Origin of the sequence: Promicromonospora sukumoe, from assembly GCF_014137995.1 — a bacterium.
Taxonomy (GTDB): Bacteria; Actinomycetota; Actinomycetes; order Actinomycetales; family Cellulomonadaceae; genus Promicromonospora; species Promicromonospora sukumoe.
The window spans coordinates 1-114,721 of record NZ_JACGWV010000003.1 but is presented as its reverse complement, the minus strand read 5'-3'; the positions used below and the strand labels follow the sequence as shown (position 1 = coordinate 114,721).

Sequence of the window (114,721 nt, the reverse complement as noted above, 5' to 3'; positions counted from 1 at the left end):
CTGCCGCTGGAGTCGGCGCACGTCGTGCTCTCGGCCGACGTCGCGGACCAGGACCTGGTCGGCGCCGTCGAGTCCGCCGGGTACGAGGCGCGCGTCACGCGGCGCCGCGCCGTGCGCGGGCCGGGCGGCGGGGACGACGCCGGGGCGGACACCGGGGCCGGCCTGCCGGACGCCGGTTCGGCACGGCCGGGTGCCGGGTCCGACGTCGGGGACGGCGAGGAATCGCCCGCACCGGCCTCCGGCGACGGCTACCGGGGCGCGGACCTGCTCCGCCGCCTGCGCGTCTCGGCGGTGCTGACCGTCCCGGTGCTCCTGCTCTCGATGGTCCCCGCGTGGTCGTTCCCGGGCAGCGGGTGGGTGGTCGCGGCCCTGGCCCTGCCCGTCGTCGTGTGGGGCGCGTGGCCGTTCCACGCCGCCGCCGTCCGCGCGGCGCGGCACGGGAGCTCCACGATGGACACGCTGGTGTCGATCGGCGTGGTCGCGGCGACCCTCTGGTCCCTGTGGGTCCTGGTCGCCGGGTCGGCCCCGCACACCGGCCACGGCACGGGCCCGGCCGTGTACTTCGAGGTCGGCGCCGTGGTCACCACGTTCCTGCTGGCGGGCAGGTACGCCGAGCACCGGTCGCGCCGGCGGGCGGGCGACGCCCTGCGCGCGCTGCTCAGCCTGGGCGCCAAGGACGCCGAGCGCATCGCGCTGGGCCCCGACGGCACCCCGCTGCGCCTGCCGGAGGGCGGCTGGCGCACCACCCCGGTCCCGGTCGCCGCGCTGCAGGTCGGCGACGTCTTCGCCGTGCGACCGGGCGGCACCGTCGCCACGGACGGCACGGTGGTGGAGGGCGCCTCGGCGCTCGACACGTCCCTGGTCACGGGTGAGCCGGTGCCCGTGGACGTGATCGCGGGCGACGACGTCGTGGGCGGCACGGTGAGCACCTCGGGGCACCTGCTGGTGCGCGCGACCCGGGTGGGCGAGGACACGATGCTCGCCCGCATCGGGCGGCTGGTCGCCCGGGCCCAGACGGGCAAGGCCCCCGTGGCGCTGCTCGCCGACCGCATCTCCGCGGTGTTCGTCCCGGTGGTACTGGTGCTGGCCGTGCTCACCCTGGCGGGCTGGCTCGCGCTGACGGGCGACGTCGAGGCGGCCTTCACCGCGGCCGTCGCCGTGCTGATCATCGCGTGCCCGTGCGCCCTCGGGCTGGCCACGCCGACGGCGATCCTGGTCGGCACCGGCCGGGGCGCCCAGCTCGGCGTGCTGATCCGCGGCCCGGAGATCCTGGAGAGCACCCGCCGCGTCGACACCGTGGTGCTCGACAAGACGGGCACCGTCACCGAGGGCCGCATGCGCGTGGTCGACGTGTGGAGCCCCGACCGGAGCCCGGCCCTGGCCGGCGTCGGGCATTCGAGTACCGGGCACGCGGGTGCCGGGCACGACGCCGGGCAGGACGGCGTCGGGCACGCCGCCGTCGGGCACACGGGGCAGGAGCCGTCCGCCGAGGCCGACGACGCCAACCACCTGTCCAACGCTCCGGAGGTGCTGCGGTACGCGGCCGCCGTCGAGGCGCTGAGCGAGCACCCGATCGCGCGGGCGATCGCCGCGGCCGGCCGTGCGGGTGCCGAGCCCGAGACGCCGCTGGAGGTCACGGGCTTCGTCGCGCACGCGGGCGGCGGCGTCGAGGGCCTGGTCCGGCACGCGCACGCGGGGCTGGCCCCGGGCGGCGGGCTGAACACCAGGCGCGTGCTGGTGGGCCGCCCCGACTGGCTCGCCGAGCAGGGGGTGACCGTCTCCGCGGAGGTGCGCTCCGCCGTCGGGCAGCAGGAGGAGGACGGGGCCACCGCCGTCGTCGTGGCCTGGAACGGAGCCGCGGGCGGCGTGATCGCGCTGCGCGACCCGGCGAAGGCGACGTCGGCCGAGGCGGTCGAGGAGCTGCGCGAGCTGGGGCTGCGGCCCTACCTGCTGACCGGCGACTCGGCGGGCGCGGCCCGCGTGGCCGCGCGCGCCGTCGGCATCCCGGAGGAGGACGTGGTCGCGCGGGTGATGCCCGCCGGGAAGGCCGAGGTGGTGGCCCGGCTGCAGGCCGAGGGCCGCACGGTGGCGATGGTGGGCGACGGCGTGAACGACGCCGCCGCGCTCGCCACGGCCGACCTGGGCCTCGCGATGGGCACCGGCACCGACGTGGCGATCGAGGCCGGCGACATCACGCTGGTCCGCGGTGACCTGCGGGCCGCCGCGAGCGCCGTCCGCCTGTCCCGGAAGACCCTGCGGATCATCAAGCAGAACCTGTTCTGGGCGTTCGCGTACAACGTCGCGGCGATCCCGCTGGCGGCGGCCGGGCTGCTCAGCCCGATGATCGCGGGCGGGGCGATGGCGGCGAGCTCGGTGCTCGTCGTCGCGAACTCCCTCCGCCTCCGCCGCGCCGCCTGAACCCGTCGTTGAGTGGGGCCTTACGGCCGGAGCCGGGTCAGCGGAAGCGGCGGCCCTCGTCGCTCCGGTAGGACAGGACGGCCAGCACCGCGAACAGGATGGTCCACCCGGCGAGGATCGGAAGGGCCAGCGCGTAGGCGTCGACGCCCGTGGTCGCCTGGACGAGCAGGTCCCGGCCGGCCCGGGTGGGGGTGGCCTTCGAGATCGCGTCCAGCCAGCCGGGGAACATCTCAGGCGGCAGGAACAGCCCGCCCGCGAAGGCCAGCGGGAACAGGATGACCTGCACCACGGGCAGCGCCGCCTTGGCCGACAGCTTGTAGCCGATGGCCATGCCGAGCAGCACGAACGGGACGGAGACCGCCAGGATGGTCCCGATGCCGGCGAGCAGCTGCCCGAACGTCAGGGCGGCCGCTGTGAACAGCCAGCCGATGAGGATCAGCGGCAGCAGGCCGAACAGCGAGAAGATGCCGCCGTTGAGCACGCGCGCCACCATCTGGGGTCCGGGGCCGGCGGGCAGCGAGCGCAGGTACGGGTAGAACGGCAGCTGCCGGTCCTCCGCGACGCCCAGGCCGTAGGTGAAGAGGCTGGCGGAGCAGATCGCGAACAGCCCGAGGCCGGCGATGGCGATCGTCGCGTACACGGGGTTGCCCGCCACGGCCTCCTGCGGCACCACGAAGAAGACCATCGCCAGCGACGGGAACAGCACGTTCCCGAGCACCGCGATGGGGACCCGGACGGTCTCCAGGAACTGGTACTTGAGGTGCAGCCAGGACAGCACCCAGAACGGCTGGGTCTGCGCGGCGGGTGCGGCGGGCTCGGCGAGGCCGGCCGGGCCGCTGGTGCTCGTGGTGGCGCTCATCGCACGGCTCCTTCGTTCGTGGCGTCGACGCCGCTCGTGGCGCCGGCCTGGTTCGTGGCATCGACGAGCTGGCCGAACGCCTCCTCCAGGGACGCGCCCCGGATCTCCAGGTCCCGGAACTCGGTACCGGCACGGACGAGGTCGCGGACGAACGCGTCGGAGTCCGCGACGAGGTGCTCCTGCCGCGTCCCCTCGGCGTCCGTGAACTGCACGCGGCGCGCGCCGACCTGGCCCAGGATGGTCTCGAGGGAGTCGTCGGCGAGCACGGTCCCGTGGTCGATGACGACCACGCGCTCCGCGAGCGCCTGCACCTCCTCCAGGTAGTGGGAGGTGAGCAGCACGGTGCCGCCGCTCGCGTGGTACTGCCGGATGGCGTCCCAGAGCGCGCCGCGGCCGGACACGTCGAGCCCGGTGGTGGGCTCGTCGAGCAGCACGACGCGCGGCCTGCCGACCAGCGAGAGCGCCACGGCGAGACGCCGCTTCTGCCCGCCGGACAGCGATCCGGTCTGCCGCTTGCCCAGGTCGGACAGCCCGAACTGCTCCAGCAGCTCGCCCGTCGGCACCGGGTCGGGGTAGTGGCCGCCCACGAAGTCGACCACCTCGCGCACCCGCAGCGTCGCGGGCAGGCCGGTCTCCTGCGGGGTCAGGCCGAGCACCGTCCGCGCCCCGGCGTCCCGCGGGTCGCGACCGTTCAGGCGCACCACCCCGGTGTCGGGCCGCCGCTGGCCGCTGACCAGCGACAGCAGCGTGGACTTGCCGGCCCCGTTGGGCCCGAGCAGGCCGACCAGCTCGCCGTGCCCCACGTCCAGCGAGACGTCGTCGAGGGCGACGACGGAGCCGAAGCGCCTGGTCACCCCGCTGACCTCTACCGCACTCATCCCTGTGCTCCCTTCAGAAGGTCCATCAGTGCCGCCTGGTAGTCCGCGAACGCGGTGCGGCCGTTGTCGGTGAGGGCCAGGTACGTCACAGGCGTCCTGCCCTCGTGCGTCTTGGTGACCCGGACGTAGCCGGCGTCCTCCAGCTTGCGGAGGTGGGTCGACAGGTTTCCGGCGGTCATGTCGAGCAGCTTGCGCAGCTTGGGGAAGGCGACCTCGTCGCCGCGGCCCAGGGCCGCGAGGGAGGCCACGACCCGCAGGCGGGCGGGGGCGTGGATGACGGCATCGAGCTCCTCAGGCACGCCACCCACCGCCCTCCGTCCTGACGGCGGACGCGGGTGATCGGCGCCGGCTGCGGAACACCTGCTCCACCACGGCCATGGCCAGGAAGCCGCCGCCGCCCGCGACGGCCATCACGAGGTAGGTGTTCGGCATGCCCGCAAAGGCGGCGAGCACCGCGGCGACCAGCATCCAGCCGCCGACGGCGGCCATGCGGATCTCCTCGAAGACCAGCCCGCCGGCGATGTACATGAGACCGACGATCACGCAGGCGAAGCCGTTCGCCGCGATGGCCATGACCTCGGGCGACGCCCCGGCCTCGCCCATCGCGCCCAGCACGACGCCCAGGGCGGTGAACGCGAGGAACCAGGTCCAGCCGTACAGCGCGCCGATCCGGGCGCTGGCGCCCCGGGTCCCCGAGGTCCGGGTCACGCTGTGCACGATCGTGAAGGCCGTCGCGCCCGCGATGCAGCACGCGAACACCCAGCCCGCCCAGGGCTCCGGCGAACCCGTCTCGCGCGCCGTCGTCCACATGGCGAGGTACCCGATCACCCAGGCCAGGCCCCACGCGCCGAACAGCAGGCGGCCGTCGGGCCCGGTGGCGTCGCGCGCGGCCTCCTGGTGCTGCCGGATCAGGCGCAGCGTCTCGGCGGGGTCGAGACCCCGCGCGCCGTCGTCCTCCGGGTGCGCCTGGTCCGCCGGGAGTACCCGGTCCTCCGGCTGTGCCGGGGTGCCCGACGTCGGATCGCTCGCCATGGTGATCGCCTCGCCTCTCAAACTGGTTTGTACTGCAAACCAGTTTGCCGCATCGGCCCGTCGGGCCGCAAGGAGTTTTGCGACCCTGATTTCGAACTCCCCTTCGAGACCCAGGATCTCTCCGCTCAGCGCCGGGTCAAGACGAAGAAAACCTGGGTCTCGAAAGGGAGGTGCCGGGATAGGTTCGTCGGGTGACCGACGAGAAGCGCACCAGCAGCGACCAGCCCGAGGCGACCAGCACCGGTCAGGGAAAGACGGCAGACGGCGGCACCCCGCCGAAGCCGCCGGAGCCCGCCGACGACCTGGTCACCACGCACCACACCCTGCACACCCCCGACGGCGACCTCACCTACTCCGCGACGACCGGCCGGATCGTGCTGCGGCAGGAGGTCACCAAGGAGGAGAAGTACGACGGCCGCAAGGCCAAGGCCGAGGTCTCGATCACGTACTACACGCTCGACGACGCCGACGTGACGCGGCGCCCGGTGACGTTCGCGTTCAACGGCGGCCCGGGGTCGTCGTCGGTGTGGCTGCACCTGGGCGTGCTCGGCCCGCGCCGGGTCGACTCGGGCGACGTCGGCGACCTGACCGCGCCGCCGTACGGGCTGATCGACAACCCGGAGACGCTGCTGCGCGTCTCCGACCTGGTGTTCATCGACCCCGTCTCGACCGGCTTCTCGCGGGCGACCGAGGGCGAGCAGGCCAAGCCGTTCCACGGCTTCACGGGCGACATCGAGTCCGTCGGCGAGATCATCCGCCTGTGGACCAGCCGGAACGACCGTTGGATGAGCCCCAAGTTCCTGATCGGCGAGTCCTACGGCGGCACCCGCGGGGCGGGGCTGGCCGAGTACCTGCAGACGCGGTTCGGCATGTTCCTGAACGGCGTCATGCTGGTGGCCCCGGCCCTGAACATGGAGGCCCTGTTCGACGGCGAGCACTCCAACCTGCCGCACCCGCTGTTCCTGCCGCTCTACGCCGCGACCGCGCACTACCACGGCCTCCTCGGCGACCGGGCGCTGGACGACGTCGTCGCCGAGGCCCGGGACTGGGCCGACACGTACGCCTCGGTCCTGGCGCGCGGGGCGCGCGTGCCCGACGACGAGCGGGCGGCCGCCGTCGCGAAGATCGCCTCCCTGACCGGGTTGAGCGAGGACTACGTGGACCGCGCCAACCTGCGCCTGGAGCACACCCGGGTCTACGCGGAGCTGCTGCGCGCGCGGCGCCTGGTCACCGGGCGCCTCGACACGCGGTTCACCGGCCCGGCGGACCACTACATCCACGAGCAGATGCCGTACGACCCGTTCCTGACCGCGACGTCGGGCCCGTACACCGCGGCGCTGCACCACTACCTGCGCGGCGAGCTCGGCTACGAGCACGACGCGATCTACGAGGTGCTGTCCCGCCACGTGCACCCCTGGTCGTACAAGGAGTTCGAGGGCAAGGCCGTCGACGTCGCCGACAAGCTCGCCACCGCGATGATCCTCAACCCGCACCTCCAGGTGCACATCGCCATGGGGCGGTACGACGGCGGCGTGCCGGTCGAGGCCATCGAGTACAGCCTGGACCAGATGGCGATCCCGGCGTCGTACCGCGAGCGCATCGAGACCCGCGTCTACCCCGCGGGCCACATGATGTACATCCACCAGGAGTCGCGGGTCGCGCAGTCGGCCGACCTCGCGGACTTCGTCCGGCGGGCCTCGAACCGCTGACCCCTCGCGTGGCCGGCTGCCGGACTGCCGGCCACGCGAGGTAGGTTCCGGACGTGACCACGACCGCGCTGCCCGAGTCCCGCCGCCGTATCGCCGCCGAGGTGTGGATCGTGCTCGGGCTCAGCCTGGGCCAGTCCGGGGTGTACGCGCTCGTCAACATCGCGGCGCGGCTCACCGCGGAGACGCCGCTGGCCGAGCAGACCGCCACGCTCAACGCGAGCCAGTCGGAGCGCCCATACCTGGACCTCGTGTACCAGCTCCTGAGCATCGGGTTCGCCCTGGTCCCGGTCGCCCTGGCCCTGTACCTGCTGAGCGCGAACGGCCGCAGCGCGGTGCGCAGCCTCGGACTGGACGGGAGCCGCCCGGGCCGGGACACCGCGTGGGGCTTCGCGCTTGCCGCCGCCATCGGCATCCCCGGCCTGGCGTTCTACGCCCTCGGGCGGGCCGTCGGCATCACGGTGGAGGTGCAGGCCAGCGCCCTGGACACGTACTGGTGGACCGTCCCCGTGCTGCTGCTCAGCGCGTTCCAGAACGGCCTGCTGGAGGAGGTCATCGCCGTCGGCTACCTGTACGAGCGCACGCGGGACCTCGGGTGGAACCGCGTGAAGTTCATCGTGGCGAGCTCGCTGCTGCGCGGCTCGTACCACCTGTACCAGGGCATCGGGCCGTTCATCGGGAACGTGGTCATGGGCGTCGTGTTCTCGTGGTTCTACACCTCGCCCCGGTTCCAGCCCGGCGGCAGGCCCCGCGTCCTCCCGCTCGTGATCGCGCACACGCTGCTCGACATCGTCGCGTTCGTGGGCTACGCCCTCGTGCCGGCCGAGTGGCGCGAGGCCCTCGGCATCCGCTGAGCATGCCTGGACGGAGCCTGGGGAGAGCGTCGACCTGACCCGGATATTCCGGGCGTGACCGCGACTTCCCGGTCAAGCGAGCCTCAACGGCTCTAGAATCGCGAGCATGTCCAACTCGCGCACCGGCGGCGCCGACGCCGGTGCCGAGGTGTCCGACGTGCCGCAGACGGTGCCGCTCGAGAGCGGCCTGGTCCGCGTCGTCGACACCCCGGAGGAGCGCGTGCGCCACCCGCGCGCGCTGGTCTGGATGATCGGGTGCGCCCTCGGGACCGCGGGCGTCATGTTCCTGTCGGTCGTCGCGCACGGCACCACGGCGGGCGTCACGGAGGACGTCCGGAGCTTCAACGACCTCGTGGCCACCATCCTGTTCGTGCCCGTCGCGGTGCTGCAGGGCCTGATCATCCTGTTCGCCCCGGTCGCCGTGATGATCGAGCTGGGGGTCCGGCGCCTGGGCCGGCAGATCGTCGAGTCCATCGTCGCGGGCGTGCTGGGCCTGCTGATCGGCGTGCTCACCACGTTCCTGGTGCGGCACCTGGGCTCGGACGAGCTGGTGCGCGGCATGTCGGTCTGGGAGCGCGGCACCGGCTACGTGCTGACCATCCCGGAGTTCGCCGTCTCGCTGACGGCGATGCTCACGGTCGCCGGGCCCGCCACGCGACGGCGGACCGTCCGCCTCTCGTGGAACCTGATGTTCCTCGCCCTGCTGATCGTGCTGATCACGGGCCAGGTCTCGCTGCCCGGCACGCTCGTCGCGCTGCTGCTGGGTCGTCTCGCGGGCTCGGCCGTGCAGTACGTGTCGGGCATCCGCAGCGAGCGTGCCTACGGCGCAGACCTGGTCGCCGCCGTGCGTCGTGCCGGCTTCGCGCCGACGACGCTGCGCCGCGTGCACGCCCTGTCCGAGCACGCGGCCGTCGCGTCCGCCCTCGCCGTCGAGCACGGCCCCGCCGACGACCCGGCCGCGCTCGCCCTGGGCCGCGCCGGCGACAACCGGGTGTACGCGCTCTACTCCGACGACGGGGTGCGCCGCGACGTCATGGTGCTCGACGGCGACAGACAGGTCGTCGGTCTCATCACGCGGCTGTGGCGCGCCCTGCGCCTGCGCGGCATCGAGGGCCGCGCGGCGATCTCGCTCAAGGCCGTGGCCGAGCGCACCGCCCTGCTCTCGTACACCGCGACCGCGGCCGGCGTCCGCACGCCGCGGCTCCTGGGGATCGGCGAGTTCGGCGACTCGATGGCGCTCGTCCTGGAGCACGCCTCGCACGCCGTCCCGTTCCGCGACCTGCCCGACGACGACCTGCACGAGGACGTGCTCGCCGAGGCCTGGGACCAGCTCGGCCGGGCGCACGCCGTGGGCCTCACGCACCGCGCGCTGACCCAGGACGTGCTGCTCACGCAGCGCGACGACGACGGCAGGGCGCACGTCTGGATCACCGGCTGGGAACAGGGCGACATCGTGTCGTCGCCGCTGTCGCGGCGCCTCGACCTGGTGCAGATGCTCGCGCTCATCGGGCTGCGGGTGGGCCCGCGGCGCGCCGTCGCCTCCGCGGTCCGCGCCCTGCCCGACGCCGACATCGCCGCCATCGGGCCGCTGATCCAGACGATCGCGCTGCCCCGGACCACCCGCGACGAGGTACGCCGGGCGAAGGGGCTGATGGGCGAGCTGCGCAACGCCCTGGTCGAGCGACTGCCCGAGGCCAGCGTGCAGCCGCAGCGCATCTCGCGGTTCAGCGCGCGCACGGTGCTGACCACGACGGTCGCGATCGTCGCCGTGGCCGTGATCGTCACGACCATCAACTTCGACGAGATCGCCACGGCCGTGCGCGAGGCGAACCCGTGGTGGGTGGCGGTCGCGTTCGCGCTCGCCCTGATCACCTGGTTCGGGGCCGGCCTGACCCTCGTCGCGTTCTCCCCGGCCCGCGTGCCGATCGGGCGCGCCACGCTCACGGCGGCCGCGGGCTCCTTCGTGGCGCTGGCGGCCCCGGCGGGCATCGGCCCGGCCGCCCTGAACCTGCGCCTGCTGACGCAGCGCGGGGTGTCGATGTCGATGGCCGTGGCCACCGTGGCGCTGGTGCAGGTGTCCCAGTTCGTGGTGACGGTGCTGCTGCTCGTGGCGCTGTCGATCTTCACGGGCTCGGGGGCGCTCGTGGAGCTGCCGTCGCCGGCCGTGCTGATCACGCTGGCGGCCATCGCGACCGCCGTCGTCGCGACGCTGCTGGTGCCGCCGGTGCGCCGCTGGGGCCTGGGGTTCATCGGGCCACGCCTGCGGCAGGTGTGGCCGCGGCTGGCGCAGATGCTCAGCCACCCGGGCCGCCTGGCCCTGGGCGTGGGCGGCAACCTGATCATGACGCTCGGCTACATCGTGGGCCTGTGGTGCTGCCTCGCCGCCTTCGGGGAGACGCTCTCGCTCGTCGACATCGCCCTGGTCAACCTGGTCGGCAACGCCCTGGGTGCGCTCATCCCGACGCCGGGCGGCCTGGGCGGCGTCGAGGGCGCCCTGACGGCCGGCCTGACGGCCGCGGGGGTACCGGCCACCATCGCGTTCTCCGCGACCATCCTGTACCGCCTGTGCACCTACTGGGGCCGGGTCCCGCTGGGCTGGGTGGCGATGCGGTACCTGGAGCGCAAGGGCGACCTCTGAGCGTCGCGGACGCCGTCGGCCCGGACGGGACGCGCGCCGGGGACGCTCGCGTCCCGGACATGCGAAGGCCCGGCCCCTCGTCGAGGAGCCGGGCCTTCGCGTCGCTGAGGAGCTCAGCGGCGAAGCGTCACTTGGCGACGGCCTTCTTCAGCAGCGAGCCGGCGCTGATCTTGACACCGAAGTTCGCCGGGATCGAGATCTCCTCGCCGGTGCGCGGGTTACGACCCGTGCGGGCGGCACGCTCGACGCGCTCGGCCGAGAGGAAGCCGGTCACCTTGACGGCCTCGCCCTTGGCGAGCGACTCGATCAGCACCTCCTGGAAGGCGTTGAGCGCGGCCTCGGCCTCGGTCTTGTTGATCTCGGCCTTGCTGGCGATGGCCGAGACGAGCTCGGACTTGTTGAGCGACATGCGTTTCCCTTCTTCGGTCACGTCGTGCGGCGGTACCCGCCCGACGACGAGGCCCCATACTGCCAGCAGATCGGCAGGAATTCGCGGAGAACAGGCCTTTCTGCGGCGAGTCGTGGGTAACTTTCTGCTCACAGAGGACACGAACCTGTGTACGAACCTGTGGACGACGACGGCGTGACGGCCTCCAGGGGCGTGTCACCCCGCACTATCCGATGACTTCCGCAACCCAGAGCGGTCTACCGTTCCGGTACCGACCGGCTGATGAGAGGAAATCGTGGAGAATCCGCCACACACCCGCCGAAACCTCGTCGTGCTCGTGTTCAGCAACCTGCTGGCGGGTGTCGGCGTGGCGTCCGGGGCCGCCGTCGGGGCGCTGCTCGCCGAGAGCCTGGGCGGCACGTCGATGGCAGGGCTCGCGCAGGCCGTCGGGGTGCTCGCCGCGGCGGTCGCCTCGGTCCCGCTGGCGACGCTCGCCCAGCTCCGCGGTCGCCGGTGGGCCCTCTCGCTCGGCTACGCCCTGTCCACGGTCGGCGCGCTGCTCGTCGTGACGGCGGCCGTGCTGGGCCAGCTCGTCGTGCTGCTGGTCGGCCTGATGCTCTACGGCGTCGCGAACGCGACCAACCTGCAGTCCCGCTACGCCGCCGCCGACAACGTCGGGTCCGGCACACGCGCCCGGACCATGTCGGTCGTCCTGTGGTCCACGACCGTCGGCTCCGTCGTCGGGCCCAACCTCGCGGCGCCCGGCGCGGTCGTGGGCGGCGGGCTCGGCGTGCCCGACCTCGGCGGCCCCTACCTGTTCTCCGTCGTCGCCTACCTGCTGGCCGGCCTGCTGCTCGTGAGCCTGTACCGGGACCCGGCCGGCGGCGTCGCGGGACGGGTGGTGCCCGCGGGCGCCGTCGGGCAGGGGCACGGGGACAGGCGCGCGGAGCCGCGGCGCACCGGGGCCCTCGCCGCGCTGCGCTGGGCCTGGGGGCACCCGCGCGCCCGGTTCGCCGTGGTCACCACCGCCGTGGCGCACGGCGTGATGATCATGGTGATGGTGATGACCCCGGTGCACATGCAGCACGGCGGGATGTCGCTGCAGCTCGTCGGCGTCGTGATCAGCCTGCACGTGCTGGGGATGTTCGCGTTCAGCCCCGTGTTCGGGTGGCTCGCCGACCGGTTCGGCGCGCTCCGCGTCGCCGTCGGCGGGATGGCGCTGCAAGGGGCGGCCGTGGCCCTCGGGTTCCTGGCCGCGTCCCTGGCCTCGGTGCCCGACGGGGGGCACGGTGCCGGCCACGGTGGTGCCGGCCCCGCCCTCGACGCCGAGGTGCTCACGGCCGTGGCGCTCGTGCTGCTCGGGCTGGGCTGGTCGGCCTGCCTGATCGCCTCGTCGGCCGTGCTGGCGTCCGTTGCGGAGCCGCAGGTCAAGCTGCCCCTTCAGGGCGCCACCGACGCGCTGATGAACTACTTCGGCGCCGCGTCGGCCGCGCTCGCGGGGCCGCTCCTCGCCTGGGGCGGGTTCGAGGCCGTGAACACGGCGGGCGCCGTCCTGCTGGCGCCCGCCGTGGTGGCACTGGTGCTGGCGGTCCGCGCGGCGCGCCCCGGATCTGGCCCCGGCCCCGGCAACGGCCCCGTGTCAGACGTACAGGTCACCCGGGGGACCTGAGGGTCTGACAGGTCTGGTCAGCCCTTGGTGTCGGGGTTGTCGTTGGGCTTCTCGGCGTCCGGCTCCTCGGACCCGGACTCCTGGTTCTGGCGCAGCTTGTCGTTCTCGAGGATCTTGCGGCGCATCATCACGACGACGCCCAGGACGACCAGCACCGCCGCGAGGATCCCGCCGGCAACGGCCAGCCCGCTGGGGCCCGAGCCGTCCCCGGAGCCCGCGAGCTCCGTGGGGGTGCTCGCGTCGTCCGTCGCACCGGTCGGCTCGTCCACGGGTGCTGCCTCCTGGGTGGACATCTCGGGCTCGTCCGTCGGCTCGTCGGTCGGCGTCGCACTCGGCTCCGGCTCGCCCTCGACCACGTAGCTGAACTCGCCGTCGATGGGGTGGCCGTCGGAGGACACCACGTGCCACGCGACGTCGTACGCGCCCGGGGGCAGGTCCTCGGGGAGCTGCGCGGTCACGACGTCGTCGTCGACCGTGATGTCGGAACCCTGGGCGGTGGTGCCGTCAGGACCGGTCAGCGCCACCTCGATGCCCGTGTCGAGCGGCGCGGAGCTGAACGTGAGCCCGATGCTCGCGGGCTGCTCGTCGAGCGTGGCGCCGTCCTTCGGGTCGGACGACAGGAGCTGGTCGTGGGCGCTCGCCGGGCCCGCCACCAGCAGCAGCGCCGCAAAGGTCAGGACCGCCGCGAACACGGTGATCACGCGGACGAGGCGACGGTTCCCGGGCCGAGCCAGGGCAACGGAGACAGCAGGCATGACGGCACCCTACCCGCCAGGATCGCCGCTGAGCCGGGCTTCGTCGTCGGCGTAATCCGTGCGCCCGGGCGCGCGGCGCGGCCGGGACCACCGGCCGCGCCGCGAGCGCCGTCAGGCCTCCGGGACGTTCTTCTCGAGCTCGGCGAGCCACGCCGCCGCGGACGCGTCCGACGGCATGCGCCAGTCGCCGCGCGGCGACATGGTGCCGCCCGGCGAGACCTTCGGGCCGTTGGGCAGCGCGGACCGCTTGAACTGGGAGGCGAAGAACCGGCGCACGAACACCTCGAGCCAGCGCCGCACGGTCGCCAGGTCGTAGGCGGTGCGCTGCTGGTCGGGGAAACCGGGCGGCCACTCGCCGTCGTCGGCCGCGTGCCACGCGTGCCAGGCCAGGAACGCGATCTTGGACGGGCGGTAGCCACGCCGCAGCACGTGGAACAGCGTGAAGTCCTGCAGGGCGTACGGGCCGATCGTCGCCTCGGTGGACTGCGGCGTCTCGCCCTCCTCGGTCGGGATCAGCTCGGGCGTGATCTCCTGCCGGACGATCTCCGACAGGACCACGTTGACCGGGCTGGAGGGCTCGGTCGCGAACTGCCCGCTGTCGATGGTCCAGCGGATGAGGTGCTGGATCAGGGTCTTGGGCACGCCCGCGTTGACCGAGTAGTGCGACATCTGGTCGCCCACGCCGTAGGTGCACCAGCCGAGGGCCAGCTCCGAGAGGTCGCCGGTGCCGACGACGATCCCGCCGCGGTGGTTCGCGAGCCGGAAGAGGTAGTCGTAGCGCAGCCCGGCCTGGACGTTCTCGAAGGTGACGTCGTACTGCTTGGTGCCGTCGGAGTACGGGTGGTCGAGGTCGCGCAGCATCTGCTCGGCGGCCGGCCGGATGTCGAGCTCCTGGAACGTCACGCCCAGGGCCTCGGCGAGCCGGATCGCGCGGTCCTTGGTCTCCGACGTCGTCGCGAAGCCCGGCATCGTGAACGCGTGGATGTCGGTGCGCGGCCGGCCCAGGCGGTCCATCGCCTTGGCGGCGACGATCAGGGCGTGCGTCGAGTCGAGGCCGCCGCTGATGCCGAGCACCACCTTGGGCTGCCCGATGGCGCGCAGGCGCTGCTCCAGCCCGGTGACCTGGATGTTGTACGCCTCGTAGCAGTCCAGGGCGAGGCGCTCGGCGTCGTCGGGCACGAAGGGGAAGCGGTCCACCTTGCGGCGCAGCCCGAGGTCGCCCTGCGGCGGGTGCACGCTGAAGGTGATCTCGCGGAAGTCGCCGGCGTCGCCCGTCCCGGGGGTCGCCAGCCCCAGCCCGCGCCGGTTGTCGTCGAAGGTGCCCTGCCGCAGGCGCTCCTGCCGCAGCCGGTCCAGGTCGACGTCGACCACGGTGGCGCGCGGGCCGTCCGGGAAACGTTCGGTCTCGCCGAGCAGGTCGCCCGCCTCGTAGACCATGGTCTGGCCGTCCCAGGACAGGTCGGTGCTCGACTCCCCCTGGCCGGCGGCCGTGTAGACGTAGGCGGCGTTGCAGCGGTAGCTCGCGCTGCGCACGATGAGGCGGCGGTCCTCGGCGCGGGCCACGGTGATCGGGCTGGCGGAGAGGTTGAGCAGCACCGTCGCGCCCGCGAGCGCCGCCAGCGCGCTCGGCGGCACGGGCACCCACATGTCCTCGCAGACCTCGACGTGCACGTCGAGCCCGGGCACGTCGTCGGCCCGGAAGATGAGGTCCGAGCCGAGCGGGACCTCCTCGCCGAGCAGGGTGAGGGTGCCGCGGTGCTCGTCGCCCGGCGCGAACTGCCGCTTCTCGTAGAACTCCCGGTAGTTGGGCAGGTAGGACTTGGGCGCGACGCCCAGGACACGCCCGCGGTGCACGACGACGGCGGCGTTCAGCAGCCGGCTGCCGACCAGGAGCGGCGCCCCGACGACGAGCACGGTCATGAGCTCGACGCTCGCCTCCTTGATGGCGGCGAGCCCGTCCAGGACGCCTTCGAGGAGGGTGTCCTGCATGAGCAGGTCGTCGATCGCGTACCCGCTCAGGCACAGCTCGGGGAAGACGGCGACGGCCACGCCGTCGTCGTGGAGCTGCCGCGCCTGGTCGAGCACGACGGCGGCGTTCGCCGCGGGGTCGGCGACGGCGACGGGGATGGTGCAGGCCGCGACCCGGGCGAACCCGTGGGCGTAGGCGTTGTAGAAGTCCACGACGTCGAGTCTATGGAGACGTGCCCGCGGGGGTCGGTCGACGGCTGCCCCGCCGTCCTGGCGGGGCTCGCTAGAGTCCCTTCGTGACCCGAGAACCCGACTGCCTCTTCTGCCGCATCGTGGCCGGCGAGCTGCCCTCGACCCGGATCGACGAGGACGAGCGCACGCTCACGTTCATGGACATCAACCCCGCGGCCGACGGGCACGCGCTCGTGATCCCCCGGTCGCACGCCGTCGACCTGCACGACATCACGCCCGAGGACCTCGCCGCGTGCACCCTGACCGCGCAGCGGGTCGCGGACCGGGCGGTGAAACAGCTCGGGGCGGACGGCGTGAACCTGCTGAACTGCGCCGGCGAGGCCGCCTGGCAGACCGTCTTCCACTTCCACATCCACGTGGTGCCCCGGTTCCGCGACGACCCGGTCCGCGACTCGCTGCGCCTGCCGTGGGCGCCGACGCCGGGCGACCCCGCGCGGATCGCGGCTGCGGCGGACCTCCTGCGCTCGGCTCCCTGAGCCGGGCCCGCCACGCGTGGCCAGGTACCGATGAGTTCCGGTGCACCGTTCGTCTGTACGGGTAGAACGCGGTGCCGATCGGCACGGCGCCCGACGTGAAGGGACCATCCATGTCGTTTCAGGCCTATCTCGACGCCGTCGAGGACAAGACCGGGCACACCCCGCGCGAGCTGGTCGCGCTGGCACAGGAGCGCGGGTTCGACGCGTCCACCAAGGCCGGCCCGATCCTGGAGTGGCTCAAGGAGGACTACGGCCTGGGCCGGGGCCACGGGATGGCGATGGTCCACGTGATCACCAAGGGGCCGCAGATCAGCGCGAAGCACGTCGGCGCGTCGGGCACGCACAGCGACGCGTCGGACACCTTGTGGCTCGACGGGAAGGCGACCAACCCGGCGACGTCGGGCTGACGACGTGAGCGCGGCCGGCCTCAGGTGCCGGCCGCGCTCAGATGCCAGTCCTCATGCGATACCGGCGATCTCGCCGTCGTCGAAGAGGATCGCCTGCTGGAGCTGACCGCCCAGGGCGTGCGCATATCGGGCGAGCACCTCCTGGCCGGAGATCTTGCCCTTCTCGATCTGGGAGACGCGTCCCTTGGTCACGCCCATCCGGTCGGCTACCTGCTGCTGGGTCAGCCGCCGCTTCTTGCGGAGCTCGGCAAGCCGGTAGCCCGTGACCTCGGCCAGGAGCTCCTGCTTCCCGCGTTCGACGGCCTCCTCGCCGCCCGCCCGCGCCACGTGCTCAGCACGAATGTCCTGCCACTTCACATAGCCCGTCATGACACGTCCTCCTCGTCGGAACGCTTGGCCACATACTTCTGGTACCGCTCCTCGGCCAACGGAATCGCCTCGACGTACCACTCCTGCCAGCGGTTCCTCTTGTCACCAGCAACCAGCAGGATCGCGGAGCGCCACGGATCGAACACGAACAAGATCCGGATCGAACCAGGCCGCAGCTCCTTCAGGTTCGCCAACGTGGAACCGCGAAGCGTGTCCACCAGTGGCCGACCCAGCTTCGGCCCACGCTCAGCCAGAGCGTCCAGCCCCTCGACGACGCGCTTGTGAGATGCGTCGTCCAGTTCGTCGATCCAGTCACGCACCTCGTCGACGACGTAGATGCTCCATTCCTCGTCCGCCATGCCGTGAGTTTAGTTATTGCTATACATATTGGCATGTCGAACGAGGATCTGTCACGCCCGCCTGCGCACCCCAGGTCAGCGCGCGCAGCCGAGGAGCCGACCGCCTCGTTACCTTGGGTAATGATGTACCCATGACAACCCGCTCCAGCATCGCCATCACCAACGCCTACGTGGTCCCCGTGGCCGCCGAGCCCTTCGAGAACGGGACGGTCCTGATCGAGGACGGCGTCATCACCGCCGTCGGGCAGGACGTCGCCGTGCCCGAGGGCACCACGACGATCGACGCGCAGGGCAGGTGGCTCGTGCCCGGTTTCGTCGAGGCGCACGGCCACATCGGCATCCACGAGGAGGGCGAGGGCTGGGCCGGCAACGACACCAACGAGATGACCGACCCGAACGGGTCGGCGCTGCGCGCGATCGACGCCGTGCAGATCGACGAGGAGGGCTTCCGCGACGCCCTCGCCGGCGGCGTGACGACGGCGGTCATCAAGCCGGGCTCGGGCAACCCGATCGGCGGCCAGACCGTCGCGATCAAGACCTGGGGCGGCCGGACGATCGACGAGCAGCTCATCAGCGACTCGGTGTCGGTCAAGAGCGCGCTCGGCGAGAACCCGAAGCGCGTGTACGGCGACAAGAAGCAGCTCCCGTCCACCCGCCTGGGCGTCGCCAACGTGATCCGCAAGGCGTTCGTCGACGCGCAGAACTACGCCGCGAAGCGCGACGCCGCCGCGGAGGAGGGCAAGCCTTTCGAGCGGGACCTCGGCAAGGAGACGCTGGCCCGGGTCCTGGCCGGCGAGCTCGCCTGGGACCAGCACACGCACCGCGCCGACGACATCGCCACGGCCATCCGCCTGTCCGAGGAGTTCGGCTACCGGCTCGTCATCAACCACGGCACCGAGGGCCACCTCATCGCCGACGTCCTCGCCGAGAAGGACATCCCGGTCATCTACGGCCCGATGTTCGTGTCGCGGTCCAAGGTCGAGGTGCGGCACCGCGCGAACCGCAACATCGCGGCCATGGCGGCGGCGGGTGTCCGCGTGGCGATCACGACCGACCACCCCGTGATCCCGATCAACTTCCTGGTGCACCAGGCGTCGTTCGCGGCGCGCGACGGCCTGCCCCGCGAGACGGCGCTGGCCGCCATCACCACCAACCCCGCGTCGTTCCTGCGGCTCGACGCCCGCGTGGGGGCCATCGCCGAGGGGCTCGACGGCGACGTCGTGCTCTGGTCGGGCGACCCCCTCGACACCGACCAGCGCGCCGAGCGCGTCTTCATCACCGGCACCGAGGTCTACACCTGGGACCCGTCCGCCGACGCCGGCCGCGGCGCCGGCCGCGTCGTGGAGCGCACCGCCCGCTTCGCCTGACACCCGGGCGCTGGGGCTGGGGCTGGGGCTGGCTGCGCCAGGGGATCAGAGTGGTCGGCAGAATGTCAGGTGGTCGGTAGTTCGAGCTGCCGACCACCTGACATTCTGCCGACCACCCCGTCTTACCGACAGCCCGCGCCGCCGACCGACCACTCCGGTACCGCAGGGGGACACGCGGTGGCACCACGGTCCGACGCGGCTGTGCCCGGCCCGGCGTAGGTTGCGAGCATGCTGGGCACCATCCGTCCGAACGCCACCGCCGCGGACCCGTCCGCCCCGGGGCCCTTCGACCGCCTGCGTCCGCGCGTGTTCGTCGCCGTGGCCGTCACGGTCGTGTCCCTGCTGGGCTCGCTGGGCGCCGCGCGCGGCCAGTCGTGGGCGACGGACGTCGACCTCGCCGGGGCGCTCCTGCTGCTGGTGTCGCCCGCCGCGCTGCTGCTCCTGCTGCCCCGACGCCCCGTGCTGGCGACGGTGCTCTCCGTGGCCGCCGCGCTCACGTTCCTGCTGGCCGGCTACCCGTGGGGCCCGGCGTTCCTGGGGCCGGTCGCAGTGCTCGTCGGCGTCATGCTCAGCGGCGAGGTGCGCCGCGCCCGGCTGATCGCCTGGTCCGGCGCCGCCCTGCTCTCCGGCGGCGTGGGCGTCGCCGCCACGCTGCTCGCCCCGCGCCTCCAACGGTTCCTGAGCGAGAACCCGGTCAAGCCCGACCGTACCTGGGGCCCGCCGGGTTACCACGGCCCCGGCTGGGACAGCGCCGACGGCTCGTGGTTCATCACCACCGGGGCCCTCGTCGCGGGCGCGGCCTGGCTCGCCGTCGTGCTGCTGATCGCCAGCGGGGCGCGCGACCGGATCGCGCGCCGGGCGGCCGCGCGGGCCGCCGCCCTGGAGACGGCCGCCGAGCGCGAGCGCACCGCCGTCGCCTCCGAGCGCCTGCGGATCGCGCGCGAGCTGCACGACGTGCTCGCCCACTCCCTCTCCGCGATCAACGTCCAGGCCGGTGTGGGCCTGCACCTGATCGACCGGAACCCCGGCCAGGCCCGCGAGGCGCTGACCAACATCCGCGACACCAGCAAGGACGCGCTCGCCGAGGTGCGCACGGTGCTGGGCATCGTCCGCGAAGGGACGGCCCCGTCCACTTCGGGAGCGCAGCCCGTCGGGGCCGACGGCGCCGGCACACCAGCCGCCGGGTCCCCCGCCGTCGGCCCGCCGGCCGGCAGCCCGCAGGCTGCGGGCCCACAGCCCACCGCCGCGGAACCGCAGTGGGACGACGCCGCCCCCCTCACCCCGACCTGGGACCTGACCGGTCTGCGCCGCCTCGCCGACCAGGCCCGCGCCGAGGGCCTCGATGTCACGGTCGAGCTCACCGGCGTGGACGACCTGCCCGACCACGTCGCCGGCGTCGTGCACCGGGTGGTCCAGGAGTCGCTGACCAACGTGCGCCGGCACGCGCCGTCGGCCCGCCGGGTCACGCTGCGCGTGACCGGGGGCGACGTCGTCGAGGTCTTGGTGTCCGACGACGGCGCTCCGGCCGGCCGGTCCGACGAGCCCGTCGTCGCGGGCTACGGGCTGCTCGGGATGCGCGAGCGCGTCGAGGGCGCGGGCGGCACGCTGACGGCGGGCCGGCGGACGGACGGGCCGGGCTGGGAGGTCCGGGCCCGGCTCCCCGGCGCCCGCCGGACCGGGGCGCCGCCGCCGACCGGGACCGAGCCCCCGGCCGGCCCCACGCGACCGGACCAGACCGAGCCGCCCCGCACACCGGAGACCGGAGAACCCGCATGATCGACGTCCTGCTCGCCGACGACCAGGCCCTGGTGCGCGGCGGGTTCCGCGCCCTGATCGACTCCGAGGACGACATGCGCGTCGTCGCCCAGGCGGCGAACGGGGACGACGCCGTCGCGCTCACCCTGGAGCACCTGCCCCAGGTGGTGCTCATGGACATCCGCATGCCGGGTCTGGACGGGCTGGAGGCCACGCGGCGGATCATCGCCGAGCCCCGCGCGGCGGGCGTGCACGTGGTGGTGGTGACGACGTTCGAGCTGGACGAGTACGTCACGGACGCCATCCGCGCCGGGGCGTCGGGGTTCCTGGTCAAGGACACCGAGCCCGCGGAGCTGGTGCGCGCGGTGCGGGTCGCGGCGTCGGGCAACGCGCTGCTGTCGCCGACGGTGACGCGGCGGCTGCTGGCCAAGGTCGCCGACGCGACCCGGGCCGTGCGGCCGGTGCCCGCGCTCGCCGAGCTCACACCCCGGGAGCGCGAGGTGCTCGTCGAGGTGGCGGGCGGGCTCGCGAACGACGAGATCGCCGGCCGGCTGTACCTGTCGGAGTCGACGGTCAAGACACACGTCTCCCGCGTGCTCATGAAGACCGGCTCGCGCGACCGCGCGCAGCTCGTGGTGCTGGCGTACGAGGCGGGCCTGGTCCGGCCCGGGTGGACCGGAGGAGCGGCACCAGAGGGGTAGCCCGGCAGGTACGCCGGGCTGACGCCCCCGGCGTCGGACAGCGGCAGCCTGGTGGTGTGGCCGGAACGACCGGCCGAACCGACTGCTGGAGGTCGACATGCTCACCGCGACGACAGAGGTCCTCGCCAACGGGCCGCACTACGGCTGGGGCGGACCCGGCCCGTTCTTCTTCATCTTCCCGCTGCTGTGGTTCCTGCTGTTCGCGACCGTGGTCTTCCTGATCGCGCGGCGCGCCCGGCGGGGTCCCCGCGGCGGCTGGGGCGGCCCGTGGGCCGCGCACACGGCGGGTGCCGACCCGGTGACGCTGCTGGGCAACCGCTTCGCCCGCGGCGAGATCGACGAGGCGGAGTACCGCTCCCGGCTCGCCGTGCTGCGCTCGGCGGGACCCATCCCGGGTACCGGCCCGACGCCGCCCGCGGGACCCACCCCGCCCGCGGCACCCACGCCGCAGGACCAGCCCCCGGCCGACGGCGACCGCTGACGGCGACCGCGACCACGCCGGACGCCCGGACCGTTCCCTCGGTCCGGGCGTCCGGGCGTCCGGGCATTTGGGTATTCGGGCATCCAGAACTAACCCGGCGATTGGCCCGCTGGTGCGGGCCGTGCCGCTAGACTCGCGGGCGAGTGCGGCCGAACCGCACTTTTCTGACCCGATGACGTGAGGGAAGTAGATCGTGAGCACCAGCAAGAACTGGGCGACCGCCGCAGTGGTCGCCTGTGCACTTCTGCTGTCCGGATGCGCGGCCCTCGAGGACATGGCCAGCGACTTCACGCCCTCCGGCGAAGAGGTGCCGCAGGCCGCGCCGTCGCCCGTGGCCGAGGCCCCGATCAGCACCGGCGAGTACGACCTCGTCGAGTCGTGCAACGCGTTCTTCACCGGCCAGCTCGTCTCGAACATCGAGGCCTCGTACAAGGTCGTCGCCTCGCCGCTGGACGAGCAGCGCACCGGCACGGTCACCACGATCAGCAAGAGCCTCGGCCTGATCATCGGCAAGGCCGACGAGGTCAGCATCGCCCACCTCGAGGCCGTGCGTGCGCCGTTCGACCAGGCGCTGGACGGCTCCATCGCCCGCCCGAAGGCCATCGTCGGCGCGATCGACTCCTACCGGGCCACGTGCGAAGAGGCCGGCTTCAAGGGCTGACCCGCCCGCCGACGCCGCACGACGTCCGGCACCGCGCAGCCTTCCAGGCACCGCGAGCTCACCGCCGCGCAGCATAAGAGCGCCCGCCCGGCCCCTCGACGAGGAGCCCGGCGGGCGCTCTGCTCGGCGGCCCCGGCCGCCGAGGGAGATCAGCTCCCCTTGAGGAACTCGTGCATCACTGGGCCGGCCGTCGTCGAGCCCAGCTCGCCCTCCTCGATGAACACGACCGCCGCCAGGTCGTCCGCGATCGCGAGCATCCAGACGTGCGCCTTGGAGCCGTCGCCGAACTGGGCGGTGCCCGTCTTGGCGCCGACGATCCCGGACACGTCCTGCAGGATCGTCGCCGAACCCTCCTCCACGACCCCGCCCATGAGGTCGCGCAGCGTCGCCGCCTCGTCCTCGGTGAGGTCGCCCGCGGGCGCGGCCTCCGCGTCCTTGCCGGTCGGCTCGACCAGCCACGGTGACACCGTGTGGCCCGCGGAGACGCTCGCGGCGACGGTCGCCATCGCGAGCGGCGTGGCCAGCACCTGGCCCTGCCCGATCATCGACGCCGCGTGCTCGGTGCCGGACGCCTCGGTCGGCACGTCGCCGAACCCGGCCGCCGCACCGAACGGCACCTCGTGCTCGATGCCCAGGCCGAGCGCGGCCGCGGCGTCGTGCAGCTGCTGCTGCGAGATGTCCTGGTGCTGGGAGATGAAGGCGGTGTTGCACGAGTTGGCGAACACGGTGCGGAACGGCACGGCGTCGCCCATCGCGGACTGCGGGTACCCCGGCACGTTCTGGAACTGGCGGCCCTCCACGTTGATCGTCTCGGTGCAGGGCAGCGTCGAGTCCGGCGTCGTACCGGCGCGGAGCATCGCCAGCGACGTCGCGATCTTGAACGTGGAACCGGGCGGGTACTGCCCGACGGTCGCCGTGCTGTACCCCTCGGAGCCTGGGCCCGACGCCGCCGCGAGCACCTCGCCCGTGGACGGCTTGATCGCGACGATCGCGCTCGCCAGGTCACCGAAGCCGGCCAGCGCCTCCTGGGCGCGGAGCTGCGTGGCCGGGTCCAGCGAGACGGCCACGGGCTCGCCGTCCTGCTTCTCGATCGTGAAGGCCTCGCGGCTCTGTCCGCCCTCGCCGCCCTCGGCGGGCTCGATCGTCACCGCCAGGCCGGGCACGCCACGGAGCTGCTCGTCGTAGGCGGCCTGGACGCCGGAGAGGCCCACCATGTCGCCGGCCTTGATAGTGCCCTCGGACTCCTTGACGATCTCCTCGGTCGCCTCGCCGACCGTGCCCAGCAGGCCGCGCGCGAAGTCTCGGTCCCGCGCCAGCGGGATCTCGTCGGGGATGCCGACGACGCCGTCGATCGCCATCGCGGCCTCGAAGTCGTACTCCGGGTCGTTGTCGCGGATCGTGATGACGTTGATGAACGCCTTCTCGCCCGCGGACTCCACCTGCGCGGCGATGTCGTCGGTCGTCGCCTGGTCGAAGCCCAGCACGTCGCCCAGCCGCGCGGCGGCGCTGTCCCAGCCGGGGCGCGTCTTGTCGATGCCCACGCGGTGCACGGGGGTGAGGCCCACGAGCGTCTCGCCGCTCGTGGTCACGATGTCGCCGCGGACCGGCTCGGTGCGCTCGACGACGAGCCGCTCGCCCGCCTCCAGGCCCGGCGCCAGCACGCCGAGGTTCCACGCGGCCTCCCAGGCCCCGGCCTCGCCGTCCTCCGGACCCGGGTACGTGAGCTCGGCGACCGTCTCGTACTCCCAGGCCTCGTCAGCCGCCACGGGCCAGGTCCAGGCGAGCGTCGCGGTGGCGGTCGCGGTGCCGCCGTCGCCCTCCTCGAACGGGGTGACGCTCTTGACGGCGACCGTCCCGGCGTCCTCGCCGACGGCGCGCACCATCTGCTCGAACACCGCGGCGTACTGCTCGTCGGGTGACGCGGACGTCTCCATGGTCAGCGGGAAGTCGGCGGGCGTGCCCGCCTGGAGCGCGGCCGCGAGGTCCTCGGCGGCCGACTCCGGGTCGGGGACCGGCGGCGGGCGGAGCAGGTACCAGGCCCCCGCGCCGGCGGCGAGGAGCAGGACGACCACCAGGGTGATGATCAGCGCCCGCCTGCCGTTCTTCCGGGGCGGGACGGGCGGTTCGCCGCCGGACACCGGGACGCCGAGCGGCGGGGTGCCGGGCGCGCCACCGCCGGGAGCCGGTGCGGGTGGGGGCGGCGGAGGCCCGACGGCCGGAGGCACCGAGCCATACCCACCTGGCGGGGGCGGAACGGGCGCATGACCGTCCGCGGGCAGATGGGGTGAAGGGTGTCCGCTCATGCCAAGGAGCCTAAGGGCCTGGTCATGATCACTCAGTGTAAATTCCTGGGTGAAATGAGGCGGGGCCGCCGAACCCCCTGGATCTGCGGCCCCGCCCTCCGACGTCACGCGTCCGCGTACCGCCAGCGGTCCCGCGGGCGCGTGGCGAGCGTGAGGTAGGACAGCGTCGGCGCCGTACGGGCGGCCGCGCGAATCCTGTGCTCGCGTCGGTTGAGCAGCTCCATGCGCCGCAGATCACGCTCGACCGCCGCGACATCCTTGCCGGTGATCACCGCTGTGCTGGTCGTCATGGTCGGTCCCCGTTCTCAGGCCCCCTCGAGTGGGCGCCCCTCATGAGAGAAGGACGGACCAGGAGCTCGTTTCGTTGGTAGGGAGGCACGGACCCGGGTTTCGGGACCAGGGGCGCCGAGTTCACCCGGCGGCTTCAGCCGACGACGGCGGCCCGTCGCGCCAGGAACTCCCGCAGGGCCGGGTCGGTCGTGAGGGAGAGCGCCTTGTCGTAGGCGTCCCGGGCGGCCTCCGGGGCGCCGGCCTCGGTCAGGAGGTGCGCCCGCGTCGCCCACAGCGGCTGGAACCTGCCCGACGACGGCTCCGCCGCGATCTCGTCCAGCGCCGCCAGGCCCGCCGGGGCGCCGTCGACCCGCGCGACGACGGCCGCGAGCGCCACCCGCCCGCCGAGCGTGGGCGCGACGCGGAGCAGCGCCCGGTGCAGCGTGACGAGCGCGGGCCAGTCGGTGCGCCCGGTGCGTGCGCGGGCGCAGTGCACGGACTGGATCGCGGCCTCCAGCCGGAACCGGCCGGGCAGCGCGACGGGCGGGGCCTGCGCACCGGTGATGGCAGGCCCGGTGGACGACGTCGGCCCGGCGAGCGCGCGGCGCAGCAGCGCCTCGCCGCGCTCGATCAGCGCGGTGTCCCAGCGAGCGACGTCCTGCTCGTCGAGCGGCACAAACGCGCCGTCGGTCTCGCGGGCGTCGGCGCGCGCCACCGAGAAGCAGAGCAGGGCGGCCAGGCCGAGCACCTCGGGCTCGGGCAGCAGGTCGGCCAGCAGCAGGGCCAGGGTGAGCGCGTCGCCGGTGAGCGACCCGCGTACCTCCGGCGCGGCGCCGCGCCAGTCGATGGCGTAGGCGCCGTAGACCGCCTCGAGCACGGGCGGCAGCCGGCCGGGCGCCTCGTCCCGGCCGGGGACGCGGAACGGGATGCGTGCGTCTCGGATGCGGCGCTTGGCCCGCACCAGGCGCTGCGCCATCGTGGGCGCGGGCACGGCAAAGGCGGCCGCGATGTCCCGGGCCTCGACGCCGAGCACGGTCTGCAGCATGAGCGGGGTGCGCACGCCGGCCTCGACCGCGGGGTGCGCGCACACGAACATGAGCTCCAGCCGCCGGTCCCCGATCGCGTCGGGGTCGACCATCTCGGGCGGGGCCGCGGGCTCGGGTCCGGCGTCGGGCGGCACCGTGGTGCGGTGGGCGGCGGACCGGTACAGGTCGCGCAGCCGGTTGCGGGCCACGGTGAGCAGCCAGCCGTCGGGGTTGTCCGGCACGCCGTCGTCGGGCCAGTGCCGCAGGGCACGCTCGAAGGCCTCGGCGAGGGCGTCCTCGGCGCGCTGGATGTCGCCGTCGCGCGCCGCGAGCAGCGCCAGCAGGCGGCCGTACGACGTGCGGGCCGCCGCCTCCGCGGCGGCCCGCACGTCCACGGGCTCGGTCAGCGCGTCCACGCGCCGTTCTCGTAGTGGGTGGCGCTGGGGCGCACCTCCACGGTGCCCCACTGGACCGACGGCGCCTTCTGCGCCCAGGCGAGCGCGGCGTCGAGGTCCGGCACGTCGACGACGAACGTGCCGCCGAGCTGCTCCTTCGTGTCGGCGAAGGGGCCGTCCTGGACGCGCAGCTCGCCGTCGCGCACGGCGACCGTGGTCGTGGACGACGACGGCTGGAGCACCTCGGCGGAGAGCAGCACCCCCGCCTGGTCGAGCGCCGTGGCGTAGGCCTGGAACTCGCGCTCGCCCTCTTCCCATCCGCCGGTCCCGAGCTCCTCGGGCGTCATCTCCGGGTAGTGCAGCAGGATCGTGTATCGCATGGTTCCGTCCTCCGGTCGGATCTGTCTGACACGGTGGTGACGATCTCGCCGTGGTCCGATCGACAGGTCCCGGAAATCGCTCCGGACATGACTCGGGTCGGGGCGCCCCCTGGTGCGCCCCGACCCGGTTCCCCCTGTCCGGCCAGGTGTGTCAGGCAGTTGTCGGAGCCGCCTTGACCACCGGGCCCCACGCCAGCGGGTCGAGCGTGCGGGCGTCGTCGTCCGCTTCCCCGGCCCATCGGCGCGCATCGGCCACTGTCGCTGCGAGCAGGTCACGGAGCCGCGCGTCCACGTCGGGCACGAACGCCTCCGAGATGCCCTGCACCGCGGTGGAGACCACGCTCGGCGCGGCGTCGCGGACGAACCGCTTGGGCCGCACGCTGGTGCCGGCGCAGAACCGCTCGGCCCAGGCCGCCGTCTTCGGCACGGCCGCCAGCGCGTCCTTGCTCTCCGGCGCGAGGGTGCCCGACGGACGGTCCTCCAGCACGTCGAGCATGCGCTCCGAGCCCAGCACCGCGACGGCGAGCGTCTGCTGCCGGTCCGCCGGCGAGACCGGCAGCGCCGTCTGCGCGGCACGCAGCGCGATGCGCACGTCCCAGCGCGGGTCGGTGCTGGTCAGCCCGATGACCGACGGGATGAGTGGTGCGAGCTGCGGACGCGCGTGGTCCGCCGTCAGATCGTTCACCGCGCGTGCCAGCATCGCGATGAGCGGGTGCGTGCAGGCTGGGTGGTCGCTCCACTTCTCGCCTGCGAGGAAGGAGGCGAGCTCCATGAAGCACGCGCCCTTCTTGGGGTTGCGGTGCTTCCCACGGCCGAGCATGGGCAAGATGTCGTACGTTCCAGCTTCGGTTCCGGTCACGATCCACCCCCGAATTGGGTCCGCTGCTAAGTCCAGTGTGCGTCTGCTGTGACGTAGATCGCAATAGTGGGGCTGTGAACACCCTGATTCTCGCCCGCCCAGTGTCTCCCTGGTCGGCTCATCGGGCATCTCGGGCGCACGCCGAGGCGCGGAAGAGCTGCTCTGAGGTGCACTAAGGCACCTCAGACCCACCTCAGGCCCGCGCCGGGGTACCTCAGACGCCGGCCTGAGGTACCCCGCCCGCCAGGACTGGCCGATCGCCCGATCCGGGACCCCGCGCCTCAGGACGAGTGTCTTCCTCATCAGCCGGACGGGCACACGGCCCGCCGGGGACTTCGGAGGAATCATGTCGTTGTGGGGACCCGCGATGGACGCGGAGATCGAGTACCGGCAGGCCCGGGCCAAGGACGCCTGGCGCACCAAGCGGCCGAGCGCGGCGGACCGCGCCGCCCGGCAGGAGAAGCGCGCCGCCCGGGCGAACCGCGCGGAGCAGATCAGGGAGGGCATCGCCGGCATGCGCCCCGCGCCCGCCGCCAAGCGGCGCGGCCTGTTCGCGTGACCGCGGTGGGACCGGAGAAAGGGGAGGTCAGGGGAATTGTCAGTGACCGGTGGGACGATGTGCAGGTGCGACGGTCGACGACGATTCCCCTGATCTCCCGGCAGGAGCAGGTTGCCTCCCTCCTGCTGGCAGTGGGGCGTGCCTCGGCGGGCCGACCCGGCCTCGTGCTCGTGGGCGGCGACGCCGGCGTGGGCAAGACCCGCCTGATCGGTCACGTCGCGCAGGCGGCGGAGCAGGCGGGGGCCAGCGCCGTCGTCGTGCACTGCGTCGACCTGGGCCAGGTGGGCATCCCCTACCTCCCCTTCACCGAGGCGCTGACCCAGCTGCAGGCCGGGGCCGCCGGGCCCGACGCCGCCGCGCGGGTCACCGAGCTCGTCGCCGAGCGCCCGGCGCTGTGGCGGCTCCTGGAGCCCGGCGGGGGCGGCGATGCCGACCACGACGAACGGCTCCAGCTCTTCGAGGGCATCGGCCGCAGCCTCGCGGTCGCTGGCGCGCCCGAGCGCCCGCTCGTGCTCGTCGTCGAGGACGCGCACTGGGCCGACGCGTCGACGCGTGACGTGCTGCGGTTCCTCGCCGCCCGCGCCCGCTCCGAGAACGTCCTGCTCGTGGTCACCTACCGGGCGGACGACGTCGACCGCCGGCACCCGCTGCGCCCGCTGCTCGCCGAGCTGTCCCGGCTGGAGCACGTCGAGCGGATCGACCTGCAGCCCTTCACCGAGGACGAGCTGCGCGAGTTCACCACCGCCCTGGCCGGCCGGCCCCTGCCCGCCGCCGGGTTCGCCGACGTGCTGGACCGGTCCGAGGGCAACGCCTTCTTCGCGGAGGAGCTCCTGGACGCCGGGCCGGACTCCGCCAGCCTGCCCTGGACGCTCACCGAGGTGCTCCGCACCCGGCTCGAACGGCTGGACCCCGAGGTGCAGCAGGTGCTGCGCATCGCGTCGGTCGCCGGACGCCGGGTCAGCGAGGAGCTGCTGCGGGCGGCCGCCGCCCGGTGGGGCGCGCCCGACGTCGACGCCGCGCTGCGCGAGGCCGTCACCCAGCAGGTGCTCGTCGTGTCCGGCGCCCACCTGGAGTTCCGGCACGCCCTGCTGGCCGAGGCCCTGTACGCCGACCTGCTGCCGGGCGAGCGGTCCTCGGTGCACCGCGCCTACCTCGCGGTGATCGAGCAGGACGGCCCCGACGGCATGAAGATCGGCAGCGCGGCCGAGCGCGCCCACCACGCCTACGAGGGCCACGACCTGCCCGCGGCGCTGAGCGCGTCGTGCGACGCCGCGCTGCGGGCCCGCCGGCTGCTCGCCCCCGAGGAGGAGCTCCGGCACTGGGAGCAGGTGCTCGCCCTGTGGGAGTCCGTGCCGGGTGCCGAAGAGCGGATCGGTCGCGACCGGGTCGACGTCGCGGTGGCGGCGGGCGAGGCAGCCGCACGCGCCGGCGACCCGATGCGCGCCGTGAAGCTGACGCAGCGCGCGGTCGACGGGGCGGACGACCCGGTGCGCCGGGCCGGGCTGCGGCACCTGCTCGTGCACCGGTACCTCGACCTGCCCACCTGGGACGAGGTGCCCGGCCAGGTCGAGGCGGCCATCGACGACCTCCGCGGGGCCCTGGAGATGCTGCCCGAGCGCAGCCCGGAGCGGATCTGGACCAACGCGCTCCTGGCCCGCGTCACGATGATCATCGACCTGGACGACGACGCCCGTGGGCACGCCGAGTGCGCCATCGAGGAGGCGCGGTCCGTCGGCCAGCCCGGCGCCCTCGCCGCGGCCCTCTCCACGCTCGCCGTGCTCGACGTGGCCGACCCGGACCGGGCGGCGGCGCTCCTGGACGAGGCCCGGACGGCGGCGACCGAGGCCGGGGACGTGCTCACGGAGATGCGCACCCTCTACAACGCCACGGCCAACCGGTTCTACGCGGGCGAGCTCGAGGCCGCCCAGCAGCGGGTGGAGCACGCGCTCGCCCGCGCCGAGGAGCTCGGGCTGGCCTGGAGCACGCCGACGGTCAACCTGCGGATCCTCCAGGAGGTCATGCTCTACTTCCGCGGCGACCTGTCACCGCGGAAGGCCGGCGGGGTGCCGGCCACGCACAAGCACGTGCTGGAGGCCACCCAGATGTACGCGGCGGTGGCGCGCGGCGACGCTGACGTCATCCCGCGTGGCGAGGCCCTCTTCGACCACTGGCAGAGCGACGGCCAGATCGCGCTCATCGGCGGCGGCAGCCTGGTCGACGCCCTGACCTGGGCCGGCCGGTACGACGACGCCGCGGCCCTGGCCGTGCGGATCACCGACCACCTCGGCGAGGTGTGGACGGAGGTGTTCCTCGGCCGGATCTGGCTGTCCGCGCTGGCGATCGCCGCCCTGGCCGACGCCGCCGAGGCCGACCGGTCCGCGGGACGCGTCGGCGCCCCGGGCTCGGCCGCCGCCACCGCCGTGGAGACCCGTGCGGCCGCCCGGCTGGACAGCGGCGACTCCCTGCTGGCGATCGCCCGGGAGACGGCGCAGCGCGGGCGTCCGCGCGGCGGCGTGCTGGGGCCGGAGGGGCGGGCCTGGCTGCAGCGCGCGGCCGCCGAGAACGCCCGGCTCCACGCGGTCGTGGGCAGCACCGCGGGCACCGCCGGGAGCGGCGCAGGGGGCACCGCCGGGGGCGGCGACAGCCGCGCTCAGGCGGCCGGCGACCTGTGGGGCGCGGCGGCGGCGAGCTGGCAGGACACGGTCAACGCGTTCGGTTTCGGGTACCGCTACGAGGTCGCGCGGTCGCGCTACCGCTGGGCCGAGGCCCTGCTCGGCGCCGGCGAGCGCCAGGCCGCCGAGGTCGAGGCCGCGGAGGCGCTCTCGGAGGCGGAGGACATGGGCGCGCAGCCCCTGGCCGACGCCGTCCGGGCCCTCGCCCGGCGGGCACGGCTCGACCTGCCGGGAGTCCGGCGGGCGACGGCGTCGACCCTCACGGACCGCGAGGAGGAGGTGCTCGGCCTGGTCGCGCAGGGGCTGTCCAACCGGCAGATCGGCGAGCGGCTGTTCATCTCGACCAAGACGGTGAGCGTCCACGTGTCCAACCTGCTGGCCAAGCTCGGCGCCTCGGGCCGGGCGGAGGCCGTGAGCCTCGCTCACCAGCGCGGACTGCTCGAGGTCTGACCGTGAGCGAGCAGGCTACCTGCCCGGCGCAAAAGGGACACATCCGGTACATCTGTCGCGCACGCGTCCTTCTCTCGCAATACTGATGGGATGCCGACGGACCTCCAGGCGTTGCGAGACCTCGAGCACGTCGGTCTCGGTGCACCCACAGCGGATGAGGCCTTTGACCGGTTTGCACGTCTGGTTCGGCGGCACCTGCGGGTGCCGGCCGCCGTCGTCTACTTCGTGGTCCGGGAGGGCCAGGTCCTGGCGGGAGCGTCCGGGGTGCCGGAGCCGATGCAGTCCGACCGGCTGCTCCAGCACCCGGGCACCCTGACCAACGTCATCACGGCCCGCGGCGAGCCGGTCGTGACGCCGGACGCCCGCCACGACCCGCTGCTGCGCGACAACTACCTGGTCCGGGAGATGGGCCTCGTCGCGATGGCCGGCTACCCCGTCTTCGACCTGCGCGGCCGCGCCGTCGGTGCGCTGTGCGCCGTGGACGACGAGCCCCGCGAGTGGTCGCAGGACGACCTGGACTCCCTCGCCGACCTCGCCGCGGCCTGCACCGCCGAGCTACGCCTGCGCGCCGAGCGGGAGCGGGCGCGCCGCATCCAGGAGACGGCCGTGCGGGCGAACCGCCGCAGCCGGTTCCTACTCTCCCTGAGCGAGGCCTTCGCCAACGCCAACACGATGGACCAGGTCGAAGAGGTCATCGTCGAGGTCGGCACCGCGGGCATCGGGGCCCGCTACTGCGCGTTCGCCCTGGCCGACGCCGACGGCCGCGGCATCACCTACCGGTCCCTCGTGCACGCCGAGCCGCAGTTCCCGCAGCGGCTGCGGCAGACCAAGCTCGACGAGCAGCGGCCCCTGGCCGAGGCGGCCCGCACCGGCCGCCCCCTGTTCTTCCGGTCGGCCGACGAGATGTTCTCGGCCTTCCCGGGGTCCGAAGAGCTCTGCGACCCCGACGTCGGCGCCCGCGCGTACCTGCCGGTCGTGACGGCCGGCGCCGTCGTCGCCGTCATCATGCTGGCCTGGGAACGGGACCGCGGCCCCGACCAGGACTCGTACGCCCTCCAGACCGGCCTGGCCCACTACACGGGCCACGCGCTGGAGCGCGCCCGGCTGCTGGAGGAGCGGCGGGAGTCCGCGAAGACCCTGCAGCGCGCGATGCTCAGCCGGCTGCCCGAGGTGCCGCACCTCGACATGGCGGCGACCTACTCGCCCGCCACGCGCTCCGACCAGATCGGCGGCGACTGGTACGACGCCGTGGCGGTGGACGACGACGCGACGATGTTCATGATCGGCGACGTGACCGGCCACGACATGCGCGCCGCGGCGAAGATGGGCCAGCTCCGGTCGCTGCTGCGCGCGTTCGCGTGGAGCCACGACGAGTCGCCGTCCGCCCTGCTGTCGCTGCTCGACAAGGCCAACTCGGGCCTGGGGCTGCTCGCCAGCGGGACCGCCGTGGTGGCCCGGCTGGAGCGGGTCGCCGGGGCGTACCAGCTCACCTGGTCCACGGCCGGCCACCCGCCGCCGCTGGTGCTGCGCGAGGACGGCACGGTCGAGCGCCTCGCGGTGCTCCCGGACATGATGCTCGGCGTGCGGCCCACGTCGAAGCGCACGGACCACGTCACGACACTCAACCCCGGCGACACGCTCCTGCTCTACACGGACGGGCTCGCCGAGCAGCGCGGCACCACGCCCGACCAGTGGCTGAGCCGGCTGCAGAAGACGCTCGGCGCGCTCGGTGACACTGCCACCGCGGCGCTGCCGGTCACGCTGGTCCGCCGGCTCGCCTCCGACGACCAGCGGGACGACGTCGCCGTGCTCGCCGTGCGGGTGCGGGCCGCGGCGCCGTCAGGCCCGCCGTCCCTGGGCCGTCCGGCCACGGCGGAGCGGAAGCTCGCCCCGTCGCTGTGCGACGTCGGCCCGGCCCGCATCTGGGTCGACGACGTGCTGGAGAGCTGCGGCGTGCCGATGCCGCTGCGCCGCACGGTGATGCTGCTGACGTCCGAGGTGCTGACCAACGCCGTCGACCACGGGCAGGCGCCGTTCACGGCCACCGTCGAGGTGGACCTGGACCGGCTGCGGGTGGGGGTGCGCGACTCGTCGACCGTGCAGCCCGAGCTGCGCGACCCGGCGGTCACCGAGTTCGGCGGGCGCGGGGTGCAGTTCCTCGAGCGGCTCGCGTCCCGCTGGGGCGTGGACCGGCACGGCGGGGCACCCCGGCCGGTCCCCCGGCACGGTCCGCCCCGCGAGGGCCGGCGGACCGGAAAGACGGTCTGGTTCGAGCTCGACCTCGGGTGAACTTTTTCGCTGTGCTTCGGTCAGGGTCGAATCCACGAGAGCGTGTCAGTGGCTCCGCGTACGGTGTGATCTATGGCACAGACTGCGTCACAACCGAAGCAGAGCGCCGGCGAGGACCTGGCCGGAGCCGAGCTCTCCGCGCAGCTCGAGGTGTACCGCCGCGAGCTGACCGGATACTGCTACCGCCTGCTGGGCGGCACGTTCGACGCCGACGACGCGGTGCAGGAGACCCTCCTGCGCGCGTGGCGCTCGTACGACCGGTTCGAGGGACGTTCCTCGCTCCGCACCTGGCTGTACCGCATCGCCACCAACGTGTGCTTCGACCAGCTCGGCTCGAGCCGCGCCAAGCGTGAGCGCCCCATGGGGCTCGGCGCCGCGGCCGACCCGGTCGAGGAGAGCCTCGCGATGGTGCTCCCCGAGTACGCGTGGGTCGAGCCGGTCCCGACCGAGCACGTGCTGCCCGGCGCGAGCGACCCCGCGGACACCACCGTTGCCCGGGAGTCGGTGCGGCTCGCGTTCGTCGCGGCCCTCCAGCACCTGCCGGCCAAGCAGCGCGCGGTGCTGATCCTGCGCGAGGTGCTGCGCTGGCCCGCCGCGGAGGTCGCCACGCTGCTCGACACCTCCGTGGCGTCGGTGAACAGCGCGCTGCAGCGGGCGCGCGCCACACTGGCGGAGAAGGCGCCCGAACGGTCCGGCACGCCGGAGACGCCGGAGCACGCGTCGGCCGACGAGACCGAGCTGCTGGAGCGGTACGTCGCGGCGTTCGAGCGGTACGACATGACCGCGCTCGCCAACCTGCTCCGCGAGGACGCGGTGATGAACATGCCGCCGTACGCGATGTGGCTGGAGGGCATCGAGAACATCCAGGCGTGGATGACCGGGCCGGGCAACGGGTGCGAGGGTTCCCGGTGCATGCCGATCCACGTCAACGGCACGCCGGGGTTCGCGCAGTACCGGGCCGACCCGAAGGGCGGCCACTTCCCGTGGGGGATCGTGGTGCTGGAGAACGACGGCAAGCACATCACCGGCATCACGACCTTCATCGACACGGAGAAGTGGTTCCCGCGATTCGGCCTGCCGGACCACCTCGACTGACGTTTAGGCCATACCCTCGTCAGGGTGACTGTGCGATCCGTGGTGGTCGGCGTGGACCACAAGAATCCGGAACTGGCCCGGCGGGCAGCGTCGCTCGTCCAGTCCCTGGGTGGAAGCTTGATCGAGCTCGTGTGCGTGTGGGTGGATGAGGCAGCGGTCTCGGACTCCCGGGGATTCACCGTGTCGGTGGACCCGGACATCGCCGTGTCCTCGGACGCCTACGGGGCCGACGTCCTGGCCGGGCTGAACCGGGCGATGGCCGACGTCGGCCTGCCGTGGTGCGCCCGGCGCGGGGCCGGTGATCCGGCGGCCGAGCTGGGGCGTGTGGCCGACGAGGTGGGTGCGGCGATGATCGTCGTCGGCGCCCACCGCTCGGGGCTGCGCGGCTGGACGACGAACCTGGTGAGCGGGACCGTCGCGGGGCGGCTCATCCACAACCAGTCGCGGCCCGTGGTGGTCCTTCCCGAGACGACGTCGGCCCCGTGAGCGATAGGTTCTTCACAGACCTGTCGACCGGCCGCGAGGAGACGCACCGCGTGAAGCGAGCACCGCACCGCGACTGGCGGTACGTCGGTCTCGTCGCGCTGGGTGGCGCGGGCGGCTCGGTCGCCCGGTATTTCGTGAGCGTGTGGTCCGGGATCCTGCTGACGCCGCTGACCTACCTGTTCCCGTCCGCCGGCCACACGATCCTCTGGTTCCCGATCGGGACCCTCCTGGTGAACGTCGTCGGCGCGTTCGCCCTGGGCTACCTCCTGGAGGCCCTCGCCCGCCGCGGCCGCGAGACCGTCCGGCGCCGCAAGATCCGCCTGGGTATCGGCACGGGCGTGCTCGGCGGCTTCACCACCTACTCCGCGCTCGCCCTGGAGGCCCAGAGGCTGATCAGCCAGGGCATGCCGTGGTTGGCGCTGCTGTACGTGACGCTCACCCTCGCGGGCGGCACGGCGGCCTGCCTGGGCGGCATCGCCCTGGCGGCACGCGCCGACCGGCGCCGGAAGGGCAGGTGACCCCGGTGCTCGAACTTCTCCTCGTGGCCGTCGGCGGCGGGCTGGGCGCCGCCGCCCGGTTCGTCGTCGACGGCGAGATCCGGGCCCGGCACAACGGCGGGTTCCCGTGGGGCACGTTCGTGGTGAACGTGACCGGCTCGTTCCTGATCGGCCTGTTCTCGACGCTGTTCTCGACGCTCACCTGGTACGGGGTGCCCGCCGACGTCGCGCGGCTGGTGCAGTTCGCCCTGACCGTCGGCCTGTGCGGCGGTTACACCACGTTCTCGACGGCCACCGTGGAATCCGTCCGGCTGGCCCAGTCCGGTCGCCTGCGCCTCGCGCTCGCGAACACACTGGGCACGCTGCTCGTGACGGTGCTCGCGGCGACCGCGGGCGTCGGGGTGGGCGGCCTGTTCGTCTGACCTGGTTCGGGGCCGGCTCGGGGCCGGCTCGGGGCCGGCTCGGAGCGCCGCCTCGGTCGCCGTCGGCGGGCGCTCCGTGTCTTTCAGACCTTGACGTCTTTCACACCTTGACGTCGCTCACCGGCACGTCGCCGGGGTTGACCGCGCTGAGGAAGAGCTCCGCCAGGAGCGTCCACTCCTCGAGCGGCCGGCTGCCGACGAAGCGCGCCGCCTCCTCGGGCGTGCGGTTCACCAGCGCGATGTCGACGACGTAGGAGTCGCCGCCCTCCCGCCAGACGACCGCGGCGTTCGTCCGCCGGCTCGATCCGCTGATCCCGGCCCGGAGCTCGTTCTCCGGCTTCTGCACCCGCTCGATCAACGGGTAGTCGGCGCTGTGCCCCCAGCTCGACCACGCGTAGCCCAGGGCGCGCTCGAGATCCGCCTTGTCGGTGGTGACCCGCGTCGCGCCCACCGCCGCCATACCCAGGCCGAGGCCCTCGATGACCTCGGTCACCTGCTGTCCTTTGCTTGTCATGTTGGGACACTACGGGCACAACGGGTCGGAACAGGCCTTCGACGGCCCATTAATTTGCATACGTCCCGCAGACGTCCCGTATTTGAGCCCCGGGCGCTGATCTCGCGCGCCCGACAGCCCGCGTGTCGGTGGTGCGTGGCAGGCTTCGCTGCATGAGCCTCATGCTCCTCGACTCCGCCTCGCTCTACTTCCGCGCGTTCTTCGGCGTGCCCGACTCGCTGCGTGCGCCCGGCGGCACTCCCGTGAACGCCGTCCGCGGCCTGCTGGACACCATCGCGTGGCTCGCCACGACGCACGGTCCCGACCGCATGGTCGCGTGCTGGGACGACGACTGGCGGCCCGCGTTCCGCGTCGAGGCGATCCCGAGCTACAAGGCGCACCGCGTCGCGCAGGAGGTGCCCGGCACCACGGGCATCGAGGAGGTGCCGGAGACGCTGCTCGCGCAGGTGCCCGTCATCGTCGAGGTGCTGGCGGCGCTCGGCATCGCGCGCGTCGGCGTGCCCGGCTACGAGGCCGACGACGTCATCGGCACCCTGACCGCGCGCGCCGTCGAGCAGGGCGCCGGGCCGGTGGACATCGTCACCGGCGACCGGGACCTGTTTCAGCTCGTCGACGACGCCGCCGGCGTCCGCGTGCTGTACCCCGCGCGCGGCATCCGTGACCCCGACGTGGTGAACGAGAAGCGGCTGGCCGAGAAGTACGGCGTCGCCTCGGGACAGGCCTACGCGGACATGGCGACGCTGCGGGGCGACCCCAGCGACGGATTGCCGGGCGTACCGGGGGTCGGCGAGAAGACCGCCGCGAAGCTGCTCGCCCAGTACGGCACGCTCGCCGCGATCCTCGCGGCCCGGGACGCCGGCGACAAGGGCCTGACCTCGACGCAGCGCCGGCGGCTGCAGGAGGCCGACGAGTACCTGCAGGTGGCGCCCGTCGTCGTGCAAGTGGCTCGCGACGCGCCGCTGCCCGCGTTCGACCCGGCGGTGCCGAAGGCGCCCGCCGACCCCGAGGCGCTGGAGGCGCTCACCGCGCAGTGGGGCCTGCGATCCAGCGTGGAGCGGGTCCGGACGGCGTTCGGCTGGGCGTGAGCTCTTTCGAGACCTAAGTTTCTTCGCTTTGAGGCGGCTCAAAGCGAAGAAACTTAGGTCTCGAAAGAGTGAGTCACCGGCCGCCGGGTGGGTCAGGCGTTGACGGCCGCGTCGTAGCGGTCCAGCACGACCTGGACCAGTCTCGGATCGGCCTTCTCCGCCCCGGCGGGACCGGCGACGGGGTCGGTGACGAGGTCGGCCCCCGCCTCCAGCACGCGGTCCAGGAAGTAGCCGGGCGCGAGCAGGTAGGACACGACGATCACGCGTCCGGTGGTCGCCGCGCGGGCGGCGGCCACCGCGTCGGGGACCCGCGGCTCGGCACCCGCGCCGTAGGACGGGGTGATCGGGCGGCCCAGGCGCTGGGCCAGCGCGCTCGTGACCTCCTCGACGGCGGTCGCGGCGGCGGCGACCGAGGACCCGGCGGCGGCGAGCACCACGGCGTCGTCGGACCGGAAGGGGCCGTGCGCCGCCTCGGCGGCGGCGTACCGGTCGGCCAGGATGTCGACGAGCAGCGGGTGCGGGCCGAGCGGCTCGGCGGCCACGGCGGCGCCGTCCGAACCGGCGTTGACGGCAGCGACGGCCTGCGCGATGTCGTGCCGCACGTGATACCCCGTGGACAGCAGCACCGGCACGACGACGGCGGCCGCACCGGCCGCCGAGGTCCCGGAACCAGCAGTGCCGTCGGTCGCCGAGCCCTCGCGGACGCCGTCCGCGGCACCGGTCCCGCCGGCAACCGAAGCGGCGGCCGCACCGCGCACGGCTTGAGCGAGCACGTCGCCGACCTCCGGCTGCTGCACGTCCACGAACGCCTCCCGGACGTCGAGCCCGGGCCGGGCGACGCGGACGCCGTCGAGCAGCGCGCGCACGGCCGCCTGGCCCGCGGGGTCGTCGGTGCCGTGGGACGTGCCGATCAAGGTGGCGCTCATGCTCTCTCCCTGTGGTCCTCACACAACGCGGGCAGCCGACTTCGGTCTGTTGCCCCGAGACCGGTCGATCGACCGACCGGTCTCGGGGCAACAGACCGAAGTCACGCAGCCAGCCGGCCCAGCTCAGCCCGTGTTCTGCAGGCCCGCCGAGACGCCGTTGACCGTCAGAAGCAGCAGGTGCTGCAGCCGGCCCTTGTAGTCGCCGTCGACCGCCGAGCCGCCGTCCGACCCGGTGCGCAGGCCGCGCAGCGCGCGGACCTGCAGCAGCGAGAGGGCGTCGACGTACGGCGACCGGAGCTGCACGGCGCGGCCGAGCACGCGCTTGGAGGCGAGCGGCCACTCGTTGCCGCTGATCCTCAGCACCCACTCGCGGGTCAGGCGCAGCTCGTCGAGCACCATCTGGGCCAGGTCGTCGCGGTCGCCGAGCGCGAGGTACTGCGCGGCGATCCGCTCGTCGGTCTTGGCGAGCGACATCTCGACGTTGTCGAGCATCGTGGCGAACAGCGGCCACTCGGCACGCGCGGCGCGCAGCAGCTCGACGTCGCCGGCCGTGGCCAGCGCCGTGCCCAGGCCGAACCAGCCGGCGAGGTTGATGCGGGCCTGCGACCAGGAGAAGACCCAGGGGATCGCGCGCAGGTCGTCGAGCGAGTTGACCGACAGGCCGCGCTTGGCGGGGCGCGACCCGATGGGCAGCAGCCCGACCTCCTCCAGGGGCGTGACCTGCGCGAACCACTGCGGGAACCCGTCGGCCTTCACGAGCTCGTGGAACCGGGCGCGGGACGTCGCGTCGAGGGAGCTCGCGAGCTCCGCGAACTTGGCCGTCGCGCTCTCGTTGACCGACTCGACCGACGGCGCGGACGCCAGCAGCGTCGCCGCGGCGACCTGCTCGATGTGCCGCGACGCGATGACCGGGTCGCCGTAGCGGGCCAGGATGACCTCGCCCTGCTCGGTGAGCTTGAACCGGCCGTCCACCGAGTGCGGCGGCTGCGCGAGCACGGCGCGGTTGGCGGGGCCGCCGCCACGGCCGAGCGCACCGCCGCGACCGTGGAACAGGGTGAGCTTGAGGTCGTTGGACCGGGCCCACTCCGCGATGCGCGACTGCGCGTCGTGCAGCGCGAGGGTCGCCGCCACGGGGCCGACGTCCTTGGACGAGTCCGAGTAGCCGAGCATGACCTCGACGCGGCGCCCGTTCTCGGCCAGCCGCTTCTGCACGGCGGGCAGCGTGAGCATGGAGTCGAGGATCGGCACGGAGTTCTGCAGGTCCGCGAAGGTCTCGAACAGGGGGATCGCGTCGATCACCGGCGCGCCGGCGGGGTCGTCCGCGAACGCGAACGCGGCCAGCTCGTACACGGCGGCCAGGTGCTCCGGCGCCTGCGTGAACGACACGATGTACCGGCGGGCGGCGCGCAGGCCGAACCGGGCCTGGATGGCGCCGAGCGCCCGGTAGGTGTCGAGCACCTCGCGCGTCTTGTCGCTGAGCGCGCCGTCGACCCCGAGCTCGCGGAGCTCGGCGAGCGCCGCGGCGTGCACCTGCGAGTGCTGCCGCACCTCGAGCTCGGCCAGGTGGAACCCGAAGGTCTGCACCTGCCACACCAGGCGCTGCAGGTCGCCGTACGCGGCACGCGCCGCGCCGGTCGCCACCAGCGAGTCCTGCACCACGAGCAGGTCGGCCTCGAGCTGCTCCGCCGTCGCGTACGCGAGGTCGGCGTCGCGGGTGCGGGTCGCCGCGACGCGCTCGGCGATCGCGAGCATGACCGCGCGGTGCGGCTCGTTCGGCGACGCCTCCTCGGCGCGGCGGGCCACGTCCTCGGAGATCAGCCGGATGCGCCGCCAGAGCGCGTTGAGCTCGGCCGACGGCGTGGTGCCCTCGGCGTCGAGCGTGAGCTTGCGCCCGGTCTCGACGGCGAGCCGCTCCAGCGCGGCGAGGGCGTGCTCCGCGGCCAGGGTGGCGGCCTGCCGGGTCACCTCGGCGGTGACGTTCGGGTTGCCGTCGCGGTCGCCGCCGATCCAGGTGCCGAGCTTCACGAACGGCTTGGCCACGGGGGCCACGCGGCCGGCGTCCTCGGCCAGGAGCCAGTCGTCGAGGCGGCGGTACACGTCGCCGAACACGTCCACGAGGACGGCGTCGAACACGCCCATGACCGTCTTGACCTCGTCGATCACGGACGGCTTGCTGGTCCGCACGGGGGCCGTGCGCCACATGGTGTCGATCTCGGCGAGGATGCGTCGCTCGTTCTCCGCGAGGGTGACGCCACCGAGCCGGCGGGTGTCCCGCTCGGCCAGGAGGTCCGAGACGCGGCGGATGGTGCCGCTGATGGCGCGGCGACGGGCCTCGGTCGGGTGCGCGGTGACCACCGGCCGGAACTCCAGCTCGCCGAGCCGCCGCAGCGCCTCGTCCCGGCCCACCTCCTCGGTGAGCCGTGCGAACGCCGCGGGGATCGTGTCCTCCAGGACGGCCGGGCCGGTCGTCGTCTCGGCCTCGCGGGCGCGCAGCACGCGCACCCGGTGGTACTCCTCGGCGAGGTTCGCGAGGTGGAAGTAGCAGGTGAACGCGCGGGCGACCTGCTCGGCACGCTCCACGGAGAAGGACGCGACGACGTCGGCGGCCTCGTCCAGCGCGTGGGGCGACGGGTCGCCGTACGCGCGGATCGTCAGCTCGCGCAGACGTTCGACGTCGTCCAGCAGATCCTGCCCCCCGTCCTCGCGGAGGATCCTGCCGAGAAGGCCGCCGAGCAGGCGCACGTCCTCGCGTAGCGGGTCAGGTACCTCGTGCCGGGCGTTGCCTCGGACGGTCTGAGTTGATTCACTCACGGGCTAGAGCCTAGGACGATATTGCCATCCGGCGTCCACCTCGTCCGATTGTTGGTCTGGTCATGACCTGGCCGACTCTGGTTGGCTGTGTGCCTGTGACCGGATATGACGCCCATTTCCTCGGTTTCAGCGTCCCGCTCCCCGTCTCACCGGCCGACCTCCGGGTGCTCGACTACACCCACTTCTCCGTGCTGCTCGACCCGCTGCGGCGGCTCGCCGCGGCCACCGCGTGCACCGTCGACGGCGCCACGCTCCAGGCGCTGCGCCGTTCCGGACGCTGGCGGCTGGACGCCCGCGTGCCGAACGGCGAGCAGTCCGGCGGCGAGCTGTACGCGGGCAACCCCCTCGACCGCGGCCACCTCGTCCGGCGCCTGGACCCCGTCTGGGGCGACGCCGAGACCGCGGCGCGGGCCAACCACGACACGTTCACCTACACGAACGCGGCGCCGCAGGTGAACAGGTTCAACCAGTCCAAGGAGCTCTGGAACGGGCTCGAGGACCACGTGCTCCGGTACGCCGCCGCCCACGACCACCGGCTGGCGGTCCAGACAGGGCCCGTCTTCGCCGCGGACGACCCGCTCTACCGCGGCGTCCGCATCCCGCGCCTGTTCTGGAAGGTCGTCGCCTGGGTGGGCCCGGGCCGGTTGCCCGACGGCGGCACCCCGGGCGGGCCGCCAGGCAGGTCGCCGGAGCCGGCGGCCCGCGTGCTGCAGGCGACCGGGTTCGTGCTGGACCAGACGCCCCAGCTCGAGGACGCCAAGCTGTACGAGATCACCGCCCAGGCCCTGGCCCGGGACGACATCCCGCCGCTCGGCCCGTTCCGCACCTACCAGGTGCCGGTGGGCGACGTCGCCGCGCTGACCCGCCTGGACCTCGGGCCGCTGCCCGGGGCCGACGTGCTCGCGCCGCCGCCGCTGCGCCCCGCCGCGCCGGCGGGCACCCGGCCCACGGACATCACCATCCACCGGCTCCCCCGCGCCCGGGCGTGGTCGGAGATCCGCACCCCCGACCAGATCGCCCTGCCCGGGCGCTGAGCCGTGCCGTCTACGCCGTCCGCCCGTAGGTCTCCAGCAGCCGGAGCCACACCTCGTTGATGGTGGGGTAGGCCGGGACGGCGTGCCACAGCCGGTCGAGCGGCACCTCTCCGGCGATGGCGATGGTGGCGGCGTGGAGCAGCTCCGCGACGTCGGGCCCCACCACGGTGAAGCCGACCACCACGTGCCGGTCCTCGTCGACGACCATCGCCGCGCGGCCCGTGTACCCGTCTGCGTGCAGCGAGGCGCCGGCCACGGCACCCAGGTCGTACTCGACGGAGCGGATGCGCAGCCCGGCGGCTTCGGCGCCGGCCGCGGTGTAGCCCACGCTCGCGATCTCGGGGTCGGTGAAGATCACCTGCGGCACGGCGCGCTCGTCGGCCGTGGCCGCGTGCCGCCCCCAGGGCGCGTCGTCGACGGGCGACACGGTCGCGCGGGCCACGATCGTATCGCCCACCGCGCGGGCCTGGTACTTGCCCTGGTGCGTCAGCAGGACGCGATGGTTCACGTCGCCGGCGGCGTAGAGCCAGCCGTCGCCGACCGGCACGCCGTCGCCGCCGAGCACCCGCAGGGTGCCGTCGACCGCGAGCCAGTCGCCCGGCAGGAGGCCGACGTTCTCCAGGCCGAGGTCGCCGGTGTTCGGCTTGCGGCCGGTCGCGACCAGCACCTCGTCGGCGGTCAGGTCCGTGCCGTCCGCGAGCGCGACGTGCACCGTGCCCTCGTCGTCACGCCGGACGTCGACGGGCTGGGTGTTCAGGTGCAGCACCACGCCCTGCGCCTTGAGCGACTCGGCCACCAGCTCGCTCGCGAACGGCTCCGCGGCGGGCAGCAGCCCGTCGCGGGCGACCATCGTGACCTGCGCGCCCAGCGCCGAGTAGGCGGTGGCCATCTCGGCCCCGACCACGCCGCCGCCGATGACCGCGAGCCGACCCGGGACCGCCTGGGCGGACGCTGCCTCGCGGCTGGTCCACGGCGCGACGTCGGCCAGACCGGGGACGGGCGGCACGACGGCGCTGGTGCCGGTCGCGACGACGACGGCGTGCCGGGCGGTCAGCACGATCGTGCCGCCGTCGGCGTCGGTCACCTCGACGGTGCGGGAGGCGCCGAGCCGGCCCGCGCCGCGGAACAGGGCGATCCCGGCACCCCGCAGCCAGTCCACCTGGCCGTCGTCGTGCCAGTGGGAGGCGAACTCGTCGCGCCGGCCGAGGACCGCGGCGGGGTCGAGCTCACCGGTCACCGCGGCGCCCGCGCCCGGCAGGCTCCGGACCGCGCGGAGCGCGGCGGCGTCGCGCAGCAGGGCCTTGGTGGGCATGCACGCCCAGTAGGAGCACTCCCCGCCCACGAGCTCGCGCTCCACGATCGCGGCGGTCAGGCCGCCCTGGACGACCCGGTCGGCGACGTTCTCGCCCACGGGTCCTGCACCGATGACGACGACGTCGAAGGTGGTCTCGGTCATGTCAGCTCTCCTTCTTGATGACGCGGCCCAGGCGGAACGCGGAGACCAGGAAGAAGATTCCGCCGAGCGTGGCGTACCCGGCCAGCGAGGTCAGCGCCGCCTCGGGGCCGCCGGCCATCAGGAAGAACCCGGTACCGGCGAACACCGAGATGCCGCCGCTGAGGATCATGGCCCACTGGCCGCCGAGCCGGTAGCGGCTGACCGCGACGGCGAGCTGCACGATGCCGGCGGTGACCGCCCAGACGCCCCAGACCCGCAGGACGGCGGGGATGCCGGAGGTGACGGCGACGCCCAGGCCGATCGCGGTCGCCAGGCTCAGCGCCATGTTGAGGTACAGGCCCACCGTGGGGCGCGCGGCCGTCGAGGAGCGGAAGTCGATCACGGCGGCAACGACGTCGAACAGCGGGTAGAGCACGAGCAGCCCGATCGTCAGCGGGCTCAGGCTCCCGCCGACGGCGAACAGCAGGGCCGCCCAGACGACGGCGAAGCCGAACCGGGAGAAGTACAGGTTCCGCAGCGAGACGGCGGTGGTGACGGCGGAGGCTTCCGCGGTGGTGGACATGGGTTCCCCTTCGGATGGCGGCCGCGGGAATCAACCGGTGCGGCCATTTGTCTAGGTAGACTGACTAGTAACTCTACCTGTCGAGACAGTACACAGCCCCGGGCTTCGAACGCAAGGGGACGACAAAAAGGGAGGCACGTATGATCGCGACCGTGCGCGGATCAATGTCGGACCGCCTGCTCGAGGCGGCGAACGAGCTGTTCTACGCGCACGGCCTGCGGGCGGTGAGCGTGGACAAGGTCATCGAGCGCGCCGGCACCACGAAGGTGACGTTCTACCGCCACTTCCAGAGCAAGGACGACCTCGTCGTCGCCTACCTGGAGCTCCGTGCGGCGCAGGAGCGCGACGGCGTCGACGCCGCCATCGCCCACGGGGCCGGCGACGTGGACGCCACGCTGCGCCTGATGGCCGACCACACCGGGGCCATGGCCTGCGCCCCCGACTTCCGCGGGTGCCCGTTCATCAACGCGGCGGCCGAGTACCCCGACCCGGACAGCCCCGTCCGCAAGGTCGTCGACGAGCACCGCGCCTGGTGGGTGAGCGCGCTCGAGCGGCTCGTCGCCCCGCTCGGGCTGGCGCAGCCGGGCGCGGTCGCGGAGGACCTGATGCTGCTGCGCGACGGCGTCATGGTCGCCGGCTACCTCGGCGACCCGTCCCGGGTCGGCGCCTCGTTCCTGCGGAGCTGCCGGGCCGTGGTCGGCGGCGCGGCCCGGGCCTCCCGGGCTACTAGGGCCGCCCGGGCCTAGTCGCCGACGGCGGCGCCGTCAGACCTCGTCCTGCCAGTGGTGCTCCGGCGCGTAGCCGAGCACCCGGCGGGCCTTGTCGATGCTCAGGAGCGTCTCGCGGCCCTGCAGGGGACGGCGGACCGGCACGTCCGGGAACTGCTCGGCCACCAGGTCGGCAGAGTCCCGCACCATCACGGTGTCCTCGTTCGCGATGACGAACGCCTCGAAACCCGTGAAGTCAGCCTCCAGCGCGCGGCGCACCGCCTGCGCCCCGTCGCGGCCGTCGATGTAGCCCCACAGGTTCCAGCGCCGGGCCGCGGTGTCGTCCTGCCAGGAGGGGAAGTTCGCGTAGTCCTCCGGGCGCATGACGTTGGAAAATCTCAGCGCCGCCACCTTGAGCGCCGGGTCCCAGCGCGTGAAGTGCCGGGCCGTCTCCTCCTCGAGCGCCTTGCCGAGGGAGTAGGTGGACTGCGGCAGCACGTCGTACTCCTCGTCCACCGGGACGTACGGCGGCGGCACGTCGAACGGCAGGCCGAGCACCGTCTCGGACGACGCCGTGACCACGTTCCGGATGCCCACCACCTGGGCGGCCCGCAGCACGTTGTAGGTGCTGGGCACGTTGTTGCGGAACGTCGCGGCGTTGGTCGCCAGGCCGGGGGCGGGGATCGCGGACAGGTGCACGACGGCGTCGGCCGCCCGTCCCTCGTCCACCCCGGACAGCAGCTCGACGACCTGGCCCAGGTCGGACAGGTCCGCGACCGTGAAACGGCCCGGGCTGCCCGGCGCGGGTGCCACCCGGTCGGTCGAGACCACGTCGTACCCGGAGTCCACCAGGTGCTCCACCACGAACCGGCCGAGCTTGCCGCTCGCGCCCGTGACCACTACCCGCTGCTTCGTCGCCATGTGCCCGATCCTGCCAGGTGGTCTCGACAGGCTCGACCAGCGGGCGGGCTCGACCAGCGGGGGCGGTCTCAGCCCAGGCGCTCCCGCAGCCAGGCGATGTCCGGCGCCATCTCGCCCTTGGTCTCGCAGATGACGGGGGCGCCCGCGGCGGCGATCACGCCGACGAGCTGGTCCTCCGGGATCAGCCCCTGGCCGAAGTTGGTGTGCCGGTCGGCGCCCGACCCGGCCTCGTCGCGCGAGTCGTTGGCGTGCACCAGGTCGATGCGGCCCGTGATCGCGCGGATCTGGTCGGCCACCGTCGCGAGGTCGAGGCCGCCGGCCCAGGCGTGGCAGGTGTCGAGCGTGAAGCCGACGGCGTCGGCGCCGTCCGCCTTGCTCACGGCCGCCCAGAGCTGCTCGATGCGCTCCAGGCGCCGGGCCATCGAGTAGTCGCCGCCCGCGGTGTTCTCGATGAGCACCGGGACGTCGGTCTGCAGGGCGTCGATCGCCTTGCGCCAGTTGTCGAAGCCCTTGGCAGGCTCGTCGTTCGCGGTGACGTGGCCGCCGTGCACCACGACACCCTTGGCCCCGATCGCGCCGGCGCCGTCCATGATCTGCTGCAGCAGCTTGCGGCTCGGGATGCGGATGCGGTTGTTGGTGGACGCCACGTTGATCACGTACGGCGCGTGCACGTACAGGTCGACGTCGGCCGCCGCGGCGGCGGCCTTGAGCGCCTCCGCGCCGCCCTCGTAGGGCAGGTCCGGGACCTTCCACGCCTGGGGGTCGCTGAGGAACACCTGCACCGCGTCCGCGTCGAGCGTCTTCGCCGCGCCGATCGCGTCGGCCAGGTCCACGTGCGCGCCGATTCTCACCATGGGCCCACCCTAGGCCGGGTCACCGACATCCGACCGCGGTGGGCGCGATCAGCCCAGCCGGCGCACGCCGGTCGGCGAGACCTCCAGCAGGTTCCCGTCCACCGTGAGCAGCATGGTCTCCGGCCGCTGGGTGAGCAGGTGCGACGAGGTCCCGTCCCAGACCAGCTCGCCCGTGGCCGCGTCGAGCGACACGAGCCCCTGGTCGCCGCTCCCGCTCCGCAGGAGCAGCAGCAGGGACTGCCCGTCGGTGAAGGCCTGGGACACGTAGCTGCTCTCGTACGACCAGTCGGTGAGACCGCTCTGCGCACGCCACGACCAGCGGGGGGCACCCGTGACGAGGTCCATCCCCCGGACGTCCCCGGCCCACGTCGTCGTCACCACCGTCTCGCCCACCTGGGCGAGGAACTGCGCCGTGGCGTCCGGTACCGGGACGTCCCAGCGCTGCGTCCCGTCCGCCGTGTACGACCGGAGCCGCCCCTCGAACGGGTCGGCCGCCAGGAGCGTCGCCGCGCGGGGCTCGTCCGTGGTGCGCGGGCGGTCCAGGGTCCCCGCGATCCGGGTGACGACGTCGCCCTCCGGCGAGTAGAGGGTGCTGTCCATGGTGCCGTCGGAGCGCTGCGCGATCGTCTGCGCGACGTACCCGCCCGTGTCGAGGCCGAACACCCAGGCGAACCCCGGCACGCCGTCCATCCCGAGCACCGCGCCGCTCGCCGCGACGCCGGCCCGGAAGCCGCACCCCCAGAGCTGGACGAGCCCGGCCTCGATCCGTGCGCCGAAACCCTCGGGGTCGAGCCGCTCGCCGGACCGCACGATGTCGTCCGACCGGTCCCAGGGCAGGGCGGGCGCGGCCCGGCAGCCCTCGGCCGCCATCGCCCGGAACGGGACCACTGCGGTCCAGCGCACCTCGCCCGTGACGGCGTCCTCGGCGCGGACCAGCAGGTCACGGCCCGCCTCGACCGTCCCGCTGCACTCCCCCTCGTCGGGGCACTGGGCCCCGTCCTGGTCCGGGGGCTCAGGACCGGTCCGGCGGGCGCGCAGCACCGTGCCGTCGGGGCCGGGCCGGGCGTACCCGTACCGCCGCCCGTCCTCGGGGTCGAGGGTCCGTGGTGCGGTGGGCGTCCCACCGGGCCCCACGGTGAAGACCTCGCGGTCGGCACCGGAGCCCTGGAGGCAGACCAGGACCTTCGTCTCCAGCTCCGACCACCCCAGGTAGCCCGTCGGCCCGCAGTCCGGGCCAGGGCCGAGCGGGACGGTCCACTCCTCCTCGCCGGTGCTCGCGCGCAGGGCCAGCAGACCGCCGTCGGACTCGAACGCGAGCAGCGGGCCCAGGGCGGCGACCTGGTTGCCCTGCCCCTCGGCGAACGCCCGGCGGGAGCCGACCTCGCCGGCCCACGCCCAGACCTCGTCGAGGGGCGCGGACACGTCGACGACGCCGCCGCGCACGTCGCGCATCTCCCGGACCCGGGCGGCGTCGTGCAGCCCGTCGACGGCGAGCCCCGTTCCCAGCACCGTCGCCAGCACCCCGGCGACGAGGAGCGCCCACCGCCCGCGGCCCGGGGCGGCTACCGGGTCTTCCGGAGGCCGGTCCTCGCCCGCCTCGGCCGGCGCCTCGTCGCCCTCGGCGGAGGGACCGGGCAGCGCGTCCGGGTCCCCCTCGTCGTCCACGAGGTCGAAGACGAGTGCGTCGTCGTCCGGATGACGCGCCATACCTCCGAGCGTATGCCGGACCGGCCCGCGGCTCATCCAGAGGCCGCACCCCCGGGCGACGAGGGTCAGCCCAGCCCGCGGACGCCGTCCGGCGTGACCTCCAGGAGGCGGCCGTCGACGGCGATCAGCGACCTGTCGAACCCCCGGGTGATACCGCCGGTGACCGCGTCGTCGCCGTGCTGCTCCCAGACCACCTCGCCCGACACCGCGTCGAGCGCCACCAGCGCCGCGCCGCCGGAGCCGCTCTCGGTGAGCAGCAGCACCGACTCCCCGTCGGTGAAGGTCTGGTACACGAAGAGGTCCTCGAGGTACCCGTCCCCGGTGCCGCCCTCCGCGCTGTCCCAGACCCACCGGGCCTCGCCGGTCGCGGCGTCCAGGCCCCGGACGTCCCCGGCGCCGGTCATCACGAGCATGGTCCCGGCCACGTGGGCGAGGAAGCGCTGGCCGCCGGCCCGTGCCGTGACGTCCCAGCGGGGTGTGCCGTCCAGCTCGTAGGCCCGCAGGTGCGGGCCGCCGGAGTCCATGCCGAGCAGCACGCCCGGGCCCTCGCCGTCCGTCACCCCCGCGTCGGTCACGCTCCCCGGGATCTCGCCCACGAGGGTGCCGTCGTCGGAGTACAGGACGGTCCGCAGGGTGTCGTCGTAGCTGTACTCGGCGTATCCGCCCGAGAGGAGGCTGCCCACGCCGCCCGAGCCCGGCTCGAACTCGGTGCCGAGCAGCACGCCGTCCCGCGTGAGGGCGGACTCGATGCCGCAGCCGTAGAGCTGGACCAGGTCCGCGCCGATCCGCGCGCCGAAGACCTCGGGATCGATCATCTGCGCGAGGTCCACCATGTTGGCCGAGCCGTCCCAGGTGACGCCGAGCCAGTTGTTGCACTGGTCGGCCCGGGTGGGGCGGAACGGGACGGTCGCACGCCAGCGCTCCTCGCCCGTGACGGCGTCCTCGGCGCGGACCTCGAGGCCCTGGCCGTCCCGCACCGTCCCCGCGCACTCGCCCGTGTCGGTGCACCTGGCGTCGCTCAGGTCCAGTGCCGGCCCGGCACCCGCACGCCGCGCGCGCAGCACCGACCCGTCCGGGCCGGGCCGGGGCTCCCCGAACCGCTCCGTGTCGCCGGCGGGGAGCCGCCGAGAGGCCGAGACCTGTCCCTCGGGTCCGACCACCCGGGTGGTCCGGTCCCCGGCGGGACCCTCGAGACAGACCAGGGCGGACGTCACCGAGCGACCCCAGCCGTCGGAGTCCAGCGGACCGCAGTCGGGGTCCTCGCCGAGGGCGACGGTCCACGCCTCCTCGCCCGTCGCCGGGCGCAGCGCCACCAGCTCGCCCTCGGACTCGAGAGCGAGGACGTCGCCGAGCATCGCCACCTCGATCGTGCGCCACTCGTCCTCGGCCTCCGGGGAACCGACCACCCCGTCCCATCGCCATGTCTCCGCCAGCGGCCGGGACACGTCCGCTACCCCGCCGCGGACGTCGCGCATGCGCTCGACCCGCGCGCCGTCCCGGGCGCCCTCCACCGCGAGGCCCGTGCCGAGGACCACCGCGAGCACCGCGGCGACCGGCACGAGGAAGCGCATCCTCCGGTCCGAGAGGACCGACCCGCCCGAGGGCCTTCCCGGCGCGCCGGGGTCGTCGTCGCCCGGACCGGGCGCGCCGTCGCCGTGGGCCGGGACGGACTGCTCCGACCCCGCCGCGTCGTCGTCGACCAGGTCGAAGACGAGCCGACCGCCCTCGCCCGGTTCACGCGCCATGCTGTCGAGGGTAAGCCGGGACGGCCCGCGACTCACCCGAGACCACGCACACCGAGCGTCCCGATCTCCATGAGGTGCCCGTCCACGGAGATGAGGTCGCCGGAGATGCCCTCCCGGACCACGTCGCCGTCGTGCGGGTCGAGGGTGGTGCCGGGGCCGCCCCCGGCCTGCTCCCAGAGCACCTCGCCCGTACCCGCGTCGAGGGCCACCATGCCCCGGGCCACGCTGCCGTTCCCCTCGGCCAGCAGGAGCACGACCTGGCCGTCGGTGAACGCCTGGACCACGTACGCGGTGCCGAAGTAGCCGCCGTCGGCGTCCGTGCCGGGCTCGGAACCGTCCCAGAGCCACCGCTCCTGGCCGGTGGTCAGGTCGAGCCCGCGCACGCTGCCGGCCCCAGTCGTGATCACGGCGACGTCGCCCACCTGGGCGAGGAACTCCTGCCCGCCGGACTGGAGCGCGATGTCCCAGCGCGCCGCGCCGTCGGCGTCGTGGGCGGACAGCCGGCGCCGGAGCTCGTCGATGGAGAGCAGGGTGACGGGGCCGGCCCCGTCCGTGGTCTTGGGCGAGATCACGTACCCGGCGACGTCGCCGACGGCCGCGCCGTCGGCGTCGTACAGGGTGGTGCGCACCCTGGCGTCCCAGGTCATGCCCAGGTAGCCGCCGGAGTCGAGCCGCCCCACGACGCTCGACCCCTGTTCCGGCCGGCCGCCGAGCGGGACGCCGGAGGCCGTCAGGGCGGCCTCGACGCCGCAGCCCTCCACGGTGACGAGGTCGGCCCGGACCCGGGCGCCGTACGCGTCGGGGGCGAGCTGGCCGCTGAGGTGGATGCGGTTCTCCGAGCTGCCCCAGGCCGCGCCGAACGTGCTGGTGCACAGCGCGGCGTCGGTGGGGCGGAACGGCACGGTGGCCGTCCAGCGCTCCTCGCCCGTGACGGCGTCCTCGGCGCGGAGCACGAGGTCGCGGCCCTGGCTGATCTGCCCGACGCACTCGCCCGACGCGTCACACTGGACGTCCGGGTCCAGCGGGGTCTCGGCGCCCACGCGCTGCGCGCGCAGCACGGTCCCGTCGGGTCCGGTGTGGGGATGCCCGTACCGGGCCGTGTCGGCGGCGGGGAGCAGCCGCGGTTCCGACGTCGCACCATCCGGCCCGACGACGACGACCTCCGTCTCCCGGCCGCGCTCCTGCAGGCAGACCAGCGACGGCGTCCTCGGGTCGTCCCACACCGGCGACACCGTCGGGCCGCACTCCGGGCCGTCGCCGAGCTCGACGGTCCAGGCCTCCTCGCCCGACGCCGGGTCCAGCGCGACCAGCTCGCCCTCCGACTCGAACACCAGGTCGTCGCCGAGCACCGCGACGTCGGTCATGCCCTCGCCGAGGTCCACCTTGCCGCTCCAGGACCAGGTCTCGTCGAGCGGCGTCGACAGGTCCGAGACACCGCCCGTGGCGTCGCGCATCCGTTCCATGCGGGCCGCGTCACGGGTGCCGTCCACCGCCAGCCCCGTGCCGAGGGCCACCGCGAGCAGCGCGACGAACGGCGCGGCCCGGCGCCACGTCAGGGGCGGGCTGCCCGGCGGCAGGGGCGGCCCGGCGCCGTCCGGTCCGTCCGCGCCGTCCGGTCCGTCCGCGGGCCCGGAAGGTTCCTGGCCGTCGGGCCCGACGGCGTCCGCGGAGGCCGGCGACGCGCCCGGACCGGCCGCGTCGTCGTCGACGAGCTCGAAGACGAACGCGGCACCCTCGTCCGGATCGCGCGCCATGCGGCGAGCGTAACGCCGCGGGATGCCCGGGATCAGCCCCCTGGCGGGCCGTTCTCGCGGGCCGTCAGCCCAGGCCGGTCAGGCCGTCCCTGGTGATCGCCACGAGGCTCCCGTCGACGGCCACGGCGGAGCCGGGGACGGGCGCGTCCCACCGCTCCTCACCCGTCCCGAGGTCGAGTGCCACGACCTTGCCTCCCATGCGGCCGTTCTGGGACAGGTGCACCATGGCCACGGTGTCGCCGTCGGTCACCGTCCGGTAGCGCGCCATCCCCTCCGTGTCATCGCCCTCCCAGGTCCAGACCTCCTCGCCCGTGTCCCGGGCCAGCCCGGCCACCGTGGCCCCGCGGTCCACGACCACCACATCGCGGCCGACGAGCAGGATGCCCTGGCTGTTCCGGTCCTTCCAGGCCACCGAACCGTCCTCGCGCACGGCGTCGAACCCGCGACCGTCCGACGGGTCCACGACGAACCACAGGTCACGGGGAGCGTCGGGCGACCACATGTCGGCGCGTACCCAGCCGTCCAGGGTGCGCACCGGCCTTCCCTCGCCGTCCACGACGAAGGTGCGCACGGCCCCGGTCGCCAGGGCGAACATGTCACCGCCGAGCTCGCTCACCCACGCCACCGACAACCAGACGTCGGCGTCGGCACCGCCGGGGCCCGCGAGGTCAAGCCGGACCCCCTGGACCGACAGCGTCGCCGAGATACCGCACCCGTCCACGGTGACCGACTCGGCCCCGGAGTACACGTTGACATGGTCCGCGTCGACGACCGTCTCCCCGTCCTCGCCGGCGACGAGCGGGCAGTTGACCGACTCCACCGGCATGAACTCGACGGTGCTGGTCCAGCGCTCCGCCCCGGTGGCGGCGTCCTCGGCGACGACCCGCACGTCCCGCCCCTGCTTCAGGACCGACGGCGTGCAGGCGCCCAGGCTGCACACCGCCTCCGTAGCCGCGTCCCCGGCGCGCGTCACACGGTCTACCCGGACCAGCATCCCGTCCGGCCCGGGGAAGACCTGCTCGCCGTCAGCCAGGTCCGCCGCCCGGGAGCGGGTGCTGCCGTCCGGCGCGATCGTCAGCACCTCGCGCGCGTCCGCGGGACCCTGCACGCACACCAGCGCCTCGGCCGACACGGAGGCGTCGTAGCCCGACGGCCCGCACTCGGGGTTCTCGTCCACGGGCACGCGCCAGGCGACCTCGCCCGTACCCGGGTCGACGGCGACGATGTCCTCGAACCCGATCCGGACGGGGTCGGTGGGCGCCGTGAACACGTCCTGCGCGAAGCTCTGCGTGGTGGCGGGCGGCATCACGAGCAGCCCGTCCATGGTCACGAGCTCCTGGTCCACGAACCCCTCCTCGGCCCGTGGGGCGGCGACGTCGAACCGCATCGTCCAGAGCCGCTCGGGCGGGTCGGCGAGCGACGCCACCCCGACGGACGAGGTGCGCATCAGCTCGGCACGCCGGTGGTCGCGCACCAGGTCGACGGTGGCCGCGCCCAGCACGACGACGGCGGCGGCCGCGGCGGCGACCAGCCGGGTGCGCCGCGACAGCCGGGGCAGCCGGGGCGCGCGCGGGCCGGGGGCGCCGTCGGGGTCCGCGTCCCCGGGGCCGTCTCCGCCGTGGCCGCCCGCGCCGTCCGTCCCGACCGTGTCCGGCCCGTCGCCCTCGACCAGCTCGAAGACAACAGGTCCCTGCTGGTCGGGCCGCGGCATGGCCGGATCCTACCCGCGGGGCCTGCGGGGTCAGCCGAGCCCGACGACGCCCTGCTGGGTGATCTGCGCGAGGTACCCGTCGACGGCGATGAGCTGCGTGTACGGGGTCTCCTGCTCGATCTCCCAGCGCAGCGAGCCGTCGCGGAGGTCGATCGCGAGCAGCCGCAGCCCGGACGACTCCCCGGTGGGGTCGGCGGACACCGGGAGCAGCAGGGTGTCGCCGTCCGTCCAGGCCCCGAAGACCATCGACTCCACGCCCCACGCCAGGTCCTCGACGCCGAGCACCTCGGGGTCGAGCGTCCAGCGCTCCGCCCCCGTCCCGAGGTCCACGGCACGTACGGGACCGAGCTCGTCCACGACGACGGCGGTCCCGGCGACCCGCGCGAGCAGGTCCGTCGCGCGGAGCCGGGGCGCGCTCCACAGCACCTCCCCGGCGTCGCGCTCGTCGGTCGACCGGGCCTCGGTGTGCACGCCGACGCGCACCAGCAGCAGGCCCGGGTCGCGGCCGTCCGTGGCCCACGGCACGAGGGCCCGGCCACCCAGGGGGACGGTGCGGCCGTCGGGCAGGTGCGCGGCCTCGCCGGGGACGGCGCCCTCGGCCGCCCGGTCGGGTCCCACCCAGCCGCCGTCGGGCAGGGAGGCGTAGGACCCCTCCCCGGTGTCCTCCTCCGGCAGGTCCGTGGCGTCCTCTGGGTCGTCGAGACGGGTGCCGTCCAGGAGGAACGCCGCCGCGAGGCCGCAGCCGTCCACCCGCAGCACCTCGTGCTGCACGTTCCCGTACACCGAGCCGACGACGTCGAGCACCGGGACCGGGACGTCCGGGTCGTCCTCGCTGGAGTTGTAGGTCAGGCACGTCGTGACGTCCGGGTCCGCGGCCGCCACGACCGTGCTCCAGCGTTCCGCGCCGGTCGCCGCGTCCTCGACCCGGACCGCCAGGTCGGGCGCGACGAAACCCTTGGGGAGGTGCGGGCTGCCGACCTTGTCGACCACGACGGGCTCCTGCTCGTGCTCGCCGCCCGAGAGCTCGAGGTGGACCAGGCCGCCGCCGGGCGCGGGCAGCACCAGGGCGTCCTCGTCGAGCTCGCGGGTCGTCGCGGCGCCGTCCCGGTCGATGGTCGTGACGATCTGCGCCCCGTCGTCGGACGCCGTGACGCAGACCAGCGGGTCGGCGGGCGCGGCGGCCGCCGCCGGGCCACCGATGCCCAGCACCGGCTGGGGACCGCACGTCGTGGCCTCGCCGGTGTCCACGGTCCACCGCACCTCGCCCGTCGCGGGGTCCACGCCCCGGACCTTCGAGTCGCCGACGACCGCGAGCACGCCCGGCATCCCGACCAGCGTCGAGGCGATCGGGTTGTCGAGCTCGATCGACCACTGCTCCGAGGGCTTCTCCGCGAGGCTCCGCACGCCGCCCGGCGCGGCGAGCAGCGCCCGGTGCCGCAGCTCGGCGTCGACCAGCACGCCGCCGACGACCGCGAGCACGACGACGGCGGCCGTCCCGCCGGCCAGCAGCACCCGGCCGCGGCGCGTGGTGGGCAGCCGCCGCCGGACGGCGGCCCCGCCACGTCGCGCCGTCCGCCCGGCCGCCGACCGTGCGCCCGCGAGCGCCACGGCGACCCGGCCGGGCTCGCGCGGTGCGGGCTCCGCCTCCGGGGCCTCCGCCGGCTCCGCCCCGCCGTCGTCGGCGGGGTCGGGGCCGTCCGGACCGTCACCGTCCGGCTCGGCCCCGTCCCGGGACGCGCCGGGCACCTCGTCGATCAGCTCGAAGGTGTGCACCTTCTCGGGATCGGAGCTCCCGGGCGCGGCAGGGTCGGGCTGGGTGCGTTCGGTCACGCCCCGAGGGTAGTGCCCCGGTCCGCGGCCAGGGCGGACTTCCACGTGACCCGGCCGCCGGTCTGCATCAGCGCGCCGCGGTACGCGCGCTCGCTGAGCAGCACGGCGCCGAGGGTGGTGACCACGAGGACGAGGAGCGACACGACCGGCTCCCACCAGAGCGCGTCGCCGTTGAGGACCCGGACGGGCATCGACACGATGGACGCCGGCGGGATGTACGACAGGACCCGTTCGAGCACGCCGTCGGCCGAGAACGTCACGAGGTAGACGCCCATGAGCAGCATCATCAGGGGGGTCGTCGTGTACTGGAGGTCCTCGGTGCGGGACGCGAGCGAGCCGGCCACCGCGTACAGGGCCGCGACGGCGACGAACCCGACGGTGAAGAACACGACGAACCAGACCATCGTGGCCGTCATCGCGGGCAGGACGGCCGAGAGGTCGGTGAAGGAGAGCCCGATGAGCCCGACGCCGGCCAGCAGCAGGTTCTGCGCCAGCGCGATCACGGAGCTGCCGATGATCTTGCCCGCCAGGAGCTGCCGCAGCGGTACGGCGGTCGCGATGATCTCGACCAGCCGGGACTGCTTCTCCTCGATCACGCTGCCCGCGATCATCGCGCCCGAGCCGACCGCGCCCGTGAAGAAGAGGAACGCGAGCACGAACCCCGCGAGGAACACGACCTGCGGGTCCACCGGGTTGCCGTCGAGGCGCTGGGTCTCGATCTCGCTGCCCGCCGTGAGCGCGTCCATGGTGGTGCCGGCGCCGGTCGCGCGGTCGGCCATGACCTGGTCGCGCACCGTGTCGCCGAGCAGGGTGGCGAGGCCGCCGTCGGGCTCGCGCCAGCCGGACAGGGACCAGCCGGACCCGTCGTCGGAGCTGAGCCACGCGTCGGCGGCCTCGTCCTCGAGGGCGGCCTCGGCGGCGGCGGCGTCGTCGACCCGGACGACGCCGAGCTCGATCTGCTGGTCCGACGTCGCCGCCTCCTCGCGGGCCGACTCGACGGCCGTCAGGGCGGCGTCGTCGGTGGCGACGACGGCGACGTCGAACGAGTCGGTGCGGCTGTCCATGTAGGCGGTGAAGCCGATCAGGCCGCCGATCATCGCCATGGTGATCGCGAGGCCGATCAGGAACCCCTTGTTCAGCGCGCGCACCACGATCTCGCGGGTCGCCACCAGCATCCATGGACTCGTCATGCGGTCACCTCGCGGTAGATCTGGGCCAGCGTCGGCCGGACGGGGGAGAACTCGTGGACCGCGCCCCGGTCCAGGGCGGCGGCCAGGAGGCGGTTGGCGGCGTCGTCGTCGTGCACCTCGACCAGGGCGGACGCGCCGTCCACGTCGACGGCGAGCACGCCCGGCACGCCGCGCACGAACCCGGCGTCGCCCGACAGCACGAGCCGGTGGCGGGTGACGCCCTTGGCGCGCAGGTCGTCGGGGGTGCCGTCGGCGAGCACGCGGCCCCCGCCTAGGATGACGAGCCGTTCGCACAGGCGCTCCACGAGGTCGAGCTGGTGCGAGCTGAACAGGACGGGGACGCCGCGCCGGGTGTGCTCGCGCAGCAGGTCGGCCATCGCGTCGACGGCGGCGGGGTCGAGCCCGCTGAACGGCTCGTCCAGGACGAGCGCCTTGGGCTGCCCCATGACCGCCGCGATGATCTGCACGCGCTGCTGGTTGCCGAGCGACAGCTTCTCCACGTGGTCCTTGGCCCGGCCACCGAGCCCCAGCCGGTCGAGGTGCTCCAGCACCTCGCGGCGGGCGGCCGGCGCGTCGATGCCGCGCAGCCGCGCCAGGTAGACGAGCTGCTCCAGCACGGGCTGCTTGGGGTAGAGGCCGCGCTCCTCGGGCATGTAGCCGAACTCGCGGCGGTCGTTCCGGGTGACGGGGGCGCCGTCGAACAGCACCTCGCCGCTCGTGATCGCCAGGACGCCCATGATCATCCGCATGGTGGTCGTCTTGCCGGCACCGTTCCCGCCGACGAACCCCGTGAGCAGGCCCGACGTCGCGGTGAAGCTCACGCCGTCCACCGCCCGCCGGGGTGTGTCGCCCGAGGCGAACACGCGGGTCAGGTCCCGCACCTCCAGATCGCTCATGGCCCCCACGCTAGGGGCCGACGACGACGGCGAGATCCGCCGCAAGACGGACCCGCCCTCCGCCCGAGGGTGGGTGCGGGTTCGGGTGGTCGGCAGAATGTCAGGAGATCGGCATTTCGAGTTGCCGATCTCCTGACATTCTGCCGATCACCCTGCATGCCCGTGACCCCACCCGCGTGTATTGACCTGGTATTACACGTCCCGGTTGCCGTTGACGTTCTGGCACGTATTGTCCCGTCCGGAACGCCGTTCGGAACAAGGGCGGCGCTGAGCTGTTCGAAATGCCCGTCCCCGGCGGAATGCGCAACACATTCCGGCAGAGGACGCGCACCCGGTCCCCACGGACCGGAGCGTCCGGCCGAGGGGCACCGGGCAACAACTGAACTCGCAGGGGGAGCGAAGCGTGCGCAAGCGATTGTTCGTCACAGGAGCGGCCGCGGCCTTGGTGCTGACGGCCGGGATCATGGGTGCCGTAGCGGTGCAGCCGCCGAGCAAGGACCAGAGCCGGCTGACGTCGGCCGGGGCCGACCTGCCCGAGAGCCTCCAGGGCCTGCCGCCCATGATGCTCAAGCGCGAGCCGGTGGCCGGACCCGGCGAGAACGGGACGGTCGACGTGCACGGCAAGCCCGCGCCGCAGGCCAACCCCTTCAAGTACACGCCGCCGCCGGAGACCGAGCAGGCGCCACGGGCGGACCAGCCCTACACGCCGCCGACCAGGGGCGGCCACACTGTCACGCCCGACCGCGGCGCCAACCCGGGCGGCGGCCACGCCACGCCGGTCCGGCCGACGGCGAAGCCCACGCCTCCTCCGTCGATCCCGCCGACGCAGAAGCCGACGCCGCGGCCGACGCCCACCCCGACCCCCAAGCCGACCCCGACGCCGACGCCGACTCCCACACCGGAGCCCACGCCGGAGCCGACGCCCGAGCCCTCCGACCCGCCGTCGCAGGAGCCCACGGACCCGCCGCCCGTCGAGCCGACGTCGCGCCCGACCCCGGAGCCGACGCCCTCGCCGACCCCGGAGCCGTCGACGAGCCCGTCCCCGGAGCCGTCGGCCGAGCCGTCGACGAGCTCTTCGCCGGAGCCCTCGGCGAGCGCTTCCGCGCAATAGACTGAATAGTCCATTTTCCGGTATATCGCCGGAATGAAGAAAGCGGGGCCGGTCGCGGGCCCCGCTTTCCTTCATCGGTATTGATGTGCCAGGAAGGCACGATTTATCCCGCCATGCCCTCGGCGACGCATGTCACCGATCGTTGACACGCACCCGTCATGTCAACGATCGGTGACATCTGCTCAGACCAGGCCCACCCGGTGGGCCAGGACCACCGCCTGGACGCGGTCCCGCAGGTGCAGCTTGGACAGCACGTTCGAGACGTGCGTCTTCACCGTCGCCTCGCCGAGGAACAGGGTCGAGGCGATCTCCGCGTTCGACAGGCCGGTGCCCACCAGCTCCAGCACCTCGCGCTCGCGCGGGGTCAGGAGCGCCAGCCCGGCGGGAGCCGGCTCCGTCGTCGGGCGCAGGCCGGGCACCTGGCCCGACGGCGGCCGCTCGCCCGCCACCATCTGCTCGATCACGCGGCGCGTGATCTGCGGGGCGAGCAGCGCGTGGCCGGCCGCCACCGTCCGCACGGCCTCGACGAGGTGCTCCGCGTCCGAGTTCTTCAGCAGGAACCCGGAGGCGCCGGCCGCCAGCCCGTCGAACACGTACTCGTCGTGGTCGAACGTGGTCAGGACCAGCACCTTCGCGAGGTTCTCCGCGACGATCCGGCGGGTGGCCTCGATGCCGTCCATGACCGGCATCTGCACGTCCATGAGCACGATGTCGGGCCGCAGCGCGCGCGTCAGCTCGATCGCCGCCGCGCCGTCGCCCGCCTCGCCGACCACCTCGAAGTCGTCCTCCACCGAGAGGATGAGCGAGAAGCCGGACCGCACCAGCGCCTGGTCGTCGACCAGCAGCACGCGCGTCATCCGGTCACCTCCGGCCGGGCCGCAGGTTCGAGGGACGCCGCCGCGTCCCCGAGCCGGGCGGACGTCGCAGCCTCGTCCGGCGCGGGCAGCGGCAGCCGCACGCGCACCCGGTACCCGCCGATCGCGCGGGGCCCGATCTCGACCACGCCCCGGTGCGTCGAGACCCGCTCCCTGATCCCGAGCTGACCCAGCCCGGAGCCCGACGTCCCGTGGCGGGGCCGGCCGTCGTCGAGCACCTCCACCTCGGCGAACCCGTGCGCGAACCGCTCGTCCACCAGAGCCTCCGGGCCGCGCACCACGCGCAGCGTGACCGTCGCGGACCGCGCCGTCGAGTGCTTCCGCACGTTCGCCATCGCCTCCTGGGCGGTGCGGTACAGGCTGAGCCCCATGGGGTCGGGCACGTCCCGCGCGGCACCCGGCGGCTCCTCGACCTGGCGGTACGTGGTGTCGAGGCCGTCGTGGTCGGCGGCGGCCAGCGCGGGCAGGTCGGCCAGCCCCGGCTCGGGCGCGCGGGAGGCGCCGCCGTCCGGCCCGGCGGGGGCCGCGCCGTCGGGAACCGAGCGCAGGGTGCCCACCAGGTTGCGCATCTGCGTGACTCCCTCGCGCGACTCGCGCTCGATGGTCGCGAGCGCCTCCGCGGCGAGGGCGGGGTCCCGGTCCAGGACGCGCCGCGCGGCGGCCGCCTGGATGCCGATGACGGAGACGTGGTGCGCGACGACGTCGTGCAGCTCGCGCGCGATCCGGACCCGTTCGGTGACCACGGCCTGGTCGGTGAGGGCGGCCGCCTGCCGCTCGATGGTGACCGCCTGCTCGGCGAGCAGCTCACGACGGCGGGCGGCGTTCCACTGCGCCTGGCCCGCCGCGACCGCGCCGCCGAAGAACGCGAGGTTCATGATGACCTGGTAGATCGCGTTGGCGAGGTAGGGGTCGAGCTGGCCGGGCCAGTCGGCGGGCGTCGGGAACTCGTCCAGGATGGTCTCGATGCCCTGCTGCACCGCGAACATCCAGACCACCCACCCCACCATCACCAGGGTGCAGGCGCTGACCACGATGAGCATGGCGCGCCGGTCCCGCGCCCACGCCACGGCGGTGAACATCGCGACGAAGTACATGATCTGCATCGGCAGGAGCATGGTCGCCGTCGGGATGGTCAGCCCGAGCCCGAACCAGGCCGCGTACACGAGCACCAGCGAGATCAGCGGGTAACGACGGCGCCACGCGAGCGGGACGGTGCTGGCCACGCCGAGCAGGTACACGAGCCACATCGGCATGTCGACGCCCTCGAACATGCCCATGCTGTGGCCGAGCTGTATCGAGAGGGCCGCGAACGCCGCGAAGACGGCGCCGAGCACCAGGTCGCGGCGGTAGGCCTGGTGCCCGGCGGGTCTCCGCTCCCAGTCGGCGTCGACGCCGAACCAGTCCGCCAGCCTGCTCGCGGCGACCCGGGCACGGTCGGACGGCGCGGCGGGGCGCGGCGTCGCGCCAGGCGACGGCGTGGCACCGCGCGGCGACGCCGGCTGCGGGGCGTCCGCGACGGCTGACTGCCGGGCTTCGGGGTGGGGCGGGGCGACGACCATGCCCCCAGGGTAGGAACCCGCGGCCGCGAGCGCTTCCGTCTGAAGGCGGAGTCCACGGGGGCCGACGCCGTCCGGCCGGCCGGGGCGCACGCCGTCGGGCGCCGTCGGGCGCCGTCCGGCCCGGAAAAACCGGTACCGCAGCCGGCCCGCGCCGACAAGAATCGGTGGACACGGCCGGCAGGTTGACGCAAGGTGGCGATGACCGGCCCGACGAAGGGAAGGCAGCGATGACGTTCTGGATCTGCAGCACGTGCGGCGTGGAGCACGCGTCCCGGCCCGAGGTCTGCGCCGTCTGCGCCGACGAGCGGCAGTGGGTGCCCGCCGACGGGCAGCACTGGACCACGCTGGAGGAGCTCGCGGCCGACGGCGAGAGCGTCGCGGTCGAGGAGCTGGAACCGGACCTGTTCGGCCTGACGACGGTGCCCGACGTCGGGATCGGACCGACCGCGAAGATCGTGCGGACGGCGGCGGGGAACCTGATGTTCGACGTCCCGGGCTACGTGGACGACGCGGCCGTCGAGGCGGTGCGCGACCTGGGTGGGCTGGCGTACATCGTGGCCAGCCACCCGCACATGTACGGGGTGCAGGTCGAGTGGAGCCACCGCCTGGGCGGGGTCCCGGTCCTGGTCAGCGAGGCCGACGCCGGATGGCTGGCCCGCGGCGACGACGTCGTCGAGCTGTGGAAGGACGACCGCGAGATCCTGCCCGGCGTCACCCTGACCCAGCCCGGCGGGCACTTTCCCGGGTCCGCGGTGGCGCACTGGGCCGGCGGCGCGGACGGGAAGGGCGTGCTGCTCAGCGGGGACACGATCTTCGCCAACCCCGACCGGACGTCGGTCTCGTTCATGCGCTCCTACCCCAACCGCATCCCGCTGTCAGGACCCGTGGTGCAGCGGGTGGCGCGGCACGTGGCCCGGTTCGAGTTCGACCGGCTCTACAACAACTTCCGGGGCGTGATCCCGGTGGACGCCCGGGCGATCGTGCTGCGCTCCGCGGACCGGCACGCGGCCTGGACCAGCGGCGCCAACGACCACCTCACATAGCTGTCAGACCCTCCCGCACGTGTCAGACCCTCAGGTCACCCGGGGGACCTGAGGGTCTGACACGTGTCGCTGGGTCTGACAGGTCGCGCTCAGCGGGCGCGCGTCACCGGGTCACCGGGTCAGCAGCAGCGGGCGCCCGGGTTGGCGTCCTGCGTGGCGTAGCGGTCCCGCCAGTACTCACGGACGGTCGGCACCGCGGCGTCCGGGTGCACGCGGCGCAGGTGCGCCACGTACCGCGGGTAGTCGCTCTCGCCCAGCACGCCGGTGACGTACCAGGTCAGGGCACGCCAGCCCCGGCGGACGACGGCGAGCGCGCCTCCGTCCGCCGTCGGGCCGACTGCCGCCGTCGCGCCGCCGTCCGCCGTCGGGCCGGGGAGCGCGCTCACGCGTGCGTCCCCGTCCGGACCTTGTCCGGGTTCTCCTCGTAGTAGGCGGTCCACCGGGCCGCCACCTCCTTCTCGGCGTCGGTGGAGATCAGGCCCGACGGCGCGAAGGTGGACGACTCGGCGTCCGGCTCCTCGGTGGTCGGCAGGCCGCCCGCCCGGATCGCCTTGACGCACACCCACAGCGCCACCAGCGCGACGACGAGCACGAGCAGCGCGAACACGATCGACAGGGTGCCCTGCAGGAACGTGTTGCGGATGACGGCGTCCATGGCGGCGGGGTCGGCGGCGGAGCCGAACGACGTCTCGCCGGCGGCCCGCGCCTCGCGGAACGCGTTGTGCTGCGCCCAGTACCCCAGGGTCGGCTCGGGCGAGAAGATCTTCTGGTACGACGCCGTCATGGTGACCGCGAGGTCCCACACCAGCGGGATCGCGGGGATCCAGGCCCACTTCAGGTAGCCCTTCTTCACCACGACCACCGTGACCAGCGCGAGCGCCATGGCGGCGAGGAGCTGGTTGGCGATGCCGAACAGCGGGAACAGCGTGTTGATGCCGCCCAGCGGGTCGGTCACGCCCATCAGCAGGATGGCGCCCCACAGGCCGCAGACCACGACGGAGCAGATCCACGCGCCCACCCGCCAGGACGGGTCGCGGAACTTCTTGAGCGGGCCGCCGAGGTTGCCGAGCGTGTCGGACAGCATGAAGCGGGCCACGCGCGTGCCGGCGTCGACCGTGGTGAGGATGAAGAGCGCCTCGAACATGATCGCGAAGTGGTACCAGAAGGCGATCATCGCGGGCCCGCCGAGGAACGAGCCCAGTATCTGCGCCATGCCGAACGCGAGGGTGGGCGCGCCACCAGTGCGCGACACGATGGACTCCTCGCCGACGCTGTCGGCCGCGGCCTGGATCTCCTGGCCGGTCACGGGCGGGCCCGCGAGCCCCAGCCCGTTCACGTAGTCCGCGGCCGATCCCGGCTCGCCGCCGGTCAGGGTGGCCGGGGCGTTCAGCGCGAAGTACAGGTGCTGGTCGATCGAGATGGCCGTGACCAGCGCCATGATCGCCACGAACGACTCGGTGAGCATGCCGCCGTAGCCGATGAGCCGGAGCTGGCTCTCCTTCTCGACCAGCTTGGGCGTGGTGCCCGACGAGATCAGCGCGTGGAAGCCGGACAGGGCACCGCACGCGATGGTGATGAACAGGAACGGGAACATCGAGCCCGCGAACGCCGGCCCGTTGCCCTCGATCGCGAAGCTGGAGATCGCCGGCGCCTGGACGGCGGGCTGCGCGACGATCACGCCCACGGCGAGCAGGATGATGGTGCCCACCTTCATGAACGTGGACAGGTAGTCGCGCGGCGCGAGGAGCAGCCACACGGGCAGCACGGACGCGAGGAAGCCGTAGCCCACGATCAGCCAGGCGACGGTGACCGGCTCCAGCGTGAACATCTCGGCGCCCCAGGCGGTGTCCGCCACCCAGCCGCCCGCGACGATCGCGAGCACCAGGAGCACGACGCCGATGATCGACACCTCGGACACCCGGCCAGGGCGGATGTACCGCAGGTAGACGCCCATGAACAGCGCGATCGGGATGGTCATGCCCACCGAGAACACGCCCCACGGCGACTCGGCCAGGGCGTTGACGACCACGAGGGCGAGCACGGCCAGGATGATGATCATGATGACGAAGACGCCGATCAGGCCGGCGGCGCCGCCGATCGAGCCCATCTCGTCACGGATCATCTGGCCGAGCGAGCGGCCGCGGCGTCGGGTGGACAGCCACAGGACGAGGTAGTCCTGCACACAGCCGGCCAGCACGGCGCCGATGATGATCCACAGGGTGCCGGGCAGGTAGCCCATCTGCGCCGCGAGCACCGGGCCGACCAGCGGGCCGGCGCCCGCGATGGCCGCGAAGTGGTGCCCGAACAGCACCCGGCGGTCGGTCGGCGCGAAGTCCTGACCGTTCTCGTGCTGCTCGCCCGGCGTCGCGCGGTCGTCGCGCGGGCGGACCACCTTGTACTCGATCAGGCGGGCGTAGAAGCGGTAGGCGACCACGTAGGTGCCGACGGCGGCGACCACGAAGTACGCACCGTTGACCGACTCCCCACGCACGAACGCGACCAGGGCCCACGCGACGGCCGCGACGACTCCGATCGCGGCGAAGACGAGCTTCTTGCCTGGGGTCATGGGTCTGCGGTCGATGATCGCGACCGGGGGAAGATCCGGATCGTTCCGGACCAGCTCTACGTGCTCGGGTGAGCGCACGGCGGCCTCCTTGCCGGGGTGGCCGGCCCGTTGCGGGCCGGATGCTGGGTGAAACCTGACTACGGGCAGACTCTAGTTGTCCCGGATCACCAAGAACCAGGCCCCGATCACCCCGATTCGACGTGTCAGACCCACAGATCCCTCCCGTGACCTGTACGTCTGACACACGAGGTGTGGGAGTGTCATCCCCGTGACCCTCACTCTGCCCGCCCCGCTCCTCGGCCCGGCGCGGCTCACGGCCGCCTTCCTCGTGTCGGCCTCGGCGATCCTGCTGTTCGCGATCCACCTCCGGCCCATCGCCTACCTGCCGCTGGTGCTGGGCATCGCGCTGGGCCTGTGGGCCGACCGGGCGCTGGGCCGCGACCTGGCGCTGGTCGGCGTCGGCATGGGGATCATCTCGCTGATCTCGCTGAAGGCCGACCTGTCCGACGCCGGGATGCTGCGCTTCACGCTCGCGCTCGGCGGTTCCGTGCTGGTGCCCTGGGCGCTGTCCCGATTCGTGTTCAAGCAGGACACGATCAGGTTCCCCGTGGCGACCGGACAACGCTGGACCCGCGGGCAGTGGATCTACCTCGCCCTCGTGGTGCTCATCGGATACCTGCTGCTGCCGTTCTACTTCCTGGGCTCGGGCGCGTACCTCAACTGGCCCGACCTGAACGGGACGCAGGACATCTGGCGGCTGTTCGTCGGAGTGAACGCCGTGGGCATCTGGGACGAGCTGTTCTTCATCTGCATCGTGTTCGCCCTGTACTGCAAGCACTTCCCGATGTGGCAGGCCAACGTGCTGCAGTCGATGATCTTCGTGTCGTTCCTGTGGGAGCTCGGCTACCGCGAGTGGGGGCCGCTGCTGACCGTGCCGTTCGCGCTGGTTCAGGGCTGGATCTTCGCGAAGTTCAAGTCGCTCAGCTACGTGGTGGCCGTGCACCTGCTGTTCGACGCCGTGGTGTTCGCCGTGCTGGTGCACGGGCACCACCCGGAGCTGTTCGACATCTTCATCACGGCGCCCTGACGGGCGGGGCGGCGCCGCCGGGTGGCGGCGTCGCCCGGCGGTGCCGCGCGGTCAGTTGGTCTCGTCGTTCGTCTGGCCCGGCCCGCCGACGTCGGCGAGCAGGTCGCGCACGTCCTCGACCTCGACCCGGATCGCGTCCGCCTCGGACTGCGCCAGTGCCACGGCCTCGGCGTCCATGCCGCCCTCGATCTCCTTGTCGGCGGGCTGCAGCCCGCCGTAGTGGTGCTCGACGAGCGCCGCCAGCAGCGCGATGTCGAACTCCGATCCCTCGAGCCGGGCCATGCCGTCGATCTGCTCGTCGGTGAGCATGCCGTGGTTCCCGCCCTCGTGGGAGTGGGCGGTGGCACCGGCCCGGGGACCGCTGCCGTCGTCAGGCACCTCGGTGGTGAGGCCGCCCTCGGCCAGCGCGAGCGCCTCCCGGCCCGCGGCAGGGACCGGGATGTCGCGTGCCTCCAGCCAGGCGGCGAGCTCGTCGACCCGGCCCGCGGACGCCTCGCCGACCTCGACGGCCAGCGCGAGGACGTCGTCGTCGGTGGACCGCCCCGGGGCGAGCGCCGCGAGCTGCACGGCCTGCGCGTTGTGCTCGATCGCGGTCGCGGCGTACCCGGAGTCGGCGTCCGAGTAGCCGGCGGCCTCCTGCTTGGCCGGCACGAGCACGCCGAGCCAGAGGAGTAGCGCGAGCACGACGGCGAGGCCGCCCGCGAGCACGGCGCCCATGATCCGCAGCCGCCGGCCGAGCCCGTAGGCGGACGCCGGCGCCGTCGGCTCCTGGCCGGGCACCTCGCCGGACGGCGCCGTGGTCTCGGTCGTCGAGTCCGTCGTCGGGTTCGTCGTCGAGTCCTGAGGCGTCATGTCCGGGAGGTTCCCATACAAAGCACCGTCGGCGCCATCACGGAAAACCCGCATAGGGTCTGCGGCGGGCAATCCTGGGGCCCGTAACTCCCCTTCGAGACCTAAGTTTCTTCGCTCTGAGCCGCCCCAAAGCGAAGAAACTTAGGTCTCGAAGGAAGGTTCGGGGACGGCCGAGGCCCACCGGCAGCGAACCGCCGATGGGCCTCGGGTGTCCCGACGTCGGGACGGTGTCAGACGTGCGAACGGTGTCCGACGTCGGGGACGCTGTCCGGGTCAGTGCCCGAACGGCTCCTGCATCTGCGGGTTGAGCGACTTCTGCTTGACGCGCTCGGCCTTGCCGTCGATCTTGTCGTCGATGTCGAACGTGTCGAAGCCGATGCCGAGGTCGTTCGAGTACGCGTAGCCGTTGTAGTAGTACGTGGACCACGTGCCGCCGCTGCTCACGCCCTCGCCGCGGTCGAACCAGGCGAGTTCACGCGGGCGCTCCGAGTTGGTGAAGTCGAACACCGACACACCGCCCTGGTACCAGGACTGGACCATGATGTCCTTGCCCTTGACCGGGATCAGCGAGCCGTTGTGCGCCACGCAGTTCTCGGCGGCCGTGTTGATGCGCGGGATCTTGTAGTACGACTTGAGCTCGAGCTCCTTCTTGCCGTGCTTGCCGCGCTCGATGTCGTAGATGCCGTTGGCGCCCAGCTCCGGCGCGTACTCGCCGGTGCAGGTCGCGAGACCGCCGCCGCCGAGCTCGTCGGTGAAGACCACCTTGGTGGCGTCGTTGTTGAACGTCGCCGAGTGCCAGAACGCGAAGTTCTCGGTGTCGCGCACCTGGCTGATGACGCGGGGACGCTCGCGGTCCTTGATGTCCAGGAGGATGCCGTCACCCATGCAGGCACCGGCGGCCAGGTCGTACTTCACGTAGGTGGTGATGTCGTGGCAGCCGCTCGTGGTCGAGGCGCTGCGGCTCGGGTCACCCGGGTAGCCGCCGTCCGGGAACAGGACCGGCGTGGAGACGACCTTGGCCGACGTCGGCTTCTTCACCGGGATCTTCACGATCGAGATGAAGTCGTGCGGCGGCTGGCAGTCCGGGAACGTCGCGTTGGGCGAGTAGGACGACACGTAGGCGTAGAGGTCCTTGCCGTTCTTGGACGGCGCCAGCGAGTGGGTGTGCGAGCCGCAGGACGTCTCGACCGACTTGATGTACTGCGGGGACAGCGGGTCGGAGATGTCCCAGATCTTGAGGCCTTCCCACGCCGCCTTCTCGGTGGCGGGCATGGACGTCGAGGCACACGAGTCGTCGCTGCGGGACGAGTCCGTCGACAGGACCAGGATGTCCTTGTAGACGGAGATGTCGTTCTGCGAGCCCGGGCAGTAGACCTGCACGACCTGCTCCGGGTTCTCCTTGTCGGAGAGGTCGTACACGGTGAAGCCGTCGTAGTTGCCGGCGAACGCGTACTTGCCCTGGAACGCGATGTCCGAGCCGGTGCCCTGGAGGGCGCCGTTCTTGGGCTGGTTGCTCAGGTGGGTCATGTTCTGGGACGCGCTCTCGCCCGGCGGGACGTCCGGAGCTGCGACGTCCGCAGCGACGGGCGCCGCGAAGGCCGTGGCCGCGATCATCGCGGCCAGGGCGGCGCCGGCGGCGCCCCGCACACGAGGTCGGGTAAAGGTTGGACGACGCACGGGCGTCACACCTCCTAGGTCGGTTGAGGGCAGTGTTGCTCACAGGGACCTCCCAGGACCAGGAGTTTCGTGATCTTTAACATGGTGGTGACAAAGCGCCACCTAGCGGCGCGGAAGCGACATCCGGCCATGGTGTCCCGCTGACACGGCGTGTTGTAGATTCCGGCGCAGACGTCGTCCGATGGCGCGGGGCAGCCCGGCCCATGACCGAACGATGACGCGGTTCAGCCCGTACGAGAGGATCCGCCCGTGAAGACGCTGACAGGTGCCGGCCGACGAGCGCGCGCCCGGACGGCCGCGATCGGCCTGTTCGTGCTGGCCCCGGCCCTCGTGCTGTCCGCCTGCAGCCCGGACGACGAGCCGGAGGCGGTGCCGACGCCGAGCTCGGTGGTCGTGCAGCCCGGCAAGCCGGGGGAGGCGGCGCAGACCATCGCGCCCGAGGGCTACGAGGGGGCACCCAACTCCGAGGCGCCCTTCTCGAAGGCGGACGCCGAGTTCCTCACCGACATGATCTGGCACCACGGGCAGGCGATCGAGATGTCGGTGCTGGCGCCGGACCGCGCCGAGTCGGAGCAGATCAAGACCTTCGCCACCCGCATCGACGTCGTGCAGGGCAGCGAGATCGACCTGATGTCCGGCTGGCTGGAGGAGAACGACTACCCGGTGCCCGTGACCGCGGAGGGCGGGGACGGATCGGGTCCGCGAGCACCCGAGCACGGGCACGACGACGCGATGCCCGGCATGCTGAGCGCGGCCGAGATGACGGCGATGGAGGACGCGTCCGGCGCGGAGTTCGACCGGCTGTACCTCGAAGGGATGATCAAGCACCACGAGGGGGCGCTGGCGATGTGCAAGGACGTCGCCGGGGCGGGCAGCGAGGAGCGAGTCCTGGAGCTGGCGAACAACATCGCGGCCGACCAGATGGCGGAGATAGCCCGGCTGGAGGAGATGCTCGCCGCGCTGTGAGGCGCTGAGCTGGTGGCCCGCCGGCCCCCGACATGACGATCGCCGGGAACGGAACAGGTGTTCCGTTCCCGGCGACCGGGGATGGTCGGCGTCGGCCCCACCAGGCCGCCGCCGACCGGTCAGACGCGGCGCCGACCCAGCAGCATCAGGCCCGCGAGCGCCAGCAGCCCGCCGAGCGCCGCCGCGATGATGACGCCGACGCCGATGGCGCCCAGCGGCGACCCGTCCACGCTGGTGCGCAGCTGGTCCGTGCCGTCGGAGAGCTGCGCCGTACCGGACGCGACGTCGGACGTGCCGGCGACGAGCTTCGCGGAGCCGTCGGCGAGCTGCTGCGTGCCGTCGGCCAGGGTGACGGCGCCGCCGGCCAGCTTCTGGGTGCCGTCGTCGAGCGCACCCGTGCCGTCGGTGAGGTCGCGGGCGCCGACGCGGGCCGACAGGAGGCCCTCCTGCACGGTGACCGAGCCGTCGGCCAGTCGCTGCGACTTCTCGACCTTGGGGACGACGCGGTCGCGCACCTCGATGATGCCGTCGAGGATCTTGCCGGAGCCGTCGTGGGCCTGAGACAAACCGTCGACCAGCCTCGGCGCACCCGCCGCAAGCGTGCCGTTGCCCTCAGCGACGTCGTTGGCACCCGACAGGAGGGCGGGCAGACCACCCTTGAGCTGACCCGTGCCGGCAGCGAGCGTCGCGTTGCCGTCAGCAACCTGGGTCGCGCCAGACAGGAGAGCGGGGAGGCCACGATTCAGCTGGCCCGTACCGGCTGCCAAGTTTGCGTTGCCACCGGCGACCAGCGCGGCGCCCTCGAACAGGTTCGGCGTGTTGGCGGCAAGCTCGGCGTTGCCACCGGCCACCTGCTGCGAGCCCGCGACGAGGTCGTTGCTGCCCGCGTACGCCGAGCCCACACCGGCCACGTACTGCTGGATGCCCGGGGCGAGCTGCCCGACGCCGGCCTTCAGCGTCGCGCTACCGACCTTGACCTGCTCCGTGCCAGCCGCCAGGTCGGCCGCTCCGGCGGTGAGGGGCGCCAGGCCACCGGCTACCTTCTGCACGCCGCCGGAGACCTGGGCCGTGCCCGCGGCAAGCTTTTCCGCGCCGACGGCGACCTGCGACGCCCCGCCGGACAGCTGGCCGAGGGAGGACGCAAGACCGGACGCGCCGGTCTGCGCCTGGGAGGCACCCGCACTGACCTGGCCCGCACCGGCTGCCAGGGCACCCGACGACTGGGCGAGCGCCTCGAGCTGGGCCTTCAGTGCCGCGTCGTCGGTGGCACCCGCGAGCTGCGTGAGCTTCTCCTGGAGGTTCAGGTTGCCGCCCTGCACCTGGTCCGCGCCGCCGACCAGGCCACCGATCTTCGTGGCGAGCGTGCCGGCACCGTCCTGCGCGGCGGCGACGCCACCGGCGACGGAGGCCGAGCCGGACTTCAGGTCCGCCGCGCCGGCCGCGGCAGCGCCTGCGCCCTCGACCAGCGCGGGAGCGCCTGCGTTGAGCTGGGCAAGCCCGCCGTACACCTGGTCCGCTCCGGCGTCGACCGCCACGGCGCCGTCGGCAAGGCCGTTCGCCCCGGCCTGGACCGCGCTGGTCCCGCCAAGGATCGTCCCGTTGTTAGCAGCGAGCTGGGACAGGCCGCCGTTCAGCCTCTGGCTCCCGGCGTACACCTGGCCGGAGCCGTCGGCAAGCAGGTTCGCCGCGGCGTCGACCTGACCGACTCCTGCCACCACCTCGGACGACCCTGCAGCCAGCCGACGTGCACCTTCGTCGAGCGGGGTCACACCGGCGCTGACCGTCGCGACACCCGCCTGCACCTGCCCGGCGCCGACGGCCAGCTTCTGCGCACCCGCGTCGAGCGGGGTCACGCCGTCGCTGACCCTCACCACGCCGGCCGCCACCAGCAGGGAACCACCCGCAAGCCGCTCCGCCCCGTCGGCCAGCGCGGGGGCTCCGTCGTTCAGCTCGCCCAGTCCGTCGTTCAGCTTCGTCTGGCCGGCGGTGAGCAGCAGCGACGCGTCGGCCAGGTCCGCGACGTCCGACGCGGTCTCGGCCGTGCCGTCGGAGATCTTCTTGGAGCCGTTGTGCAGCTTGATCACGCCCGCACGCAGGTCGCCGGCGCCGTCGTCGAGCTGGCCGGCACCCTCGGCGAGCGCCTCGACGCCCGGGACCACGTCGTCCTGCACGGCGGCGTTGAGGTCGGTCGCCCCGGCGCCGAGGTCGCCGACACCGGAGACCAGGTCGGCCTGGACGCCGTCGTTCAGGGTGCTGGCGCCGTCGTCGAGCCGGCCCGCGCCGTCCGCCACGCTGCCCTGGAACAGGAGCATGAAGGCCGTGGCCACGATCGCGCCGATCAACAGCATGGCGACGCCGACCGCCGTGAGGATCGTCGGCCCGGGTCCAGATCGTGGTCTCGGTGATGCATGAAGCTGCGTCATCGGTTCGCCTCTCGCTCTGCGGGCTTCGTCGCCCCGCGGAAGTTGTCGGACCGGCGCCCCTGCCCGCCGGGCTCGCCGCCGTTGGCGAGCACGAAGCCCGTGATGACGGGCGTCTGCGCAGAAGTTACCCGGGGGTGCGTCCGCGCGGAACGCTTTTACTGATCACAACTCAGTAAAGGACTGAAGATCACCCGCTGACCCGAAACGGTTCTACTGACTTTTGGTCAGTCGCGCCCCGGCGTCAGCCGAGCCGGGCGTCGACCGCCTCGGCCGAGAACCGGTCGTCGACGGCGACCCGCGCCAGCCCGACGAGCACGGCCTCGGGCCCGAGCGTGGCGGCCCGGATGCGCAGGCGAGCGGTCGCCCGGGGCTGCGCGCCCGCGTAGACACCGGCCCGGATGCCGGCGATCATCGCCGGCACCGCGAGCTCGCCGGCCACGACGAGGTCCGCCGGGTTGAGCACCCCGACGACGACGGCCAGCACCCGGCCGATCAGCCCCGCGGCCCGCTCCAGCTCCGCCGTCACGAGGGCGTCGCCGCGCTCCGCGAGCGCCCGCAGCTCGGCCAGCGAGCCGACGTCGGACCCCGCCTCCCCGAGCCTGCGCAGCAGCGCCGTCCCGCCCGCCTCGGCGGCGAGGCAGCCGCGGCGCCCGCACCGGCAGACGGCGTCGCCGCCCACGTCGACGTGCCCGATGTCGCCGGCCCCGCCGTCGGTCCCGCGGTAGGCGCGGCCGTCGATGACGAGCCCCGCCCCGAGGAACCGGGACACCTTGACCAGCACGAACGGCTCCGGCCGTCCGTCGCGGCCCCCGCCCAGCTCCGTGAACTCGCCGTACGCCGTCGCGTCGGCGTCGTTCTCGAGGTGCACGGGCACGTCGAACCGGTCGCGCACGGTCTCGACCACGGGCCACGCGCCCCAGCCCGGCATGACCGGCGGGTCGGACAGGCGGTGGTCGTGCGGGTCGACGGGTCCAGGCACGGACAGCGCGACCCCGCCGACGGAGGCGGGCTTGATCCCGACGTCGCCGAGCAGCGTGTCGAACCCGTCCAGCAGCACGGGCAGGACGGACTCCGGCCCGGCCGCGAGGTCCAGGTCCAGCGACATCCGGGCCAGCAGCGCGCCGTGCGGGTCGACGACCGCGAGCTCCGCCGCGTCAAGTTCCAGGGCCGCCACCAGCACCAACGAGTCGGCCGGATCGAACACGAACCGCTCCGAGCGCCGTCCTCCCGTCGCCCCGGCGTCGCCCGCCGTGCGGACGATGCCCGCCGCCAGCAGCGCGTCCATCCGCTGCGCCACGGTGACCCGCGAGAGCCCCGTCGCCTCCAGCACCTGGATGCGCGTCGTCGCCCGTCCGCTCCGGATGAGCTGCAGGATCTCGCCCGCGCCTGCTGTCACGTTCTTCCTCAGTTCTTTACCGGGCCGCCCAGCCCTTGCTCTTCCCGGGCCGATCAGCCCTTGTCGGCTCCCGCGGTCAGCCCCTCGGTGAGGGCGCGCTCGGCCACTCCATACAAAATCACGATCGGCACGGTGAGGAGCACGCTGCCCGCCATGAGAACCGTCTTCGACACCTCCTGACCGTCGGCGAGGCGGGTCAGACCGAGCGAGACCGTCCACAGGTCCTGCTTGGCCGAGAGGAACAGGAGCGCGAACAGGAACTCGTTCCACGCGATCATGAACGAGTACAGGGCGGTCGACATGATGGTCGGCATCGCGAGCGGCACGGTGATGCGGGTCATGATCTGGAACCGGGAGGCGCCGTCGATCACGGCCGCCTCGTCGATCGACTCGGGGATGCCCGCCAGGTAGTTGCGGAGCATGTGCACCGAGACGGGCACGGTCAGCGCGATGTACGCGATCACCAGCCCGACCAGCGACGACCCGAGCCCCAGCACCTGGAAGCCCACGAACACGGGCACGGCGATGATGATCGTCGGGAACAGGTACACGGCCAGAAACAGCCACGAGACCTGCGAGCGCCCGGCGAACCGCAGGCGCGTCAGTGCGTACGACGCCGGCACCACGAGCGCGACCGTCAGGGCCGACGCCGCCACGGCGACGACCGCGGAGTTGCGCATGAACCGCCCGAACCCGTACCCGCCGTCCTCCTCGGAGGCCAGCACCGCGCGGTACGTCTCGGTGGTGATCCGGTCGAGCTGCGGCAGCACGCGCAGCGGGTCGCGCAGCAGGTCGTCGATGCGCACGAAGCTCAGGCTCAGCATGTAGACGAACGGCAGCACGGTCGCCGCGACGAGCGCGACGATCACCACGACGCGCAGCACCCGCAGCACGCGGCTCTGGACGGACACGGTGCTCATCGGCTCTCCTCCCGCTGCCGGGCCGTCAGCCGTAGGTAGATCGCCAGCGCGACCCCCAGGAACACGGCCATCACCGCGGCGGTCGCACTCGCGCCGCCGATGTCGCTGGACCCGGTGAGCTGCTCGAACACCCGCACCGAGGCCACCTGCGTGCCCGCGGCGCCGCCCGTGAGCAGGTAGACGTCGTCGAACTCGTTGAAGGCCATGACCATGCGGAACAGCACCAGCAGGGCGACCGTCGGCAGGAGCTGGGGCAGCACGACGAACCAGAACTTCTGCAGCGGTGTGGCGCCGTCGACCACCGCTGCCTCCTCGATCTCCTTGCTGAGGCCCGTCAGGGCCGCCCCGAGGAAGAGGAACGCGAACGGGAAGTACCGCCAGATGTCGTAGACGATCACGGTGAGGAGCGCCGTGGGTGCCGCGGACAGGAAGTTGACCGGGTGCTCCCAGCCGAGCACCTGCGTGCCGAACGCGTTCACCACGCCGTACTGCGGGTTCAGCGCCACCTGCCACACGAACGTCGTCGCCACGACGGGCGCCACGTAGGGCAGGAGCATGACGGCGCGCAGCGGCGCGCGGAACCGGAACCGGTCCCGGAACGCGAGCGCCGCCACGAGGCCCACGGTGATCGACCCGACGGTGGTCGCCACCGAGTACTGGACCGTGGTGACGAGCGCCTGCCAGAACGCGGGCGACGTGAGCACGTCGGCGTAGTTGTCGAGCGTGACCTCGTTGAACAGGCCGTTGCGGGCCACGTCCACGTAGCGCGCGTCCTGGAACGACAGCACCACGGTCCAGACGATCGGCACCACGATGATCGCGGCCACCACCAGCACCACCGGCGCGACCAGCGTGATGCCGTCGCGGTTCTCCCGCGTGCGCAGCTTCGACGTCGGCGCACCCCGTGCCGTGCGGAGGCGGCCTTCCCTGACGCGTCCCATGGGTCAGTCGCGGCCGGCAATCTCGGCCACCGCTTCCTGCATGGCGGTCTGCGCCTGCGCGGCATCGACGCTGCCCGACCCGAGGTCGGCGGCCGCCTTGGCGAGCGGCAGCTCGCTCGTGATCGGCCCGAGGATCGCGCCCTGCCCCTGCGGCAGCGCCCACCGGTCCGCCGACCCGGGAGCGGCGGCCAGGGTGTCGGTCACCTCCGCGGGCCAGACGTCGGAGAACGTCTGCCGGGAGTCGATGCCGATCTCCAGCCCGGACCACGCGTCGGTGTACTCGGTGGGGCTCTCCGCCGTGCCGGTGCGCACGGGCACCTTGCCCTCGGGCGCCATCGCCAGCCAGTCCACGTAGGCGTCGGACATCATGTACTCCACGAAGTCGGCCGTCTCGGGGTCCGCGCCGTCGGTGATGCCCCAGGACACGAACTCGACGTAGCCGGCCGCGTCCCCGCCGTCGCCGCCCGCGGAGGGCCCCTCCACCACGGGGACGACGGCGGTGTTCTCGGCCAGCCAGCCCGGGTCGTCCGCGCACTCGTCGCACGACGGCGTGAACTCCTCCCGCAGGCCCGCCATCTCGTCCAGCAGGAACGACGACCAGACGGTCATGGCCGCCTGCCCGGCGAAGTACGACGCCCGCGTGGACTCGACGCCCTGCGAGCCCTCCGGCGAGAAGTCGCCGGCCAGGCCGCCGTACAGCTCAACCGTCTCGGTGCACGCGGGGCTGTCGAGGGTCGCCTCCCCGGCGTCGTCCACGAGCTCGCAGCCGTTGCCCTGGGCCAGGAACTCCAGCGTCTGCTGCGTGAACGGGTCGGCCGCGTCGGTGGACAGCGTGATCCCGTACCGGCCGTCTGCCGTCAGCTCCTCGGCGGCCGCGCGCAGGTCGTCGTAGGTGGCGGGCGGCTCCAGGCCCGCCTCCTCGAACAGGTCGGTGCGGTAGTAGACCATCATCGGCCAGGCGTCGGAGGGGACGGCGAGCAGCTCGTCGCCGTCGCTGGACAGCTCGAGGGCTTCCGGCGTGAAGGTGTCCGCGCCGAGCGCGTCGACGACGGCGGCGGCCGCGTCGCGGTCGAGGTAGCCGTCCCGGTCGAAGGACCGGACCAGGCCGGGGCTGATCGCGTTGACGACGTCCGGCATGTCCTCGCCGGACAGGGCCGCGGCGGACAGTAGCTGGGAGACCTGGTCCTCCTCGACTGGGACCAGGTCGGTCTCCAGGCCGGACCCCTCGGCCCAGGCGTCCATCGCGGCCTGCTGGATCGCGAGGCGCTCGGGCTGGGTCTCGACGGTCCAGACGGTGACCGTCCCGTCCGACTCGGGCCCGCCGCTGCCGCAGGCGGTGAGCGTGAGGGCCGCCGCCGCGGCAGTCGCCGCCGCGAGGGTCCGGTGAACAGTGGCCGCGCGGTGGTGCCGGAGCATGGCTTCTCCTCGTCATCGAGTGAGTAGAGCTGGCACTTATGTCTAACTTACTGTCTAAAGATGCACAAGGACTTGGAGGAAGATCCGGCCGACGCCGCGGCGCGCGTCCTGGAGGCTGGCTGGACCGGCCGGTACACCGTCCCCGCGACCGGGCTGTACCCCCACCAGTGGAGCTGGGACTCGGCCTTCGTCGCGATCGGCACGCGGCACCGGGAGCCGGCGCGCGCACGGGCCGAGCTGGTCACGCTCCTCGACGCGCAGTGGCCCGACGGGCGCGTGCCGCAGATCGTCTATGACGTCAGGCGGGACGACGACTACGCGCCGGGGGCCGGGTTCTGGGGTGCGGGCCAGGTAGGCGCTGGTGCGGGCGGCGCGACACGCGCCGGGACGGCGGTGACGGGGCCGGCCGGGCGCACGACGTCCGGTCTGATGCAGCCGCCGGTGCACGCCTGGGCCGCGTGGCTGGTGCACTGCGCCGACCCTGTGGGGTCCGCCCGGGAGGGTTTCCTGGCGCGGGTCTACCCCCGGCTCGCCCGCTGGCACGAGTACCTGCACGTCCGGCGGGCGGGCGGCGTCGGGCTGCCGGTGACGAAGCACCCCTGGGAGACCGGGACCGACAACTCGCCCCTCTGGGACGCCGCGCTCGAACGGGTTCCGCCCCGGTCGCGCACCCCCGTGCGCCGGCCCGACCTGCGGCACGCCGGCACCGGCGAACGCCCTGGCAGCCGGGACTACCGCCGCTACTACCTGCTCGCCGAGACCTACCGCGACGCAGGCTGCGCCGACGACGTCCCGGTCGGGTTCGCGATGGTGTGCCCCCTGTTCAGCACGCTGCTGGCGGTCTCGGAGCTCGCCCTCGCACGCATGGCGGCCGGGCTGCCCGACAGCGGTGGCGACGCGCGGGCCGGTGACCAAGAACCCGGTGAGCACGAGGCGGCCGCCGCCCGCGTGGTCACCACGATGGACGAGCACCTCTGGGACGACGACCTGGGCCTCTACGTCGCGCTCGACGACACGACGGGGCGGACGGTCCGACGGGCGACCGTCAACGGCCTGGTCCCGCTGCTGCTCGCCGGCGGTCCGGCGCGGACCGGGACCAGTGCGACGGCGTCGGGCGGGGCCCGCGAAGCGACGGGCGCGGCGGCGTCGGACAAGACGGAGCCGTTGGGCACGTCCGGCGTGGCGGGGTCAGGCAGGACCAACGCAACGACGTCGGGCAGGAGGGTGGATGCCGCCACGGGCACGACGGCAGGAACGGCCGCGACCGTGGGCTCGCTTCTGGCGGCTGGCCGCGCCGAGCGGCTGCTCGCGACGCTCGCCGGTCCAGGGTTCCTCGGGGGCGGGCCGTACCTGCCGAGCACGTCACGCGAGGACCCGGCGTTCGACCCCGCCCTGTACTGGCGCGGCCCGGCGTGGTTCAACATGTCGTGGTTGCTGCTGCGCGCCGTCGTCCCGCTGGGCCGCGATGACCTGGCCGCCCGCCTGCGCGACCACTTCGCCGTCGCCGAACCGGAGGGTTTCCCCGAGTACACCGACCCCGACACGGGCGCCGGCCGGGGCACCCGCCAGTTCTCCTGGACCGCGTCTCTGACCTTGGACGTGCTGCTCTCCAACGAGACGACGACGCTGCCGAACCCGACCCCGCCGCCGGTGTGACATCTACCCCGTCATTGCGCCCGAAAACAGCCGAGTTCCGGGCGCAATGACTGGGCAGAAGCGCACCATCGGCGGCAGCGCGCAGCGCGCCCCGCCCCCGCCCGGACAGCAGCAGGCCCCGGCTCCCACACGGGGAACCGGGGCCTGCTGGCGATCAGGTGATCAGCTGAGCCGAAGCTCAGCCGGCGACGACCTGGACGCCGATCTTGGCCGACACCTCGGGGTGCAGGCGGATCGACACGGTGTAGTCACCGGTCGTCTTGATGGACTGACCGATCTCGATCTTGCGCTTGTCGACCGACGGGCCACCGGCGGCGGCAACCGCGCCGGCGATGTCGGCCGTGGTCACCGCACCGAACAGACGGCCACCGGGGCCGGCGTTCGCCGCGACGACGACCGGCTTCGCGGACAGCGAGGAGGCCAGGGCCTTCGCGTCGTCCAGCGAGGCGATCTCACGGGTCTTGCGAGCCTTGCGGATCGCGTTGATGTCGGACTCGGCGCCCTTGGTCCACGGGGTCGCCAGCGAACGCGGGATGAGGAAGTTACGGGCGTACCCGTCCTTCACCTCAACCACGTCGCCGGGCTCGCCCAGGCCGGTCACCTCGTGGGTCAGGATCAGCTTTGCCATTGTTCTCGATCCCTTCCTCAGCGAGCCGTCGACGTGTACGGCAGCAGGGCCATCTCGCGGGCGTTCTTCACGGCCTTCGCGATCTGACGCTGCTCCTGGACGGAGACGCCGGTGACGCGACGGGCACGGATCTTTCCGCGGTCGGAGATGAACTTCCGCAGCAGCGCCGTGTCCTTGTAGTCGATGTTGGCGATCTTCGCGGACTTCAGCGGGTTGATCTTCTTCTTGGGCTTGCGCACCACAGGCTTCGCCATGGTGTTGCTCCTTCGTCAGGTGCTGCTCACGAGGCCTGGCAGGCCGGGCGAGCAAAAAAGGTGAACTGGGTGGTGCCGATCAGAACGGCGGGTCGTCCGAGAACGAGCCGCCCGACGACGCGGGGCCTGCCGTGGCCCACGGGTCGTCATTGCTCTGACCGCCACCAGAAGAGCTGAATCCTCCGCCGGAGCCGCCGCCCTGCTGGCCGCCGCCTCCGTTGTAGCCGCCACCGCCGCCGCCACCGAAGCCGCCGCCACCACCGGACCGCTGGGCCCGGGTGACCTTGGCCGTGGCGTAGCGCAGGGACGGACCGATCTCGTCCACCTGCAGCTCGACGACGGTGCGCTTCTCGCCCTCACGGGTCTCGTAGGAGCGCTGGACCAGGCGACCCTGCGCGATGACGCGCGTGCCCTTGGTCAGCGACTCCGCGACGCTCTCCGCGGCCTCGCGCCAGATCGAGCAGCGCATGAACAGGGTCTCCCCGTCCTTCCACTCGTTGCTCTGGCGGTCGAAGGTCCGCGGGGTCGACGCCACCGTGAAGTTGGCGACCGCCGCACCGGAAGGGGTGAAGCGCAGCTCAGGGTCCCCGGTCAGGTTCCCGATCACTGTGATGACAGTTTCACCAGCCATGCCAATTCCTCGATTCAGTCGACGTTCCGTGCGCGCTGTCCGTGCTCGCGGTGAATGCAACCACGAACCACTGACACTCGCGCGGGCGTAGGAGGTTCAGGTCCGACGACTTACTTGTCGCCGGTGCGCAGGATCTTGGTCCGGAGCACGACCTCGTTGAGGCCGAGCTGGCGGTCCAGCTCCTTGGCGGTGTCCGACGTCGCGGTGAAGTCGACGACGGCGTAGATGCCCTCGGACTTCTTCGTGATATCGAACGCCAGGCGGCGGCGGCCCCAGATGTCCACCTTGTCGACGGAGCCACCCTCGGTCGTGATGACCGACAGGTACTTGTCGAGCGACGGGGCAACGGTGCGCTCCTCGACCTCCGGGTCCAGGATCACCATCAGTTCGTACTGACGCATGTGTATACCCACCTCCTCTGGTCTCAGCGGTCACGGTCGTTCCGTGACAGGAGGGTTCACAGCAAGGGCCAAGCCTACCCGGCCTGCGCGCGACGGCGGAATCGAGCGCACGAGACCCCTCTCACACGCCGTGCGGCACCGGGCACCCCGGCACCGGGCAGCGGAACGGCCGAGGGGCCGCCTCCCGCAGGAGACGGCCCCTCGGCCGTGGGCACCGGACGCCCTGGGCGTCCGGACGACGCCGGCTACGGGCGGCCGCCCCCGTTGCCGTTGCCGTTCCCGTTGCCGCCCTCCGTCGGTTCACCGGTGGGTATCCCGATGTCGCCGGAACCCGACGAGACGATCACCTGCACGCGAGTGCCCCGTGGCACTGTGGCGCCCTCACCCGGGTTCACCGAGATGACCTGCCCCTGTTGGACGTCGGCGGACTCCTGGTACTCGATCGCCGGGTCCAGCCCCGCGGCCCGGAGCTGGCCGCGCGCGTTGTTCTCGTCACTGCCGATCAGGCCGCCCGGAACGGTGGCGGTGTCCTGGTCGGGCCCGGTCGAGACCTCGACCCGGATGGGCGAGTTCCGCTTGACCTCCTGGCCCTCCTTCTCGACGGAGAGCACGGTGCCCGGCGGCTGGTCGCTCGGGACCTCCACGAGCTGGGGCCTGACCCCGGCGCCGGAGAGCGTGGCCGCGGCGGACACGACCTGCTGGCCGACGAGCCCGGTCGGCACCACCACCATGTCGTCCTGCTCCTCGGACGGCGACACCGACGGGGTGGGCGACGGCGACGGCTTGGGGGCCGGCGGCGTGTACTCGGGGAACTGCTCGACCTCCATGCCCTCGGTGACGGCCTGCATGTAGTGCGTCCACGCCGTCACCGGCCAGGTACCGCCGGTCAGGCTGTAGTTGGCCCACTCGCCGAAGGGGGTGATCGACTCCTGGCTGATGCCGTCCTCGGCCGTCTGGTACAGGCCCACCACCGTCGTGAGCTGCGGGATGTAGCCGGCGAACCACGCCGACTTGTTGCCGTTGGTCGAGCCGGTCTTGCCCGCGACGGGCCGCGGGGTGCCGTCGGGACCGAGCAGCTCCTGGGCCGGCGCACCGGACCCCTCCTCCACCACCTTCGTCATCGCGTAGGTGGCCTTGGTCATGACCTCGGGGTCGATGGCGTCCTTCACCGTGTCGCCCGTGAACGTGTAGACCCCCTCCTCGCCGTCCATCACCGACGTCACGATGTGCGTCTTGTGGCGCGTGCCCTGCGCGGCGAACGTCGCGTAGGCGCCCGCGAGGTCGATCGCGCGCACCGGCTCGGTACCCAGCACGTTGGACAGCGTGGCGTTCGTGGACGCCTCGGGGATCCCGGCGCGGATCGCCACGTCCTGCGACTTCTTCGGCCCGATGTCGACGTTCAGCTGGGCGTACACCGTGTTCACGGAGTCCGCCGTGGCCTTGACGAGGTCGATGTTGCCGAACGACTCGCCGCCCTCCTCCGTACCGAAGTTGGTGAGCTCGACCTCCTCCTCGACGCCCGTCTCCTTGTTGAGCACGGTCCAGCCCGGAATCTGCATCGGGCTGTTACCGGGGTAGATCTCGTTGAGCTCGTGGTCCTCCTCGAGCGCGCCGATCAGGGTGAAGGGCTTGGCCGTGGAGCCAGGCTGTGCCTTGCCGTCGGTCGCGGAGTTGAACTGGAACTCCGCGTAGTCCTTGCCGCCGTACAGCGCCCGGACGGCGCCGTCCTTGGGGTCGATCGACACGATGGAGACACCGAGCCGGTCGGACGCCGCGCCCTCCCCCTTGTAGGGGATGGTGTTGGCCGTCTCGACCGCGGCCTTCTGGAACTTCGAGTTGATCGTCGTGCGGATCTCATAACCGTTGTTCATGAGGTCCTCTTCGCTGAGGTTCGCCCCGTTCGGGTCGGCGAGCTCCTTGCGGACCTCCTCGAGCAGGAAGCCGACCTGCCCGGCGCGCGACACGGGCTTGTACTCGATCGGCTCCGGGAAGGTGGCGGCGTTCCGCTCTTCCTGGCTGATCAGGCCCATGTCGGCCATGTTCCGCAGCACGCGGGCCCACTTCTGCTCCGCGACGGCCTTCGACTCCTCGCCGAAGCGCGGGTCCCAGTAGGACGGCGACGGGATGATGCCCACCAGCATCGCGGTCTCCGAGACGGTGAGCTCGGCCGCCGGCTTGTTGAAGTACGCCTTCGCCGCGGCCTCGAACCCGTAGGCACCACGGCCCAGGTAGATGCTGTTGACGTAGCCCTCGAGGATCTCGTCCTTCGACTTCTCCTGGTCCACCTTGAGGGCCAGGATGATCTCGCGGAACTTGTCCGCGTAGGAGGACTGCCCCGGCTCGAAGTACGTGTTCTCCACGTACTGCTGCGTCAGCGTCGACGCGCCCTGGCGGCCGCCGCCGGTCACGTTGCTGATCGCCGCGCGGACGATGCCCACGGGGTCGACGCCCATGTGGTCCTGGAAACCCTGGTCCTCGGACGCCACGACGGCCTGGGGGATGTACGGGGGCAGCTCGTCGAGCGTGCGGATCGTGCGGTCGATCGCCGCGAACTTCCCCATCACCTTCTTGTCGGCGTAGTAGACCGTGGTGGTCTCCGAACCGATGCTCGGGTTCTCGTCCGGCACGGCCCAGCCGATCCACCCGGCGGTGAAGACACCGATGCCGAGGGACAGCATGGTCAGGCCGGTACCGACGACGACGCGCCACGACGGGATCCAGGCACGCAGCCCCGTACGGTGCGGACGGGGGTAGTTCCAGAAACCGCGCCGGCGCCGGGGGGTCTGCGGCCAGATCGGAGAGGGGCTCCTGTTCGCCACTTCTTCCTCGTTCCTCGAATCGGTTCAGCAAGCCACTGAACGGGGTCCAGCAAGCACACTGAACCGTCGAAACGATAGAGGATCGATGTCGGCAGCAAGTAGCACAAACGCGTTTTCTCTGTGGACGCCCCGTGTCCGAGACACACGTCTCAACGGGCTCTACCAGCGCCGATCGGGGTATTTCACCCGGCACTTCACCCGACGCCGGCAGAGCCGGCCGGACGGGCAGCGCCCGTCCGGCCCCGGCTAGCCGAAGAAGCCTCCGCCGTCCTCCGACGGGTCGTCGGAGGGGTCCGGCCCGGTCGAGACGACCAGCGTCACGTCGCTGCCCTTCGGCACCTCCGAGCCCTCGCCCGGGTCGACCGAGATCACCGAGCCCTCGGGCACGGTGTCCGACGGCGCCTCCTGGACCACCGGGTTGAGCTCCGCCTCCTGGAGCGCGTGCTCGGCGTCGCCCTGGTCCTGGTTGGTCAGGCCCCAGGGCACCGCCGTGGTCTCCACCTCCGCGGCCGAGCCGTTGGAGATCTGCACCTGGATCTCCGTGTTGCGCTCGACCTGCTCGCCGGCGCGGTCGACGGCGAGCACCGTGCCCGCGGGCTCCGCGCTGTCCACGTTGACCTGCACGGGGACGAGCTGAAGGCCGGCGAGCGCCGCCGAGGCGTCCGCGAACTGCTGGCCCACGAGGTTGGTCGGCACCGTGACCATCTCCTCGGTCTCCTCGGAGGGGCTCACCGACGGCGACGGCGACGCGGACGGCTCGGGAACCGGCATCTCGTACGGCGGGAACTCCTCGACGTCCATGCCCTCGGTGGCCTTGCCCATGTACTCGGCCCAGGCCGTCACCGGCCAGGTACCACCGGTCAGACCGGTGAGGCCCATCTCCTTCCACTCCCCGAAGGGCGTGATCTGCTGGTACTCGCCCTTGCCCTCGCGCGCGTCGCGGTCGTACTGGTACAGCCCGACGACGGTCGCGAGCTGCGGCACGTAGCCGGCGAACCACGCCGAGCGGTTGCTGTTCGAGGTACCGGTCTTGCCGGCCACGGGCCGCGGCGTCACGCCGTCGGGCCCGACGAGGTGCGAGGCCGGCTCACCGGAGCCCTCCTGGACCACCTGGGTCAGGGCGTACGTGGCGGCGGCCATCACCTCGGGGTCGAACTCCGTCTCGGCGGTCCCGCCCCACACGTGGATCGTGTTCTCGCCGTTGGTCACCTCGTCGACCAGGTGCGGCGTCGTCCGGGTGCCCTGCGCCGCGAAGGTGGTGTAGGCGCGGGCGATGTCGATGTTGTGCACGCTCGCCGTGCCCAGCACGTTCGCCAGGTTGGAGGCGACGATCTCGTTCCCGTTGGCGTCGGTCTCCGGGATGCCCGCGCGGGTGGCGACGTCCTTGGTCTTGTCCGGGCCCACCTCGACGTTGAGGTGCACGTAGGCCGTGTTCACCGAGTTGGCCGTGGCGTCGAGCAGGGAGACGTTCGGGTAGCTCTCGCCGTACGGCGGCTGGCCGAAGTTGGTGAGGACCGCCTGCTCCTCCTCGCCGGTCTCGGCGTTCCGGTTGTTGTAGCCCTCGATCTCCTGCGGGGACGTGCCGTCGTACGTCTTGGTCAGCGGGATGCCCTCCTCCAGGGCGGCGACCAGCGTGAAGGGCTTGAACGTCGAACCCGCCTGGGCGATGTCCTGCGTCGCCGAGTTCGTGGGGTAGATGCTGTAGTCCGGACCGCCGTACAGCGCCTTGATCGCGCCCGACGACGGGTCGATCGAGGTGAGCGACGCACGTGTGTTCTCGTCGGCGTCCTTGGGCAGCGCCATCGACTCCGCCGCGGCCGCCTGCATCTTGCGGTCGATCGTGGTCTTGATCGAGAACCCGCCGGTCGTGAGCTGGCCCTCCTGGATGTTCGCCCCGTCCGGGTCGGCGAGCTCCTTGGCGACCGCCTCCAGCAGGTACGCGGTCTGCGGGTTGCCCGAGCCCTGCGTGTACTTCTTGAGCTTGGGGAACTCGGCGGCGGCGCGGTCGTCCGCCGTGATGGTGCCCGACTCGACCATGAAGTCGAGGGTGCGGCCCCAGCGCGCCTCGGCCTGGACCTGGGCGCCCTCGCCCTGCCGCGGGTCCCAGTACGTGGGGTTCGGGATGATGCCCGCGAGGAACGCCGACTCGGAGATCGTCATCTTCTTGGCCGAGTGCCCGAAGTACGCCTGGGACGCGGCCTCGATGCCGTAGGCACCGCGCCCCAGGTAGATGGTGTTCATGTAGCCCTCGAGCACCTCGTCCTTGGACTGCTCCTGGGTCACCTTGAGCGCGAGGATCGCCTCGCGGAACTTGTCCGCGTAGGTGGCCTCGCCCACACCGATGTAGTAGTTCTCCACGTACTGCTGGGTGAGCGTCGACGCGCCCTGCTGGGCGCCGCCGGTCACGTTGTTGAGCGCCGCCCGGGCGATGCCCAGCGGGTTGATGCCCATGTGGGTGCGGAAGCTCTGGTCCTCCGACGAGATCACGGCCTCGGCGACGTACGGCGGCAGGTCGGCGAGCGCCACGATGGTGCGGTTCTCGGCCGCGAACTTCCCCAGCGGCTTGCCGTCGGAGTAGTAGACCGTCGTGGTCTCGGAGCGCACGGTGTTCAGCTCGGCCGGGACGGTGACGTCCACCCAGGCGGCCAGGACGACCCCCGCGACGAGCGACGCACCGGTCAGCAGCGATCCCACGACGAACCGCCACGACGGGACCCAGGCGCGCAACCCGGTCCGGTGCGGCCGGGGATAGTTCCAGATTCCCTGCCTGCGCCGGGGCGTCTGCGGCCAGATCGGAGAAGGACTCCAGTGCGACACGACTGCCTCTTCCTCGTTCGGACTCGGGGTCCGCGGGTGCGCGGTCGACGCACCACGGCGGACCACCCGAAACCATAGGGGATTCACCCTCTGGCGCAGCAACCGGATCCACCCACATCGCCCAGGCTGGACATTTCACCGCACGGTCAACCCAGTCCGTCTGCCCTCACTTCACACTTCTCTCACCTCGCTGATGGAACCAGTGGCCAACGGCTGCGGATTGCGCCTCGCGCGGCCCGTGCTTATTCTCTCGATGTATCGACTCGATACATCGAGCGGAAGCATTCGACCCGGTCGACCAGGTTCGTCCAGGAAGGAGGTCGCCGTGCGCAGCCGATCCGACGTGCTGGAGACCGCCGTCCTCGGCCTGCTCAACGAGTCCCCGCTGCACGGCTACGAGCTGCGCAAGCGGCTCAACCTGGTGCTGGGCTCGTTCCGCGCCTTCTCCTATGGCACGCTCTACCCGGCCCTGAAGGGCCTGGTCGCCCGGGGTCTGATCGCGACCACCGAGAGCGACCCGACGCCGTCGACCCCCCGCAAGGGGAAAGCCGGGATTCCCGGCAGGACCGCCAAGCCCAAGCCCCTCGGACGGCGACGCGTCGTCTACGAGCTGACCGCCGAGGGCAAGGAGCACCTCCAGTCCGTCCTGGCCACCGCCGGTCCCGCGGCCTGGGAGGACGACAACTTCGACGTGCGGTTCGCCCTGTTCGGGCAGACCGACGCGGAAACCCGCCTCCGCGTGCTGGAAGGCCGGCGCACCCGGCTGACCGAGCGCCTGGAGGCCCTTCGGGAGTCGACGACGCACCCGCGTTCGCGGCTCGACGAATATGCGCTGGAGCTCCGGCGCTTCGGGCTCGAGAAGGTCGAGCGCGAGGTGCACTGGCTCGACAGCCTCATCTCCACCGAGCGGGGACGCGCCGTGGCGCCGAGCCACTCGTCCCAGCAGGAACAAACGAAGAAGGAGCGAGGATGACCTCCATCCGCGTGGGCATCGTCGGCGTAGGAAACTGCGCCTCGTCCCTGGTCCAGGGCGTGCACTACTACCGTGACGCCGACCCGGCGAGCACCGTCCCGGGCCTCATGCACGTGCAGTTCGGCGACTACCACGTGTCAGACCTCGAGTTCGTCGCCGCGTTCGACGTGGACGCGAAGAAGGTCGGGTTCGACCTGGCCGAGGCCATCAACGCGTCCGAGAACAACACCATCAAGATCGCCGACGTCCCCCCGACGGGCGTGACGGTCCAGCGGGGCCCGACCCTCGACGGTCTGGGCGACTACTACCGCGCGACGATCGACGAGTCCACGAAGGACGCCGTCGACGTCGTCGCCGCGCTGCGCGCCGCCGAGGTCGACGTGCTCGTCTGCTACCTGCCGGTGGGCTCCGAGGAGGCCGCCAAGTTCTACGCGCAGTGCGCGATCGAGGCGGGCGTCGCGTTCGTGAACGCCCTGCCCGTGTTCATCGCGTCCGACCCCGAGTGGGCCGCGAAGTTCGAGGAGGCCGGCGTGCCGATCGTCGGCGACGACATCAAGTCGCAGGTCGGCGCCACGATCACGCACCGCGTGCTGGCCAAGCTGTTCGAGGAGCGCGGCGTCGTCCTGGACCGCACCTACCAGCTCAACGTCGGCGGCAACATGGACTTCAAGAACATGCTGCAGCGCGACCGGCTGGAGTCGAAGAAGCTCTCCAAGACGCAGGCCGTGACGTCCAACCTCACCGGGCCCCTGGCCGGCAAGAAGGAGGACCGCAACGTCCACATCGGGCCGTCGGACTACGTCGCCTGGCTCGACGACCGCAAGTGGGCCTACGTGCGCCTCGAGGGCCGTGCCTTCGGCGAGGTGCCGCTGAGCCTGGAGTACAAGCTCGAGGTGTGGGACTCCCCCAACTCCGCGGGCATCATCATCGACGCGGTGCGCGCCGCGAAGATCGCGAAGGACCGCGGCGTCGGCGGCCCGATCCTGTCGGCGGCGACCTACTTCATGAAGTCCCCGCCCGTGCAGATGGAGGACACCGCGGGCCGTGCCCAGCTGGAGGCCTTCATCCGCGGTGACATCGAGCGCTGACACCCAGCGCTGACGCGGAGCGCAGGGCGCCTGCCCCGCGACCCCCTGTCGAGACCCAGACCTCGACAGGGTGGCCGCCGGACAGGCGCCCTTCTTCGTGTGTTCCGCCGTTACAGCGCGGTCAGCCCGAAGTTGTAGACCGTGGTCTGGCCCGCGATGATCTGGGCCTTCTTGGTCGCCGGGACGAACCCGTCGGCCGAGACGGTCACCTGCAGCGGGGCGTTGGACTTCTGCATCCAGTACGAGTACGTACCTTCGGCGTCCGTCCGCAGCACCACGTCGTACGAGACGCCGTCGAGGACCACGACCGCGTCCTCGATCGCCGCACCGCCGCCGCTCACCGTGCCCGTGATCTTGCCCCAGCCCGCGGGCGCCTTCACCGACATGGTCGCCGTCACCGGGGTGACGTCGTACGGCGTGTCGTTACCGATGTTGATCGACGCCGTGTAGGTGCCCGGCTGGTCGACGGCGGCCGTGATGGTCGCCACCGCGGTCACGCTCTTGCCCGGCGCCAGGGTGAACGACGGCGGCTGGACGTCCAGCCACTCGACGCCACCACCGCTGCCCGCCACCTCACCGGTCACGTCGATGACCAGGTTGGAGTCCGGGAAGCCCAGGCTGTCGGCGGTGGTCGGCTCCGGGGTCCCGCAGCCGTCCGAGGCGAGGTACGTGGGGCTCGTCTCCGCGGCGGGGTTGCCGCCCACGTAGATGGCGGTACCCGCGACCTCGACCACCAGGATGTCGTCCGGGGCGATGGTCGCCTCGGCGTCGATCGGCACCGTGTACCAGGAGCCGAAGTCGTCGGTCACGGTGACCTGACCCGACCCGATCGGGGTCAGGTTGGCGTACGTGAACGCACCCGAGAGCGTGTAGAGGGTGACCGTGGCCGTGGTCGACGGCGTGGCCACCTCCTGGATACCGAAGGTGACGCTGGTCGGCTGGAAGCCGGCCGTGATGCCGAAGTCACCGGGGGTGTAGGTGCGCAGCAGCTTGGTGACGCCCGACGGGCAGGCCACCGAGCTCGACGCGACGATCTCGTGCGAGGTCGAGTGCGACAGGGTCGTCTCGTCGGCGGCCACGTCCGGGTAGACCGCCTCGGCGACCTCCCCGGCCGCGACGCTCCCGGAGCCACCGGCGCGCAGGCCGTCGGCCTTGGTGCCACCGGACGAGAACGGCAGCTTGGCCGCCGTCGCCTTGCCCTGGACGCCCTTGAGGACGCCGCTCGTCGAGGCGGTGTCGCCACCGAGGACGACGTACTCGCCGCCGCGCGCGGACAGGTCCACCTCGGCCGGCGCGGAGCCGGAGTTGGTGATCTTGATGTTGCGCGAGGCGGAGCCACCGATCGCCAGGCTGGCCTCGATGGCCGTCTTCGAGACGGTCAGCTGACCGGCCTTGAGCTGCCCGCTCACGGTGACGGCGCCGCCCTCCTCCGACACGTTCGCGGTCTTGGCGAGGGTCTCGTAGCCGTCCGCAGCCAGCGTGACGTCGTACCGGCCCAGGCTCACCAGGGCCGAGTAGCTGCCGTCCGCACCGGTGGTCGCCGTGGTCTCCGCGCCGTCGGCCGAGGTCAGGGTGACGTCGGCCCCCTCGATGGCCTCCTTGGTGTTGTAGTCCTTGACCACGCCCGACACCGACGCGACCGCCGGTGCGTCGAACGTGAGCGACAGGCCCTCGGACAGGGCGGCCTGGTTGAAGGAGTACTGCGTGGCGACGGTCCCGGCGGCGTTCTCCACACCGACGGTGGCCGAGTCGCCCTTGGCCGAGGTGCTGTCGGTCAGCGCGCCGTACCCGAAGGTCACGTCACCGTTGGCGAGCAGCGTGACCGAGAAGTTCAGCCGGTCCGTGGCCGGGCTGTACTTGCGCACGTTGCGCCACTCCAGCACGTAGGCGTCGACGCCGTCCACCGTGGTGGTCGCCGTGTAGACGCCGGACGCGGAGTCGAGCAGCAGGTCGTCCCAGAAGGGGTAGAGCGCGGCGTTCGGCTGGCTCGTCGCGGGGATCGCCACGTTCGCGTACGAGGTGGTCGAGCCCAGGAAGTTGATGTGACCGTTGCTCGTCAGGTAGGCCCGCGAGTACGCCTCCCCGTAGAGCGGGAACTCGAACGGCAGGTCCACCGACGTCGCGACGTCGTCACCCGTGAGGTTCAGCAGGGTGCTGCCCTGACGGTAGTCGGCGGTCGTGACCGAGCACGAGTACCCGCCGTCGTCGACGTTCGGGACGATGGTGATGTCCACGTCCTCCGCGCCGTCGACCACGAGCTCGCCGTCGTACGAGGCGGCACAACCGCCCAGCTCGACCGACAGCGAGTAGGTACCCTCGGGCACGTCGGCGAACGCGAACGTGCCGTCCTCGCCCGTGGCCGTCGGCTCGTACGGGGAACCGCGGAGCGTGACCGGCGCGCCGATCACGGGCTCACTGGTCCCCTCGAACACCACGGTGCCCGTGACGTCGTGCCGCGGGGCGGACTCCAGGGCGATGGAGACCGTCTCGGTCTCGTCCACGTCGACCGTCACGGCGGTGGGCGCCGAGGCGATGTAGCCGAAGGCCGAGGCCGAGACGGAGAAGTCACCGCTCAGCACGGTGGCCGAGAACGTGCCGTCCGCGCCGGTCGAGACCGTGCGGTCGCGCTCGCCGTCCACCAGCACGGAGGCACCGGCGATCGGCGCGCCGGCCGCGTCGGTGACCGTGCCGGTGACGGTGCCCGTGCCGGCCGTCGGAGCGGCGTCCACGAGCGCGGCGACGTCGAGCTTGCCCTCGCCCCAGACGTTGTTGCGCTCCGGGGTACCACCGCACGAGAGGTCCTCGGTGTCGATGGCCGTCTCGTCGAGGAGCGCGATGGTGCCCTCGATGTCGCCGACCAGGGCCGGAGCCGCGCTCCACAGCAGCGCGATGGCGCCCGCGAGGTGCGGGGTGGCCATGGACGTACCGCTGAAGTTGGCGTAGCCGCCGCCGGGGATCGACGAGCGGACGTTGACGCCGGGAGCGGCGATGTTCGGCAGGAGCGTGCCGTTGCGGCCCGGACCGCGAGCCGAGAACGACGCGATGGCGCCGTTCACGTCGAACGCACCCACGGAGTAGGTGTGCTCGAACTCGCCCGGGAAGCGGCCCGACTCACAGCTCGGGCCCTCGTTGCCACCGGCCCAGGCACCGAAGATGCCCGCGGCGTTCCAGGCCTGGGTCTCGGCGCTCATCCAGTCCTGCGGCAGGTCGACGCCCGGCGGGATGCCCCACGAGTTGCTGACCACGTGCGGGCGCTTGGACGGGTCCGCGTCGCTGCCGTCCGCGCGGGTCGGCGCGAGGAACCACTGCGCGTTGGCGAGGTAGTCGTCCCACGCGCAGCCGCCGTTGTCGATGCAGTTCGACGCGATCCAGGTGGCGTCGGGCGCGACGCCGATCTGGTTGGCGCCGCTGCCGCCGACGATGGTGCCCATCGTGTGGGTGCCGTGCTGACCGGAGTCACAGGGCGCACCGCCACCACAGGTGTCAGGGATGTCGAAGTAGTTGTAGTCGTTGTCGTACGTGCCGTCGGCGTTGTAGCCGCGGTACTTGCTCTGCAGCGCGGGGTGGGTGGCGTCCACGCCCGTGTCGAAGTTCGCGACCGTGATGCCGGAGCCCGTGTAACCGAGGTCCCACACGTCCGGGGCGTTGATCGCGTCGAGGCCCCACTCGACGGCGGCCGCCGACTTCTCGCCGGACGCCTTCTTCTCGACCGGCTCCTCGTTCTGCATGGTGATCTGCTCGTGGATGCCCGAGACCGCGCTGCTGGTGGCGAGGCTCTCGGCGAGCTCGAGCGAGCCGTCGTCGACGAAGATCGCGTTGTTGATCCAGTAGCTCTCGTACTGGGCGTCGGCGGCCTTCAGCTTGGTGATCACGGAGGCCTGGGACTTCTTGGCCGTCGCGTGCAGCGCGTCGTAGACGAACTGACCGCGCTCGGACCAGTCGGCGATCCCCTGAGCCGGCGCCAGGTCCGCCTTGTCGGCGAACTGGATCCAGAAGTCCGCGGTCTTCTTGTCCTCGAGCTGGGTGAGGACCTTGCTGCTGAGCTTGTCCTCGGGCTCGTCGGCGGCGGTGAGGGTGGTCGTCGGGACGGACTGGGCGAGCGCTGCTGGTGCAACGGTCACCGCTGAGGCTGCCAGGAGCGCGAGTGCCGTTGTGACGGCAGTCGTCGCCCTCCCTGCAATTTTCCTGCGACGGTACATGGGGCCTCCATGCTCGGGCGTGCCCGTCCGGGACCGGCGGGAACGCGCGACGGCGATCCACTTGCTGTGGACCGCCCCCTACCGTCGTTTCCGCCCGCCGATGGAACAAGGTCGGTTTACGGTCAGATATCGGTCACTTTCGGGTCAACGGTTTGCCCGACGGTCGACGTTGCCCCTGTCAATGGGTCGCGTTACATTTCACCCCAAGAGCGCTGAAATTCACCCTTCGTGCGCTTCTCATGGCGGAAAACCGTCATCTCGGCGGGAATGTGTCATTTCTGCCACGCAACGGGCAGGTAACGAAAAATTGACCCAAGCGGTACGACCCGGGGGCAAACTGGCGCGCGCTGGCCAGGTTTAACCCGGTTCACGCCTGAACGGTCGACCACGGAGGGTGACGCACATGCCGCACGACCTCGCACCAGGACCCAACCCCGGCCTCGTCGTGTGCGTCGGCCTCCCCTCGGACCAGATCATCGAGATCGCCCGTCTCCTCCGCGGTCAGGCGACCGTGCTCGCCACCCCGGACGCGGACGGCGCCCGCGCCGTCCTCACCCACCAGAGCGCGCCCCGGCGGCCGGCTGCTGCCCCGTGGCACGGCCACGGCACGCAGCCCGAGCGGTTCGACAACCCCGGTCCCACGGACGAGCGGCCCTACGGCCGCCACCTGTCCGAGCACCTCGCCGACGGCCTCCCGGACAACCCGACGGGTGCCGCGGGGCGTGCCGTCCCCGACGTCCTGGCCACGCCCTTGTCGCCGACTGCCGGGTCGTACGGCGCCGCGCCACGGCCGAGGACGGGCGCCCTGCCGGTGCTGCCCGGGTCGGCGCAGTCCGCGCCGCACCTGGCGGCGTCCGCGCCCGGGCGACCGCCGACCGGCGCGGTCCGTGTCGTCGCCGACGAGCTGCGCCCGGCCACGGGGCCCGTCCCCGCCGTGACCGGCGCCGTCCAGATGGTCGCCCCGCCCACGCTCGACCCGCTGGTCGCCGGCCCGCTGCTCGTGGACCTGGCCGGCCGCGAGGTCACGGCGCTGGGCCGGCGCGTGTACCTGTCGGCGCGGGAGTTCGACCTGCTCGCGACGCTCGCCCTGGAGGCGGGGCGCGTCTGGTCGTTCGCCGAGCTGACGGCGCGGGTCTGGCAGCTGCCCTACCTCGGCGACTCCGACCCGGTGACGTCCGCGGTGAAGCGGCTGCGCAAGCGGCTGGCCCCCGTGCGCGACGTCGAGGTGGCGTCGGTGCGGGGCGTCGGCTACCGGCTCAAGGTGTGGGGCTGACCAGGGCTCACGCGCCCGTCACCTGCCAGCGGTCGCCCCGCGCGCGCCAGCCGGTGGTCACGGCGCGCGCGGCCATGAAGACGCCCGCGAACGCGAGCCAGAGCCACGCGAGCCCGCGTGCGCCGTCGGGCGCCCAGGCCGCGACCGCGAGCGCGAACGGGAGGTAGACGACGAGCGTGGCCATGCCCGCCCAGGCGAGGTAGCGGCCGTCGCCGGCGCCGATGAGGACGCCGTCGAGCACGAAGACCCAGCCCGCCATGGGCATGAGGACGCCGCACACGGCGATGCCGAGGGCGATGGCGACGCGAACGTCGGGGTCGGGTGAGAAGAGGGGCGCGATCCACCAGCCGGCCGCGGCGAGGAGCAGGCCGATCGCGGCTCCGGCGCCGACGCCCCACTGCAGGCAGCGGCGCAGCACGTGCCGCACGTGGCCGACGTCGCCGGCCCCGAGGCCGTGCCCGACCAGGGCCTGTGCCGCGATGGCGAGGGCGTCGAGGGCGAACGCGGCGAGGCCCCACAGGGAGCTGACGACCTGGTGCCCGGCGAGCGCGACGTCGCCGAGGCCGGTCGCGACGACCACCGTCACGAGGATGGCGGCGCGCAGGCTGAGAGTGCGGACCACCAGGGGCGCGCCCGCGCGGGCGCCGGACAGGATGCCGGCGTGGTGGGGGCGCAGGCTCGCGCCCCGGCGCCGGGCGCCGCGCACCACGATGACGCCGAGCACGACGGCCATGAGGAGCTGGGTCACGGCCGTGCCCAGGCCTGACCCCGCGATCCCCAGGCCCAGCCCGTAGACGAGCGTGATGTTGAGGACCGTGTTGAGAAGGGCGCCGGCCGCGGCGACGACGAGCGGGGTGCGGGTGTCCCGCAGGCCGCGCAGCACGCCGGTCGCGGCCTGGACCACGAGCATCCCGGCGAGCCCCGGGGCGGACCACCGCAGGTAGGTGACGGCGTGCTCCGCGACCTCGCCGTCGGCGCCCAGGGCGGACACGGTGAGCGGGGCGGCGAGCAGCAGGACGACGAAGAGCACCACGCCGATCCCGAGCGCGAGCCACATCCCGTCGATGCCGGACTGGAGGGCCTGGCGCTCCTTGCCCGCTCCGGTGAGCCGGGCCACGGACGCGGTCGTGGTGTAGGCGAGGAAGACGCAGAGCCCGACGAGTGTGAGCAACACGTTGCTGGCGAGCGACAGGCCGGCGAGCTGTGCCGTGCCGAGGTGGCCCACGACCGCGCTGTCGACGAGGACGAAGACGGGCTCGGCGATGAGGGCCCCGAGGGCGGGTACCGCGAGGGCGAGGATCTCCCGGTCGATGGACCGCGGGGAACCGGGGGTGTGGCGAGGCTCGCCCAACTTTCTTTCCTCCACAGGCTGGGGTTTACGTCGACGCAGGTCAGACCGCATGTCGATGTTTTACACAGGGGTTATCCACAACTGGGGACAGGGTTGTCCACCCGCTGTGCACAGGCCTGGGCCACCTTTCCACATGGATGTGCACAGGCTTGTCCACAGGTCTCGTTGCGCTCGGTTGCGCGGGGGCCTAGCGTCAGCGGGGCTGGCTCGCAGGTCCGATGTCCGGGGGCTGTCGCGCACGACACAGAGGCGTGTCGGGGCCGATCTCCCCAGCGTGTCGGTGGCGAGGAGTAGAACAGGTGTAGGACATCGGCCGGGCGCACGCGTAGCGTGTGCCCGGGCGTCACGGGATGTCACGGAAATCAGGAAGGCTGGAGGCGCGGATGTCGATCGAGGAGCTCGAGTCGAGCTACTCCGGCGGGAGCCCCGGCCTCGACCGGACCCCGCCGCAGGACGTCCCCGCGGAGATGAGCGTGCTGGGCGGCATGCTGCTGTCCAAGGACGCGATCGCCGACGTGATCGAGCAGATCCGCGGCAACGACTTCTACCGGCCGGCCCACGAGGCCATCTACGACGCGATCATCGACCTCTACGGCCGTGGCGAGCCGGCCGACGCCATCACCGTGGTCGCCGAGCTGCAGCGCCGGGGCGAGCACGCCCGCGTCGGCGGCGCCCCGTACATCCACGACCTCATGGCGGGCGTGCCCACGGCCGCCAACGCCGGGTACTACGCCAAGATCGTCCGCGAGCGCGCCATCATGCGCCGCCTCGTCGAGGCCGGCACGCGCATCGTCCAGATGGGCTACGCGACCGACGGCGGCGAGGTGGACGACGTCGTCAACAACGCGCAGGCCGAGGTCTACGCCGTGACGGAGCGGCGCGCGTCCGAGGACTACCTGCCGCTGGCCGAGATCATCGGCCCGACGTTCGACGAGATCGACGCCGCCCAGGGCCGCGGCGAGGGGCTCACCGGCGTGCCGACGGGCTACTCGGACTTCGACCGGCTGACCAACGGCCTGCACGGCGGCCAGATGATCGTCGTCGCCGCCCGACCTGCTGTGGGTAAGGCACTCGCGCTCGACACCCCGCTGCCGACGCCGTCCGGGTGGACCACCATGGGCGAGGTCGCGGTCGGTGACCTCATCCTGGCCGCCGACGGCACTCCGACGCGCGTGGTCGCGGCGACCGAGATCATGCAGGGGCGCCCGTGCTACGAGGTGGAGTTCGACGACGGCACGGTGATCGTGGCCGACGCCCAGCACCAGTGGGTCACGAGCGATCGCGTCCAGCGCCGCAAGGTGCGCGTGGGCACCGCACCCGAGACTTCTGTGCACACCACCGAGGAGATCCTCGCGACGCTGCGGACAGCAACGGCTGACCGGCGCGCCAACCATTCGGTGACGACGGCACAGCCCCTCGTACTGCCCGCTGCGGACCTGCCGATCCACCCCTACGCCCTGGGCGTCTGGCTGGGCGACGGCACGTCCCGGCGTGCCGAGTTCACGTCGGCGGACCCCGAGATCGCGATGATGATCGAGGGCCTGGGCTACGTGGCGCAGGCGCGAGGCACCGCGAAGGGTGCCGCTCGCACGTACTCCATGCTGCTTCCGGAGCCCGAGGTGCGCTCGGCGGAGTGCATCGTCTGCGGCACCTCCTTCGTGCCGAAGATGGCCTCGCTGCTCGCGTGCAGCAAGGCTTGTGCGGCACGTTCCCGGGGCATGGCGCGCCCCGCGCATCCGACCTGCCCCGACTGCGGCAAGCCGGGTTGGGGGTTCCGGCGCTGCCAGGAGTGCCACAACGCACACGGCACGATGGGCGGCCGGCTGCGGAGCATCGATGTGCTCCAGAACAAGCACATCCCGACGTCGTACCTCCGCGCCAGCGAGGACCAGCGCCGGGCGCTGCTCGCGGGCCTGCTCGACTCCGACGGGACGGTCAACCCCCAGGGCAGCGTCCAGATCGCACTGACCTCTGAGCGGCTCGCACGGGACACTCGTGAGCTGATCCTGTCCCTCGGGTACCGCACGGGCTGGTCGAAGAAGCGGGTCAACGGCCGGACCGAAGCGTCCTCCACCGTCTTCACGATCACGTTCACCACCGAGGACGACGTGTTCGCGCTGGAGCGCAAGCGACTCACCCACAAGTCACGGCGGCGCCCCGCGACCGCCAAGCTCACCTCGCGGTTCGTGGTCGACGTCCGGCCGATCGAGTCGGTGCCCGTGCGCTGCGTCGAGGTCGAGCACTCGTCGCACCTGTACCTGGCGAGCCGGTCGATGGTCCCCACCCACAACTCTGTGCTCGGCATCAACGTCGCTTCTCATGCGGCCATCCACCACGAGATGGCCGCCGTCATCTTCTCCCTGGAGATGAGCCGCAACGAGATCGTCATGCGAATGCTCGCCGCCGAGGCGCGCGTGCCGCTGACGAAGATGCGCAGCGGCAACATGGACGACGGCGACTGGCAGAAGCTGGCCGCCACCATGGGCAAGGTCTCGGACGCCCCGCTGTTCATCGACGACTCGCCGAACATGTCGCTGATGGAGATCCGGGCCAAGTGCCGGCGCCTCAAGCAGAAGCACGACCTCAAGCTGGTGGTCATCGACTACCTCCAGCTGATGTCGTCCGGCAAGCGCGTCGAGTCGCGTCAGCAGGAGGTCTCCGAGTTCTCGCGGTCGCTCAAGCTGCTAGCGAAGGAGCTCGAGGTGCCCGTGATCGCCATCTCGCAGCTGAACCGTGGCGCCGAGCAGCGCAGCGACAAGAAGCCGCAGATGTCCGACCTCCGTGAGTCCGGCTCCATCGAGCAGGACGCCGACGTCGTGATCCTGCTGCACCGTGAGGACGCGTACGAGAAGGAGTCGCCGCGCGCCGGCGAGGCCGACCTGATCGTGGCCAAGCACCGTAACGGCCCCACCGACGTCATCACGGTGGCCTTCCAGGGCCACTACCAGCGCTTCGTCGACATGCAGGTGTAGACCGCCCGTCGGCGGTCGCCGTGCAGGCCACGGGCCGTCTTCGGGTTCGGCGTCGGCGCGCGACCTGGCGCTCGGGGCAATAACGTCGGCACGTCCGGCGTCCGCCGGACCCAGCACCCGCTGGACCCACGTACGAGGAGGACAGGCGATGGGTCTCTTCGGCCGCCGCGCACCGGCCCCTGCCCGCACCGACGCCGAGGAGCGGCCGCAGGCCGATCCCGAGAACGCGCACGGCGCGTCCCGGCTCTGGTCGGACGGCTTCGGCCGGGTCGGCACCCGGTCGCTGCAGGTCCTCGCGGTCATCGCGATCATCGCCGTCTTCGGGTACGTGGGCACGCGCCTGACGCTGGTCGTGATCCCCGTGCTCATCGCGCTCGTGCTGGCGGCTGCGATCTCCCCGCTGGTCTCGTTTCTCCGACGCCACGGGTGGCCGTCGCTGCTCGCCACGTGGGTCTCGCTCCTGGCGCTCGTCGCGCTGCTGTCGGCGATCGTGTGGCTCGTCGTGCGGGCGGTCGCGGACCAGTGGGACGAGCTGGGGCAGCAGGCGCTCGACGGCTTCGACTCCCTGCAGACCTACGTGCAGGACCTGCCCTTCGACTTCACGGGCGACCAGATCGCCTCGGTGCGGGACGCCGCCGTGAACCTGCTGCAGTCCGACACCTTCGGGTCCGGCGCCATCGCGGGCGTCTCCCAGACCGCCGACTTCATCGCGGGCTTCTTCATCATGACCGTCGTCCTGTTCTTCTTCCTGAAGGACGGGCCGGCGATGTGGGAGTTCTTGCTGCGGCCGTTCGAGGGCCACCGGTACGAGCGGGGGCAGCGCGTCGGCGCGGCGACCGTTAGCACGCTCGGCGGCTACGTGCGCGGCACGGCGATCGTGGCGCTGGTCGACGCCGTCGGCATCGGGATAGGCCTCGCGATCGTGGGCGTGCCGCTCGTCATCCCCCTGTCCGTGCTCGTCTTCCTGCTCGCCTTCATCCCCCTGGTCGGCGCCACGCTGGCCGGGATCATCGCGGCCTTGGTCACGCTCGTCGCCGTCGGGCCGGTCGAGGCGCTGATCGTCGTCGCGATCGTGGTGGCCGTGAACCAGCTCGAGGGCGACTTCCTCCAGCCGATCGTGATGGGCCGGACCCTGCGCCTGCACCCCCTCGTCATCCTGTTCGCCCTGACCGCCGGGACGGTGCTCGCCGGCATCACGGGCGCCGTGCTCGCAGTGCCGGTCGCCGCGTCGATCTGGCGGGCGATCCAGGTGTGGGACGGACCGGACCTTCCGGCACGGTTCGCCCGGCAGAAGCGCGAAGAGACGGTCTGAGCGGGTGAATCTGGGTCTTCCGGGAACCATGTCGCCCATGGTCAGATGGCGTCCATGACCCAGCAGACGACCGGGGGCACGGCCTCGCTGGAAAGCCACACGGGGCTCACCTCCCTGACCGAGATCACCAGCAGCCCGGACCCTCAGGCCCACTACGCCCGGCTGCGCAAACAGTGGGGCGCCGTGGCGCCGGTCGAGATCGAGCGCAAGGACGACGTCGTCGTGCCGGCGTGGCTGGTCCTGGGGCACGCCGAGAACTGTCAGGTGATGCGCTCGGAGCTCGACTACAGCCGGAACGCCGCCAACTGGCGGTGGAACGTCGAGAACCTGCTGCCGCCCGGCACGGCGATCGGCACCTACACCCCGTCGGTGCCCCGGCCGACGGCGTTCTACCACGACGGGGACGAGCGCAAGCGGCTGCGCGAGCCGCTCGACGAGGCGCTGGCGGCCCTCGACGAGCGGGTGGTCCGCGAGCGGACCACGGACATGTGCGAGCGCGTCATCGACCGGATGGGTCCGTCCGGGTCCGGTGACCTGGTCAAGGCGTACTGCCGGCCCATCGGCTTTCTCGCGATGACCACCACGCTCGGGTTCGACCTCGAGACCGGCGCCATGCTCATGGCCGACGCCGCCTCCCTGGTGAGCGGTGACGGCGACCGGGTCGCCAAGGCCCAGGCGAACACCGCCGGGATCGTCCTGGAGCACATCCGTCAGCGGCGCGAGGAGGGCGGGGAGGACCTGCTCTCGCGCCTCGCGGTCCACCCCAATTTCGCGCACGACGGCGAGATCGCCAGCAGCGCGATCGTCCCCGTCAGCGCGGCGGCCATCTTCCTGACGGCGTGGATCACCGAGACGCTGCACCAGGTCCTGGCCGACCGGAGCTTCGCCGCCCGGGTCAGCGGCGGCCGGCTCACGCTCGACGGCACGCTCGACGAGGTGCTGTGGCGCCGCTCCCCGATCGCCCAGTCCCCGGCGCCGCGGTTCGCCCTGAACGACGTCGAACTCGGGGGACGCCGTATCCGCAGGGGCGACGCCCTGGTGCTCGGGATCGCCGCGGCGAACCGGGACCCGGCCGTGCACACCGGCGACCCGTGGGACGAGGTCGACAACCGCTCCCACCTGTCCTGGGGCACGGGGCCGCACGCCTGCCCCGCACCCCGCCTGGCCCGGCTGATCGCCCGCACCGCCGTGGACCAGCTCCTGCGGCACATGGACGTCACGCTGACGGAGCCCACCGACGACCTGCCGTGGGCCGCCTCGGCGTGGGTGCGGCACTCCGAGCGGCTGCCGGCGACCTGGAGCCAGGTGCCGACCGCGATGTGATCGGCGCCGTGCGGGCCGCCGGCACCCGTCGACGGCCCGTACGTCGCCGACCGCGGTCACACCCCGGCGAGCCCTTCGGCGAAGAACGCGGTCAGCTTCTCGACGACCGGTCCGACGAACTCGGGCTTGTCGTAGAGGTCGACGTGGCTGGCGCCCTCGACCCAGTGCAGCTCCTTGGGCTCGCGCGCGTCGGCGAACGCCAGGGTGCCCATGTGCTTCGTGACCGCCTCGGTCCCCTGCACGAGGAGCAGGGGCCGCGGAGCGATCATGCCGACGAACCGGAGCTGGTCGGAGGTCGCGATGCGGTCGACGCTCGACCAGGTGAACTCCTTGGCGGATCGCGGGTGCGCCCCGCGCTCCGTGCGGTAGTACTCGAAGCCCTCGAAACCGTGCCGGCCGCCCGCCGCCCGGGCCTCCTCGGCGGTCTCCGGGAAGACCGGGAACATGCCCGTGCCCTCGCCGCGCGCCTCGGCCGTGCGGGCCGCGGCGGCGGCGTCGAGCATCCCCTGGACGACGGCCGGGGGCTGGGCGCCGTCGGCACCCTCCCGGAACTGGCGCCCGACGTCGACGCCGCTGACCGTCGCGAGCGCCCGGACGCGGTGGTCGCCGGCCGTCGCCGCGATGCCGTAGCCGCCCGACGCGCAGATGCCGAGCATCCCGATCCGGTCGGCGTCCACCTCGGGCCGGGTGGTAAGGAAGGAGACGGCCGCCTTGAGGTCCTCGACGCGGTGGGCGGGATCCTCCAGCCCGCGCGGTGTGCCGCCGCTCTCGCCCTGGTAGGCGGCGTCGAAGGCGAGCGTCGCGAAGCCCTGTTCGGCGAGGCGGGCGGCGTAGGTGCCGGCGGTCTGCTCCTTGACCCCGGTCCCGGGGTGTCCGACGACGATCGCGGGGAGCGGCCCGGACGCGGCGTCGGGCACGGCCGGCGACGGGAGGTAGAGGTGGCCGGCGAGCAGGATTCCGGCGCTGTCGAAGGTGACGTCTGTTCGGTTCATGCGACCAGGCTGTGCCGCTCGGAGTCCGAGCAACAGCGTCGGGTTCCTGCCGGGGAAGGATCCTGCCCTCCCACGCCGGGCCGCCCGCTCGCAGAATGGACCGTATGAACTCGCACGTGGACCCGGACGAGCTCGGCGCGTTCCTCAGGGCGCGCCGGGCCGAGCTCAGCCCGCACGCCGTCGGCCTCCCCGAGACGGTGTCGCGGCGCAAGGTGCCCGGGCTGCGCCGCGAGGAGGTCGCCCAGGTCGCGGCGATCAGCGTCGACTACTACACGCGCCTCGAACAGGGCCGCGTCGCGGCGTCCGCGGCGGTGCTCGCCACCCTCTCGGCGGCCCTGCGGCTCGACGAGGACCAGCAGCGCTACCTCTACGAGATCGCGGGAAAGACTGACGCCAGGCCCCGGCGCCGGCGCGCCCGGCAGACCGTCCGACCGGCGATGCGGCGGCTCCTCGACCAGCTCACGGGCACGCCGGCGATCGTGCTCGGCAAGCGGATGGACGTCGTCGCCTGGAATCCGGCGGCGGCCGCCCTGTTCGTCGACTTCGGCAGCGTCCCGGCGGGGCGGCGCAACTACGTGCGCCTGCTCTTCACCGACCCGACCGTGCGTGCGCTCAACGTCCGGTGGGAGCACGACGCAAGGGAGGCCGTCGCCGCGCTGCGCATGGAGGCGGCGACCGATCCCGACGACCCCGAGCTGGCGCGGCTGGTCGGTGAGCTCGCCGTGCTCGACCCGGACTTCCGGCGCTGGTGGGCCGAGCGCCGGGTCAACAGCGCCACCTACGGCACCAAGCAGTACCGGCACGCTGTCGTCGGCGACCTCACGCTCGACTGCGACACCTGGTCCAGCCCCGACGGCAGCGGGCAGCGCCTGATGGTCCTGACCGCGGAAGCCGGATCGCCGTCGGACGAGGCGCTGCGCATCCTGGCCTCCTGGACCGCGACGCCGCCTACGACGACGGCAGCGGCGCCGGCGACCACGACCGAGCACTGACGGGTCTCACCCCGCAGCGACGGCGGGCTCCAGGTCGAGCACCCAGTTCTGGCCCACGAGGTCGTGCCCGAAGCTGTGGTGCCTCTCCTCGTCGGCCAGCGTGAAGCCCTCGCCCTCGTAGATGTGCCGCGCCGAGGCGAGCACGTCGTTGGTCCACAGGGTCACGCGCCCGTACCCCGCGGCCCGGGCGAACGACAGGCACTCCCCGACCAGCAGGCGGCCCAGCCCGAGCCCCCGGGCTTCCGGCGCGACGAGCAGGATGCGGAGCTTGGCGACGCCCGGCTCGTCCCCGGACACGAGGAAGACGCAGCCGGCGCGCTCGCCGTCCACCTCGGCGATCCACGCGGCCTCCGTGCGCGGGTCGTGGGCCCCGGCGTAGTCGGCGACGATCCGCGCGACGAGCGCCTCGAACTCCGTGTTCCAGCCGAACTGGCGGTGGTAGGTCTCGCCGTGCGCCAGCACCACCCAGCCCAGGTCGCCCGGCTGGTCGGCGCGGCGCACCCGCACCTCGCGCTGTCGGTCCTGCTGCATGCGATCCTCCCGTTACCACTGACACGACTGTTTCAGTAGCAGTAGGCTAACCCCCATGCCAGACGTCGAGCCAGGCCCGTCCGCACGCCAGGTCGAGCTGCTGGAGGCCGCGTACGCGTACGCCCTGGTCAACGGCCTGGCCGGCCTGTCCCTGCGCCCCCTGGCCGCGGCCATCGGCTCCAGCCCGCGCGTGCTGATGTTCCTGTGGGGCAGCAAGGACGGTCTGGTCCAGGCGCTCCTGAGCCGGGCACGCCAGGACGAGCTCGCGCTCCTGGCCCGCCTCGGGCAGGCCGACGACGACGCGCCGCCGGGCCTGGCGCCGACGGTCGAGCTCGTCTGGTCCTGGCTGGCGGACGCCGAGCACCGCCCGCTGCTGCGCCTGTGGGCCGAGGCCTACACCCGCTCGCTCGTCGAGCCCGACGGGCCCTGGGCCGGGTTCGCGCGCGCCACCGTGGACGACTGGCTCGGCGTCCTCGCCGCCCGCCAGCCCGCGCCCGAACGCGACGGCGCCGAGGGCCCGGTGCGCCGCACGCTGGCCCTGGCCGTGCTGCGGGGCGCCCTGCTCGACCTGCTCGCCACCGACGACGAACCCCGGGTCACCGCCGCCGTGGCGCTCCAGCTCAGCCTGCTGCGGCCGGCTCGCTGACGCCGGCCTCGGCGCCGGCGCCGGCGCCGGCCTCCGCCGTCGGACCTGCCGCCAGGCCCGCCAGCAGCTCGGCCGCCGCCCGCGGCCGGACCAGCCACGACAGGTGGCTCGACTCCAGCGTGTGCACGTCGTACGGGTTGCCGGGCGTGAGCGCGTCCGCCTCGCGGATCATCCGGTCCTGCATGGCGGGCGGGATGCTCGTGTCCTCACTGAGCCGCACGTAGGTCCGGGGGATCGTGCCCCAGGTGGCCGCCTGGACCCGGTCGTCCGGCGTGCCGGCGTCGAGGTTCTCGTCCGGCTGGAACGTGTTGAGGAACGTGCGGAACTCGTCGTCGGTACCGTCCGCGTGGAACGCCGCCTTGAGGCCGGCCAGCACCGCCGGGTCCGCCGTGCGGAAGTTGCAGCGCAGCAGCCCGAGCGCGGCCGGGTCGCCGGCGAGCACGGCCGCGAGCGCCGCCTGGTCCGTGCCGGCCATCTCGGGTCCGGCGTAGTAGCCGCCCACGTCCAGGTCGACGGGCGCCCAGGCGGAGACGTAGACGATCCGGTCGACCAGGTCGGGGCGGGCGTTGCCGACGGCGGTCAGCGTGATGCCACCCCGGCTGTGGCCGACCAGGATCACCGGGCCGTGCTCCTTGGCCCGTTCGAGGACCTCGACGACGCGGGCCACGTTGTCGGCGAGCGTGACGCCCTGGATGCTGCCGGGCGTGGTCGCGAGTCCGGCCGGGTCCTGAGGTGCCTGGTAGGCGGCCGGGTAGGTGGCCTCGAACCCGTGGCCGGGCAGGTCGACGGCTGCGGAGCGGTGCCCGAGCAGTGCAAGCTCGGCCTGGAGCGGCGCGAACGAGAACGAGTTGGCGAAGGCGCCATGGACCAGCACGAACGTGGGTGACATGGCGCCAGATGCTAGCCGAGGCGGCTCTTTCAGCCGCCAGGATTTTCGAGGAACGCCTCCATCCCTGCGCCGTCGGCGAGGCCGATGATGTTGCCGTCCGGGTCGGTGAACCAGGCGCCGTCGCCGCCCTCCATGAAGCCGCGCACGATGCCCTTCTCGTCCTGGTCGAACCCTTCGTAGTGCTGGAAGGGCACGCCCTTGGCGGCGAGCTCGTCGACGACTTGGTCGACGTCCTCGACCGTCAGGTGCATGACGGTGAACGGGGCCGGGACGTGGTCGTCCTTCTGGTAGATGAAGACGGCGGCGCCGTCCCCGAGGTCGAGCACCAGGCCCGCGCCCTCGTCGAGGGCCGACACGCTCAGCCCGAGCGTGTCCTCGTAGAACGCTCGCGCGGCGTCGATGTCGTTCGCCGCGAACGTCGGCAGCACTCTGCGCACTTTGACCATCGTTGTCACTCCTCCGTGATCGCCGGCGACCGTACGGAGTGGTCCGTCGGGAGCGCCGGACCCTTTCCACACTGCCACTGTCGCGCGTGGGCGCAAGCGGCCGGCGGGCCGGGATCGCGACATCACCCGCCGGCGGCCGTCGCCGCGTCGGCACGGTGGCCGACGGCGGTCACTGGCCGACGCGGCCGTCCACGCGCTCGCGCAGGAGGTCGGCGTGGCCGCAGTGCCGCGCGTACTCGACGACGTGTCCGAGCAGGCCGTCCCGGACCTGCAGGTCGCCGCCCTCGGGGCCGAGGTCGGACACGCCGGTGTTCCAGCTCGCGAGGTCGGTCACGCCGTCCAGGTACCGGTCGGTGGCCGCCATCTCGGTGTGCCACCGGCGCCACGCGTCGTCGACGACGGCGGGGTCGGCCACGGCGCCGTTCCAGTCGCCGTCGCGGTCCTCGTCGGTGCGGTAGAGGGGCGGCACGTCCTCGCCGGCCAGGACCCGGCGCAGGTGCCGCTCCCCGTCGGCGAGGTGCCGCACGAGTCCGAGCAGGGACATGCCCGACGGCGGGGCGGACCGGCGGGCGAGCTGCTCGGCGTCGAGCCCGGCGCACTTCATCTCGAGCGTGAGCCGGTAGTAGCGCAGGTAGTCGAGCAGCATGCCGCGCTCGTCGGTGACCGGGGTGTCGGTCTCGCGCGGGTCGTCGTCGGGGTCGGTCCACATGTCGGGGAAGACGGTGGCACTCGTCCAGCGGGTGGTCTCGGGCTCTTCGGCCTGTTCGTGGGGCTCCATCCGTCCAGGGTGGACCTGGGCCGGGGCAGGGAGCCACGGGAATTCCGGGGTGGCGTCAGTCCCGGGGGGCCTCGGTGTAGGTCACCGTGCCGCCGCACTCCGCCAGGAGCTCGCCGTCGGCGAGCAGCCGGACGTCGATCCACGGCTGGTCGTCGAGCGTGGCGAGGTCCCGGTCGGCTGCGGGGTCGGTGATGTCGACCTGGACGTCGTGCGTGTCCCCGTCCGCACCGATGGTCCGGGTGTGCGTGAACTCCTCGTCGTCCGTCCAGGAGCCGGCGTCGCTCGTCCCGATGTCCCAGGACCGGGAGATCGCCACGGCCTCGCCGTCCCCCGGGCGGGCGTCGAGCTCCACCCGGTAGTCGGTGTCCCGGGCCGACGTGTCGCTCGTCCACGTGAGGACGGCTCCCGGGTGCGTCGTGCGGGTCTCCCGGACCGTCCACAGCCGGCGGTCCCGGTTGATCGACACGGACCCGGCCGGCCGGATCTCCCCGGCGACGAGCGCCGGCTCCGGGGTCGCCACCTCGCACAGGGGCGAGTCGTCGCCCACGTCGGCCGCGCTCCCGCTGCTGATCGGCACGTATCCGTACCCGAGCCCGAGCACGCAGGTCACGACCGCGGCCGAGTACAGGACGATGCGGGGCCGGCGGGGGAGGTCGGGGACCTCGCGCAGCACGACGGTCCGCACGATCGAGTCGGCGAACGTCTGGCGCTTCGCGTGCCAGGCGGGCCGCAGGTAGCCGATCAGCAGGATGGCGTCGAGGAAGTGGAGCACCCAACGGGCGAGCGTCTTGCCCAGCCCGGCCGGCCGGTGCTCGTCCTCGCGGACCACGCGGATGCCGGTCACGAGCTTGCCCGGCGTCCAGCCCGTCGTGGCCTGGAGGACCAGCAGGACAGCGAGGGCGGCGACCGGGACCAGGACCAGCGGGCCGCCGCCCCGGGCGGCGTCCTGGGCCGTCGAGCCCCATCCCGGCGTGAGCGTCGGCACGCCGAACTCCGGTCCGAGCGCCAGCCAGGTCACCCCGGCGAGGATCGCGTTGTCGAGGATCACCGCGACGAAGCGCTGCCCCCAGGAGGCGTAGTCCGGCTCGACGAGGGCGACGAGCGGACCCGACGTCCCGGGCGGGGCGACGGCGACGGCCGACGGCGCGCCGTCCGGCGGCCCTCCGCCGTCGGGCACACCATCGGACGTCGTCCCGCCGTCGGCCCCGGACCCCCCGCTGCTCACCATGTCTGGATCATGGCAGCGGGAGCGCCGGCCCGCCAGGAATCAGCGCTGGATCTGCCCTGGATCAGCCCTGGGATCAGCCCTGGTAGCGGTACGCGTCCCAGGCGCCGAGCAGGTACTGGATGCCCAGCGCCCGGTCGTACAGGCCGTACCCGGGGCGCGGCTTGTTGGTGGTGTTCTCGTCCCACAGGTGGCGGCCGTGGTCGGGCCGGATGTAGCCCTCGTAGCCGGCCTCGGCGTAGGCCTTCATGATGCCCGTGGTGTCGACGCTGCCCTCGCACGCGCGGTGCGCGACCTCGGTGAAGTCACCGTTGTCGAAGTGCTTGATGTTGCGCACGTGCGAGAAGTGGATCCGGTCCATGAACGTCTTCACCGCGTCGACGGCGTCCTGCTCCGGGTTGGCGGAGAAGCTGCCCAGGCAGAGCGTCAGGCCGTTGTACGGGCTCGGGTTCAGGTCGAGCACGCGTGCGAGGCCCTCCTTGGTGGAGACCACGCGCGGCCAGCCGAACACGTCGAAGGGCGGGTCGTCCGGGTGCACGCCGAGCTTCACGTCGACCTCCTCGCAGGTGGGGATCACCGCGTCGAGGAAGTACTTGTAGTTCGCGTACATGTCGTCGTGCGTCACGCCCTCGTAGGCGGCGTTGAGCTCGCTGAAGCTCGCCAGCCGCTCCGGCTCCCAGCCCGGGAGGGTCAGGCCGTGGGTGTTGGCCTCCATGTCGGCGATCAGGCTCTCGGGCGACATCTTGTCCACGACGGCCTTCTCGTAGAACAGCGCGGTCGAGCCGTCCGGCAGCGGGTGCCACAGGTCGGTGCGCAGCCAGTCGAAGACGGGCATGAAGTTGTAGCAGACCACCTTCACGCCCGACTGGCCGAGGCGGCGGATCGTCGTGATGTAGTTCTCGATCGCCTCGTCCCGGCTGAGCCCGAGCACGGTGCGGCCCAGCTTGATCGACTCGTGCACGTTGACGGACTCGACCACCTCGGCGTCGAACGTCTTCGTGATGCCCTGGGCCCGCGCCTGGTCCGACAGGCCCGTGATCGTGGCGATCTCGGCGTCGATCTCCGCCTGCTCCCACACCTCGCCGGCCTGCTTGCCGTGCAGACTCCACACGATGGTCTCCACGCCAGGGATCTGGCGCACGTGATCCAGCGTCACGGTGTCGTTGCCCTCGCCGTACCAGCGGAAGCCCATCTTCACAGCGGTTCTCCTCGTCGTCGTTGTCCAGCCGCTCTTGTATACATCATGCCCGCCCCGGCGAGCGGGGCAGGCATGATGGCTCATCCAGTGGTTCGCGCGGTGCGGCGCGAGACGCGGCTCAGAGGGTGGTGAAGCGCAGCCGCATCCGGACCGGCGCGACGTGCAGCTGGGCGTTCGGCAGCACGCCCGGACCGCAGGCCGCGCTGCCGACGCCGTGCTGCGCGGCGTCGAGGTGCAGCCAGAGCCGGCCGTCCGGCACCAGCTCGTGCGGGTGCGCCGCACGGTCGAGCGCCTCGTCGGACCACGGGCGCAGCGACAGCTCGAAGCCGACCTGCGGGCGTCCGCCGATCGTCACCTCGCCCGAGTCGATCCGCAGGCCCGAGCCGTCCGCGAAGGACAGGACGGCGCTCGTGACGCCGCGGCGCGCGCCGTTCTCCTGCGGGTGCGTGTAGCGGGTCTGCCAGTCGGCGACCGAGTGCTCCCACGCCCCGCCGAGGGCGGCCGCCCTCGAGTCCGCGTACGACTCGTCCGGGCCGAGACCGGTCCAGCGCACGCCCGCGTCGACCGCACGCGGCTCGTCGAGCGCGAGCAGCACGCCGAGGCGCGCGACGCTCTCCGGCCAGCGGCCCTCGGGCTGGATGTCGACCACCAGCTCGACGGCGTCCGGCGCGTCGGTGACGGGCTGCCAGGTGTAGCGCGTGGCGAAGCCCGCGCGCGTCGTCGGGCCCGCGATCCGCGCGTCGATCTCCAGCGCACCGGCCTCGCTCACCGCGACCCCGGCCTTGCGCTCGGCCAGCAGGTGCATGCTCGTGCTGCGCCACACCTCGGCGTCGGACAGCCCGCGCCACATGCCCGCGCGGCGGTCGTTGTCGGTCGGCGCCCGCCAGCCGTCCACCCGGAAGGCGTGCACCTCGCGGCCCGCGAGCGAGCGCAGGTCGCCGCGGCGGTCGAACCTGGCCGGGCCGGCCACGTACCCGCCGTCGGCCCCGGTGGTCACGCGGCCGGACGGCGCCACCAGGGGCGCCGGCTCGACGAGCAGGAGCTGCCCCGCGCCGAGCACGAACCCGGTCTCCAGCCAGGCCTCCTCCAGCGCGTCCGCCTTCTGCTGCACCGCGCGCAGGGTCCACCAGACCGGCGCGTCGCCCGGCTCCGGCAGGGCCAGGTCGGCCGGCGGGCGGACGACGGCCTCGGCCCCGGCCTCCAGCACCAGGTCGAGCAGGCCCGAAGCCAGCTCCTCCTCGCCGCGGTGCAGCGTCCAGCGCAGCTCGGCGTGGCTCGTGTCCCGGAACGCGTAACGGTTACGCACCAGCAGGGTGCCGTCCGGCTGGGCGTCGATCCGGACCGGCGCGAACACCGCCGCCGTCTCCAGCAGGCCCGGCGAGGGCGTGCGGTCGGGCAGCAGCAGGCCGTCGGCGATGAACGTGCCGTCGTGGAACCGCTCGCCGAAGTCTCCGCCGTACGCCGAGAACAGGTTCCCGTCGGCGTCCGTGCGGGTCAGGCCGTGGTCGATCCACTCCCAGATGAACCCGCCCATCAGGCGCGGGTACCGGTCGAACAGCGCGTCGTAGTCGGACAGGCCGCCCGGGCCGTTGCCCATCGCGTGCGCGTACTCGCACTGCAGGAACGGCATGCCGCGGCGGCGGGCATCGGCGTCGGCGCGCTCCAGCGCGGGCTCGATGCCCTGCCCGATGAGGTCCACGTGCTCGGACTCGGCGTACATCCGGGAGTACACGTCCACGTGCTCGCTGGACCAGTCGCCCTCGTAGTGGATGGGGCGGCTCGGGTCGAGCGCGCGGACGGCGTCGGCCATGGCGGGGACGTTGATGCCGCCGCCCGCCTCGTTGCCGAGCGACCACAGGACGATGCTCGCGTGGTGGCCGTCGCGGCGCACCATCCGGGTGACGCGGTCGACCAGCACCTCGGTCCAGTCCGGGTCGTTCACCGGGTTGCCCTCCCAGCCCCGCTCGTCCTCGAAGCCGTGCGTCTCCAGGTCGTTCTCGTCGATGACGTAGAGGCCGTGGCGGTCGCACAGGTCCAGGAAGTGCGGGTGCGGCGGGTAGTGGCTCGTCCGGACGGCGTTGATGTGGTGCCGCTTCATGAGCAGCACGTCCTCGAGCATCCGCTCCGGGGTCACCGACCGGCCGCGCAGCGGGTCGAACTCGTGGCGGTTGACGCCGCGCAGCTTGACGGGCCGCCCGTTGACGAGGAACACGCCGTCCTCGATCGAGACGGTGCGGAAGCCGACGGAGAGGGTCACCGTCTCGGTGTCCGTCGTGACGACGACGTCGTAGAGCCGCGGCCGCTCGGCGCTCCACGGCTCGACGGCCGCCCGGATCTCCTCGCCCGACGCCGCTGCGAGGCCGAGCTCCGGCACGGTCACCTGGGCGGCGACGGCGTCAAGGCCGGCGCCGACGACGCTCGCGGCGTCGACCCGCAGCGTGCCCGTCCCGGTGGCGTGGTCGTAGGCCGCGTGCACGCGGACGTCGTCGAGCGCGCCGGCCGGGCGGTGCTCCAGCGAGACGCTGCGGAAGATGCCGGAGAGCCACCACTGGTCCTGGTCCTCGGCGTACGACATGGCCGACCACTTGGTGACGCGCACCGCGAGCAGGTGGTCGGTGCCGGGCCGCAGCCGGTCGGTCAGGTCGATCTCGGTGGGCAGGCGGGAGCCGTGCGACGTGGCGAGCAGCTCGCCGTCGAGCGACACCTGGAACCAGGAGTCCACGCCCTCGAAGCGCAGCAGGGTGCGGCCGCCCTCGGGCCAGTCCGCAGGCAGGCGCAGCGTGGTGCGGTACTCGCCCGTCGGGTTGTCGTCGGGCACGTGGGGCGGCTCGATCGGGAACGGAAAGAGCTTGTTGTTGTACTCGGGCACGCCGTACGGCCAGGAGTGCGGGGCGCCGGCGAGCTGCCAGTGGCCCGGCACGGCCAGGCGGTCCCAGTCCTCCCCGGGCTCCGCGCGGTCCACGCCCGTGTCCGGGTGCGGGAACAGCCGGAACCGCCAGTCGCCGTCGAGCGACACGGTCGTGGCGCTCGACGCGCCGGCCGGCGGGCGGAACCGCGGTGCTACGACGCCGTCCGGGACGGCAACGGTCTCGTGGGTGATGGTCATGACTCCTCCAGGCGGCGTCGGTCGGGGAAGCGCACGATCGAGAGCGCCTGGCGCGACGCTACACCCGGGTGCGTTCAACGTTGAACTATACTGGCCGCCGGCGCTGGGCCAAACGCCGCCCTGGGCCGTTTGGTCCAACGCTGAACTATGACCGTTCCTCTGGAAGGACAGTGACTACTCGTGCACTCCGCCCGCCTCGCGATCGACCCATCGTTCGTCGTCGGACCCGTGCGCCGCGGCACCTTCGGGAGCTTCGTCGAGCACCTGGGACGCTGCGTCTACACGGGCATCTACGAGCCCGGCCACCCGACCGCCGACGAGAACGGGTTCCGTGGCGACGTGCTCGACCTGGTGCGGGAGATGGGCGTCAGCACCGTCCGCTACCCGGGCGGCAACTTCGTCTCGGGCTACCGCTGGGAGGACGGCGTGGGCCCCCGCGAGGAGCGGCCGACCCGCCTGGACCTCGCCTGGCACTCGATCGAGACCAACGAGTTCGGGCTGAACGAGTTCATGGCCTGGACCCAGGCCTCCGGCACCACGCCGATGATGGCGGTCAACCTGGGCACGCGCGGCATCGCCGAGGCGCTCGACCTGCTCGAGTACGCCAACCACCCCGGCGGCACCGAGCTGAGCGACCTGCGCCGCAAGCACGGCGTCGAGGAGCCGCACGCGATCCAGCTCTGGTGCCTCGGCAACGAGATGGACGGCCCGTGGCAGCTCGGCCACAAGACCGCCGAGGAGTACGGGCGGCTCGCCACCGAGACGGCGCGCGCGATGCGCCAGCTCGACCCGAACGTGGTGCTCGTCGCGTGCGGGTCCTCGGGCTCTGGCATGCCGACCTTCGGCGAGTGGGAGCGCACGGTGCTCACCGAGGCGTACGACGAGGTGGACATGATCTCGGCGCACGCCTACTACCGCGAGGAGGACGACCTCGGCTCGTTCCTCGCGAGCGCCGTCGACATGGACTACTTCGTGGCCTCGGTCGCGGCGACCGTCGACGCCGTGGGGGTCGCGCGCAAGTCGCCCAAGAAGATCGCCATCTCGTTCGACGAGTGGAACGTCTGGTACCACCAGGAGGAGGACCCGATCAAGGCGTCCGGCGGCCGCTGGGACAAGGCGCCGCGCCTGGAGGAGGACGTCTACACCGTCGCGGACGCCGTGGTGGTGGGCAACCTGCTCATCTCGCTGCTGCGCAACACCGACCGGGTGCACTCGGCCAGCCAGGCGCAGCTCGTCAACGCGCTGGCGCCCATCGCGACCGAGCCGGGCGGCCCGGCCTGGCGGCAGACGACGTTCCACCCGTTCGCGCTCACGTCGCGGCACGCCGCGGGCGAGGTGCTGCGGGTCGCCATCGACTCGCCGGGCTACGAGAACAAGCGGTTCGGCTCCTCGGACCTGGTGGACGCTGTGACGACCTGGGACGCCGACGGGTCGGCGCTGACCGTGTTCGTGGTCAACCGCGCGCAGGACGCCGCCACCCGCGTCGAGGTGCCCGTGGGCGCGTTCGGCGACGTCGAGGTGGTCGAGGCCCTGACCCTCGCGAACGACGACCACCACTGGCGCGCGTCCGCCGAGGACTCGACGTCGGTGCTCCCGAAGCCGAACACCACGGCGCGCGTCGAGGCCGGGACGGTCTCGATCGAGCTCCCGCCGGTCTCCTGGACGGTGCTGCGCCTCCGCGCGACCCGCTGAGCGCGGCCGCCGGCTGAGCCGGCGCCGTCGGCTGAGCCGCCGCGCTGATGTGCTCGTCTACCCAGCGATTGGGCCCGGAAACCACCTGGTTTCCGGGCCCAATCGCTGGTTCGCGCTGGCGTGTTGGTCTAACCAGCGATTGTGCCCGGAACACGGGGTGTTCCGGGCACAATCGCTGGGTTACCGCGACAGCCGGGGATGGAGCGGGCCGAGGCCCGCCCCCCGCTAGTTGTTGAGCGTCGCCAGCTCCTCGGCCGGGTCCGCGCCGTTCGCGATGTTCTGCAGCACGACGCCGAGGTCGTTCTCCAGCCCGTCGTTGCCGGGCGAGACCAGCTTGCGCGGGTGCTCGGCGGCCGCGAGGGCGTCGGTCACGGACTGCACGCTCTCCAGCGCGGTCTCGCTCTCGTCCTCGGACAGCTCGGCGCTGACGTCGTTCGCCGCCGGGAAGCCCTGCAGGGTGTCGACCCAGATCTGCTGGCCCTCGCCGACGGCGAGGAACTCGGCGAACTTGGTGGCGGCGTCGAGCTTGGCGCCCTCGAGGTCGGCGCTCAGCGCGAGCGCGTAGTCCACACCGCTGGTCGACGTCGCCGGGTTGTCGCCGACCGTCGGGAACGGGGCCATGCCGAGGACGTCGTCCTCGACGGCGCTGCCCGGCGTCTCGGCGTTGCCCGCGAGCGTGGCGCTCACGTGCCAGGAGCCGGTCGGCATGGCGAGCGACTTGCGGGCGAGCAGGTAGTCGTCGCGCGCGGACGGGTAGGTCGTGGTCGACGTCGCCGCCTGCTGGAACACGCCGTCGTCGAACAGCTTCTGCCACGCGGTCGCGGCCTCGACGAGGGTGTCCGACTCCCAGGGGATGTCGCCGGCGGCCGCGTCGTAGATCTCGCCGCCGTCGCCGTACTGGGTGCTCAGCCACACGAAGAAGTCGGCGGCGTGCCACGTGTCGGCGGCGCCCATCGCGAAGCTGCTGTAGCCGGCGTCCTGCGCGGCCTTGCTGACCTCGACCAGGCTCGCGTAGTCGGTCGGCAGCTCCAGGCCGAGCTCCTCGAAGAGGGTCTCGTTGTAGAGGTAGAACTCGCTGCCCGCCGTGAGGATCGGCAGCGCCTTGACCTCGCCGTCCGACGTCGTCGTCTCCTCCAGGAGCTCGGGCTTGACGCCGTCGATCCAGTCGGCGGCGAACTCGTCGGTGCCCAGCGCGTACTCCGCGTAGTCGTCGAACGACGACGTCGTCTGGATGCCGTACATGTCCGGCACCTCGCCCGCGAGGATGAGGTTGTCGAGCTCGCTGAGGTAGTCGCTGGCGCCGTCCGCGCCCTGGAAGTCGATCGTGATGTCGGGGTTCTCGGCCTCGAAGGCGTCGACGATCGGCTGCCACTGCTCGAGCGACGGGATCCAGGTGCGGTAGGTGAGGGTGACGGTCCCGTCCTCGGCGACGCCGTCGTCACCGCCGCCGGCGCAGCCGGCGAGCAGGACGAGGGCGGAAGCCGCACCGGTGGCGGCGAGCAGACGACGGGGGACGGCACGAGGCGATCTGAACATTGATCCTCCTTGATGGTGAACAGTGCTGGTGCGGGCCGTTGGAACGGGTCGCGGTGTTTCCTTCAGCTCTTGACGGCGCCGGCCGTGAGGCCCGACTGCAGGTAGCGCTGGCTGAAGAGGTAGACGATGACCGAGGGGATGGTCATGAGGATCAGGCCCGCGTAGAGCTGGCCGATCTGCTCCTGGCTCATGCGCTCGAACTGGAGCAGCGCGATGGCCTGGGTCACCGGGTACTTCTCGGGCGACGAGATGAGCAGGTTCGGGAGCAGGTACTCGTTCCAGGAGTACACGAACGAGAGCACGCTGACGTTGGCCAGCAGCGGGCCGCTGAGCGGCAGGAAGATGCGCCACAGGACGCCGAAGGGGCGCGCGCCGTCGATGGTCGCGGCCTCCACGAGCTCCGTGGGGATGCCGTCGAAGTGGTTCTTGGTCAGCAGGAGCATCGTCATCACGTTGAACGCGACGAGCGGGATGATCACGCCGAAGTAGCTGTCGCGGAGGCCGAGGCTGTTGATCGAGAAGAACAGCGGCGTCACCACGGAGGCGACGGGCACGGCGAGGCACGCGAGCAGTGCCCGGTAGAGGAAGACCCGCCCGGGGAACCGCATCCGGGAGAAGGCGAAGCCGCCCAGGCAGGAGATGACGACGATGATCACCGTGGACCCGCCGGCCATCAGGAAGCTGTTCCCGATCGCCGACCAGTAGTTGAACTGGTCGTGGTTCAGGACCGCGGTGTAGTTGCCGACGCCGCCGACGGCGAACG

At 72.7% G+C, this 114,721-nt stretch carries 93 protein-coding genes (1 of these 93 cut by a window edge); 36 read left to right on the top strand and 57 right to left on the bottom strand.

Going from position 1 to position 114,721, the window contains the following annotated elements; translation table 11 throughout:
• Positions 1 to 2,418: the 3' portion of a heavy metal translocating P-type ATPase gene (locus FHX71_RS24645; RefSeq protein ID WP_182620169.1), read on the top strand. The gene continues 132 nt to the left of window position 1, outside the view; 2,418 of the gene's 2,550 nt are visible here — the last part of the coding sequence; the start codon falls outside the window, past its left edge; its stop codon occupies positions 2,416 to 2,418.
• 37 nt (positions 2,419 to 2,455) lie between these two features.
• Here FHX71_RS24645 and FHX71_RS24640 read toward each other — a convergent pair whose 3' ends face one another.
• Genes FHX71_RS24640 through FHX71_RS24625 form a run of 4 tightly spaced genes read right to left on the bottom strand, consistent with a single transcriptional unit; the run spans position 2,456 to position 5,187 of the window.
• The gene (locus FHX71_RS24640) at positions 2,456 to 3,277 is read right to left on the bottom strand and encodes an ABC transporter permease (RefSeq protein WP_182620168.1); all 822 of its coding nucleotides are present in this window, start codon (positions 3,275 to 3,277) and stop codon (positions 2,456 to 2,458) included.
• On the bottom strand, positions 3,274 to 4,155 hold the full coding sequence (locus FHX71_RS24635) for an ABC transporter ATP-binding protein (RefSeq protein WP_220490477.1): 882 nt from the start codon (positions 4,153 to 4,155) through the stop codon (positions 3,274 to 3,276). Before FHX71_RS24635 ends, FHX71_RS24640 begins: the two co-directional genes overlap by 4 nt.
• Positions 4,152 to 4,454, bottom strand: a complete 303-nt coding sequence (locus FHX71_RS24630) for a transcriptional regulator (RefSeq protein WP_182620167.1) — start codon at positions 4,452 to 4,454, stop codon at positions 4,152 to 4,154. The genes FHX71_RS24635 and FHX71_RS24630 overlap by 4 nt, the downstream gene beginning before the upstream one ends.
• Positions 4,447 to 5,187: a hypothetical protein gene (locus FHX71_RS24625; RefSeq protein WP_182620166.1), complete on the bottom strand. Its 741-nt coding sequence runs from the start codon at positions 5,185 to 5,187 to the stop codon at positions 4,447 to 4,449. Before FHX71_RS24625 ends, FHX71_RS24630 begins: the two co-directional genes overlap by 8 nt.
• 191 nt (positions 5,188 to 5,378) lie before the next feature.
• Here FHX71_RS24625 and FHX71_RS24620 point away from each other — a divergent pair, with 191 nt between their 5' ends.
• The 3 genes from FHX71_RS24620 (at position 5,379) to FHX71_RS24610 (ending at position 10,385) form a co-directional block, all read left to right on the top strand.
• Positions 5,379 to 6,896: a S10 family peptidase gene (locus tag FHX71_RS24620; RefSeq protein ID WP_182620165.1), complete on the top strand. Its 1,518-nt coding sequence runs from the start codon at positions 5,379 to 5,381 to the stop codon at positions 6,894 to 6,896.
• A gap of 53 nt (positions 6,897 to 6,949) precedes the next feature.
• Complete coding sequence (locus FHX71_RS24615) at positions 6,950 to 7,747, top strand: CPBP family intramembrane glutamic endopeptidase (RefSeq protein WP_182620164.1); 798 nt, start codon at positions 6,950 to 6,952, stop codon at positions 7,745 to 7,747.
• A gap of 106 nt (positions 7,748 to 7,853) precedes the next feature.
• Positions 7,854 to 10,385 (top strand): lysylphosphatidylglycerol synthase transmembrane domain-containing protein, encoded by a 2,532-nt coding sequence (locus tag FHX71_RS24610; protein WP_246403543.1) that lies wholly within the window; start codon positions 7,854 to 7,856, stop codon positions 10,383 to 10,385.
• A gap of 127 nt (positions 10,386 to 10,512) precedes the next feature.
• Here FHX71_RS24610 and FHX71_RS24605 read toward each other — a convergent pair whose 3' ends face one another.
• Positions 10,513 to 10,794 carry an HU family DNA-binding protein gene (locus tag FHX71_RS24605; RefSeq protein WP_020015632.1) on the bottom strand — a complete coding sequence of 94 codons (282 nt, stop codon included), beginning with the start codon at positions 10,792 to 10,794 and terminating at the stop codon, positions 10,513 to 10,515.
• Positions 10,795 to 11,068: 274 nt separating this feature from the next.
• Between FHX71_RS24605 and FHX71_RS24600 the strand changes: the two genes are divergently transcribed.
• Entirely contained in the window at positions 11,069 to 12,442 is a 1,374-nt protein-coding gene (locus FHX71_RS24600) for an MFS transporter (RefSeq protein ID WP_182620163.1), read from the top strand.
• 17 nt (positions 12,443 to 12,459) lie between these two features.
• Here the strand turns inward: FHX71_RS24600 and FHX71_RS24595 are convergent, their stop codons facing one another.
• Both FHX71_RS24595 and FHX71_RS24590 read right to left on the bottom strand, forming a co-directional pair.
• Entirely contained in the window at positions 12,460 to 13,197 is a 738-nt protein-coding gene (locus FHX71_RS24595) for a copper resistance CopC family protein (protein ID WP_182620162.1), read from the bottom strand.
• A 111-nt stretch (positions 13,198 to 13,308) separates the two neighbouring features.
• Positions 13,309 to 15,378: an NAD(+) synthase gene (locus tag FHX71_RS24590; RefSeq protein WP_182620161.1), complete on the bottom strand. Its 2,070-nt coding sequence runs from the start codon at positions 15,376 to 15,378 to the stop codon at positions 13,309 to 13,311.
• Positions 15,379 to 15,461: 83 nt separating this feature from the next.
• On the opposite strand from FHX71_RS24590, the gene FHX71_RS24585 reads away from it, so the two are divergent.
• Positions 15,462 to 15,893 carry an HIT family protein gene (locus FHX71_RS24585; RefSeq protein WP_182620160.1) on the top strand — a complete coding sequence of 144 codons (432 nt, stop codon included), beginning with the start codon at positions 15,462 to 15,464 and terminating at the stop codon, positions 15,891 to 15,893.
• A gap of 110 nt (positions 15,894 to 16,003) precedes the next feature.
• Positions 16,004 to 16,300, top strand: a complete 297-nt coding sequence (locus FHX71_RS24580; protein WP_182620159.1) for a DUF4287 domain-containing protein — start codon at positions 16,004 to 16,006, stop codon at positions 16,298 to 16,300.
• Between the two features lie 51 nt (positions 16,301 to 16,351).
• Here the strand turns inward: FHX71_RS24580 and FHX71_RS24575 are convergent, their stop codons facing one another.
• On the bottom strand, positions 16,352 to 16,669 hold the full coding sequence (locus FHX71_RS24575; protein ID WP_182620158.1) for a helix-turn-helix domain-containing protein: 318 nt from the start codon (positions 16,667 to 16,669) through the stop codon (positions 16,352 to 16,354).
• Entirely contained in the window at positions 16,666 to 17,028 is a 363-nt protein-coding gene (locus tag FHX71_RS24570) for a type II toxin-antitoxin system RelE/ParE family toxin (RefSeq protein WP_121384699.1), read from the bottom strand. The genes FHX71_RS24575 and FHX71_RS24570 overlap by 4 nt, the downstream gene beginning before the upstream one ends.
• A gap of 131 nt (positions 17,029 to 17,159) precedes the next feature.
• On the opposite strand from FHX71_RS24570, the gene FHX71_RS24565 reads away from it, so the two are divergent.
• The 5 genes from FHX71_RS24565 to FHX71_RS24545 all read left to right on the top strand — a co-directional run bounded on the left by FHX71_RS24565 (position 17,160) and on the right by FHX71_RS24545 (position 21,993).
• Positions 17,160 to 18,395, top strand: a complete 1,236-nt coding sequence (locus FHX71_RS24565) for an amidohydrolase (protein ID WP_182620157.1) — start codon at positions 17,160 to 17,162, stop codon at positions 18,393 to 18,395.
• Positions 18,396 to 18,623: 228 nt separating this feature from the next.
• A complete protein-coding gene (locus FHX71_RS28900) occupies positions 18,624 to 20,171 on the top strand; it encodes a sensor histidine kinase (RefSeq protein WP_246403542.1) in 1,548 nt (515 codons plus the stop codon).
• On the top strand, positions 20,168 to 20,851 hold the full coding sequence (locus tag FHX71_RS24555; protein ID WP_182620156.1) for a response regulator: 684 nt from the start codon (positions 20,168 to 20,170) through the stop codon (positions 20,849 to 20,851). The genes FHX71_RS28900 and FHX71_RS24555 overlap by 4 nt, the downstream gene beginning before the upstream one ends.
• Positions 20,852 to 20,948: 97 nt before the next feature.
• Positions 20,949 to 21,332, top strand: coding sequence for an SHOCT domain-containing protein (locus FHX71_RS24550; protein WP_182620155.1), 384 nt, complete (start codon positions 20,949 to 20,951; stop codon positions 21,330 to 21,332).
• A 193-nt stretch (positions 21,333 to 21,525) separates the two neighbouring features.
• A complete protein-coding gene (locus FHX71_RS24545) occupies positions 21,526 to 21,993 on the top strand; it encodes a hypothetical protein (protein WP_182620154.1) in 468 nt (155 codons plus the stop codon).
• 149 nt (positions 21,994 to 22,142) lie between these two features.
• Here FHX71_RS24545 and FHX71_RS24540 read toward each other — a convergent pair whose 3' ends face one another.
• The 5 genes from FHX71_RS24540 to FHX71_RS24520 all read right to left on the bottom strand — a co-directional run bounded on the left by FHX71_RS24540 (position 22,143) and on the right by FHX71_RS24520 (position 27,186).
• Positions 22,143 to 24,218, bottom strand: coding sequence for a penicillin-binding transpeptidase domain-containing protein (locus tag FHX71_RS24540; RefSeq protein ID WP_312877201.1), 2,076 nt, complete (start codon positions 24,216 to 24,218; stop codon positions 22,143 to 22,145).
• 182 nt (positions 24,219 to 24,400) lie between these two features.
• Positions 24,401 to 24,586 (bottom strand): hypothetical protein, encoded by a 186-nt coding sequence (locus tag FHX71_RS24535; RefSeq protein ID WP_182620153.1) that lies wholly within the window; start codon positions 24,584 to 24,586, stop codon positions 24,401 to 24,403.
• Positions 24,587 to 24,720: 134 nt separating this feature from the next.
• Positions 24,721 to 26,007 (bottom strand): RNA polymerase sigma factor, encoded by a 1,287-nt coding sequence (locus tag FHX71_RS24530; protein WP_182620152.1) that lies wholly within the window; start codon positions 26,005 to 26,007, stop codon positions 24,721 to 24,723.
• Positions 25,995 to 26,366, bottom strand: coding sequence for a YciI family protein (locus FHX71_RS24525; RefSeq protein ID WP_182620151.1), 372 nt, complete (start codon positions 26,364 to 26,366; stop codon positions 25,995 to 25,997). Before FHX71_RS24525 ends, FHX71_RS24530 begins: the two co-directional genes overlap by 13 nt.
• A 151-nt stretch (positions 26,367 to 26,517) precedes the next feature.
• Positions 26,518 to 27,186: a hypothetical protein gene (locus FHX71_RS24520; RefSeq protein WP_182620150.1), complete on the bottom strand. Its 669-nt coding sequence runs from the start codon at positions 27,184 to 27,186 to the stop codon at positions 26,518 to 26,520.
• 385 nt (positions 27,187 to 27,571) lie between these two features.
• Here FHX71_RS24520 and FHX71_RS24515 point away from each other — a divergent pair, with 385 nt between their 5' ends.
• The 7 genes from FHX71_RS24515 to FHX71_RS24485 all read left to right on the top strand — a co-directional run bounded on the left by FHX71_RS24515 (position 27,572) and on the right by FHX71_RS24485 (position 35,695).
• Positions 27,572 to 27,784 (top strand): hypothetical protein, encoded by a 213-nt coding sequence (locus FHX71_RS24515; RefSeq protein ID WP_182620149.1) that lies wholly within the window; start codon positions 27,572 to 27,574, stop codon positions 27,782 to 27,784.
• Between the two features lie 65 nt (positions 27,785 to 27,849).
• Positions 27,850 to 30,906, top strand: coding sequence for a helix-turn-helix transcriptional regulator (locus tag FHX71_RS29860; protein ID WP_312877200.1), 3,057 nt, complete (start codon positions 27,850 to 27,852; stop codon positions 30,904 to 30,906).
• Between the two features lie 90 nt (positions 30,907 to 30,996).
• The gene (locus FHX71_RS24505; protein WP_182620147.1) at positions 30,997 to 33,195 is read left to right on the top strand and encodes a SpoIIE family protein phosphatase; all 2,199 of its coding nucleotides are present in this window, start codon (positions 30,997 to 30,999) and stop codon (positions 33,193 to 33,195) included.
• A gap of 72 nt (positions 33,196 to 33,267) precedes the next feature.
• The gene (locus FHX71_RS24500; protein WP_182620146.1) at positions 33,268 to 34,290 is read left to right on the top strand and encodes a sigma-70 family RNA polymerase sigma factor; all 1,023 of its coding nucleotides are present in this window, start codon (positions 33,268 to 33,270) and stop codon (positions 34,288 to 34,290) included.
• Between the two features lie 24 nt (positions 34,291 to 34,314).
• Positions 34,315 to 34,776 carry a universal stress protein gene (locus tag FHX71_RS24495; protein WP_182620145.1) on the top strand — a complete coding sequence of 154 codons (462 nt, stop codon included), beginning with the start codon at positions 34,315 to 34,317 and terminating at the stop codon, positions 34,774 to 34,776.
• A 50-nt stretch (positions 34,777 to 34,826) separates the two neighbouring features.
• Positions 34,827 to 35,294: a fluoride efflux transporter FluC gene (locus tag FHX71_RS24490; RefSeq protein WP_182620144.1), complete on the top strand. Its 468-nt coding sequence runs from the start codon at positions 34,827 to 34,829 to the stop codon at positions 35,292 to 35,294.
• A gap of 5 nt (positions 35,295 to 35,299) precedes the next feature.
• Positions 35,300 to 35,695, top strand: coding sequence for a fluoride efflux transporter FluC (locus FHX71_RS24485; RefSeq protein ID WP_312877199.1), 396 nt, complete (start codon positions 35,300 to 35,302; stop codon positions 35,693 to 35,695).
• A 100-nt stretch (positions 35,696 to 35,795) separates the two neighbouring features.
• Here FHX71_RS24485 and FHX71_RS24480 read toward each other — a convergent pair whose 3' ends face one another.
• Complete coding sequence (locus FHX71_RS24480) at positions 35,796 to 36,209, bottom strand: hypothetical protein (RefSeq protein ID WP_182620142.1); 414 nt, start codon at positions 36,207 to 36,209, stop codon at positions 35,796 to 35,798.
• 152 nt (positions 36,210 to 36,361) lie between these two features.
• Between FHX71_RS24480 and FHX71_RS24475 the strand changes: the two genes are divergently transcribed.
• Entirely contained in the window at positions 36,362 to 37,294 is a 933-nt protein-coding gene (locus FHX71_RS24475) for a 5'-3' exonuclease (RefSeq protein ID WP_182620141.1), read from the top strand.
• 92 nt (positions 37,295 to 37,386) lie between these two features.
• On the opposite strand, the gene FHX71_RS24470 is transcribed toward FHX71_RS24475, so the two are convergent.
• Positions 37,387 to 38,220: a sirohydrochlorin chelatase gene (locus FHX71_RS24470; RefSeq protein WP_182620140.1), complete on the bottom strand. Its 834-nt coding sequence runs from the start codon at positions 38,218 to 38,220 to the stop codon at positions 37,387 to 37,389.
• 123 nt (positions 38,221 to 38,343) lie between these two features.
• Positions 38,344 to 41,031, bottom strand: coding sequence for a phosphoenolpyruvate carboxylase (locus FHX71_RS24465; RefSeq protein WP_182620139.1), 2,688 nt, complete (start codon positions 41,029 to 41,031; stop codon positions 38,344 to 38,346).
• Positions 41,032 to 41,126: 95 nt separating this feature from the next.
• On the opposite strand from FHX71_RS24465, the gene FHX71_RS24460 reads away from it, so the two are divergent.
• On the top strand, positions 41,127 to 42,065 hold the full coding sequence (locus FHX71_RS24460; protein ID WP_182620138.1) for a DNA/RNA non-specific endonuclease: 939 nt from the start codon (positions 41,127 to 41,129) through the stop codon (positions 42,063 to 42,065).
• A gap of 10 nt (positions 42,066 to 42,075) precedes the next feature.
• Here FHX71_RS24460 and FHX71_RS24455 read toward each other — a convergent pair whose 3' ends face one another.
• Positions 42,076 to 43,521, bottom strand: coding sequence for a dihydrolipoyl dehydrogenase family protein (locus FHX71_RS24455; RefSeq protein ID WP_182620137.1), 1,446 nt, complete (start codon positions 43,519 to 43,521; stop codon positions 42,076 to 42,078).
• A gap of 1 nt (position 43,522) precedes the next feature.
• A complete protein-coding gene (locus FHX71_RS24450) occupies positions 43,523 to 44,083 on the bottom strand; it encodes a hypothetical protein (protein ID WP_182620136.1) in 561 nt (186 codons plus the stop codon).
• Positions 44,084 to 44,223: 140 nt separating this feature from the next.
• Here FHX71_RS24450 and FHX71_RS24445 point away from each other — a divergent pair, with 140 nt between their 5' ends.
• Positions 44,224 to 44,829: a TetR/AcrR family transcriptional regulator gene (locus tag FHX71_RS24445; RefSeq protein ID WP_182620135.1), complete on the top strand. Its 606-nt coding sequence runs from the start codon at positions 44,224 to 44,226 to the stop codon at positions 44,827 to 44,829.
• 18 nt (positions 44,830 to 44,847) lie between these two features.
• On the opposite strand, the gene FHX71_RS24440 is transcribed toward FHX71_RS24445, so the two are convergent.
• The 9 genes from FHX71_RS24440 to FHX71_RS24400 form a co-directional block, all read right to left on the bottom strand.
• A complete protein-coding gene (locus tag FHX71_RS24440) occupies positions 44,848 to 45,711 on the bottom strand; it encodes an NAD-dependent epimerase/dehydratase family protein (protein WP_182620134.1) in 864 nt (287 codons plus the stop codon).
• A gap of 68 nt (positions 45,712 to 45,779) precedes the next feature.
• A complete protein-coding gene (locus tag FHX71_RS24435; protein ID WP_182620133.1) occupies positions 45,780 to 46,565 on the bottom strand; it encodes a deoxyribonuclease IV in 786 nt (261 codons plus the stop codon).
• Between the two features lie 48 nt (positions 46,566 to 46,613).
• A complete protein-coding gene (locus tag FHX71_RS24430) occupies positions 46,614 to 48,272 on the bottom strand; it encodes an outer membrane protein assembly factor BamB family protein (protein WP_182620132.1) in 1,659 nt (552 codons plus the stop codon).
• Positions 48,273 to 48,337: 65 nt separating this feature from the next.
• On the bottom strand, positions 48,338 to 50,017 hold the full coding sequence (locus tag FHX71_RS24425; RefSeq protein ID WP_182620131.1) for an outer membrane protein assembly factor BamB family protein: 1,680 nt from the start codon (positions 50,015 to 50,017) through the stop codon (positions 48,338 to 48,340).
• Positions 50,018 to 50,049: 32 nt separating this feature from the next.
• On the bottom strand, positions 50,050 to 51,771 hold the full coding sequence (locus FHX71_RS24420; protein ID WP_182620130.1) for an outer membrane protein assembly factor BamB family protein: 1,722 nt from the start codon (positions 51,769 to 51,771) through the stop codon (positions 50,050 to 50,052).
• Between the two features lie 64 nt (positions 51,772 to 51,835).
• Positions 51,836 to 53,482 carry an outer membrane protein assembly factor BamB family protein gene (locus tag FHX71_RS24415; protein ID WP_182620129.1) on the bottom strand — a complete coding sequence of 549 codons (1,647 nt, stop codon included), beginning with the start codon at positions 53,480 to 53,482 and terminating at the stop codon, positions 51,836 to 51,838.
• Between the two features lie 30 nt (positions 53,483 to 53,512).
• Positions 53,513 to 55,312, bottom strand: coding sequence for an outer membrane protein assembly factor BamB family protein (locus FHX71_RS24410; protein WP_182620128.1), 1,800 nt, complete (start codon positions 55,310 to 55,312; stop codon positions 53,513 to 53,515).
• Complete coding sequence (locus FHX71_RS24405) at positions 55,309 to 56,502, bottom strand: ABC transporter permease (protein WP_182620127.1); 1,194 nt, start codon at positions 56,500 to 56,502, stop codon at positions 55,309 to 55,311. Before FHX71_RS24405 ends, FHX71_RS24410 begins: the two co-directional genes overlap by 4 nt.
• Positions 56,499 to 57,398 carry an ABC transporter ATP-binding protein gene (locus FHX71_RS24400; protein WP_182620126.1) on the bottom strand — a complete coding sequence of 300 codons (900 nt, stop codon included), beginning with the start codon at positions 57,396 to 57,398 and terminating at the stop codon, positions 56,499 to 56,501. Before FHX71_RS24400 ends, FHX71_RS24405 begins: the two co-directional genes overlap by 4 nt.
• A 403-nt stretch (positions 57,399 to 57,801) precedes the next feature.
• On the opposite strand from FHX71_RS24400, the gene FHX71_RS24395 reads away from it, so the two are divergent.
• Positions 57,802 to 58,509: a hypothetical protein gene (locus tag FHX71_RS24395; RefSeq protein ID WP_182620125.1), complete on the top strand. Its 708-nt coding sequence runs from the start codon at positions 57,802 to 57,804 to the stop codon at positions 58,507 to 58,509.
• A gap of 182 nt (positions 58,510 to 58,691) precedes the next feature.
• Here the strand turns inward: FHX71_RS24395 and FHX71_RS24390 are convergent, their stop codons facing one another.
• Together FHX71_RS24390 and FHX71_RS24385 are read right to left on the bottom strand one after the other, a co-directional pair.
• Positions 58,692 to 59,366 (bottom strand): response regulator, encoded by a 675-nt coding sequence (locus FHX71_RS24390; RefSeq protein ID WP_182620124.1) that lies wholly within the window; start codon positions 59,364 to 59,366, stop codon positions 58,692 to 58,694.
• Entirely contained in the window at positions 59,363 to 60,943 is a 1,581-nt protein-coding gene (locus tag FHX71_RS24385) for a sensor histidine kinase (protein WP_182620123.1), read from the bottom strand. The genes FHX71_RS24390 and FHX71_RS24385 overlap by 4 nt, the downstream gene beginning before the upstream one ends.
• Positions 60,944 to 61,170: 227 nt before the next feature.
• On the opposite strand from FHX71_RS24385, the gene FHX71_RS24380 reads away from it, so the two are divergent.
• Positions 61,171 to 61,986 carry an MBL fold metallo-hydrolase gene (locus FHX71_RS24380; RefSeq protein ID WP_182620122.1) on the top strand — a complete coding sequence of 272 codons (816 nt, stop codon included), beginning with the start codon at positions 61,171 to 61,173 and terminating at the stop codon, positions 61,984 to 61,986.
• A gap of 119 nt (positions 61,987 to 62,105) precedes the next feature.
• On the opposite strand, the gene FHX71_RS28895 is transcribed toward FHX71_RS24380, so the two are convergent.
• Entirely contained in the window at positions 62,106 to 62,372 is a 267-nt protein-coding gene (locus tag FHX71_RS28895) for a YbdD/YjiX family protein (protein WP_182620121.1), read from the bottom strand.
• Positions 62,369 to 64,630 (bottom strand): carbon starvation CstA family protein, encoded by a 2,262-nt coding sequence (locus tag FHX71_RS24370; protein WP_182620120.1) that lies wholly within the window; start codon positions 64,628 to 64,630, stop codon positions 62,369 to 62,371. The genes FHX71_RS28895 and FHX71_RS24370 overlap by 4 nt, the downstream gene beginning before the upstream one ends.
• A 190-nt stretch (positions 64,631 to 64,820) precedes the next feature.
• On the opposite strand from FHX71_RS24370, the gene FHX71_RS24365 reads away from it, so the two are divergent.
• Positions 64,821 to 65,639: a CPBP family glutamic-type intramembrane protease gene (locus tag FHX71_RS24365; RefSeq protein ID WP_182620119.1), complete on the top strand. Its 819-nt coding sequence runs from the start codon at positions 64,821 to 64,823 to the stop codon at positions 65,637 to 65,639.
• Between the two features lie 51 nt (positions 65,640 to 65,690).
• Here FHX71_RS24365 and FHX71_RS24360 read toward each other — a convergent pair whose 3' ends face one another.
• Both FHX71_RS24360 and FHX71_RS24355 read right to left on the bottom strand, forming a co-directional pair.
• On the bottom strand, positions 65,691 to 66,491 hold the full coding sequence (locus FHX71_RS24360) for a DUF305 domain-containing protein (RefSeq protein WP_182620118.1): 801 nt from the start codon (positions 66,489 to 66,491) through the stop codon (positions 65,691 to 65,693).
• 273 nt (positions 66,492 to 66,764) lie between these two features.
• A complete protein-coding gene (locus tag FHX71_RS24355) occupies positions 66,765 to 68,168 on the bottom strand; it encodes an LVIVD repeat-containing protein (RefSeq protein WP_312877198.1) in 1,404 nt (467 codons plus the stop codon).
• 249 nt (positions 68,169 to 68,417) lie between these two features.
• On the opposite strand from FHX71_RS24355, the gene FHX71_RS24350 reads away from it, so the two are divergent.
• On the top strand, positions 68,418 to 69,134 hold the full coding sequence (locus tag FHX71_RS24350) for a DUF305 domain-containing protein (RefSeq protein WP_182620117.1): 717 nt from the start codon (positions 68,418 to 68,420) through the stop codon (positions 69,132 to 69,134).
• 119 nt (positions 69,135 to 69,253) lie between these two features.
• Here FHX71_RS24350 and FHX71_RS24345 read toward each other — a convergent pair whose 3' ends face one another.
• The 5 genes from FHX71_RS24345 to FHX71_RS24325 all read right to left on the bottom strand — a co-directional run bounded on the left by FHX71_RS24345 (position 69,254) and on the right by FHX71_RS24325 (position 76,230).
• Positions 69,254 to 71,482, bottom strand: coding sequence for a YhgE/Pip domain-containing protein (locus tag FHX71_RS24345; RefSeq protein WP_182620116.1), 2,229 nt, complete (start codon positions 71,480 to 71,482; stop codon positions 69,254 to 69,256).
• A gap of 316 nt (positions 71,483 to 71,798) precedes the next feature.
• Positions 71,799 to 72,953: an ROK family protein gene (locus FHX71_RS24340; protein ID WP_182620115.1), complete on the bottom strand. Its 1,155-nt coding sequence runs from the start codon at positions 72,951 to 72,953 to the stop codon at positions 71,799 to 71,801.
• Between the two features lie 53 nt (positions 72,954 to 73,006).
• Positions 73,007 to 73,873 carry a carbohydrate ABC transporter permease gene (locus tag FHX71_RS24335; protein ID WP_182620114.1) on the bottom strand — a complete coding sequence of 289 codons (867 nt, stop codon included), beginning with the start codon at positions 73,871 to 73,873 and terminating at the stop codon, positions 73,007 to 73,009.
• Positions 73,870 to 74,814, bottom strand: coding sequence for a carbohydrate ABC transporter permease (locus tag FHX71_RS24330; protein WP_182620113.1), 945 nt, complete (start codon positions 74,812 to 74,814; stop codon positions 73,870 to 73,872). Before FHX71_RS24330 ends, FHX71_RS24335 begins: the two co-directional genes overlap by 4 nt.
• 3 nt (positions 74,815 to 74,817) lie before the next feature.
• The gene (locus FHX71_RS24325) at positions 74,818 to 76,230 is read right to left on the bottom strand and encodes an ABC transporter substrate-binding protein (protein ID WP_182620112.1); all 1,413 of its coding nucleotides are present in this window, start codon (positions 76,228 to 76,230) and stop codon (positions 74,818 to 74,820) included.
• 60 nt (positions 76,231 to 76,290) lie between these two features.
• On the opposite strand from FHX71_RS24325, the gene FHX71_RS24320 reads away from it, so the two are divergent.
• The gene (locus tag FHX71_RS24320; protein ID WP_182620111.1) at positions 76,291 to 77,886 is read left to right on the top strand and encodes an MGH1-like glycoside hydrolase domain-containing protein; all 1,596 of its coding nucleotides are present in this window, start codon (positions 76,291 to 76,293) and stop codon (positions 77,884 to 77,886) included.
• A gap of 178 nt (positions 77,887 to 78,064) precedes the next feature.
• On the opposite strand, the gene rplI is transcribed toward FHX71_RS24320, so the two are convergent.
• The 6 genes from rplI to FHX71_RS24290 form a co-directional block, all read right to left on the bottom strand.
• Positions 78,065 to 78,514: a 50S ribosomal protein L9 gene (gene rplI / locus FHX71_RS24315; protein ID WP_182620110.1), complete on the bottom strand. Its 450-nt coding sequence runs from the start codon at positions 78,512 to 78,514 to the stop codon at positions 78,065 to 78,067.
• A 17-nt stretch (positions 78,515 to 78,531) separates the two neighbouring features.
• Positions 78,532 to 78,768, bottom strand: a complete 237-nt coding sequence (gene rpsR, locus FHX71_RS24310) for a 30S ribosomal protein S18 (RefSeq protein WP_020013532.1) — start codon at positions 78,766 to 78,768, stop codon at positions 78,532 to 78,534.
• A gap of 79 nt (positions 78,769 to 78,847) precedes the next feature.
• On the bottom strand, positions 78,848 to 79,399 hold the full coding sequence (locus tag FHX71_RS24305) for a single-stranded DNA-binding protein (RefSeq protein WP_182620109.1): 552 nt from the start codon (positions 79,397 to 79,399) through the stop codon (positions 78,848 to 78,850).
• A 110-nt stretch (positions 79,400 to 79,509) separates the two neighbouring features.
• Positions 79,510 to 79,800 (bottom strand): 30S ribosomal protein S6, encoded by a 291-nt coding sequence (gene rpsF, locus FHX71_RS24300; RefSeq protein ID WP_182620108.1) that lies wholly within the window; start codon positions 79,798 to 79,800, stop codon positions 79,510 to 79,512.
• Between the two features lie 245 nt (positions 79,801 to 80,045).
• A complete protein-coding gene (locus FHX71_RS24295; RefSeq protein WP_182620107.1) occupies positions 80,046 to 82,619 on the bottom strand; it encodes a transglycosylase domain-containing protein in 2,574 nt (857 codons plus the stop codon).
• 246 nt (positions 82,620 to 82,865) lie between these two features.
• Positions 82,866 to 85,313 (bottom strand): transglycosylase domain-containing protein, encoded by a 2,448-nt coding sequence (locus tag FHX71_RS24290; protein ID WP_182620106.1) that lies wholly within the window; start codon positions 85,311 to 85,313, stop codon positions 82,866 to 82,868.
• A gap of 448 nt (positions 85,314 to 85,761) precedes the next feature.
• Here FHX71_RS24290 and FHX71_RS24285 point away from each other — a divergent pair, with 448 nt between their 5' ends.
• Positions 85,762 to 86,409 (top strand): PadR family transcriptional regulator, encoded by a 648-nt coding sequence (locus FHX71_RS24285; protein ID WP_182620105.1) that lies wholly within the window; start codon positions 85,762 to 85,764, stop codon positions 86,407 to 86,409.
• Positions 86,406 to 87,497 carry an inositol-3-phosphate synthase gene (locus tag FHX71_RS24280; RefSeq protein ID WP_182620104.1) on the top strand — a complete coding sequence of 364 codons (1,092 nt, stop codon included), beginning with the start codon at positions 86,406 to 86,408 and terminating at the stop codon, positions 87,495 to 87,497. Before FHX71_RS24285 ends, FHX71_RS24280 begins: the two co-directional genes overlap by 4 nt.
• Positions 87,498 to 87,607: 110 nt before the next feature.
• Here FHX71_RS24280 and FHX71_RS24275 read toward each other — a convergent pair whose 3' ends face one another.
• Complete coding sequence (locus FHX71_RS24275; protein ID WP_182620103.1) at positions 87,608 to 91,618, bottom strand: S8 family serine peptidase; 4,011 nt, start codon at positions 91,616 to 91,618, stop codon at positions 87,608 to 87,610.
• 481 nt (positions 91,619 to 92,099) lie between these two features.
• Here FHX71_RS24275 and FHX71_RS24270 point away from each other — a divergent pair, with 481 nt between their 5' ends.
• Positions 92,100 to 92,969 carry a winged helix-turn-helix domain-containing protein gene (locus FHX71_RS24270; protein WP_182620102.1) on the top strand — a complete coding sequence of 290 codons (870 nt, stop codon included), beginning with the start codon at positions 92,100 to 92,102 and terminating at the stop codon, positions 92,967 to 92,969.
• Between the two features lie 7 nt (positions 92,970 to 92,976).
• On the opposite strand, the gene FHX71_RS24265 is transcribed toward FHX71_RS24270, so the two are convergent.
• Positions 92,977 to 94,320, bottom strand: a complete 1,344-nt coding sequence (locus FHX71_RS24265) for an MATE family efflux transporter (RefSeq protein ID WP_182620101.1) — start codon at positions 94,318 to 94,320, stop codon at positions 92,977 to 92,979.
• A 383-nt stretch (positions 94,321 to 94,703) separates the two neighbouring features.
• On the opposite strand from FHX71_RS24265, the gene dnaB reads away from it, so the two are divergent.
• From dnaB to FHX71_RS24250, 3 genes are all read left to right on the top strand, one after another.
• Positions 94,704 to 97,292, top strand: a complete 2,589-nt coding sequence (dnaB, locus tag FHX71_RS24260; RefSeq protein WP_182620100.1) for a replicative DNA helicase — start codon at positions 94,704 to 94,706, stop codon at positions 97,290 to 97,292.
• Between the two features lie 148 nt (positions 97,293 to 97,440).
• On the top strand, positions 97,441 to 98,604 hold the full coding sequence (locus FHX71_RS24255) for an AI-2E family transporter (RefSeq protein ID WP_182620099.1): 1,164 nt from the start codon (positions 97,441 to 97,443) through the stop codon (positions 98,602 to 98,604).
• Positions 98,605 to 98,658: 54 nt separating this feature from the next.
• Positions 98,659 to 99,927 (top strand): cytochrome P450, encoded by a 1,269-nt coding sequence (locus FHX71_RS24250; RefSeq protein WP_182620098.1) that lies wholly within the window; start codon positions 98,659 to 98,661, stop codon positions 99,925 to 99,927.
• A gap of 56 nt (positions 99,928 to 99,983) precedes the next feature.
• On the opposite strand, the gene FHX71_RS24245 is transcribed toward FHX71_RS24250, so the two are convergent.
• A complete protein-coding gene (locus FHX71_RS24245; protein WP_182620097.1) occupies positions 99,984 to 100,919 on the bottom strand; it encodes an alpha/beta hydrolase in 936 nt (311 codons plus the stop codon).
• 104 nt (positions 100,920 to 101,023) lie between these two features.
• On the opposite strand from FHX71_RS24245, the gene FHX71_RS24240 reads away from it, so the two are divergent.
• Positions 101,024 to 101,911, top strand: a complete 888-nt coding sequence (locus tag FHX71_RS24240) for a helix-turn-helix domain-containing protein (RefSeq protein WP_182620096.1) — start codon at positions 101,024 to 101,026, stop codon at positions 101,909 to 101,911.
• A 6-nt stretch (positions 101,912 to 101,917) separates the two neighbouring features.
• Here FHX71_RS24240 and FHX71_RS24235 read toward each other — a convergent pair whose 3' ends face one another.
• Positions 101,918 to 102,442 (bottom strand): GNAT family N-acetyltransferase, encoded by a 525-nt coding sequence (locus FHX71_RS24235; RefSeq protein ID WP_182620095.1) that lies wholly within the window; start codon positions 102,440 to 102,442, stop codon positions 101,918 to 101,920.
• Positions 102,443 to 102,497: 55 nt separating this feature from the next.
• On the opposite strand from FHX71_RS24235, the gene FHX71_RS24230 reads away from it, so the two are divergent.
• A complete protein-coding gene (locus FHX71_RS24230; RefSeq protein ID WP_182620094.1) occupies positions 102,498 to 103,088 on the top strand; it encodes a TetR/AcrR family transcriptional regulator in 591 nt (196 codons plus the stop codon).
• Here FHX71_RS24230 and FHX71_RS24225 read toward each other — a convergent pair.
• The 6 genes from FHX71_RS24225 to FHX71_RS24200 all read right to left on the bottom strand — a co-directional run bounded on the left by FHX71_RS24225 (position 103,063) and on the right by FHX71_RS24200 (position 110,730).
• On the bottom strand, positions 103,063 to 103,977 hold the full coding sequence (locus FHX71_RS24225) for an alpha/beta fold hydrolase (RefSeq protein WP_246403541.1): 915 nt from the start codon (positions 103,975 to 103,977) through the stop codon (positions 103,063 to 103,065). The two genes, FHX71_RS24230 and FHX71_RS24225, sit on opposite strands and share 26 nt — an antisense overlap.
• A gap of 29 nt (positions 103,978 to 104,006) precedes the next feature.
• Positions 104,007 to 104,423 (bottom strand): VOC family protein, encoded by a 417-nt coding sequence (locus tag FHX71_RS24220; protein WP_182620093.1) that lies wholly within the window; start codon positions 104,421 to 104,423, stop codon positions 104,007 to 104,009.
• 169 nt (positions 104,424 to 104,592) lie between these two features.
• A complete protein-coding gene (locus tag FHX71_RS24215; protein WP_182620092.1) occupies positions 104,593 to 105,201 on the bottom strand; it encodes a DinB family protein in 609 nt (202 codons plus the stop codon).
• Between the two features lie 55 nt (positions 105,202 to 105,256).
• The gene (locus tag FHX71_RS24210) at positions 105,257 to 106,429 is read right to left on the bottom strand and encodes an RDD family protein (protein WP_182620091.1); all 1,173 of its coding nucleotides are present in this window, start codon (positions 106,427 to 106,429) and stop codon (positions 105,257 to 105,259) included.
• 73 nt (positions 106,430 to 106,502) lie between these two features.
• The gene (locus FHX71_RS24205) at positions 106,503 to 107,618 is read right to left on the bottom strand and encodes a mannonate dehydratase (protein ID WP_220490517.1); all 1,116 of its coding nucleotides are present in this window, start codon (positions 107,616 to 107,618) and stop codon (positions 106,503 to 106,505) included.
• Positions 107,619 to 107,742: 124 nt separating this feature from the next.
• Positions 107,743 to 110,730 carry a glycoside hydrolase family 2 TIM barrel-domain containing protein gene (locus FHX71_RS24200; RefSeq protein WP_182620089.1) on the bottom strand — a complete coding sequence of 996 codons (2,988 nt, stop codon included), beginning with the start codon at positions 110,728 to 110,730 and terminating at the stop codon, positions 107,743 to 107,745.
• Positions 110,731 to 110,910: 180 nt separating this feature from the next.
• On the opposite strand from FHX71_RS24200, the gene arfA reads away from it, so the two are divergent.
• Positions 110,911 to 112,422 (top strand): arabinosylfuranosidase ArfA, encoded by a 1,512-nt coding sequence (gene arfA / locus FHX71_RS24195; RefSeq protein WP_182620088.1) that lies wholly within the window; start codon positions 110,911 to 110,913, stop codon positions 112,420 to 112,422.
• A 225-nt stretch (positions 112,423 to 112,647) separates the two neighbouring features.
• Here arfA and FHX71_RS24190 read toward each other — a convergent pair whose 3' ends face one another.
• Positions 112,648 to 113,958, bottom strand: a complete 1,311-nt coding sequence (locus FHX71_RS24190; RefSeq protein WP_182620087.1) for an ABC transporter substrate-binding protein — start codon at positions 113,956 to 113,958, stop codon at positions 112,648 to 112,650.
• A gap of 62 nt (positions 113,959 to 114,020) precedes the next feature.
• Positions 114,021 to 114,721 (bottom strand): carbohydrate ABC transporter permease (locus FHX71_RS24185; RefSeq protein ID WP_182620086.1); only part of this gene is annotated, 701 nt, incomplete at its 5' end.

What these genes read in the sequence shown, in the direction of transcription:
- FHX71_RS24190 (WP_182620087.1), bottom strand. Translation starts at nt 113,958, where the DNA reads ATGTTCAGATCGCCTCGTGCCGTCCCCCGTCGTCTGCTCGCCGCCACC.
- FHX71_RS24635 (WP_220490477.1), bottom strand. Translation starts at nt 4,155, where the DNA reads ATGAGTGCGGTAGAGGTCAGCGGGGTGACCAGGCGCTTCGGCTCCGTC.
- FHX71_RS24385 (WP_182620123.1), bottom strand. Translation starts at nt 60,943, where the DNA reads ATGGTCGTCGCCCCGCCCCACCCCGAAGCCCGGCAGTCAGCCGTCGCG.
- FHX71_RS24480 (WP_182620142.1), bottom strand. Translation starts at nt 36,209, where the DNA reads ATGACAAGCAAAGGACAGCAGGTGACCGAGGTCATCGAGGGCCTCGGC.
- FHX71_RS24330 (WP_182620113.1), bottom strand. Translation starts at nt 74,814, where the DNA reads ATGGGACGCGTCAGGGAAGGCCGCCTCCGCACGGCACGGGGTGCGCCG.
- FHX71_RS24305 (WP_182620109.1), bottom strand. Translation starts at nt 79,399, where the DNA reads ATGGCTGGTGAAACTGTCATCACAGTGATCGGGAACCTGACCGGGGAC.
- FHX71_RS24230 (WP_182620094.1), top strand. Translation starts at nt 102,498, where the DNA reads ATGCCAGACGTCGAGCCAGGCCCGTCCGCACGCCAGGTCGAGCTGCTG.
- FHX71_RS24335 (WP_182620114.1), bottom strand. Translation starts at nt 73,873, where the DNA reads ATGAGCACCGTGTCCGTCCAGAGCCGCGTGCTGCGGGTGCTGCGCGTC.
- dnaB (WP_182620100.1), top strand. Translation starts at nt 94,704, where the DNA reads ATGTCGATCGAGGAGCTCGAGTCGAGCTACTCCGGCGGGAGCCCCGGC.
- FHX71_RS24535 (WP_182620153.1), bottom strand. Translation starts at nt 24,586, where the DNA reads ATGACGACCAGCACAGCGGTGATCACCGGCAAGGATGTCGCGGCGGTC.
- FHX71_RS24430 (WP_182620132.1), bottom strand. Translation starts at nt 48,272, where the DNA reads ATGGCGCGTCATCCGGACGACGACGCACTCGTCTTCGACCTCGTGGAC.
- FHX71_RS24320 (WP_182620111.1), top strand. Translation starts at nt 76,291, where the DNA reads ATGCACAAGGACTTGGAGGAAGATCCGGCCGACGCCGCGGCGCGCGTC.
- FHX71_RS24500 (WP_182620146.1), top strand. Translation starts at nt 33,268, where the DNA reads ATGGCACAGACTGCGTCACAACCGAAGCAGAGCGCCGGCGAGGACCTG.
- FHX71_RS24515 (WP_182620149.1), top strand. Translation starts at nt 27,572, where the DNA reads ATGTCGTTGTGGGGACCCGCGATGGACGCGGAGATCGAGTACCGGCAG.
- FHX71_RS24575 (WP_182620158.1), bottom strand. Translation starts at nt 16,669, where the DNA reads ATGACGGGCTATGTGAAGTGGCAGGACATTCGTGCTGAGCACGTGGCG.
- FHX71_RS24555 (WP_182620156.1), top strand. Translation starts at nt 20,168, where the DNA reads ATGATCGACGTCCTGCTCGCCGACGACCAGGCCCTGGTGCGCGGCGGG.
- FHX71_RS24225 (WP_246403541.1), bottom strand. Translation starts at nt 103,977, where the DNA reads ATGTCACCCACGTTCGTGCTGGTCCATGGCGCCTTCGCCAACTCGTTC.
- FHX71_RS24445 (WP_182620135.1), top strand. Translation starts at nt 44,224, where the DNA reads ATGATCGCGACCGTGCGCGGATCAATGTCGGACCGCCTGCTCGAGGCG.
- FHX71_RS24360 (WP_182620118.1), bottom strand. Translation starts at nt 66,491, where the DNA reads ATGACGCCTCAGGACTCGACGACGAACCCGACGACGGACTCGACGACC.
- FHX71_RS24215 (WP_182620092.1), bottom strand. Translation starts at nt 105,201, where the DNA reads ATGGAGCCCCACGAACAGGCCGAAGAGCCCGAGACCACCCGCTGGACG.
- FHX71_RS24565 (WP_182620157.1), top strand. Translation starts at nt 17,160, where the DNA reads ATGACAACCCGCTCCAGCATCGCCATCACCAACGCCTACGTGGTCCCC.
- FHX71_RS24245 (WP_182620097.1), bottom strand. Translation starts at nt 100,919, where the DNA reads ATGAACCGAACAGACGTCACCTTCGACAGCGCCGGAATCCTGCTCGCC.
- rpsR (WP_020013532.1), bottom strand. Translation starts at nt 78,768, where the DNA reads ATGGCGAAGCCTGTGGTGCGCAAGCCCAAGAAGAAGATCAACCCGCTG.
- FHX71_RS24550 (WP_182620155.1), top strand. Translation starts at nt 20,949, where the DNA reads ATGCTCACCGCGACGACAGAGGTCCTCGCCAACGGGCCGCACTACGGC.
- FHX71_RS24250 (WP_182620098.1), top strand. Translation starts at nt 98,659, where the DNA reads ATGACCCAGCAGACGACCGGGGGCACGGCCTCGCTGGAAAGCCACACG.
- FHX71_RS28900 (WP_246403542.1), top strand. Translation starts at nt 18,624, where the DNA reads ATGCTGGGCACCATCCGTCCGAACGCCACCGCCGCGGACCCGTCCGCC.
- FHX71_RS24610 (WP_246403543.1), top strand. Translation starts at nt 7,854, where the DNA reads ATGTCCAACTCGCGCACCGGCGGCGCCGACGCCGGTGCCGAGGTGTCC.
- FHX71_RS24210 (WP_182620091.1), bottom strand. Translation starts at nt 106,429, where the DNA reads ATGGTGAGCAGCGGGGGGTCCGGGGCCGACGGCGGGACGACGTCCGAT.
- FHX71_RS24325 (WP_182620112.1), bottom strand. Translation starts at nt 76,230, where the DNA reads ATGCTCCGGCACCACCGCGCGGCCACTGTTCACCGGACCCTCGCGGCG.
- FHX71_RS24420 (WP_182620130.1), bottom strand. Translation starts at nt 51,771, where the DNA reads ATGGCGCGCGATCCGGACGAGGGTGCCGCGTTCGTCTTCGAGCTCGTC.
- FHX71_RS24580 (WP_182620159.1), top strand. Translation starts at nt 16,004, where the DNA reads ATGTCGTTTCAGGCCTATCTCGACGCCGTCGAGGACAAGACCGGGCAC.
- FHX71_RS24405 (WP_182620127.1), bottom strand. Translation starts at nt 56,502, where the DNA reads ATGACGAGTCCATGGATGCTGGTGGCGACCCGCGAGATCGTGGTGCGC.
- FHX71_RS24200 (WP_182620089.1), bottom strand. Translation starts at nt 110,730, where the DNA reads ATGACCATCACCCACGAGACCGTTGCCGTCCCGGACGGCGTCGTAGCA.
- FHX71_RS24470 (WP_182620140.1), bottom strand. Translation starts at nt 38,220, where the DNA reads ATGAGCGCCACCTTGATCGGCACGTCCCACGGCACCGACGACCCCGCG.
- FHX71_RS24440 (WP_182620134.1), bottom strand. Translation starts at nt 45,711, where the DNA reads ATGGCGACGAAGCAGCGGGTAGTGGTCACGGGCGCGAGCGGCAAGCTC.
- FHX71_RS24605 (WP_020015632.1), bottom strand. Translation starts at nt 10,794, where the DNA reads ATGTCGCTCAACAAGTCCGAGCTCGTCTCGGCCATCGCCAGCAAGGCC.
- FHX71_RS24640 (WP_182620168.1), bottom strand. Translation starts at nt 3,277, where the DNA reads ATGAGCGCCACCACGAGCACCAGCGGCCCGGCCGGCCTCGCCGAGCCC.
- FHX71_RS24270 (WP_182620102.1), top strand. Translation starts at nt 92,100, where the DNA reads ATGCCGCACGACCTCGCACCAGGACCCAACCCCGGCCTCGTCGTGTGC.
- FHX71_RS24455 (WP_182620137.1), bottom strand. Translation starts at nt 43,521, where the DNA reads ATGACCGAGACCACCTTCGACGTCGTCGTCATCGGTGCAGGACCCGTG.
- FHX71_RS24525 (WP_182620151.1), bottom strand. Translation starts at nt 26,366, where the DNA reads ATGCGATACACGATCCTGCTGCACTACCCGGAGATGACGCCCGAGGAG.
- rpsF (WP_182620108.1), bottom strand. Translation starts at nt 79,800, where the DNA reads ATGCGTCAGTACGAACTGATGGTGATCCTGGACCCGGAGGTCGAGGAG.
- FHX71_RS24435 (WP_182620133.1), bottom strand. Translation starts at nt 46,565, where the DNA reads ATGGTGAGAATCGGCGCGCACGTGGACCTGGCCGACGCGATCGGCGCG.
- FHX71_RS24570 (WP_121384699.1), bottom strand. Translation starts at nt 17,028, where the DNA reads ATGGCGGACGAGGAATGGAGCATCTACGTCGTCGACGAGGTGCGTGAC.
- FHX71_RS24255 (WP_182620099.1), top strand. Translation starts at nt 97,441, where the DNA reads ATGGGTCTCTTCGGCCGCCGCGCACCGGCCCCTGCCCGCACCGACGCC.
- FHX71_RS24505 (WP_182620147.1), top strand. Translation starts at nt 30,997, where the DNA reads ATGCCGACGGACCTCCAGGCGTTGCGAGACCTCGAGCACGTCGGTCTC.
- FHX71_RS24475 (WP_182620141.1), top strand. Translation starts at nt 36,362, where the DNA reads ATGAGCCTCATGCTCCTCGACTCCGCCTCGCTCTACTTCCGCGCGTTC.
- rplI (WP_182620110.1), bottom strand. Translation starts at nt 78,514, where the DNA reads ATGGCAAAGCTGATCCTGACCCACGAGGTGACCGGCCTGGGCGAGCCC.
- FHX71_RS24280 (WP_182620104.1), top strand. Translation starts at nt 86,406, where the DNA reads ATGACCTCCATCCGCGTGGGCATCGTCGGCGTAGGAAACTGCGCCTCG.
- FHX71_RS24520 (WP_182620150.1), bottom strand. Translation starts at nt 27,186, where the DNA reads ATGCTCGGCCGTGGGAAGCACCGCAACCCCAAGAAGGGCGCGTGCTTC.
- FHX71_RS24400 (WP_182620126.1), bottom strand. Translation starts at nt 57,398, where the DNA reads ATGAGCGATCTGGAGGTGCGGGACCTGACCCGCGTGTTCGCCTCGGGC.
- FHX71_RS24390 (WP_182620124.1), bottom strand. Translation starts at nt 59,366, where the DNA reads ATGACGCGCGTGCTGCTGGTCGACGACCAGGCGCTGGTGCGGTCCGGC.
- FHX71_RS24595 (WP_182620162.1), bottom strand. Translation starts at nt 13,197, where the DNA reads ATGCCTGCTGTCTCCGTTGCCCTGGCTCGGCCCGGGAACCGTCGCCTC.
- FHX71_RS24345 (WP_182620116.1), bottom strand. Translation starts at nt 71,482, where the DNA reads ATGCTGTTGATCGGCGCGATCGTGGCCACGGCCTTCATGCTCCTGTTC.
- FHX71_RS24205 (WP_220490517.1), bottom strand. Translation starts at nt 107,618, where the DNA reads ATGGGCTTCCGCTGGTACGGCGAGGGCAACGACACCGTGACGCTGGAT.
- FHX71_RS24235 (WP_182620095.1), bottom strand. Translation starts at nt 102,442, where the DNA reads ATGCAGCAGGACCGACAGCGCGAGGTGCGGGTGCGCCGCGCCGACCAG.
- FHX71_RS24415 (WP_182620129.1), bottom strand. Translation starts at nt 53,482, where the DNA reads ATGCCGCGGCCCGACCAGCAGGGACCTGTTGTCTTCGAGCTGGTCGAG.
- FHX71_RS24425 (WP_182620131.1), bottom strand. Translation starts at nt 50,017, where the DNA reads ATGGCGCGTGAACCGGGCGAGGGCGGTCGGCTCGTCTTCGACCTGGTC.
- FHX71_RS24380 (WP_182620122.1), top strand. Translation starts at nt 61,171, where the DNA reads ATGACGTTCTGGATCTGCAGCACGTGCGGCGTGGAGCACGCGTCCCGG.
- FHX71_RS24220 (WP_182620093.1), bottom strand. Translation starts at nt 104,423, where the DNA reads ATGGTCAAAGTGCGCAGAGTGCTGCCGACGTTCGCGGCGAACGACATC.
- FHX71_RS24450 (WP_182620136.1), bottom strand. Translation starts at nt 44,083, where the DNA reads ATGTCCACCACCGCGGAAGCCTCCGCCGTCACCACCGCCGTCTCGCTG.
- FHX71_RS24240 (WP_182620096.1), top strand. Translation starts at nt 101,024, where the DNA reads ATGAACTCGCACGTGGACCCGGACGAGCTCGGCGCGTTCCTCAGGGCG.
- FHX71_RS24625 (WP_182620166.1), bottom strand. Translation starts at nt 5,187, where the DNA reads ATGGCGAGCGATCCGACGTCGGGCACCCCGGCACAGCCGGAGGACCGG.